Consider the following 112,562-nt stretch of genomic DNA (forward strand, 5'->3'; position numbering starts at 1 on the left):
GCCCGGTTACATTCCGAACCCGGAAGCTAAGCCTTTCAGCGCCGATGGTACTGCAGGGGGGACCCTGTGGGAGAGTAGGACGCCGCCGAACAATTCTTCAGGACCCCTGGTCCCAGCGTTCACGCTGGGACCAGGGGTCCTTTTGTTTTTTGCTTGACCTTTCCGATGCGCGGCCGAGTGCCGGCTGCGCGAGAATGACTGCAGTACCCGAAGACAGGAGTCACCACGATGTCCACCAACTCTCCCGACGACCGTCCGGAGCGCGAGCCGCGTCGCAGGGACGGTGGCGGTGGCGACCGGGGCGGCTTCCGTGGGCCCCGCCGTGACGACAGCCGTGGCGGTGGCTTCCGCCGCGATGACCGCGGTGGGGACAACCGCGGTGGTGGCTTCCGTCGTGACGACCGCGGCCGTGACGACCGCGGTGGCGACAACCGGGGCGGTGGCTTCCGTCGTGACGACCGTGGCCGTGACGACCGCGGTGGCGACAACCGGGGCGGCGGTTTCCGTCGTGACGACCGCCGTGATGACAACCGTGGCGGTGACAACCGCGGTGGCGGTTTCCGTCGTGACGACCGCGGTGGGGACAACCGCGGTGGCGGCTTCCGCCGTGACGACAACCGTGGCGGCGGGTTCCGCCGTGACGACCGCGGTGGCGAGCGCCCCTCGTTCCGTCGGGACGACCGCCCCTCGTACGGGCAGCGTGACGACAACCGCGGCGGTGGCTTCCGCCGCGACGACCGCGGTGGCGACAGCCGTGGCGGTGGCTTCCGTCGCGACGACCGCGGTGGTGACAACCGTGGTGGCGGCTTCCGTCGCGACGACCGTGGTGGCGACCGTCCGTCGTTCCGTCGGGACGACGGGCCTTCGTACGGCCAGCGTGACGACCGCGGTGGGGACCGTCCGTCGTTCCGTCGTGACGACCGGCCTTCGTACGGCCAGCGTGACGACCGCGGTGGGGACCGTCCGTCCTTCCGTCGTGACGACCGGCGTGATGAGCGTCCCTCGTCGTTCCGTCGGGACGACCGCCCCTCCTACGGGCAGCGTGACGACCGCCGTGACGACAACCGCGGTGGCGGCTTCCGCCGCGACGACAACCGTGGCGGCGACCGCCCCTCGTCGTTCCGTCGTGACGACCGGCGTGATGAGCGTCCCTCGTCGTTCCGTCGGGACGACCGCCCCTCCTACGGGCAGCGTGACGACAACCGCGGCGGTGGCTTCCGCCGCGACGACCGGGGTGGCGACCGCCCCTCGTCCTTCCGCCGTGACGACAACCGTGGTGGCGGCTTCCGCCGCGACGACCGGGGTGGCGACAGCCGCGGCGGTGGCGGGTTCCGTCGGGACGACCGCGGTGGCGACAGCCGTGGTGGGTTCCGCGGGCGGGACGACCGGGGTGGCTACGGCCGTCGCGACGAGCGCGGCGGCCGGGACCGTGACCGGGGCGACCGCGCGCCCATCAAGCGCCTGCCGATCCCGCCGGAGGTCACCGGTGAGGAGATCGACCCGGATGTGCGTCAGGAGCTGATGAGCCTGCCCAAGGGGCTCGCCGAGGACGTCTCGCGCAACCTCGTCATGGTCGCCCAGCTGATCGACGAGGACCCGGAGAAGGCCTACGGCTACTCCAGGGTCGCCCTGCGGCTCGCCTCCCGTGTCGCGGCCGTCCGCGAGGCGGCCGGTTTCGCCGCGTACGCGACGCAGAAGTACTCCGAGGCGCTGGCCGAGTTCCGGGCCGCGCGCCGGATGAGCGGCGGTGTCGAGCTGTGGCCCGTCATGGCCGACTGCGAGCGCGGCCTCGGCCGGCCCGAGCGGGCCCTCGCCATGGCCGGTGAGCCCGAGGTGCAGAAGCTGGACAAGGCCGGACAGGTCGAGATGCGGCTCGTCGCCGCCGGCGCCCGCCGGGACATGGGGCAGCTCGACGCGGCCATCGTGACGCTGCAGAGCCCCGAGCTGGCTTCCGGCGCCGTGCACCCGTGGACCGCGCGGCTGCGGTACGCGTACGCCGACGCGCTGCTCGCCGCCGGCCGTGAGCGCGAGGCGCGGGAGTGGTTCGCCAAGGCCCTGGAGGCCGACAAGGACGGCGCCACGGACGCCTCCGACCGGCTCGCCGAGATGGACGGCGTCGAGTTCGTCGACGCGTTCGACGAGGCCGAGGACGAGACCGACGAGGTCCAGGGGGCCGAGGAGTCCGGCGTGGTCGCACTCGACGACGAGGGCGACGAGGACGACCGGGACGGCGACAAGGGCTGATCCTCCGGAACAGTGAGAAGGGCGGCACCCGCTGGGTGCCGCCCTTCTTCGTTCCGGTGCCCTCAGTCCAGGGCCAGGCTCCTCAGGACCAGGCCCGTCGCGGGCTTCGGGCCGAAGGAGGTCGACTTGCGGGGCATCGTGACGCCCTGGCGGGCGAGGTCGCGGACGACCTCCTCCCGTACCGGGTGCATGAGGACCGCGGTGCCGCCGCGCCGTTCCGCCTGCTCGACCGCCGCCTCGGTGTCGTGGATGTAGGCGATGTCCTCGGGGGCGTCGGGGATGTGCCAGACGTGCTCCAGGAGGGCGGAGTGCAGGACGGTCGCGTCCAGGGTCCGCCAGGCCGGGGGGCGGTCGGTGCGGATCGTGCGGTCGAGGAGGGCGGGGTCCGGGCGGTCGAGGAGGTGGAAGCCGCCGTCGCCCGCGAGGAGGAAGGCGTTCCCCTCGGCCGTGGCGGCCTCCAGGGCCTCCAGGGCCTCGGGGAGCGGCCGGTCGACCCTGCGCACCCGGAACGCGTCCCCGAGGGCCGTGAGGGCGTCGGAGACCGGCAGGCGGTTGAGGAGCCGGTGGATCGCGCGGACCCGCAGGGGGTAGCGGGCGGTGTCGATGAGGAGGACCAGGCCGTAGTTCCAGGGGCCAGGGGCCGCGTGCTCCTCGCGGAGGCGCAGGTACGTCGCCCAGCGGTGGTGGCCGTCGGCGATGAGGGCCTGGTGGCGGGCCAGATCGTCGGCGATCACGGCGAGTTCGGCGGGGTCCGTGACCGACCACAGGCGGTGCTGGAAGCCGTCCTCCGTGGTGGTGGAGAGCAGGGGCTCGTGGCGGACGGTGCGCTCGATCACCGCGTCGGCGCCGCCCTCGTCGTCCCCGACGTAGGTGAGGAGCAGGGGCTCCAGGTTGGCGGCCGTGGTCCGCATCAGGGCGGCGCGGTCCTCGACGACGTGCGGCATGACGTCCTCGTGGGGCAGGACGATGCCCTCCGCCGGGGTGGAGAGCTCCAGGGCGCCGATGACGCCGCGCTGGAGGATGCCGTCGCCCTGCTGCTCGTACACGTAGAGCGCGGGCTCGGGGTCCGGGGCGAGGACGCCGTCCGCGAGCCAGCGGTCGAGGGTGACGGCGGCCTTGCGGTGGCGGGTGCCGGCGGTGATCGCCTGCGGCAGGATCAGCCGGACGATGTTGTGGGGGTCGGCGGACTCCAGATGGAGCAGTCCGTCAGGTCGTACGACGACGTCGTAGGGAGGGGACGTCACGGCGGCGAGGCTGCCGACGCGCTCGGGGACGTACCGGAGCCCGCGGAACGGGGCCAGGCGCAGGCCCGTGGTGTCGTCGCGGACGTCGTCGGCCGCGTGACCTGATGTGTTCATCCTGTCATCGTATGTGGGCAGACATGAGCGATGATCGGGAGAGTGGGGGAATTCACCCGGTGATCTGAGGAGTGTGCGGTGACGGTGCGGAACGGCCAGGGGCAGCGGGACGGCGGCAGGACGCACCCGGGCGGCAGCGCGGCCGCGCTGAGCGAGGCGTACGACACGGCGCTCCTGGACCTGGACGGCGTGGTGTACGCGGGCGGGGAGCCCGTCCCGCACGCCGTGGAGGCGCTCGGGACGGCCCGCGCCGGCGGGATGCACCTGGCGTACGTCACCAACAACGCGCTGCGGACGCCCGGCGAGGTGGCGGAGCACCTGACGGAGCTGGGCGTGCCGGCGGAGGCCGGGGACGTGGTGACCTCGGCGCAGGCGGTGGCCCGGCTGATCGCGGACGAGGTGCCTGCGGGGTCCAGGGTGCTGGTCATCGGCGGCGAGGGGCTGCGGGTGGCGCTGCGCGAGCGGGGCCTCGTGCCGGTGGAGTCGGCGGACTACGACCCGGCGGCGGTCGTGCAGGGGTACGGCGGGCCGGAGATGCCGTGGGGGAGGTTCGCGGAGGCGGCCTACGCGGTGGCGCGGGGCGTGCCGTGGTACGCCTCCAACACCGACCTGACCATTCCCGGGGCACGGGGGATCGGGCCGGGGAACGGGGCGGCGGTGGAGGTCGTGCGCATCGCCACCGGGGGCCGGTTCGAGCCGAAGGTGGCGGGGAAGCCGCTGCCGCCGATGCACCGGGAGACGGTGCTGCGGACGGGGGCGGAGCGGCCGCTGGTGGTGGGGGACCGGCTGGACACGGACATCGAGGGCGCGTTCAACGGCGGGGTGGACTCGCTGCTCGTGCTGACCGGGGTGACGGACGTGGCGCAGCTGCTCGCGGCCGTGCCCGAGCACCGGCCCACGTATGTGGCGGCCGATCTGCGGGGTCTGCTCGTGGCGCAGCCCGAGGTCGTCGCGGACGGGGACGGGGGCTTCGTGTGCGGGGGGTGGCGGGCCTCCGTGAGCGGCGGTGAGCTCGTCCTCGGCGGCACGCCGGGCGAGGGGGCGGACGTGCTGGACGCGGTGCGGGCGCTGTGCGGGGCGGCCTGGTCGGAGGCGGACCGGCCGGGCGCGGGGGTGCCGGACGCGGGGAAGGCGCTGGCGTTTCTCGGGGTGTGAGCCCGGCATCCCGGCCGGAGAGTGAAGTTGGGTAGGCTAACCTAACTTCGCGGGGGTCGTGGTCGTCACCGCCGGACACGGCCACGGACGAGACAGCGGGAGTGCGGGTATGGACGGTCGGCAGCAGCAGCGCCTGAGCGCGGAATCGGTCACCCTGGCGTACGAGCAGCGGGTCATCGCCCGCGATCTGTCCGTCGCGATCCCCGACAACTCGTTCACCGTCATCGTCGGGCCCAACGCCTGCGGCAAGTCCACCCTCCTGCGCGCCCTCTCCCGGATGCTGAAGCCCGGCGAGGGCCGCGTCCTGCTCGACGGGCAGTCGATCCACGCGCTGCCGGCCAAGAAGGTCGCCAAGACCCTCGGGCTGCTGCCCCAGACCTCCGTGGCCCCCGACGGCATCACCGTCGCCGACCTCGTCGCGCGCGGCCGCTATCCGCACCAGGGGCTGCTGCGCCAGTGGTCCCCGGAGGACGAGCGGATCACGCGCGAGTCCATGGCCGCGACCGGCGTCGCCGAGCTGGCCGACCGGTACGTGGACGAGCTCTCGGGCGGTCAGCGCCAGCGCGTCTGGATCGCCATGGCGCTCGCCCAGCAGACGCCGCTGCTGCTGCTCGACGAGCCCACCACGTACCTCGACATCCAGCACCAGATCGACGTCCTCGACCTGTGCGCCGAGCTGCACGAGACGCAGGGGCGGACGCTCGTCGCCGTCCTCCACGACCTCAACCACGCGGCCCGGTACGCCACCCACCTCATCGCCGTCCGCGACGGCGAGGTCGTCGCCGAGGGGCCGCCGTCGGAGGTGGTGACCGCCGAGCTGGTCGAGCGGGTCTTCGGCCTGCGCTGCCAGGTCATCGACGACCCGGAGACGGGGACGCCTCTGGTCGTGCCGGCAGGGCGGAAGGCGCGCGTCCGGGCGGCCGTGGGCGAGGAGAGGCCCGTCTCCCAGGAGCCCGCGCTGCAGAAGTGAGCTCCGGGCGGTCGCGCTGCGGGAGTGGTCTCAGGCGCGGGTGGTCGCGCTACAGGAGGGACCTCAGCCGCAGGAGGTCGCGGAAGCCGGCCTCCAGTCTGACCCGGCCCGAGGCCCAGGCCTTCGCGAAGTTCAGCTTGCCGTCCACCATCGCCACCAGGTCGTCGCCGGTCATCGCGAGCCGGATGTCCGCCTTGGCCGGCGGCGGGCCCGTCACCGTGGCGTCGACCCGGATCCGGCCGTCCGCGAGACGGCCCGTGAACGTCGTGTCGAGGTCGGTGAGGTGGCAGCTCAGGCTGCGGTCGAGCGCGGCCGCACCGCGCACGCCCTCGTCCGCCCGTGCGAGGTTGTCGGAAAGTCTGTCCAGTGCGCCGCGGCACTCCGTGATCGTCGCCATCGCCGTCGACGGTACCCCAGGGCTTCGCGGTAGCGTCGAGGCATGAGCGACGCCACCCCCGAAGCCCCGCAGGACCAGGTCCCGGCCGAGACGCACGGGCCCGCGGGACCCGCGCCGCTCGGTGTCGTCCTGGAGCCCACCGGCCATCCCGCCGTCGACGCCCGCCTCGCGCGTCTCGCCGAGCTGGACCACCTCCCGGCGGACGGCCACCTGGAGGTGTACGAGGATGTACACCGTGGGCTGCGCGCCGAGCTGACCTCGCTCGACACGCACCCCGCCCCCCGTCCGTACGACAACAGGAGCTGAACCGAACGTGGCAGGAGTGGCACGCCGCCGTCTCGACGCCGAGCTGGTCCGGCGCAAGCTCGCGCGCTCGCGCGAGCACGCCAGCCAGCTGATCGCCGCGGGCCGGGTGACCGTCGGCAAGACCGTCGCCACCAAGCCCGCCACCCAGGTCGAGACCGCCGCGGCCATCGTCGTCGTCCAGGACGACTCCGACCCCGACTACGTCTCGCGCGGCGGCCACAAGCTCGCCGGCGCCTTCGCCGCCTTCGTGCCGCGGGGACTGAAGGTCGAGGGCCGGCGCGCCCTGGACGCCGGAGCGTCCACCGGCGGCTTCACGGACGTCCTGCTGCGCGCGGGCGCCGCCCATGTCGTCGCCGTCGACGTCGGTTACGGGCAGCTCGCCTGGTCGCTGCAGAGCGACGAGCGCGTCACCGTGAAGGACCGGACGAACGTGCGCGAGTTGACGCTCGACGCCATCGACGGCGTCCCGGTCGACCTCGTCGTCGGCGACCTGTCCTTCATCCCGCTCGGGCTCGTCCTGCCCGCCCTCGCGGCCTGCACGGCGCCCGACGCCGACCTCGTCCTCATGGTGAAGCCGCAGTTCGAGGTGGGCAAGGAGCGGCTCGGCAGCGGCGGAGTCGTGCGCTCCGCCGAGCTCCGCGCGGACGCCGTGAAGAACGTGGCCCGGCAGGCCGGCGAGCTCGGCCTCGGTGTCCTCGGGGTCACCGCCAGCCCGCTGCCCGGCCCCTCCGGCAACGTCGAGTACTTTCTGTGGCTGCGGGCAGGCGCGCCCGCGCTGGATCCGGCGGACGTCGACCGCGCCGTGGCGGAGGGACCTCGTTGAGCTCAACAGCAGCAGCACCATCGGGAACAACACGCACCGTCTTCCTGCTCGCGCACACCGGCCGGCCGGCCGCCGTGCGCAGCGCCGAACTGGTCGTCCTGGGGCTGCTGCGCTGCGGCATCGGCGTCCGCGTCCTGGAGGCCGAGGCCGCGGACCTGCCGCTGCCGCCGTCCGTCGAGAAGGTGCCGGAAGGCTGCCCCGACGCGCTCGACGGCTGCGAACTGCTCATCGTCCTCGGCGGTGACGGCACCCTGCTGCGCGGCGCGGAGTTCTCCCGCGCCTCCGGCGTGCCCATGCTCGGCGTCAACCTGGGGCGCGTCGGCTTCCTCGCCGAGGCCGAGCGCGACGACCTCGACAAGGTCGTCGACCGGGTCGTCACCAAGGCGTACGAGGTCGAGGAGCGGATGACCCTCGACGTCGTCGTGTACGAGAACGGCGACGTCCTGCACCGCGACTGGGCGCTCAACGAGGCCGCCGTGCAGAAGGTCTCGCCGGAGCGGATGCTGGAGGTCGTGCTCGCGATCGACGGGCGCCCGGTGACCGGCTTCGGCTGCGACGGGGTGATCTGCGCGACACCCACCGGCTCCACCGCGTACGCCTTCTCGGCGGGCGGCCCGGTCGTCTGGCCCGAGGTCGAGGCGCTGCTCATGGTCCCGATCGGGGCCCACGCCCTCTTCGCCAAGCCGCTGATCACCACCCCCCAGTCCGTGCTCGCCGTCGAGGTCGAGCCGCACACCCCGCACGGCGTGCTGTGGTGCGACGGACGGCGGACGGTGGAGCTCCCGGCGGGGGCCCGCGTCGAGGTGCGGCGGGGCGCCGTGCCGGTCCGGCTCGCCCGGCTGCACCACGCCTCCTTCACGGACCGGCTCGTCGCCAAGTTCGCCCTGCCCGTCTCGGGATGGCGGGGCGCACCGCGCTGACGCCCCCGGCGGCTCCGTAACGAACGGCGCGTCCGGGAGTCACGGCCGGGGGCGATGTCGCATCGGACCCGGTAAACCTCGTATGGTCTGGGGCGTGCTGGAGGAGATGCGGATACGGTCGCTCGGGGTCATCGACGACGCGGTGGTCGAGCTGTCGCCCGGCTTCACCGCGGTGACCGGTGAGACCGGTGCGGGCAAGACCATGGTCGTGACCAGCCTGGGGCTGCTGCTCGGCGGACGTGCCGACCCGGCCCTGGTGCGGATCGGCGCGGCCTCGGCCGTCGTCGAGGGGCGGATCAGCGTGCCCCCGGGCGCGCCCGCCGCCGTACGCGCGGAGGAGGCCGGTGCCGAGCTCGACGAGGGCGTGCTCCTCGTCAGCCGTACCGTCTCCGCCGAGGGGCGCTCGCGGGCCCACCTCGGCGGGCGCTCCGTGCCCGTCGGGCTGCTCGCGGAGCTCGCCGACGAGCTCGTCGCCGTCCACGGCCAGACCGACCAGCAGGGCCTGCTCAAGCCGGCCCGGCAGCGCGGCGCGCTCGACCGGTACGCGGGCGAGGCCGTCTCCGTGCCGCTCGCCGCCTACGGCGAGGCGTACCGGCGGCTGCGCGCCGTCACCGCCGAGCTGGACGAGATCACCACCCGGGCCAGGGAACGCGCCCAGGAGGCCGATCTGCTGCGCTTCGGTCTCGGCGAGATCGAGGCCGTCGCCCCGCTGCCCGGCGAGGACGCCGAACTCGCCGCCGAGGCCGAGCGGCTCGGGCACGCCGAGGCCCTCGCCTCCGCCGCCGCGCTCGCGCACGGCGCGCTCGCGGGCAACCCCGAGGACCCCGAGGCCGTCGACGCGACCACCCTGGTCGCCGGCGCGGGCCGGGCCCTGGAGGCCGTACGGTCGCACGACCCGGCGCTCGCCGGGCTCGCCGACCGGATGGGCGAGATCTCCATCCTGCTCTCGGACGTGGCGCAGGAACTGGCCGGATACGCCGACGACCTGGACGCCGACCCGCTGCGGCTCGCCGCCGTCGAGGAGCGGCGGGCACTGCTCACCCAGCTGACGAGGAAGTACGGCGAGGACATCGGCGCCGTCCTCGCTTGGGCGGAGGAGAGCGCGGCACGGCTCGGCGAGCTCGACAACGACGACGACCGGATCGAGGAGCTCACCGCCGAACGGGACCGGCTGCGCGACGAACTGTCGGTGCTCGCCCAGCGGCTCACCGACGCGCGCACGGAGACGGCCGCCCGGTTCGCCGACGCGGTCACCGCCGAACTCGCCTCGCTGGCCATGCCCCACGCGCGCGTGTCCTTCTCCATCGCCCAGACCGAGGACCCCGAGGGCGTCGAGGTCGGCGGCCGGCGGGTCGCCTACGGCCCGTCCGGGGCCGACGAGGTCGAGCTGCTGCTCGCCCCGCACCCCGGCGCCCCGCCCCGGCCCATCGCCAAGGGCGCGTCGGGCGGTGAGCTGTCCCGGGTGATGCTCGCCGTGGAGGTCGTCTTCGCCGGGGTCGACCCGGTGCCGACGTACCTCTTCGACGAGGTCGACGCGGGCGTCGGCGGCAAGGCGGCCGTCGAGATCGGCCGGCGGCTCGCCAAGCTCGCCAAGTCCGCGCAGGTCGTGGTCGTCACCCACCTCCCGCAGGTCGCGGCCTTCGCCGACCGGCAGCTGCTCGTCGAGAAGACGAACGACGGCTCCGTGACCCGTTCCGGCGTCACCGTCCTGGAGGGCGAGGAGCGGGTCCGGGAGCTGTCCCGGATGCTCGCCGGCCAGGAGGACTCCGAGACGGCCAGGGCCCACGCGGAGGAGCTGCTCGCCACGGCGCGGGCGGACGCGTGAGCGCGGCTCCCGGGCGGCTCGGTGCGGCTGCCGGGGGCTTCGGGGCGGCCCGGCTCGGTACGTGCGCGGCGGCGTTCGGCGCGACCCGGCTCGGTACGTTCGCGGCGGCCTTCGGGGCGACCCGGCTCGCGTACGGGCAGCTGAGGCGGCGACCGCCGGGGAACCCGGGCAGCTGGCGGCGGACCAACCACGCCGGCCGTCCGGTCCTCCTCCAGGCCGGTCCGGCCGCAGCCTTCGGCTCGGCGGCCGCCGCCCTGCCCTCGGCGCCCGCGGCCGCCCTGGCCGTCGCGGCGGCGGCCGTGTGCGGGCGTTACGACGACCTGCGCGGTGACCACCGGCGCGGATTCCGGGCGCATCTGACGGCGCTTCGGGACGGCGAGGTCACCAGCGGGACCGTCAAGCTCCTCGGGATCGGTGCGGCCTCGCTCGTGGCCGGCGTCCTCCTCAAGGAGAAGCCGGTCGACAGGGTCCTCGCCGGGATCGTCGTCGCCGGTACCGCGCACCTGGTGAACCTCGTGGACGTGCGGCCGGGGCGCGCGGGCCTCCTCGTGCTCGGGCTCGCCGCGCCGGGACTGCTGCGGGGGACGCTCGCCGCGGCTCCGATGGGGGCCGCCGCGGCGCTCCTCGCCGACGACCTCGGCGAGGTGAGCATGCTCGGCGACATGGGCGCGCACGCGCTCGGCGCCGCCGTCGGCAGCGCCGTCGCCGCCTCCGACGGGCGGCTCGGACTCGCCGCGCACGCGGCCGGTCTGGTCGCCGCCGCCGCGTGGGGGGAGCGGGCGTCCTCCGCCTGAGGGGCGCGAGCGTGGTGCGGGGGGAGCGGACCGGATGCCGGTGCGCTCACCCGTGTGGGTGAACCCGTGGGTGTGTGCCCGGCCCGTACGCCTTCCGCGCACCGGAACGCCGCCACTTCGGTGCCGGAACGTGCGTACGGTCCAGGGCCCGGACTGGCATCCTTGGGCGCGTGACACAGCTCCGTACGGTCCAAGTGCTGGGCGGCGGCGGCGCGGGCAGCAGCGCTCACGTCCGATCACTCGCCTCGGGGCTGGTGGCAAGGGGCGTGCGGGTGACCGTGTGCGCCCCGGCCGAACTCGACCGCGCATACGACTACCTGGGCGCCGGCGCGCACTTCGTGCCGCTGCCCCGGCTCGGCGATCCCGCGACCGTCGCCGCCCTCCGCAACGCCTGCATCGGCGCGGACGTGGTCCACGCGCACGGCCTCCAGGCCTCCGTACGGGCCGCGCTCGCGCTGACCGGCGGCTGCCGGACCCCCCTGGTCACCACCTGGCACAGCCGGAACCACATGGACGGAGCGCGGGGCGGCGTGCTGCGGCTCCTCGAACGGAAGACCGCGCGGGCCGCGACCGTCGTCCTCGGCACCTCCTCCGAACTCGTCGACCGCGCCCGGCGGCGCGGGGCCCGGGACGCCCGCCTCGCCCCCGTCACCGTGCCCCCCGCGCGCGGGCCCGTCTGCCTCCACGACGGCAAGGCCCGCGCCGAACTCGGCGCCGTCGACCGGCCCCTGCTCATGGCCGTCGGGGCGCTCGAACGCGGCCGGGGCTACCGGACGCTCCTCGACGCCGCCCGGGAATGGCGGGAGCTCGACCCGCAGCCGCTGCTCGTGATCGCCGGAGAAGGACGCGAACGGGCCTTCCTGCAACGGCGGATCTTCGAGGAACGGCTCGCCGTGCGGCTCATCGGACGCCGGGACGACGTCGCCGAGCTGCTCGCCGCCGCCGACGTCGCGGTCCTGCCGTCGCGCTGGGAGGCCCGCTCCCTGCTCGCGCAGGAGGCGCTCCGGCTCGGGGTGCCGCTCGTCGCGACGGCGGTCGGCGGTGTGCCGGAACTCGTCGGGAACGCGGCGGAGCTGGTGCCGTACGGGGACGCGGGGGCCCTGGCGGGGGCGGTGCGGGGGCTGCTGGAGGACGCGGACCGGCGGATGGACCTGGCGGCGGCGGGGCGGGTGCAGGCGGGGTCCTGGCCCACGGAGGACGAGACGGTGGCGCACGTACTGGCGGTCTACGACGAGCTGACCGGACACTGACCCCTCCCGCCCCTGCGCCTGCCGCGCCCCCCGTCGCGGGGCCGCGCCCACCGGGGCGGTGCCCACCCCGCGCCCCGTGTGGGCAATCGTCCCGCTGGGGCGGGACGGGTGGGCACACGGGACGGCGCCCTTCGCGGCGCCTCCGCGTTCCGCGCCTGGACCCGCACCGACAGCGGCGGCGCACAACGGTGTGCGGGTTCAGGCGCGGGAGCCTGGGGCGCCGGCAAGGGCGCCGTTCCGTTGTGCCCACCCGTTCCGCCCCGGCGGAACGCATGCCCACAACGGGGGGGCGCGGGGCGGCACCGCCCCGCCGGGCGCGGCTCCACACGGGGGGTGGGAACCGCCCAGCGGGACGATCGCCCACACGGGGCGGGGCAGGGCGCGTAGGGCCTCGGCCCCTTCCTACGGCGTGTGGCGGCGGGCGCGGAGGGCCAAGGAGAGGGCCAGGACCGTCTGGGGGTCGTCCAGGTCCGTGCCGAGGAGTTCGGAGATGCGGGCCAGGCGGTTGTAGAGCGTCTGGCGGTTGAGGTGGAGCTCGCGGGCCGTCTCCGCCTTGCGGCCCGCGTGGGCCAGGTAGGTCTGGAGGGTGGGGAGGAGCGGGGGCCGGGACGTGGCGTCGTGGTCCCGCAGCGGCCCGATCGCGCGGTCGACGAAGGCCGCCAGGTCCGGGTGGTCGCGCAGCCGCCACAGGAGCAGGTCGATGTCGAGGCGGCGCGCGTCGTACCAGGGGAGGTCCGAGAGGCCCTGCGCCGCCGTCGCCGTCTCGGCCGCGTGCCGCAGGCCCGCCGAGGCCGCCGCCCAGCCGCCCGCGACGCCGACCACGACGACCGGCGGGTGCGCCCCGGCCCGTTCCAGGCCGGCCCGCTCCACGCCCGCGCGCAGCGCCGCCGCGACCCGGTCCGCGACCGCCGTCCGTTCCGATTCCGAGCGGAGGCCCAGCAGCAGCGGCACGCGGCCTTCCACCGGGCGGACGCCGAGCAGGGCCGGGACGCCGACCGAGGACAGCTCCTCCAGGACCGCGCGGGCCAGGAGCGCCCAGTTGCCCGAGGGGGAGAGTTCCGAGGCCAGGCGCATGACCACCGGGAGCAGGGGGCCGTCGCCCGGCTTGAAGCCGAGGACCCTCGCCTGCGCCGGGGCGTCCTCCGCCGTGATGCGGCCCTCCGCGAGGTCCGTCAGGAAGTCGCCCCGGCCGCGCGCGGCCAGCTCCTCCTCCTGGCGCGCCTGCATGAGGACGACCGCGAGGAGCCCCGCCGCCCGCTCGGCCGCCATCCGGTGGACGGGGGAGAGGGCGCCGGAGACCGCGAGGAGGACGAGGCGGGCCCGTACCGAACCCGTGCCGGGGCCGCCGCCGGGCACGTCGACGAGGACGGTGCCGGAGGGCGGGCCGGACTCGCGGGCCGCCCGCTGGCCGCGCAGCCCGTCCCACACCTGGAGCGGGTCGGCGGGCGCGGACTCGGTGCCCGCCGCGTACAGCAGCTGTCCGTCGGCGGTCTCCAGGAAGACCGGGTTGGCGGCGAAGTCGGAGAGGATGCGGAGGACCTGTGGCACCCCGCCGCCGCCGAGGAGGGCCTCCGTGCACTGCCGGTGGACCTCTTCGGCCTGTCGCTGGAGGGCGTAGTGGCCGTTGACGATCTCGGTGTGGATCTCCTCCGTGACGGCGACGAAGGGGACCTCGCGGTGGAGCTGGACGAGGGGGAGACCGGCTGCCCTGGCCGTTTCCACTATCGTCGCCGGGAGGCGGGCGAAGCGCGGGCCCAGTTCGACGACGAGCGCCGCGATGCCCCGGTCGGCGAGCCGGCGGACGAAGGCGCGTTGTTCGGCCGGGCGGGTGCCCAGGCCGAGGCCCGTCGTGAGGAGTAGTTCGCCGCCCTTGAGGAGCGACGCGATGTTCGGCACCTCGCCCGCGTGCACCCAGCGCACCGTGCGGTGGAGCCGGTCCGCGCCGGCCACGACCTCCGGGAGCCCGCTGCGCAGCCCGGGGAGTTCGAGCGCCCGCTGCACGGTGATCCCGCCCTGATTGTCCATGGGGCCGGACGCTACCCGCGTCCGTGTTGCGACGACATCACCGCACGGTCACGGGACCGGACAGTTCGTACACCAGGGCGACAACTCGTCGCCCCGTGGCGGGAATTGTGCGACCGCATGTCGATTGTGGCCTACGTCACTCGCGAGGATCCTCTCGGCCCATGGCAGAGAACCCCACTCCAGAGGTGCACCGGCTCAAGGCGAACTCGGTCGGACTCGTCGGCGTCGTCTTCATGGCCGTCGCCACCGCCGCCCCGATCACGGCGATGACCGGAAACCTCCCCATCGCCGTAGGCTTCGGCAACGGCACCGGCGCCCCCGCCGGATACCTCTTCGCGACGCTCGTCCTGACCGTCTTCTCGGTCGGCTACGTCGCCATGGCCAAGCGGATCACCGCCGCCGGCGCCTTCTACGGCTACATCTCGCACGGCCTGGGCCGGATCGCCGGCATGGCCTCCGGCATGCTCGCCGTCCTCGCGTACATCGTCTTCGAGGCCTCGATCGTCGGCGTCTTCTCCTACTTCGCCAAGACCACGGTCGCCGACCAGCTCGGCGTCGACCTGCCGTGGGTGCTGTACGCGGCGGTCATGCTGGCCGTCACCGCCGTCCTGTCGTACTTCGACATCAACCTGACCGCCAAGGCGCTCGGGGTGATGCTGGTCGCGGAGATCGCCGTCCTCTTCGCGGTCGCCACCGCCGTCCTGATCGCCGGCGGCGGCCCCGACGGGATACCGGTCGAGCCCGTCGACCCCAGGAACGCCTTCACCGGCACCTCCGCCGGTCTCGGCCTCTTCTTCGCCTTCTGGTCCTGGGTCGGCTTCGAGTCGACCGCCATGTACGGCGAGGAGTCCCGCGACCCCAAGCGGGTCATCCCCCGCGCCACCCTGATCTCCGTCATCGGCGTCGGCCTCTTCTACATCTACGTCTCGTGGATGACCATCGCCGGGAACGGCCTCGCCGGTTCCGTGAAGCTGTCCTCGTCCGCGAGCCCGCTCGACCTGTTCTTCGCGCCCACCGAGACCTTCATCGGCGCCTGGGCCGTCGACGCCTTCCAGTGGCTGCTGCTCACCGGCTCCTTCGCCTGCGGCATGGCCTTCCACCAGTGCGCCTCGCGCTATCTGTACGCCATCGGCCGGGAGGGCTTCCTCCACCCGGCGCTCGGCCGCACCCACGCCCGGCACGGCTCGCCGTACATCGCCTCGTACGTGCAGAGCGCGATCGCCGTCGCCCTCGTCGCCGCCTTCTGGCTCACCGGCCAGGACCCGTACATCCACCTCTACACGCTGCTCGCGATCCTCGGCACGATGGCGATCCTCATCGTCCAGACCCTCTGCTCCTTCGCCGTCATCGGCTACTTCCGCAAGAACCACCCCGAGGACCGGCACTGGTTCAGGACGCTCACGGCCCCGCTCCTCGGCGGCATCGGCATGATCGCCGTGGTCGTGCTGCTGATCATGAACATGGAGACCGCGGCCGGTCTGGCCGCCGACTCCCTCTTCTTCAAGGCGATCCCCTGGATCGTCGGCGCCGTCTTCTTCGGCGGCCTCGGCCTCGGCTTCTACCTCAAGGCCAGGCGGCCCGAGCGCTACGAGATCATCGGCCGGATCGTCCTGGAGGACGCCGCCGAACGCCCCGCCGAGGAAATCCCCGTCCCCGCCTCCGTACCGCAGAGCTGATCCCCCCTCTCCCTCCAGGAGCGCCCCATGGCACGCACCAACCCGATGCACCTCCTGAAGAACCTCGCCGCCGAGCACGCCGCCGCCCGCCGGCTGAACCTCCCCGTCGACGAGCTGCGCGGCCTGCGGGCCGACGCCCTCGGACGCCGGTCCCTGCTCAAGTACGCCACCGCCGCCGGCATCGCCGTCGGCGTCGGCTCGGCCGTCCCCGCCGCGGCCGCCACCCCGAACCCGCCCGTGAAGAGCACCGCCCGCGTCGCCGTCGTCGGCGCCGGGATATCCGGCCTCACCGCCGCCCTCACCCTCCAGGACGCCGGTCTCAGCCCGGTGCTGTACGAGGCCAACCCGTCCAGGGTCGGCGGCCGCATGTGGACCCAGCGGGACCACTGGGCGTACGGCCAGACCTCCGAGATCGGCGGCGAGCTGATCGACACCAGCCACAAGAAGATCCTGGAACTCTGCCGCCGGTTCGGCCTCGCCACCGAGGACTTCCTCGGCGGCGGTCCCAACGGGGCCGAGGAGGTCCTCTGGTTCGGCGGCGCCTACTACCCGCGCGCCCAGGCCGACGAGGACTTCAACGCCGTCTACCAGGCGCTGCACCGCGACCTGCTGGACGCGGGCGAGGTGAAGTGGAACCAGACCACCCCCGCCGGCACCGCCCTCGACAACCTGTCGCTGTACGAGTGGATCGAGACCAGGGTCCCCGGCGGACACTCCTCACCGCTCGGGAAGTTCATCGACGTCGCCTACAACGTCGAGTACGGCGCCGACACCACCGAACAGTCCTCGCTCGCCCTCGTCCTGCTCATGGGCTACCAGACCAATCCGGGCAACTTCAACGTCTGGGGCCTGTCCAACGAGCGCTACCACATCGTCGGAGGCAACGACCGGCTCCCGAACGCCGTCGCCGGGGCGCTCGCCCCCGGCACCCTGAAGAAGGGCTGGTCGCTGACCGCCGTACGGGCCAACGCCGACGGCACCCAGACGCTCACCTTCACCGAGGCGGGCGCCACCCGGACCGTCACCGCCGACCACACGATCCTGTGCCTCCCGCTGCCGGTCCTCCAGCAACTCGACACCTCCCAGGCCGGGTTCGACCCGCTCATGCGCAACCTGCTCCGGGACGCCCGCATGGGCTACTGCACCAAGCTCAACATGCAGTTCGGCACCCGGCCCTGGCGCGGCACCGGGGCCTGGCCCGGGGTCTCCGCGGGCGACTGCTTCACCGACGGCGAGGTGCAGCAGACCTGGGACACCACCAAGGTCCAGGGCGGCACCGGCGGCATCCTCCTCCAGTACGGCGGCGGCAGCCTGGCCCGGAACCTGAACCCGGCCGGGCCGTTCTCCACCGAGTCCGACCCGTACGTACGGAACCTGGTCACCCGCTACCTGGCCGGGATCGACGCCTTCTTCCCCGGCACCTCCCGGGCGTACACCGGCCGCGCCCAGCTCTCCGCCTGGCACAAGAACCCGTACTCCCTCGGCGCGTACTCCTGCTGGCCCGTCGGCTACCTCCACCGGTACGCCGGGTACGAGGGCACCGCCCAGGGCAACGTCCACATCGGCGGCGAGCACTGTTCGTACGACTTCCAGGGCTTCATGGAAGGCGGCGCGACCGAGGGCGAGCGCGCCGCGCAGGAGGTGATCGCCGCGCTGCGATGAGCCCGCTCAGCCGGCCGGCACGATGTTGTGGTTGAAGCGGAACACGTTGTCCGGGTCGTACGCGGCCTTCACGGCGGCGAGCCGGCGGTAGTTCTCCTCCCCGAAGGAGGAGACGATCCGCTGCTCGCCCTCGGCGCCGACGAAGTTCAGGTACGTCGCGTCGAGCGCCCACGGCCGCACGTCGGCCCGCACGTCGCGCACCCACCGCGTCGCCCGCTCGTCCAGCGCGGGGTCCTCCCAGGTCGCGAACGGGTGCACCGCCCACGGCGCGGTGCGCCACGGCTGCGGATACTCGGAGGGCCCCGCGGCCACGGCCCCGCCCATCAGGAACAGCACCTGCTGGGTGGCGGTCCCGGCCGGGATTCCCGCGCCGCGCTCGCAGAAGACGTCCACGGCCTCGTCGGGGAACTCCCGCAGGTACTCCGCCGACCAGTAGTTCCGGAGCCCCGGCGGGTCGTCGAGCATCGTCTGCAGATCCACGTACGGGATGTCCGTGACGACCTCCACCACCGGCTCCAGCGCGAACAGGGGCGCCGCGAACTCCCGGAGCTCGGAGACCGGACCGGCGTACGTGAACAGCGTCCCGCAGACCAGCTTGCCGACCAGCTCCTCGGGGATGAACGGCTCCGGGGGCGCGGGCAGGTAGATGGCCCCGCCGCCCATGTCGTCGGGCGCGACGGCGCCGAGGTCGCGGAAGGTGCGCACCACCTCGGAGGCGTTGTCCGGCAGGAAGAACAGCATCGCGACGCTCGTCCGGGGCAGCGCGTGCAGCCGCATCGTCAGGGAGGTCGCCACCCCGAAGTTGCCGCCGCCGCCGTGCAGCGCCCAGAACAGCTCCGGGTTCTCCTCCGCGTCGGCGTGGACGTGCTTGCCCTCGGCTGTGATCAGGTCGGCGGCGAGCAGATTGTCGCTGGCGAGCCCGAACTTCCGCTCCAGCCAGCCCGATCCACCGCCCAGCGTGAAGCCGCCGACCCCGGTGGTGGACACCCGCCCGCCGGTCGTCGCCACGTGGAACGGCTGGCAGGCGTGGTCCAGGTGGGACATGGTCGCCCCGCCCTCGATCCGCACCGTCATCTCCTCCGGGTCCACGACGACGCCGTGCATCCGGCGGAGGTCGACGATCAGCGCTCCGTCGATCATGGAGGTGCCGGCGACGCTGTGGCCGCCGCCGCGCACCGCGATGGGCAGCTCGGCCTCCCGGGCGAACAGGATCGCGTTCGACACGTCGGCCTGGGTGGCGCACTGGGCGATCACCGACGGGCGCCGGTCGATCATGCCGTTGTGCAGGGCACGCGCCTCGTCGTAGCCGGGACTGCCGGGGACGATCACTTCGCCGGCCAGGTCGTCGACCAGTCCGGCCAGGGCGCTTTCGGAGATGTGGGGAGCCATGGGAGCCCCCCTTTCACGAGGGGCGACAGGACCCTTTCATCGTAGGTCCGCCCCCTGGGGGTGTCCTGCCGGTCGACAGGACACCCCGGCAGGCGCCGGCGGGCGCCCCTCAGCCGCCGTACGCGCCGGAGGCGGTGAGCCGCAGCGCCGTGTCGATGAGCGGGACGTGGCTGAAGGCCTGCGGGAAGTTGCCCACCTGCCGCTGGAGCCGCGGGTCCCACTCCTCGGCGAGCAGCCCGAGGTCGTTGCGGAGCGCGAGGAGCTTCTCGAAGAGCGTGCGCGCCTCGTCGACCCGGCCGATCATCGCCAGGTCGTCCGCCAGCCAGAAGGAACAGGCCAGGAACGCGCCCTCGTCGCCCTCCAGACCGTCCACCCCGGCCTCCTCGCCGGCCGTCGGGTAGCGCAGCACGAAGCCGTCCTCCGTGGACAGCTCGCGCTGGATCGCCTCGATCGTGCCGATGACCCGCTTGTCGTCCGGCGGCAGGAAGCCCATCTGGGGGATCAGCAGCAGCGAGGCGTCCAGCTCCTGGGAGCCGTACGACTGGGTGAAGGTGTTGCGCTCCTTGTCGTAGCCCTTCTCGCAGACGTCCCGGTGGATCTCGTCGCGCAGTTCCCTCCAGCGCTCCAGCGGGCCGTCCGCGTCGCCGGACTCGATCAGCTTGATGGTGCGGTCCACCGCCACCCAGGCCATCACCTTGGAGTGCACGAAGTGCCGGCGCGGGCCGCGCACCTCCCAGATGCCCTCGTCGGGCTGGTTCCAGTGGGTCTCCAGGTAGTTGATCAGCTTGATCTGGAGCAGGGAGGCGTAGTCGTTGCGGGACAGGCCCGTCATGTGCGCGAGGTGGAGGGCCTCCGTGACCTCGCCGTAGACGTCCAGCTGGAGCTGGTTCGCGGCGCCGTTGCCGACCCGGACCGGGCCGGAGTTCTCGTACCCCGGCAGCCAGTCGAGCTCCGCCTCGCCGAGCTCCCGCTCGCCCGCGATGCCGTACATGATCTGCAGGTTCTCCGGGTCGCCCGCGACGGCGCGGAGCAGCCAGTCCCGCCAGGCGCGGGCCTCCTCGCGGTAGCCGGTGCGGAGCATCGAGGAGAGGGTGATCGCCGCGTCCCGCAGCCAGGTGTAGCGGTAGTCCCAGTTGCGGACGCCGCCGATCTCCTCCGGCAGCGAGGTCGTCGGCGCGGCGACGATCCCGCCGGTCGGCGCGTACGTCAGCGCCTTCAGGGTGATCAGCGAGCGGACCACGGCCTCCCGGTAGGGGCCGTGGTACGTGCAGTGCTCGACCCACTCGCGCCAGAAGTCGGCGGTCGCCTCCAGCGCGCCCTCCGGGTCCGGCAGCGCGGGCGGCTCCTTGTGGGAGGGCTGCCAGGAGAGCGTGAAGGCGATCCGCTCGCCGGGCGTGACCGTGAAGTCGGAGTACGTCGTCAGGTCCTTGCCGTGGGTCTCCACGGCGGTGTCCAGCCACACCGAGTCGGGCCCGGCGACCGCGACCGTGCGCTCCCCGACCTTGTGCACCCACGGCACGACCCGGCCGTAGCTGAACCGCATCCGCAGCGAGGAACGCATCCGCACCCGCCCCGAGACGCCCTCGACGATCCGGATCAGCTGCGGCGCGCCGTCGCGCGGCGGCATGAAGTCGGTCACCCGGACCGTGCCGCGCGGGGTGTCCCACTCGGACTCCAGGATCAGCGAGTCGCCCCGGTAGCGGCGCCGGTCGGCGGGGGCCGGTTCCGCGTCGGCGGGACCCGCCGGGCCCACCCGCCAGAACCCGTGCTCCTCCGTGCCGAGTAGACCGGCGAAGATCGCGTGCGAGTCGAAGCGGGGGAGACACAGCCAGTCGACGCTGCCGTCCCGGCACACCAGGGCAGCCGTCTGCATGTCTCCGATGAGTGCGTAATCCTCGATACGCCCGGCCACGTGCTTCACTCCAGTCGAACGGCCACGTCCGCCCCGTGGGGCGCTTGCTACGGATGCGCTTCATGCGCGCGATGGGTCAACCAGGCCAGTGTGCGGGATGCGGCGACCTGCTGGGGGGCGGGCGATGTGCGAGCAGAATACGCGGCGGCCCGGTGACCTTGGTGATCACGCGGACGACGCGCTGCTCCACACGGGTGAGCTGCGGCTTTCCCCCTCCCCGACGGCCCCGTAGCCGTCTGTGAACACCCGACTGCCGCGTGTGGCCGGAAGCGGTCTCCCGATGTCGCTGATACCCTGGTACCCCGTGGACCGGTGGGAAACGGCGACAGCCGAGGACCCCGAAACCGCAGCGACGGCACCCCCCGATTCTTCCGGAGGGGCAGCCGGTACGCACTTCCAGAACGCGACCACGGGAGCCCCCTCTTGGCGATGCCGCCCAACACCACGACGACCAAGCACATCTTCGTCACCGGGGGTGTCGCCTCCTCCCTCGGCAAGGGCCTCACCGCCTCCAGCCTGGGTGCGCTCCTCAAGGCCCGCGGTCTGCGGGTCACGATGCAGAAGCTCGACCCGTACCTGAACGTCGACCCGGGCACGATGAACCCCTTCCAGCACGGCGAGGTGTTCGTCACCAACGACGGCGCCGAGACCGACCTGGACATCGGCCACTACGAGCGCTTCCTCGACGTCGACCTCGACGGCTCGGCCAACGTCACCACCGGCCAGGTCTACTCGCAGGTCATCGCCAAGGAGCGGCGCGGCGAGTACCTCGGTGACACCGTGCAGGTCATCCCGCACATCACCAACGAGATCAAGGGCCGCATCCGCCGCATGGCGACGGACGACGTCGACGTCGTCATCACCGAGGTCGGCGGCACGGTCGGCGACATCGAGTCGCTGCCCTTCCTGGAGACCGTCCGCCAGGTCCGCCACGAGGTCGGCCGCGACAACGTCTTCGTCGTCCACATCTCGCTGCTGCCCTACATCGGCCCCTCCGGCGAGCTGAAGACCAAGCCGACCCAGCACTCCGTCGCCGCCCTGCGCAACATCGGCATCCAGCCCGACGCGATCGTGCTGCGCGCCGACCGCGAGGTCCCCACCGCCATCAAGCGCAAGATCTCGCTGATGTGCGACGTCGACGAGGCCGCGGTCGTCGCCGCCATCGACGCCCCGTCGATCTACGACATCCCGAAGGTCCTGCACACCGAGGGCCTGGACGCCTACGTCGTCCGCAAGCTCGACCTGCCCTTCCGCGACGTGGACTGGACCGTCTGGGAGGACCTCCTGGACCGCGTCCACAACCCGGAGCACGAGGTCACGGTCGCGCTCGTCGGCAAGTACATCGACCTGCCCGACGCCTACCTGTCGGTCACCGAGGCCATGCGCGCCGGCGGCTTCGCCAACCGCGCCCGGGTCAAGGTCAAGTGGGTCACCTCCGACGACTGCAAGACCCCGGCGGGCGCCGCCAAGCAGCTCGGCGACGTCGACGGCATCCTCATCCCCGGTGGCTTCGGCGACCGCGGCGTGTCCGGCAAGGTCGGCGCGATCCAGTACGCCCGCGAGAACAAGGTGCCGCTGCTCGGCATCTGCCTCGGCCTGCAGTGCATCGTGATCGAGGCCGCCCGCAACCTGGCCGACATCCCCGAGGCCAACTCCACCGAGTTCGACCCCGCCACCGCGCACCCCGTCGTCTCCACGATGGAGGAGCAGCTGGCGTACGTCGAGGGCGCCGGCGACCTGGGCGGAACGATGCGCCTGGGCCTCTACCCGGCGAAGCTCGCCGAGGGCTCGGTCGTCCGCGAGACCTACGCCGACGAGCCGTACGTCGAGGAGCGCCACCGCCACCGCTACGAGGTGAACAACGCCTACCGCGCGGAGCTGGAGAAGAAGGCCGGCCTGGTCTTCTCCGGCACCTCCCCGGACAACAAGCTCGTCGAGTTCGTCGAGTACCCGAAGGAGATCCACCCCTACCTGGTCGCCACCCAGGCGCACCCGGAGCTGAAGTCCCGCCCGACCCGCCCGCACCCGCTCTTCGCGGGCCTGGTGAAGGCGGCCGTGGAGCGCAAGACGGGCAAGTAGCACGGCGCGTTAACGTTGCCGGGGTACGGCTCCCTTCCGGGGGCCGTGCCCCGGTTTTCGTACGAGAGGACTACTGATGAAGGTGCAGGACACCCCGGAGGAGTGGCAGGTCGTCGCCACCGCCACCCCCTTCAAGGGAAACAAGACGAGTGTCCGCACGGACGACGTGGTCATGCCGGACGGCTCGGTCCACCGCCGTGACTACCAGGTCCACCCCGGCTCCGTGGCCGTCCTCGCCCTGGACGAGGAGGACCGCGTGGTCGTCCTCCGGCAGTACCGGCACCCCGTACGGCAGAAGCTCTGGGAGATCCCCGCCGGGCTCCTGGACGTGCCCGGCGAGAACCCGCTGCACGCCGCCCAGCGCGAGCTGTACGAGGAGGCGCACGTCAAGGCCGACGACTGGCGGGTCCTCACCGACGTCTACACCACGCCCGGCGGCTGCGACGAGGCCGTACGGATCTTCCTGGCGCGGGACCTCGCGGAGGCGGAGGGCGAGCGCTTCGAGGTCTCCGAGGAGGAGGCGGACATGGAGCTGGCGCGGGTGCCGCTGCCCGAGCTGGTGCGGGGGGCGCTGGCGGGGGAGCTGCACAACAACTGCCTGGTGGTGGGTGTCCTCTCGCTGGCGGCGGCGCGGGCGGAGGAGGGCGGCCTCGACGCGCTCCGTCCGGCCACCGCGCCGTGGCCGGCCCGCCCCTTCGAGGCATAGCCCCCGGGGCCGGGAGCCGAAGGCCGGCGCCGTGCCGGTTCGGCGGAAAGGGCTACCGGTGTGAAGATGTGTTGATCCGATCAGGGGATTCCTCCGCCCTGCTCCGCCAAGTCCCCCTCCCGCCCTGAACTACGCTCGGAATCGCCCGTGCGGAGCCCCCCGCGGGATCGGCTCGTGCGCAGGTGGACGGGAGCGTGGCCCGTGACGGATCAGGCGGTGGCGGCGGCCGGCGGCCGTCAGTTCTTCGGCCGGCAGCGGGAGTTGAAGGCCCTGCGTGCCGACATCGAGCGGACCGGCCTCGACACCCTCACCGGCCGCAAGGCCCCCCGCGCCCGGGTCCTGCTCATCGCCGGCAAGCCCGGCTCCGGGCGGACGGCCCTCGCAGAGGAGCTGGCCGCCGGGCTCGCCGACCGCTACCCGGACGGAGTCTTCCGGGCGCGGCTCACCGAGCCCGGCGGCGAGCCCGTCCCCACCGCGCGGGCCGCCCAGGAGCTCCTCGCCGCGCTCGGGGTCGCCGAACCCCCGGGGGCCGGCGAGGACGAGCTGACCGAGCTCGTCCGGAACGCCCTGGCCGACCGCCGGGCCGTCCTGCTCCTGGACGACGCCGTCGACGCCGAGCAGGCCGACCCCCTCATCCCCGACAACCCCGATGCCCTGGTCGTCGGGGTCGCCCGGGGGCCGCTCACCGGCATCCCGGACGTCCGGCCCTGCACCCTCGGCGGACTCGACCCCAAGTCGGCCATCGAGCTGCTGACGTCCTTCACCGGCTCCGTCCGCGTCACCGTGGACCCGCAGGCCGCCGAGGCCCTCGTCGAGGAGTGCGGGGGACTGCCCGCCGCGGTCGTCCTCGCCGGCGGCTGGCTCTCCACGAAGCCGAAGGCCTCGGTCGCCGACCTCGCCAAGCGGCTGCGGGGGCTGAGCGGCGACCCGCTCACCCGGACCTTCCTGCTCGCACACGAGGCGCTGCCCGCCACGGCCGCCCGGATACTGCGATTCCTCGCCCTGGCCCCGCTGGGCCGGGCCGACGCCCACACCGCCTCCGCCCTGGCCGGCTGCTCGGTCTCGGCGGCCGCGACCACCCTCGCCGACTTCGCCGCCCTGGGGCTCGTCTCGGCCGGCGAGGACGGACAGTACGAGGTGCGCGCGCACCTCGTCCCCCTCCTTCGCGCCCAGCTGGAGGAGCGCGACCGGCCCGCCGAGGTGCAGCTCGCCCGGGCCCGGATGCTGGAGCGGACCGTGCGGCTCCTCCAGTCCTGCCGCGCGGTCACCGAACCCGAGGGCTCGCCGGCCCGCCGGAAGCTGGCCGGGCTCCCGCGCGCGCTGCGCTTCCCGAACGCGGCCGCGGGCGCGGCCTGGCTGGACTCCCGGCAGGCCGTACTCCTGGCCTCCGCCCGCCTGGCCGTCGCGGACGGCGAGCTCGACACCCTCGCGCGCCGCCTGGTGGCCTCCCTGGTCAGGGCGCTCGCCGCGCACCGGGGCGCGGAGGCCGCCGCTCCCGAGCTGTACGGCCTGCACCGGCTGGTCCTGGACGTGGCCGAGCGGCGAGGGCTGCACCGGGAGCGGGCCGCGGCCCTCCTCAACCTGGCCGATCTGGATGCCAGGACCGGCAGGACGAAGGAGGCCCTGCTGCGATATCGGTCGGCTTTGGATGCCGGACGCGAAGCAAATGACCCGTACGCGACCGGTCGCGCAATGGAATCCGTAGGTGGCTCGTATCAGGAGCTGGGGGACTGGCAGCGGGCCGGCGACTGGTACGGACGGGCGCTCGCCCAGCGCCTCGCCCGGGACGAGCGCGCCGACCAGGCCCGGCTGTACGGCCGCCTCGGAGCGGTGCAGACCTATGCGGGGCGGTACGGGGAGGCCCTGCGGAGCTGGCGGGCCGCCGCGGCCGGCTACCGGAGGCTCTCCGATCTCCCGGGCTACGCACGGGCGTTGAGCGAGGCGGCCCGGGTCCAGGAGTACGCCGGGCGGCCCGAGGAATCCCTGCGGACCTGCGAGGAGGCGGTGGAGTGGGCCCGCCGGGCCCAGGACACCCGGCTCCAGGCCGCGCTCCAGCTGCGGCTGGCGGACACCCTCGACCGGCTCGGCGACCCCGCGGCGGCGGGGCTGCACCGGTCGGCGGCCGAGAGACTGCTGGAAACGGAACCGGCGGCCTACGAAATCCGCAGTGGCTCCGTCGAAGATTAGTGCTTTGAAAGGCTAGACAGGGGAAACTCCTTCATTAGACTGGGTGAGCCGCGTTCGAACGTGGTCTGTCCCGGTGCGCCGTAGCGCATCCGGGTATGTATCGCAGTGCCCCAGTTATCCCCCTGATTCAAGGACCGTGATCGACGATGAAGGTCGGCATCCCCCGCGAGGTCAAGAACAACGAGTTCCGCGTGGCCATCACCCCTGCCGGTGTCCACGAGCTCGTCCGCCACGGCCACCAGGTCTTCATCGAGCAGAACGCCGGTGTCGGCTCCTCGATCACGGACGAGGAGTACGTCGCCGCCGGCGCCGAGATCCTCGCCACCGCCGACGAGGTCTGGGCCACCGCCGACCTGCTCCTCAAGGTCAAGGAGCCGATCGCGGAGGAGTACCACCGCCTCCGCAAGGACCAGACGCTCTTCACCTACCTGCACCTCGCCGCCTCCCGGGAGTGCACGGACGCGCTCCTGGAGTCCGGCACCACCGCCATCGCGTACGAGACGGTCGAGACCGCGAACCGCGCGCTCCCGCTGCTCGCCCCGATGTCCGAGGTCGCGGGCCGCCTGGCCCCGCAGGTCGGCGCCTACCACCTGATGCGCTCGGCCGGCGGCCGCGGCGTCCTCCCCGGCGGCGTCCCCGGCACCCACGCCGGCGAGTGCGTCGTCATCGGCGGCGGCGTCTCCGGCTGGAACGCCGTGCAGATCGCCATCGGCCTGGGCTTCCACGTGACCCTGCTCGACAAGGACATCAACAAGCTCCGCGAGGCCGACAAGATCTTCGGCACGAAGGTCAAGACGATCGTCTCCAACGCCTTCGAGCTGGAGAAGGCCGTCATCGAGGCCGACCTCGTCGTCGGTGCCGTCCTCATCCCGGGCGCCAAGGCCCCGAAGCTGGTCACCAACGAGCTCGTCGCCAAGATGAAGCCCGGAAGTGTCCTTGTCGACATTGCGATCGACCAGGGCGGCTGCTTCGAGGACTCCCACCCGACCACCCACGCCGAGCCGACCTTCCAGGTCCACAACTCGGTCTTCTACTGCGTGGCCAACATGCCGGGCGCCGTCCCGAACACCTCCACCTACGCCCTCACCAACGCCACGCTGCCCTACATCGTGTCGCTGGCGAACAACGGCTGGGTCGAGGCGCTGCGCCGTGACCCCGCCCTCGCCCTGGGCCTCAACACCCATGACGGCAAGGTGGTTTACAAGGAGGTCGCCGAGGCGCACGGCCTCGAGCACGTCGAGCTCTCCGGCCTCCTGGCCTGACCTCCGAAGGCCCGCTGACGCCGTCCCCGTCAACGCGTGCCGTCAATATCACGCACCCGGCCGGACCTTGTTCGACAAGGTCCGGCCGGTCGTGTCTCCGGGGCCGCCGAAACGTTCGGGCAACTCGCCTCGAACGTAACTGTTTAACCGTTTCGCACACCCCTGAAACGTGCGGATGCATGCCTGCGCACCCTTGACAGAGACGTGTTCGGTTGCCGACACATCGGGCCGGGTCCGGCGGATTGTGTTGCTGCGGACCGGTGACACGCCATAGAGTCGCCAACCGTCGGCATGGTGCCACGCTGACCTATCGATAAATGTTCCTGGTCACATCCAAGGAGGTAAGACGACTTGTGAATGAGTCGACATTTACTCCCGGGAGCGGTGCGCCAGGTGCCCCGATCGGCTCCGTCGCGGTGCGGACCTTCGCGACGCACCAGCCCATGACGAGTGCCCACACGATGAAGACGATGGACGGCCTACACGTGAACGCCACGGCCGGCAACGAGATGGGCCGAGAGTCCACCCACTTCGCCGCCTACGACGAGGTGCCCGAGGGGCACTTCTACGACCCCGACGCCGAGTACGAGCCCGATCCGGAGTACGCGGCCACCCTCGCACCCGACGCTGCCCGCCAGCGCCGCGAGCGGATCGGCCCCACCGGACGGCCCCTGCCGTACTTCCCGATCCCGGGTCCCCTGACCGACCACGGACCCGCGAAGATCATCGCGATGTGCAACCAGAAGGGCGGCGTCGGCAAGACCACGTCGACCATCAACCTGGGCGCCGCGCTCGCCGAGTACGGACGACGGGTGCTGCTCGTCGACTTCGACCCGCAGGGAGCCCTGTCGGTCGGCCTCGGCGTGAACCCGATGGAGCTCGACCTCACCGTCTACAACCTGCTCATGGAGCGGGGCATGTCGGCGGACGAGGTGCTCCTCAAGACCGCCGTGCCCAACATGGACCTGCTGCCGAGCAACATCGACCTCTCGGCCGCCGAAGTCCAGTTGGTCAGCGAGGTCGCGCGCGAGTCCACGCTCCAGCGCGCCCTGAAGCCGCTGATGAACGACTACGACTACATCGTGATCGACTGTCAGCCCTCGCTCGGCCTGCTGACCGTGAACGCCCTGACGGCGGCTCACAAGGTCATCGTGCCGCTGGAGTGCGAGTTCTTCGCGCTGCGCGGAGTCGCGCTGCTCACCGAGACCATCGAGAAGGTCCAGGAGCGGCTCAACCCCGAGCTGGAGCTCGACGGCATCCTCGCCACGATGTACGACTCCCGGACCGTGCACAGCCGCGAGGTCCTCGCGCGCGTCGTCGAGGCCTTCGACGACCACGTGTACCACACGGTCATCGGGCGGACCGTGCGCTTCCCGGAGACCACGGTCGCCGGCGAGCCCATCACCACGTACGCCTCCAACTCCGTGGGCGCCGCCGCCTACCGTCAGCTCGCCAGGGAGGTGCTCGCCCGGTGTCACGCCGAGTGAGTCTGCCCGGAGCCGACGAACTCTTCCGTACGACCGGGGGGACGGCGCTCCAGGCGTCCGCACCCCGCCGGGCCGTCCCGGCACCGGCCGCCGAGAGCGACACGGCGGCGGCCGAGGGACCCGCGGAGCACGCCCCGGCGGGCTCCGAGGCCGCGGAACCGCGGGCCCGGACCGCCGAGCCCGAGGGACCGGCCCCCAAGGCCGCGCCCGGCGCCCAGGTGCCCGCCCCCGCGGCGGCCCGGCGGCGCGGCGGCCGCACCACGAACCGGCGGCCCAGCGGCCGCGAGCGCCACGACGAGAAGATCACGGTCTACGTCTCCGCCGAGGAGCTGATGGACCTGGAGCACGCCCGGCTCGTGCTGCGCGGTGAGCACGGCCTCGCCGTCGACCGGGGCCGGATCGTCCGGGAGGCCGTCGCGGTCGTCCTGGCGGACCTGGAGTCCCGCGGCGACGCGAGCATCCTCGTCCGCCGCCTGCGCGGCCGCTGACGGTAGCCTGCGGGCTGCCGTCCTCCTCGTTCCCCCTGGACCTCCATGCACCACGCCCCTGACGAAACGTCCCGCCCGCCGGGCCGCCGCCCCCTGGGCCGCGGCCCGGGCGGGACACGGGGGACGGCGTCCGCACCCGCCCCTCCGACCGATGCCCCGGAGGCTCCAGGGGCACCCGAGGTCCGAGAGGTGCCTGAGGCCCCGGGGGTGTCTGGGACCCGGGAGGCCCCGGAGGTCCTAGAGGCCCCCGCGGCCCCGGAGGCGCCCGGGACCCGGGGGACCCGGGAGGCGCCCGAGACCCGGGAGGCTCTGGAAGCCCCCGAGACCCCGGAGGCCCCGGAAGCGCCCGCCTCCCCGGAGGCGTCCGGCGGTGGGGCGGCCGAGGGCGGGGACGGGCGGTTCACCGTGCGGCTCTCGAACTTCGAGGGGCCCTTCGACCTGCTCCTCCAGCTGATCACCAAGCACAAGCTCGACGTCACCGAGGTCGCCCTCTCCCGGGTCACCGACGAGTTCATGGCGCACCTGCGGGCCCTCGGGCCCGACGGCGACCTCGACCAGACCACCGAGTTCCTCGTCGTCGCCGCCACCCTCCTCGACCTGAAGGCCGCCCGGCTGCTCCCCGCCGCCGAGGTGGAGGACGAGGCCGACCTCGCCCTCCTGGAGGCCCGCGACCTGCTCTTCGCCCGGCTCCTCCAGTACCGCGCGTACAAGCGGATCGCCGAGATCTTCGAGGAGCGCTGGGAGGCCGAGGGCCACCGCCACCCCCGTACCGTCGGACTCGAACCGCACCACGCCGAGCTGCTCCCCGAGGTCGTCATCTCCATCGGCGCCGAGGGCTTCGCCAGGCTCGCCGCCAAGGCCATGCAGCCCAAGCCCGAGCCCCAGGTGTACGTCGACCACATCCACGCCCCGCTCGTCAGCGTCCGGGACCAGGCCGCGGTGGTCGTCGCCCTGCTCCGCGAGCGCGGCTCGGCCGTCTTCCGGGAGCTGATCGAGGACGCTGGCGACACCCTCACCGTCGTCGCCCGCTTCCTCGCCCTCCTGGAGCTCTACCGGGAGAAGGCCGTCGCCCTCGACCAGGAGACCGCCCTCGGGGACCTCACGGTCTCCTGGACCGGCGGGGAGACCGACCCGTCCGCGGCCGTGACCGACGAATTCGACCAGGAGGCCACCGCGTGAGCGACCTCAAGCCCGCCCTCGAAGCCGTCCTCATGGTCGTCGACGAGCCCGCCACCGAGGAACACCTCGCCAAGGTCCTGGAGCGCGCCCCGCGCGAGGTGGCCGACGCCCTGCACGAGCTGGCCGAGGAGTACACCGCCCAGGGCCGCGGCTTCGAGCTGCGGAGGGTCGCCGGGGGGTGGCGCTACTACACCCGCGCCGCCTTCGCCCCGGCCGTCGAGGCCTTCGTCCTGGAGGGGCGGCAGGCGCGGCTCACCCAGGCGGCCCTGGAGACCCTCGCGGTCGTCGCCTACCGCCAGCCGGTCAGCCGTTCCCGGGTCTCCGCGGTCCGCGGAGTCAACTGCGACGGCGTGATGCGGACCCTCCTCCAGCGGGGTCTGGTGGAGGAGGCGGGCGCGGAACCCGAAACAGGTGCGATCCTGTACAGGACGACGAACTACTTCCTGGAGCGGATGGGCCTGCGAGGCCTGGACGAACTCCCCGAACTCGCCCCCTTCCTCCCCGAGGCCGAGGCGGTCGAGCCGGACTCCCTGGAAGGCGTCCCGTCGTTCGACCCGGACGCAGACGTAGACGACAAGACGGAACTTTGATGCGAAGCAGCAGCGGCAGGAACAGCAGCGGAAACAACGGCGGGAGCCGTGGTGGCAACAGCGGCGGCCGCGGCGGCAGCGGCGGCGGCCGCGGCAACAGCGGCGGTGGCGGCGGGCGCGGGAACTACCGCGGCGCCGGCAACGGCCGCGACGACCGGCAGGGCCAGGGCGGCGGGCGTCCCGGCCAGGGCGGCGGACGCCCCGGCCAGGGCGGCGGGCGTCCGGGGCAGGGCGGCGGCGGACGTCCCGGCCAGGGCGGCGGGCGGCCGACCGGCTCCAGCCCGCGCAAGGCCCGTCCGGAGGAGCGCACCTACGACGAGCGGTACAGCCCCTCCTCGGACGGCCCCAAGCGCGGCCGCGGCGAGGCCGCACGCGGTGGCGCCAAGGGCGGCCCCCGGCAGTCCCCGCAGCGCGGCGGCGGCCGTACGGCGCCCGCCCGCTCGCGCGAGTACGACGCCCGCACGGAGGAGCGCAACCGGGAGCGGTACGCCGGCAAGCCCGAGATCAAGACCCCCAAGACCTTCCCCGGCGCCGAGCAGGAGGGCGAGCGGCTGCAGAAGGTCCTCGCCCGCGCCGGCATGGGCTCGCGACGCGCCTGCGAGGAGCTCATCGAGCAGGCCCGCGTCGAGGTCAACGGCGAGATCGTCCTCGAGCAGGGCATGCGCGTCGACCCGGAGAAGGACGAGATCAAGGTGGACGGCCTGACCGTCGCCACCCAGTCGTACCTCTTCTTCGCGCTGAACAAGCCGTCCGGCGTCGTCTCCACCATGGAGGACCCCGACGGTCGCCAGTGCCTCGGCGACTACGTCACCAACCGCGAGACCCGGCTGTTCCACGTCGGCCGGCTCGACACGGAGACCGAGGGCATCATCCTGCTCACCAACCACGGCGAGCTGGCCCACCGCCTCACGCACCCGAAGTACGGCGTGAAGAAGACCTACCTGGCCGCCATCACCGGCCCGCTGCCCCGCGAGGTCGGCCGCCGCCTGAAGGACGGCATCCAGCTGGAGGACGGCTACGCCCGCGCCGACCACTTCCGCGTGGTCGAGCAGACCGGCAAGAACTACCTGGTCGAGGTCACCCTGCACGAGGGCCGCAAGCACATCGTGCGCCGGATGCTCGCCGAGGCGGGCTTCCCGGTCGAGAAGCTGGTCCGCACCGCCTTCGGCCCGATCGCCCTGGGCGACCAGAAGTCGGGCTGGCTGCGCCGTCTGACCAACACCGAGGTCGGCATGCTGATGAAGGAAGTCGGCATGTAAGGCCCCCGCTCCACCGACGAAGCCCGTGACCGCCCGGCGGTCACGGGCTTCGTCGCGTCCGGGACGGGGCTTGTGGCGGCGGTACGCCGACCTTTATAGTCAGGATGACTCTTAAGGAGGCGGGCGTGAGCCTCGCAGACATACTCGAACCCTTGCAGCAGCCGCTCCTCACCGTCCTGGACACCCCGGTCAGCTGGACCGAGGTCCTGGGATTCGGCAGCGGAGCCCTCTGCGTCTGGCTCGTCGCCCGCCAGCACGTCGCCAACTGGCCCATCGGCATCGCCAACAACCTCTTCTTCGTGCTCCTCTTCACCCAGGCCGGGCTCTACGCCGACGCCGGCCTCCAGATCGTCTTCATCGCCCTCGCCGCGTACGGCTGGTGGACCTGGACCCACGGGGGTGGACCAGGCTCCGACGACCTCCCGGTGTGCCGCACCACGCGCACCGAGTGGACGTGGCTGCTCACGGCGGGGGCGGTGGGGACCCTCCTCCTCACCCTGCTCCTCGACCGCGTCACCGACTCGACCGTCCCCTTCTGGGACGCCCTCACCACCGCGCTCTCCCTGACGGCGACCTACGGCCAGTGCCGCAAGCGGCTGGAGTCCTGGTGGCTCTGGATCGCCGCCGACGTCGTCTACGTACCGCTCTACGCCTACAAGGGGCTCTACCTGACCTCCCTGCTGTACGTCGGCTTCATGACGCTCTGCGCCGTCGGCCTGCGCGGCTGGACCAGGGACCTCGCGGGCTCCCCCCGACCGGCGGGAGCGGCCGCGTGAAGCGCTACGGCCACGGCCTCGTCCTCGGCAAGTTCTATCCGCCGCACGCCGGCCACCACCACCTCGTCCGCACCGCCCGCGACCGGTGCGAGCGCCTCACCGTCCTCGTCTGCGCCTCCTCCGTGGAGAGCATCCCCCTGGAGGACCGGGTCGCCTGGATGCGCGAGATCCACCCCGACGTCCTCGTCGTCGGCGCCGTCGACGACATCCCCGTCGACCTGCGGGACCCCGACGTGTGGGCCGCCCACATGGCCGTCTTCCGGGCCGCCGTGCCCGAACGCGTCGACGCCGTCTTCACCTCGGAGCCGTACGGGGAGGAGCTCGGCCGCCGCTTCGGCGCCGCGTCCGTCCTCGTCGACCAGGAGCGCGCCCGCCACCCCGTCTCCGGCACCGCCGTCCGCGCGGACCCCGCCGGCTGCTGGGACTTCCTGGAAGCACCGGTGCGGGCCGCGCTCACCCGCCGGATCGTCGTCCTCGGCGCCGAGTCCACCGGCACCACCACCATGGCCCTCGCCCTCGCCGACCACTACCGGCGGCGCGGCGGCGTCTGGGCCCGCACGCGATACGTACCGGAGTACGGGCGCGAGTACAGCGAACTCAAACTCGCCGAACTCCGCGCCGAACGCCCCGGCGCCGACTGGTCCGAGGTCGCCTTCCGCTCCTCCGACTTCCCCGTCATCGCCCAGCGCCAGGCCGAACTGGAGGAGGAGGCCGCCCGGGACGGCTCACCCGTCCTCTTCTGCGACACCGACGCCTTCGCCACCACCATCTGGCACGAGCGCTACATGGGCACCACCAGCCGCGCCACCGGCGAGATCGCCGCCCTCGGCCGACAGCACCTCTGGCTGCTCACCGACCACCGGGGCGTCGACTTCGAGGACGACGGACTGCGCGACGGGGAACACCTGCGGCCCTGGATGACCGCCCGCTTCCTCACCCAGCTCGCCCACACCGGCCGCCGCACCGCCGTCCTCACCGGCCCCCACGAGGAGCGGCTCGCGACCGCCGTCGCCGCCGTCGACGCGCTGCTCGCCGAGGGCTGGCACCTCGCCGACCCCCTGCCGGAGCGCCGATGACCGACCACCGGGCCCCCGAGGGCTACGACCCGTACGCCTTCGTGCCGTTCGCCGTCACCGTCGACCTCGCCGTCCTCACCGTCCGCGAGGAACGCCTCCACGTCCTGCTCGTCGAGCGCGGCCAGGAGCCGTACGCCGGGGCCTGGGCCCTGCCCGGCGGATTCGTCCTGCCCCAGGAGTCCGCCGAGCGGGCCGCCCGCCGCGAACTCGCCGAGGAGACCGGGCTCTCCGAGGCCACCGTCGCCGGCCTCCACCTCGAACAGCTCCGCACCTACACCGAACCCGACCGCGACCCGAGGATGCGGGTCGTCTCCGTCGCCTTCACCGCGCTCGTCCCCGACCCCCCCGAACCGCGCGGCGGCGGCGACGCGGCCCAGGCCCGCTGGATCCCGTACGGGACGCACGGCCGGCTCGCCTTCGACCACGACCGGATCCTCGCCGACGCCCACGAACGGGTCGGCGCCAAGCTCGAGTACACCTGCCTCGCGACCGCCTTCTGCCCGCCCGAGTTCACCCTCGGCGAGCTGCGGCAGGTCTACGAGACGGTCTGGGGCGTCGAACTCGACCGCCCCAACTTCCGGCGCAAGGTCCTCACCACGCCCGGCTTCGTCCAGGCCGTGGAAGGACCGCCGCGCCTCACCGGCGGACGGGGGAAACCGGCCGCTCTCTACCGGGCGGGCGGGGCCACGGCCCTCCACCCGCCTCTCCTGCGACCGGAAGGACGCCCCGCATGAACCTCGCCCGCACCGCCACCAAGCAGGCCGCGACCGGCTCCCTGATCGGGCTGGCGCTCGGGGACGCGCTGGGCCGGCCCACGGAGTTCAGCGACGTGCCGTTGATCATCAGCTGGTACGGCCCGTGGCGGGAGATGGCGCTTCCCGAGAACGGCCGCGTCACCGACGACACCCAGATGACCCTCGCCTTCGCCCGCGGCATCCGCACCGCCATGGACCGGGGCGTGCTCGCCCCGGAGCGGCTCGTCCGGCCGCTGCGGGAGGAGTATGTCGACTGGTACCGCTCCCCGGAGAACAACCGGGCCCCCGGCAACACCTGCCTGGCCGCCTGTCGGCTGCTGATGACCGACGTGCCCTGGCAGGACGCCAGCCAGATCCACTCCAAGGGCTGCGGCGCCAACATGCGCGTCGCGCCCATCGGGCTCGTCCCCGGGATCGGCGAGGAGCAGCGGGCCGGCGCCGCGCAGCTCCAGTCGGGCCTGACCCACGGTCACCCCACCGCGCTCGCCGCCTCCGACCTCACCGCCCGCGCCGTGTACCTGCTCGCGCAGGGCGTGGACCCGACCGGGCTCGTCGGACAGCTGCGCTCGTACGCCTACGAGAACCGCTCCCGCTACCACGAGCACTGGCTCGGCGACCTGTGGACCCGCTCGCAGGACCCCAGCGCCCTCCACTTCATCGAGCGCGGCTGGGACGAGTGCCTCGCCGTCCTGGAGCGCCTCGACGCCGTCCAGCGCACGGCCGACCGGGAGCTCGACCCCTGCACGTACACCGGCGACGGCTGGATCGCCGAGGAGGCCCTCGCGACCGGGCTGCTCTGCTTCCTGCTCTTCCCCGACGAGCCCCTCACGGCGCTTCGCCGCGCCGCCTGCACCCGCGGCGACTCCGACTCGATCGCCGCCCTCGCGGGCGCCTTCGCCGGCGCCCACCTCGGCGCGGACGCCTGGCCGAAGGAGTGGGCGGAGCGCGTCGAGTACCGCAGCGACCTGCTGACCTTCGGCGCGCTCTGGGACGCGTGAGCCGTGACCCTCACCCTGGACCCGGACCGCGACCTCTCCGCCGTCGTCGCGGAACAGCCCGACCCCCTGCTCTTCGCGACCGTCTCCGGCGCGCACCTGTACGGCTTCCCGTCCCGCGACTCGGACGTGGACCTGCGCGGTGCGCACCTGCTGCCCGTGGACGCCCTCGTCGGCCTGCGCGAACCGGAGGAGACCCGCAGCCGGATGTGGGACCGGGACGGCGTCGAGATGGACCTCGTCACCCACGACCTGCGGAAGTTCGCGCGGCTGATGCTGCGCCGCAACGGCTACGTCCTGGAGCAGCTCACCTCCCCGCTCGTGGCGCACACGACGGAGACCCACGCCGAGCTCGTCTCGCTCGTGCCGGAGCTGCTCACCCGCCACCACGCCCACCACTACCGGGGCTTCGCCGGGACGCAGTGGCGGCTCTACGAGAGCAGCGGCGAGCTCAAGCCGCTGCTCTACACCTACCGGGCGCTGCTCACCGGCATCCATCTGATGCGCTCCGGCGAGGTGCAGGCCCATCTGCCGACCCTGGTGGGAGAGGTGGCCGAGGCCCCCGCGCGGCTGCCCGAGCTCATCGCGGCGAAGGCGGCGGCCGAGCACGGGCGGGCCGAGGTCGACCCCGAGGCCGTACGGGCCGAGACGGAGGCCCTGCACGGCGTCCTGGACGAGGCCCGGGCGGCCTCGGCGCTCCCGGAGTCGGTGGGCGTCCACGACGCGCTGCACGACCTCGTCGTACGGGCCCGGCTAGAGCACGCCCAGGGCTGAGGCGCGGCGGGCGCGGATCAGGAAGTCCTGGATCCGGGGCTCGTCCGGGGCGGCGGGGAGGGGGGTCGTGTCGTGGGCCCGGTCGGCCTCCTCCTGGAGGCGGTTCATCCAGGACTCGACCTCCGCCCAGGGCACCTCGCCGCGCTTGACCGCGAGGAGACGGTCGCGGTCCTCGCCGACGTCGATGCGGAGCTCGCCCGTGCGCAGCAGATCGCGGCAGCTGGTCAGCAGCCGCAGCAGGTGCATGGCGTGCTTCCAGCGCGGCAGGCCGTACTGGCGGACGTCCGCGTCGAGCTTGCGGCGCTGGCCGGCGGCGTACCGGACGAAGGTCTGGTGCGCCCGGCGGGACAGGAACGCCCCGCGCAGGTCGAGGAGCTCACGGCCCCAGTCGTCGACGTGCTCGACGACGGGGGAGTGGAGGCACTCCAGGACGTTCGGGTTGTTGCGCAGGGCGAGCTCGCAGAAGCGCTCCAGCTCCCAGCTGAACTGGTCCTCGCCGGGCCCCTCCACATGCGCCGGGGGCTTGTCGAAGTGCCAGAAGAGGGGCGTCGGGGCGAGGTACACGCCCCGCACGTCCGTGTCGCTGTCCTCGGTCGCCAGACCGAAGGCGCGCGAGCCCATCACGCAGGTGTAGATCGTGTGCTCGCGCACCAGCTCGTCCGGAGTCATGCCGGGCAGATTACGCCAGGGTGATCGTTTCCCCCGAGACAATAATCTGTTCGGCGGGCAGTGGCCGGGGAGCCGGCCCCGCCGCCACCGAGCCGTCGGCGACGCGGAACCTGGAACCGTGACAGGGACAGTCGATCGTGCCGTCCGCCACCTTGTTCACCGTGCACCCCTGATGCGTGCAGATCGCGGAGAACGCCTTGAACTCGCCCGTCGAGGGCTGGGTCACGACCACCTTCTCCTTCGGGAAGACGGTGCCGCCGCCGACCGGGATCTGGGAGGTCCTGGCCAGCGGGGCTCCGCCGCTCGGAGCGGCCGTGGCGGTCGGGGACGCCCCGGTGGCGGCCGGGGACGTCCCGGCGGAGGCCGGGGGCGCTTCGGTGGTGGTCGGCGCGTTCGTGCGCGTACCGCCGCCACCCCCGTCGTTCGAGCCGCAGCCCGTCGTCGTCAGGGCCGCTGTGGCCAACAGGACGGTACGGCGCGCGGTGGGGCGTGAGGTCATGCCGCCACCTTGGCCGCGCCCCCGCCCCCGGGACCCGCAACACGCCTGCGCCCGCCGCCCCGCTCCCTCGCACGGCCGTGCCGCCCGCCGCGCACCCCGGTGGCGGGGCACCCCGGTCCGGGTGACATTGGGCCTGTTCCGTACCGGACGACCGGACGACCGGACGAACGGCAGCGGTGCCGACCGCGGGGCTCCCACCGCGGCCGTCGCCCGCCCTCCGTCCGTCTCGCAGGGCGGGCCGCGCGGCGCGGCGACCCCGCCGCTGACTAGGCTGAACGGAGCACTGACGCAGGCGAAGGAGCACGACGTGGCGGTACGAGCGGTCCGAGGCGCCGTCCAGCTGGAGCGGGACGAAGCCGGACACATGCGCGAGCAGGTCGAGGAGCTGCTCACCGCCGTCCTGGAACGCAACGGCCTCACCACCGACGACCTCATCAGCATCTGGTTCACCGCCACGCCCGATCTGCACAGCGACTTCCCCGCCGCCGCGGCCCGGCACATCGGGATCCTGGACGTCCCCCTGATCTGCGCACAGGAACTCGACATCGAGGGTGCGATGCCGAGGGTCGTCCGGCTCCTCGCCCACGTCGAGACCGAACTGCCCAAGTCCCGGATCGCGCACGTCTACCTCGGTGCCGCGGCCGCCCTGCGCAAGGACATCGCCCAGTGAGAACAGCGCTCGTCATCGGTACCGGCCTGATCGGCACCTCCGCCGCCATCGCCCTCGCGGGCCGGGGCGTCACGGTCCACCTGCGCGACCACGACCCGGCACGCGCCAGCACGGCCGCCGCGCTCGGCGCGGGCACCGACGAGGAGCCCGAGGGCCGGGTGGACCTCGCCATCGTCGCCGTGCCCCCCGCCCACGTGGCCTCCACCCTCGCCGAGGCCATGACGGCCGGCCTGGCCCGCGGCTACCTCGACGTGGCGAGCGTCAAGGGCGGACCGAAGCGGGAGCTGGAGGCGATGGGCCTCGACCTCACGGCGTACATCGGCACCCACCCCATGTCCGGCAAGGAGCGCTCGGGCCCGCTCGCCGCCACCGCCGACCTCTTCGAAGGCCGGCCCTGGGTCCTCACCCCGACCCGGGACACCGACACCGAGGTCCTCAACCTCGCCCTGGAGCTCGTCGCCCTCTGCCGGGCCGTCCCCGTCGTCATGGACGCCGACGCCCACGACCGGGCCGTCGCCCTCGTCTCCCACACCCCGCAGCTGGTGTCCTCCATGGTCGCCGCGCGCCTGGAGGAGGCCGACGAGTCCGCCGTACGCCTCTGCGGACAGGGCATCCGCGACGTCACCCGCATCGCCGCCTCCGACCCGCGCATGTGGGTCGAGATCCTCTCCGCCAACCCCGGCCCCGTCGCCGACGTCCTCTCCGGCGTCGCCGCCGACCTCGACGAGACCGTCCGCGCCCTGCGGTCCCTGCAGTCCGCCGACGAGGACAAGCGGCGGGACGGCGCCTCCGGCGTCGAGGACGTCCTGCGCCGCGGCAACGCCGGGCGGGCCCGCGTCCCCGGCAAGCACGGTGCCGCCCCGACCGTCTACGAGACCGTCGCCGTCCTCATCAGCGACCAGCCGGGCGAGCTCGCCCGCATCTTCGCCGACGCGGGGCGCGCGGGCGTCAACATCGAGGACGTCCGCATCGAGCACGCGACGGGGCAGCAGGCGGGTCTGGTGCAGCTGATGGTCGAGCCCTCGGCGGCGGCGGTGCTGGGGGCGGCGCTCCAGGAACGCGGCTGGGCCCTGCGCACGAGCTGAGCCGCCCGCCCCGGGCCACACCTGCCGGGCCGGCGCCCACGCCCGCGCCCCCCGTCGCGGGCTGCGCCCGGCGGGACGGTGCCCACCCCGCGCCCCCCGTTGTGGGCAGTCGCTCCGCCGGGACGGTGCCCACCCCCGCGCCCCCGTTGTGGGCATGCGTTCCGCTGGGGCGAGGGGGGTCCCCCCTGCTCGAGCGAAGCCGAGAGCTTGGGGGAGGGTGGGCACAACGGAACGGCGCCCTGCCGGCGCCAGAGGCTCCCGCGCCTGGACCCGCACCCCGTGCACGGCGCACCGGGGGTGCGGGTCCAGGCGCGTAAGGCGGAGGCGCCGCCGAGGGCGCCGTCCCGTGTGCCCACCCGTCCCGCCCTGCGGGACGATTGCCCACACGGGGCGGGGGCGCGGGGTGGGTACCGCCCCGGCGGGTGCGGGCCCCACACGGCGGGTGGCGGGGCGGCACCGTCCCGCGGGACGCGCCGCCCGGCGAGGCGCGGGCCCGTGCGGCAGCGTGCGGGCGGGGCCGAGCGGGGGCTCGGGACTCGGTAACCTTGTGGGGGTCCCCCGCATCCCGCCGGGCCCTACCACTCACCCCAGGAAGGTGTTCCCACCGTGGAATCCGTGATCGTCGCCATCGACGGGCCCTCCGGCACGGGCAAGTCCAGCACCTCGAAGGCGGTCGCCGCCGAGCTGGGGCTGAGCTACCTCGACACCGGTGCCCAGTACCGGGCGATCACCTGGTGGATGATCAGCAACGGCGTCGACGTCACCGACGCCGAGGCCGTCGCCAACGCCGCCTCCAAGCCGGTCATCGTCTCCGGCACGGACCCGGCCCGGCCCACCATCACCGTCGACGGCGCCGACGCCTCGGGCCCGATCCGGACCGAGGAGGTCACCTCCAAGGTCAGCGCGGTCAGCGCCGTCCCCGAGGTGCGCAGGCTGATCACGGAGCTCCAGCGGTCCATCGCCCGCGGCGCCGAGGCCGGCATCGTCGTCGAGGGCCGGGACATCGGCACCACCGTCCTGCCCGACGCCGACCTGAAGATCTTCCTCACGGCCTCGCCCGAGGCCCGTGCCGCCCGCCGTTCCGGCGAGCTCAAGGGCGTCGACGTGCACACGACGAAGGAGGCCCTGATCAAGCGGGACGCGGCCGACTCCAGCCGTAAGACCTCTCCGCTCGCCAAGGCCGGCGACGCCGTCGAGGTCGACACCACCGACCTCACCCTGGACCAGGTCATCGAGTGCGTCGTCACCCTCGTCGAGGAGAAGAGGGCGGCCGTCAAGTGACCCTGCCCTCCGCGAAGGGCGCCGCCGTCGGCCGTCGCATCGGCATCGGGCTGATGTACGGCTTCTGGAAGCCGCGCGTCCTCGGCGCCTGGCGGGTGCCGTCCTCCGGCCCCGTCATACTCGCCGTCAACCACGCGCACAACATCGACGGCCCCATGCTCATGGGCACCGCCCCGCGTCCCGTGCACTTCCTCATCAAGAAGGAGGCGTTCGTCGGACCGCTCGGCAGCTTCCTGGAGGGCATCGGGCAGCTGAAGGTGGACCGGGACTCGACCGACCGCCAGGCGATCGGCAACGCCCTGGGCGTCCTGGAGCAGGGCGGCGTCCTCGGGATCTTCCCCGAGGGCACCCGCGGCGACGGCGACTTCGCCTCGCTGCGCGCGGGCCTGGCGTACTTCGCCGTCCGCAGCGGCGCGCCGATCGTCCCGGTCGCCGTGCTGGGAAGCACCGAGCGCCGCGGACGGTTGGTCAAGGCACTGCCTCCGCTGCGCGGCCGCGTCGACGTCGTCTTCGGCGACGCCTTCGAGGCGGGGGACGGCTCCGGCCGCCGCACCCGCAAGGCGCTCGACGAGGCCACCGTACGGATCCAGGGGAGGCTCACCGCCCACCTGGAAAACGCCAGGCGCCTCACCGGGCGCTGAGCGACACTCTCAGTAGTGGCCCCACGGCTCCGGCCACCGGGACCACCGACCACGAATGATCAAGGAACGGACTTCATGAACGACCAGCACGACCACGGGGCACTTGGCGACGCCGAGTACGCGGAGTTCATGGAGCTCGCCGCGGAAGAGGGCTTCGACGTCGAGGAGGTCGAGGGCGCGATCGAGGAGGCTGGCCACGGCCCGCTCCCCGTCCTCGCCGTCGTCGGCCGCCCGAACGTCGGCAAGTCGACCCTGGTGAACCGCATCATCGGCCGCCGCGAGGCCGTCGTCGAGGACAAGCCCGGCGTCACCCGCGACCGCGTCACGTACGAGGCCGAGTGGGCCGGCCGCCGCTTCAAGGTCGTCGACACCGGCGGCTGGGAGCAGGACGTCCTCGGCATCGACGCCTCCGTCGCCGCCCAGGCCGAGTACGCCATCGAGGCCGCCGACGCCTGCCTCTTCGTCGTGGACGCCACCGTCGGCGCCACCGACACCGACGAGGCCGTCGTCAAGCTCCTCCGCCGCGCCGGGAAGCCGGTCGTCCTCGCCGCGAACAAGGTCGACGGCCAGTCCGGCGAGGCCGACGCGGCCATGCTCTGGTCCCTGGGCCTCGGCGAGCCGTTCCCCGTCTCCTCGCTGCACGGCCGCGGCACCGGCGACCTCCTCGACGAGGTCCTGAAGAAGCTGCCCGAGGCCCCCGAGCAGCGCTTCGGCAACGCGGTCGGCGGCCCCCGCCGCATCGCCCTCATCGGCCGCCCGAACGTCGGCAAGTCCTCCCTGCTCAACAAGGTGGCGGGCGAGGACCGCGTCGTCGTCAACGAGCTGGCCGGCACCACCCGTGACCCGGTCGACGAGCTCATCGAGCTCGGCGGCGTGACCTGGAAGTTCGTCGACACCGCCGGCATCCGCAAGAAGGTCCACCTCCAGGAGGGCGCGGACTACTACGCCTCCCTGCGGACCGCGGCCGCCGTCGAGAAGGCGGAGGTGGCCGTCATCCTCATCGACACCACCGACAACATCTCGGTCCAGGACCAGCGCATCATCACGATGGCGGTCGAGTCGGGCCGCGCCATCGTCATCGCCTACAACAAGTGGGACGAGCTCGACGAGGAGCGCCGCTACTACCTCGAGCGCGAGATCGAGACCGAGATGCAGCAGGTCGCCTGGGCGCCCCGGGTGAACGTCTCGGCCAAGACCGGCCGCCACATGGAGAAGCTGGTCCCGGCCATCGAGACCGCCCTCGCCGGCTGGGAGACCCGCGTCCCCACCGGCCGGCTCAACGCCTTCCTGGGCGAGATCGTCGCCTCCCACCCGCACCCGGTCCGCGGCGGCAAGCAGCCCCGCATCCTCTTCGGCACGCAGGCCGGCACCAAGCCGCCCCGCTTCGTCCTCTTCGCCTCCGGCTTCCTGGAGGCCGGCTACCGCCGCTTCATCGAGCGCCGGCTGCGCGAGGAGTTCGGCTTCGAGGGCACCCCGATCCACATCTCGGTCCGGGTGCGCGAGAAGCGCGGTCGCAAGAAGTAGCGGCCACGCGCCCGCGCACCCATGCGCCGGCGCGGTGGCACACGGCCGAGGGCCGGGGCGATCCGCCCCGGCCCTCGGCCGTTCGTACCTGCTCGCGTGCTTCCGCTTCCGTACTAGAGACCTCTGCGGGGCCCCGGTGGCAGCGCCGCCTGGGTGGGGGAGTGCTGCTGCCCCGACCACGCCGTCGGATACCCGCTCGCGTGCCGGTGCCCGTGCACGCCCGTGCTCAGGACCGTGCCGAAGGCCCGGAAGCTCAGCTCCTCCTCGCCGCTGCGGTCGCCCGGCAGCGTACGGAACGACCTGCGGTACTCCGAGTACAGGGCGTCGTAGATCGGCGTCGGCGAAGGGCCCGCCGTGACGTCCCGCGCGGGACGCATCGCGGGGATCGGGCTCGGATACGGCTGGGGGAAGGGGTCGTATGGGTGCACATAGGTGCCAACGACACCGCCGTCCGTCGGATGCGGGCGGCTCTCCGAAAGGGGAGCGCTCCGGGGACGCGGCACGGTCGGCGCACCCGGCCCCGCCCCCGGGAGCTGCCGCGCCCGCCGTATGCCCGGCCGGCCGTCTTCCATCAGGTGCCGGCCAGCGGCATGGCGGCGGCCACCAGACGGCCGTTCGCGGCGGCCTTCTCCAGGGCGTCCCGCAGCAGGTCCTCGCGCGGCTGCTGGCCGATGGAGCCCACCGGGGCGGCGAAGACCAGGACCGTGTGCGACTTGTTGGCCGCCGCGCGCCAGCCCTCGGTGACCTGGAGCGGCTGGTGCGCCTGCCACCAGGCGGTCTGACCGGCACCGCCCGGCCCCGGCTGGAGGACGGAGTGCAGCTGGCCCATGGCGACCAGGACCGACCAGCCCGGCAGCATCGTCGGCTTCTCGCCCAGGTCCACGACCGGCTGGAAGCCCTGCTCGGCCAGGAGCGAGAGGAACTCGTCGGTGAGGCCGTCCGAGCCGGGACGGGCCACCGGTGCGGTCGGCTCCACGACGAGCGCCGGGTGCAGCTCGCCCTCGATCAGGACGAGACCGCTGGTGACCCCGAGCACGGCCTGCTCGGGGTGGGAGGCGGAGAGCGCTTCGGCGGCGTCGGAGGCCGTGATGGAGGCGACGGCGCCCTGGAGCTGCTCCTCGGCGACCCGGACGACCTGCGACGGGATGCAGCTGGCGTGGGCGAACGCGAGGACCGCGGTCTCCTCGCCGACGAACAGCACCGTGCTGGTGCGCTCCTGGTCGGAGTCTCCCGGCGTGCGGCAGGAGGTGCAGTCGTAGCTGCCCGGGGCGTTGTCGCCGGCCAGCAGCCGGTCCGCTTCTTCGTCGCCGATCTCGGCGCGTACGTCCTCGCTGACGTCGAGCATGCGCGGCACGGGGGACTCCCTGGACTCGGTACGGGGACGCCGGGCCGTTCCCGGGCGTCTCATGCCGAGTTCAACGGGTCAGCCTCGGCCGGGGTCACGCGCGGAAGCGAGGCAAGTTGCCGGTGGCGCGTGCGCCCCGGGCCGTTCGAGGGCGTCCGGGGCCGTGACTCCGACCGGGTGGGGTGTGAACGGTGTTCCGCGCGGCACGGGCCGGTGGCGCCGGGGGGCTGCCTAGCCTTCCCCGATGTCGAAGATCCGATTTTGGACGGCGGGTTCCCTCGTGGCGGCGTCCGCGGCCGCGCTCCTGTCCCTGGCTCCGGTTCCCGCCCAGGCCCGGGACACGCCCGCGGGGCCCGTCCCGGGCGTGGTCGCGGGGGCGCGGGACGTGCCCGGGACCGTCGAGGACCTGATCGCCGGGGCGCGGGACCTGCCGGGGGCCGTCGAGGACGCGGCCGCCGGGGTGCGGGACGTGCCGGACGGCCTGCGGGAGGCCTCCGCCGCGCTCCCGGGCGTGTCGGACGCGCTCCGGCAGACCGCCTCCGTGCCCGCGTACGCCTGCGCGCGGGACCAGTGGCCGTGGGGCTGCGTCGCCGAGTGCGAGAGCAGCGGCCGCTGGCACGTCAACACCGGCAACGGCTTCTACGGCGGACTCCAGTTCTGGCACCCCACCTGGGTCGAGCACGGCGGGCTGAAGTACGCCCGCCGCGCCGACCTGGCGACCCGGCAGCAGCAGATCACCGTCGCCGAGGAGGTGCTGCGCGGCCAGGGGTGGGGGGCCTGGCCCGTCTGCTCCAAGCGGTACGGCCTGTCCGGGCGCGTCCACACCGTCCAGGCCGGCGACACGCTCGGCTCGGTCGCCCGCCGCTTCGCGGTCAAGGGCGGCTGGCAGGCGCTGTACGCGGCGAACCGGAGCCTGATCGGACCCGATCCGAACCGGATCGTCGTCGGCACCATGCTGCGGATCGCCCCGCTCTGAGGCCGCGGCCTCAGCGGTACTCGGCCGGCTCCCCGCTCGACGCGCGGGAGCCGCGCCGCAGTTCGTGCACGAGCGAGCCGCGCGGCAGCCCGTCCGGTACGCGCTGCTCGGCCAGGACCACGGCCGCCCCGCGCTCCACGGCGAGCTCCCCGAGCATCCGGTACGTACGGGCCGCGACCGGCGGGGCCATGCCGAGCGACGGCTCGTCGACCAGCACCACGCGCGCGCGTGCGAGCAGCGCGCGGGAGAGCGCCAGCATCCGGCGCTCCCCGCCGGACAGCGTCCCGGCCGTCCTGGCCAGGAGGGGGGCCAGTTCCGGGTACGGGGCGGTGGCGTCGGGCGCGTCGGCCCCGGGCGCGGCGAGCGCGAGGTTCTCGGCGACGGTGAGGCCCGCGTACACCGCCCGCAGATCCGGTACGAAGCACAGCCCCCGACGGGCCCGTTCGTGTGCCGAGAGGCGGGTCACGTCGGTCCCGCGCCACTCCACCCGGCCCGCCGCGAGCCCCACCGTCCCGGCCAGGGCGCGCAGGGCGGTCGTCCGGCCCGCGCCGTTGCGGCCCAGGAGGACCGTCACCGTCCCGGCCGGCACGGGCAGGTCGAGGCCGTGCAGGGCCTCCAGGGGGCCGTAGCGGACCCGGGCGGCGCGCAGGGCGATCTCGACGCTCACGACAGGATCCGGCCCCCCTCCATGGTGTGCACGGTGTGCGCGATCCCGGCGACCAGGTCGGGGTCGTGCTCGACGACGAGGACGGTCAGACCGTCCGCCGCGAGCGCGGCCAGGATCCGGGCGAGCGCGGCGGCCTCGGCCGTGTCGAGCCCGGCGGCCGGCTCGTCGAGGAGGAGCGTGTGCGGCCGTCCGGCCAGCGCGCGGGCCAGCTCGACCCGGCGCAGCGTTCCGGTGGGCAGGTCCGCCGCCGCCCGGTGCCGCACGGGCCCGGCCAGCCCGAGCAGCCGCAAGCTCCGCTCCACGGCGGCCGGGTCCCCGCGTCCCTCGCTCTGCTCCTGGCCCAGGCGGACGTTCTCCTCGACGGTCAGCGACGGGAACACGGCGAGCCGCTGGAAGGTCCGGGCGATGCCGAGGCGGGCCCGGTCATGGGCGGACCGGGCGGTGATGTCGGCGCCGTCGAGCGTGATCCGGCCCTGGCCCCGGCGGGGGCGGAGGGTCCCGGCGAGACAGTCGAACAGGGTGCTCTTGCCCGCGCCGTTGGGACCGACGAGGGCGGTGACGCGGGCGGGGGAGAGGACGAGGGTGACGTGGGAGAGGGCGGTGACCCCTCCGGGGTAGGTGAGGGTCAGGTCGTGCGCGCGGAGTCCCGCGCGGGGTGCGGAGCGGCGCGGGGCGGGCGCGGGTTCCGCCGGGCGGTGGGGGGCTTCGTCGACGGCCGGCGGGCCGTGGGGGTGGTGCGCCCGGCCTCCGGCCGGGCCGGGGCTCCCCCTCGCACCGTCCGCGCGGGTCGTCGAAGGAGGCACGGGTCTTCCCGGGGAGGGGCGCGCGCCGTCGGCGCCCGGCGGGCCGTGGACGTGCGCCCGGCCTCCGGCCGGGCCGGTGCCGGGGGCCTCCGCCGGGGCGGCGCCGGGGGGCACGCCCGGGACCGTGCCGGTCGGCGGGGCGTGGGCCCCGGGGCCTCTCGGGGCTGGGGCCGGGAACAGCGTCAGCAGGGGCGGGAGGCGGCCCGTCAGTGTCGCCAGGAGACCCGTCAGGGCCGCCGCCGTGCCCGCCTGCGGGCCCGCGTCGAGGGTCGTCAGGAGGGCCGCCGCGGCCAGCGGGGTGAGGAGGCTGTCGGCGCCCAGGACCAGGACGGCGGCGAACCAGAGGAGGCCGCGTACCGGGTCGTACTGCTCGGGGTCGAAGGCGCGCAGGCCCATGCCGAGCAGCCCGCCGCCCAGGGCCGCCAGCGCCGCGCCCAGGACGAAGGCGAAGAGCTTGAGGCGGGGCACCGGGACGCCCGCCGCCTCCGCGCCCGGCTCGTGGTCCCGCAGGGCGGCGAGCGCGCGGCCCGTGCGCCCCCGGCGGAGCGCCGCCACCAGGGCGAGGCAGCCGGCCAGGACGACGAGCTCCAGGGCGTAGAAGGCGCGGTCGTCGGAGAAGCCCGCCGGGCGGCCGAGCGTCAGACCGGCCGTCGCGTACGGCTGGGTGAGGACGAAGCGGCTCACCGCCACCCCCACGGCCAGTGTCGCCAGGGCGAGGGCCAGGCCGTGCCGCCGGATCGCCGGCCGGCCCGTCACCAGGCCCGCCGCCGCCACCATCGGCACCGCGAGCCCGAGGGCCAGGAGCGTGGGCACCCCGCCGGCCGCGAGCAGCGCCGTGAAGAGGGCGCCCAGGCCCGCGTACGCCGCCTGGCCCAGCGCGATCTGGCCGCCGCGGCCCGCCACCACGACCAGCGACAGGAGGATCACGGCGAGCGCGGGGACCTGCACCGCCGTGTGCAGGTCGGAGCCCGCGAGACCGAGCGGGAGGAGGAACAGGACGCCGACCACCGTCCACAGGGCCGGGGGCACGCGGGCGGGCCGTGCCGGGGGCGGCAGGGCGTCCTCGCCCTTGCCGCCGATGCCCGGCAGGACGAGCGCCGCCACCAGCAGCGCCACCACGAACAGGTTCGCCCCGACCGCCTGGAGGAGGGGCTCCGCCCAGCCCTCCGGGTGCAGCCGGGTCAGCTGCGCCTGGACGACGCCGATGGCGAGCGCGGCCGCCACGGCCACCGGCAGCGACCGCATCCGGGCGATCACCGCGACCGCGATCACCTCGACGACGAGCAGCGGCATCCCGTACGGGTCGAGCCGTACGTACGGGGCGAGCAGCACGCCCGTGAGCCCGGCCGTGAACGAGCCGAACGCCCAGCCCGCCGCCGCCACCCGGTCCGCGTCGATGCCCGCCAGGACGGCGAGCGGACGGTTGTCCACGACCGCCCGCAGCTCCCGGCCGAACCGCGTCCACCGGGTCACCGCCCCCACCAGACAGGCCAGCGCGACCACCGCCGCGAGCTGCGCCCACGGATCGTCGCCGAGCAGCACGGGAGCGTCGTCGCGGGCCCCCGGGCCCCACAGCAGCACCGCCCCGCCCACCAGGAGGACGAAGACGCCGATGGTCGCCACCAGGGTCTGCGCCGGGTTCGAGCCGCGCAGCGCCAGGGGACGGAAGACGCCGCGGTCGAGGGCGAGGCCGAGGGCGGGGGCGACGAGGAGGAGCGTGACCAGGGCGCCCAGGGGCAGCGGCCAGCCCCAGCCGACCACCAGCTGGCGGAGCACGTACGCGCAGACCATGGCGACGGCGCCGTGCGCGAGGTTCAGCACGCCCGTCGCCCGGTAGGTGACGACCAGGCCGATGCCGGTGAGCGCGGCGGCGCTGCCGACCGCGAGGCCGGCGAGCGTCAGCTCGTACGTCAGGGAGGCCACGGCTCACACACCGGGCAGGGGGCGAGCTCCGCGTCCCCCACCTCCACGGCCTCCGCCTTGCCCGCCACCAGCGGGCAGTCCGGGCGGTGCGCGAGGGTCCCCCCGGGGACCCGCAGGAGGGGGCCGTCCGAGGACGGCGGAGGAGGCTCCCCGGGTCCGGGGAGGCGGGGCCGGGGAGGGCGTACGGGAAGCAGCGCCGCCGCGCCGACGAGGAGCGCGCCCGCCACGAGGAGCGCGGCCCCCGGCACCGTGCACGAGGCCAGATAGGGCAGCTGGCGCTCCGCGAAGCGCTCGCCGGAGATCCCGTACCAGCCGAGCGCGCAGAGCACCGCGCCCCCGGCGGCCGCCGCGAGGCCGCTCCAGAGCAGGATCCGGGATGTCGGCACGCAGGCCTCCCTCGTCTCTTCCTTGCACTATGCCCCGATCCGTCCCACCCTGGAAACACCAGCCGCTCCGGACTGGCGGGACCCCCCGGTGGTGAACCAGATGGTTGTCGTACGACGCGGTGGACGCTCCCGCATCGCGGTCCTCGGGACCGTCGCCGTCCTGGCCCTGGCGCCCGCTCTCGCGAGCTGCTCGGACGACGGCGGCTCGAAGAGCGGCGGCACCGTCTCGTCCGCCCCGCCGTCCGAGGGGACGGCCCAGCCGCCCGGAGGCGCCACCCAGCCGGACGACCCCGCGGCGGCACGGGCCGAGATCACCAAGAACTGGACGGCCTTCTTCGACCCGAAGACCCCGACGGCCGAGAAGACCCGGCTGCTGGAGAACGGCGAGCAGATGGCGCCCGTCCTCGAGGCCTTCGCCGGCGACAAGAACGCGGCGGCGACGGCGGCCAAGGTCAAGAACATCGACTTCACCTCGCCCGACGGGGCGAACGTGACCTACGACCTGCTCGTCGGCGGCAACCCCGCCCTGTCCGACTCGAAGGGCACCTCCGTCCTCCAGGGAGACACCTGGAAGGTCTCCGTGAAGACCCTGTGCGGCCTGGTCGAGCTGAGCGGTGTCACCGTCCCGGGCTGCTGAGACGGTCGCGGCGCTGCTGCTGGCCGTACTGCTCGCCCTCCTCACGGCCTGCGGCAGCCGGCTCCCGGAGCGCGCCTTCGAGACGCGGCCCACCGCCAACCCCTCCGGCGGTGAGCCGCTCCGCGTCGGGATCATCACCAGCGCCACCAGCCCCGTCGGCGGGGAGACCTTCACCGGGCCGCGCGACGGGGCCCGCGCCTGGTTCGACGCCCTCAACGCGCACGGAGGCCTCGACGGGCGCCGCATCGAGGTCGAGACCTGCGACGACGGCGGCAGCGGCGTCGGCGACAACGCGTGCGTGCACCGGCTGATCGACGAGCGCGGCGTCTTCGCCCTCGTCGCCACCACCGCCCTGAACTACGCGGGCGCGCCCCTCGTCGCCCGGGCCGGAGTCCCCGACATCGGCGGCCAGCCGCTCACCCCCGCCTACGACACCTATCCGCACCTCTACGGCATCTACGGCAGCTCCGCCCCGCGCACCGGCCGCGCACCCGGCTGGGGCGGCACCCTGTACGGGGGGACCGAGGTCTACCGCTGGTTCCGGAAGGAGCTGGGCGCGCGGACCGCCGCCGTCGTCTCCTACAACCAGGCCGCCTCCGCCGCCTACGCCCGCCTGGTCGTACGGGGACTGCGGGCCGAGGGCTACCGCGTCGTCGAGGAACAGGTCGACTTCGCCCTGCCCAACTTCCGCGCGGTCGCCGCCGACCTGCGGGCCGAGCACGCCGACCTCCTCTTCGACGCGATGGACACCCACGGCAACGTGCGCCTGTGCGAGGCGATGGAGGCGCTCGGGGTCAAGGTCGCCGCCAAGGTGACCAACGTGCAGAACTGGTCCTCGGCCGTCGCCCACGACTACGCCCGGGCCCCCGGCTGCCGGGCCTCGCTGTGGGTGACGGGCTCCAGCCGGAACCACGACGACACCGGACACCCGGCGGTCCGGGCCTTCCGCGCGGCCATGGGCGACCGTCCCCTGTCGCAATGGCAGTTGGAGGGCTGGGCGGCGGCGATGTGGTTCACCGACGCGGCCCGCTCCTGCCTCGCCCGGGGCGCGCTCACCCGCGGCTGCGTCGAGGAGTTCATGAACCGTCCGGAACCGTACACCGCGCGCGGACTGCTGCTCCCCGTACGGTTCGAGCACCTGGCCCGGCCGCCCGCCACCCGGAACACCTGTCTGTCCGTGGCCCGTTGGCAGGACGGACGGGGCTGGGTGAGCCAGGGGGACATGACCGAGAACTGCGCGACCGTCCCCCAGCTCGGCTACCGCCCGTGAGCGCCGCCCCCGCACCGGCAGTACAGTCGGTCACCGACCGACTGACCGTCTGACCGGGGGGAACCGGCAGTACGATGCGCATCTCCTTTCTGCTCCACAACGGCTACCACTACGGCGGCACCATCCGGACCACGTTCACGCTCGCCGAGGAACTGGCGGAACGGCACGAGGTCGAGATCGTCTCCGTGTTCCGCCACCGCGACCGCCCGATCCTCGGCCTGCCGGCCGGGGTGACCCTGCGCCACCTCGTCGACCTGCGCCGGGACACTCCCGGATACGACGGCGACCACCCCGACTTCCACCGCCCCGCCGAGGTCTTCCCGCGCGGCGACGGCCGCTGGAAGCAGTACAGCGCGCTCACCGACGCCCGGATCGGGGAGTACCTCCGCGGGGTGGAGGCCGACGTCCTCGTCGCCACCCGCCCCGGGCTCAACGTGCACCTCGCCCGGCAGGCCCGGCGCGGGCCGGTCCTCGTCGGCCAGGAACACCTGATCCTGCGCGGCCACAGCTACCGGCTGCGCCGGGACATCGCCCACGAGTACGCGCTCCTCGACGCCGTCACCACGGTCACCGAGGCCGACGCCCGGTCCTACCGCGAGCTCCGGCTGCCCGGCGTACGCATCGAGGCCGTGCCCAACAGCGTGCCCGCCCCCTCCGTACCGCCCGCCGACCCCGCGGCGAGGACCGTCGTCGCCGCGGGCCGGCTGACCCGGGTCAAGCGGTACGACGTGCTGATCGACGCCTTCGCCTCCGTGGCCGCCGACCATCCCGACTGGAAACTGCGGATCTACGGCACCGGCGACGCCGTCGAGGACCTCAAGGCCCCGCTGACCCGGCAGATCCGGGACCGCGGGCTCGACGGGCAGGTCTTCCTCATGGGGGCCGTCAACCCGATGGAGCCGGAGTGGGCCAAGGGCTCCATCGCCGCCGTGACCTCGCAGCGCGAGTCCTTCGGCATGACGATCGTCGAGGCGATGCGGTGCGGACTGCCGGTGGTCTCCACCGACTGCCCCCACGGGCCGCGCGAGATCATCGAGGACGGGGTCGACGGGCGGCTCGTGCCGGTCGACGACGTCGCCGCCGTCGCGGCGGCGCTGCGGCGGTACGTCGAGGACGAGGAGCTGCGGGCCAAGGCCGGGCGGGCCGCGCTCGCCGCGTCCGAACGCTTCGACCCCTCGCGGATCGCCGCGCGGCACGAGGCCCTGTGGACGGAACTCGTCGCGCGCGGCGCGGGGCGGCGGGTGCATGCGGCGGGGCGGGCGCGGGTGCACCGGGGGGTGGGGCGGGTCGTGGACGCGGTCTACACCCAGAAGGCGAGGGCGGGCCGCCTCCTCCGCCGCCTCCGCTGACCCCCCCTTCCCGGGCCCCGCTCTTCTGACCCCTGCGCCCTGCCGGGCGGTGCGCCCGCCGCCCCCGCCCGTGTGGGCGCCGCGCCCGCCGGGCGGTGCCCCTCCCGTACCCGCCGTGTGGGCTGCGCCCGGCGGGGCGGTGCCCCTTCCGCCACCCGCCCGTGTGGGCGATCGTCCCGCTGGGCGGGACGGGTGGGCACACGGGACGGCGCCCTTCGCGGCGCCTCCGCCTTACGGGCCTGGACCCGCACCACTTTGCGCGGTGCGCATCCGGTGCGGGTTCAGGCTCGGGAGCCTCTGGCGCCGGCAGGGCGCCGTTCCGTTGTGCCCACCCGTTCCGCCCCAGCGGAACGCATGCCCACAACGGGGGCGCGGGGGTGGGCACCGTCCCGGCGGAACGCCTGCCCGCAACGGGGGGCGCGGGGTGGGCGCCGCCCCGGTGGGGTCGGGGTTGCGGACCGTGGTTGTCCGGAAGGGCTGGCAGACTCGGGGGCATGTTGGAGACCTCCGCCCGCCTGCTGCGCCTGCTGTCGTTGCTCCAGGCGCACCGCGAGTGGTCCGGCGCGGACCTCGCCGAGCGGCTCGGAGTGACGGCCCGCACCGTGCGGCGGGACGTCGACCGGCTGCGGGAACTCGGCTATCCCGTGCACGCCAGCCCCGGCACGGGCGGCGGGTACCAGCTGGGGGCCGGCGCCGAGCTGCCGCCGTTGCTCCTCGACGACGAGGAGGCCGTCGCGGTCGCGGTCGGGCTGCGGTCCGCCGCCGGCCAGGGCGTCGAGGGCATCGGCGAGAGTTCCGTGCGCGCCCTGGCGAAGCTGGAGCAGGTCCTGCCGGGCCGGCTCCGGCGCCGGATCGGGGCGCTCAACGCCTTCACGGTGCCCCTGCTGCGTACCCCGAGGGAGCGGGCCGACCCGGCGGTCCTCACCGAGCTGGCCCACGCCTGCCGGGACGGCGAGCGGCTCCGCTTCGCCTACCGCGACCACGGCGGCGCCGCCACCCGCAGGACGGTCGAGCCGCACCGCCTGGTGTGCACGGAGCGGCGCTGGTATCTGGTCGCCTGGGACCTGGACCGGGGCGACTGGCGGACGTTCCGGGCCGACCGGATCGAGCCGACCCCGCCGCACGGCCCCCGCTTCCCGCCCCGCGAGCCGCCCGCCGAGGACCTGGCCGCGTACGTGGCGAAGGGCGTGTCCGGCACCGCCTACGCGGCGGAGGCGACGGTCCGGCTGCTGGTGCCGCTCGCCGAGGCGGCCGCGGTCGTCGGCGCGCTGGACGGGGTCCTGACGGCGGACGGGGAGGACGCCTGTCTGCTGCGGACGGGGGCGAACACCCTCGACATGATGGTGTTTCACGTGGCGTTCATGGGCTTCGAGTTCGAGGTGGTGGACCCGCCGGAGCTGGCGGAGTCGGTCCGGGCGCTCAGGGACCGGTTGTCCCGGGCCCTCGACCGGTCGGAGGGCTGATCCTCAGCTGCTCGTACGCCGCGAACTCGGGGTGGTGGAGGTCGAAGGCGGGCGCCTCGGAGCGGATCCGGGGCACGGCGTCGAAGTTGTGCCGGGGCGGCGGGCAGGAGGTCGCCCATTCCAGGGAGCGTCCGAAGCCCCAGGGGTCGTCGACCTCGACCTTCTCCCCGTACCGCCAGGTCCGCCACACGTTGTAGAGGAACGGCAGCGTGGAGACGCCGAGGAGGAAGGCGCCGATGGTGGACAGGGTGTTGAGGGTGGTGAAGCCGTCGGCCGCGAGGTAGTCGGCGTACCGGCGGGGCATGCCTTCCGCGCCGAGCCAGTGCTGCACCAGGAAGGTCAGGTGGAAGCCGGTGAAGAGGGTCCAGAAGTGGATCTTCCCGAGCCGTTCGTCGAGCATCCGGCCGGTGAACTTGGGCCACCAGAAGGAGAAGCCGGCGAAGGTCGCGAAGACGACCGTGCCGAAGACCGTGTAGTGGAAGTGGGCGACCACGAAGTACGAGTCGGTGACCTGGAAGTCCATCGGCGGCGAGGCGAGGATGACGCCGGTGAGCCCGCCGAAGAGGAAGGACACCAGGAAGCCGACGGACCAGAGCATCGGGGTCTCGAAGGAGAGCGAGCCGCGCAGCATCGTCCCGGTCCAGTTGAAGAACTTCACGCCGGTGGGCACCGCGATGAGGAAGGAGAGCATCGAGAAGAACGGCAGCAGCACCGCGCCCGTGACGAACATGTGGTGGGCCCAGACCACCACGGAGAGCCCGGTGATCGTCATGGTGGCGGCGATCAGGGTCGTGTAGCCGAAGATCGGCTTGCGGGCGAAGACGGGGACGATCTCGCTGATGATCCCGAAGAACGGCAGCGCGATGATGTAGACCTCGGGGTGGCCGAAGAACCAGAAGAGGTGCTGCCACAGGAGCGCCCCGCCGTTCTCGGGCTGGAAGACCAGGGCGCCGAGGCGCCGGTCGGCCTCCAGGACGAGCAGCGCGGCTGCGAGGACGGGAAAGGCGACGATCACCAGGACCGCGGTGAAGAGGACGTTCCAGGTGAAGATCGGCATCCGGAACATGGTCATGCCGGGCGCGCGCATGCCGACGATGGTGGCGAGGAAGTTCACCGAGGTCAGGATCGTGCCGAAGCCGGAGAGCGCGAGCCCCATGATCCACAGGTCGATGCCGACGCCGGGGGAGCGCTCCAGGCTGTTGAGCGGGGCGTAGGCGGTCCAGCCGAAGGCGGCGGGGCCGGTCGGGGTGAAGAGGGAGCCGGCCACCATCAGGCCGCCGAAGAGGAACAGCCAGTACGAGAACATGTTCAGCCGCGGGAAGGCGACGTCGGGGGAGCCGATCTGCAGCGGCACCAGTTCGTTCGCGAAGCCGGCGAAGGTGGGCGTGGCGAAGAGCAGCAGCATGATCGTGCCGTGCAGGGTGAAGGCCTGGTTGTACTGGAGGTTCGAGACGAGCTGGAGGCCCGGGCGGGCCAGCTCGGCCCGCATCAGCATCGCCATGAGCCCGGCGAGCAGGAAGAAGGCGAACGCGGTGACCAGGTAGAGGTGGCCGATCTTCTTGTGGTCGGTCGTGGTGAGCCAGTCGATCATGACGCGGCCGTGCCGCTGCCGGGCCGATTCGGCGGTCGCGACCGCTGTCCCGTTGCCCATCGCCGCCTCCGCCTCGCCGTCGTCCCGGCTCCGCGTCTCCGGGCGTTCCGACAGCGTAAGCATTGTGTAAGGGAAGAGTGTGCGCCACGCGTGCGCGTCGCCGGCGCAATTCGGGACGGCGTGCGGGAAGAAGGGAATTGCCCGTACCTTGGCCGCGCTTCCGAAGCCTTCGTGCGAACTGATGGGTACCGCCGTGAATTACTGGAGAAACGGCCGGAAACACGCCCCGCGGCGGACGGACGGGCAGACCAAACATATGTCGAGAACTTGTGACACAAGCGTGACCGCCGAGGGACTAACGTGAGGTTCATGTCACCCACTTCGCGCACTCCCGAACCGCCTCACGACGCTCCCGGGTCCTATGTGGGCCTCGACGCCGAAGGGGCCGAGCGCCTCGCCAGGACCCGCGGCTGGAGCGTCGTCCGGTCCCTGCCGCCCGGCTCGATCATCACCATGGAGTACCTGTCCGGGCGCATCAACTTCGAGGTCGAGGACGGCACCGTCACCCGCTGCTGGCTCGGCTGAGGAGCCGGCGGGACCGCACGCGGAAGGGCCCCGGCCGATGTGGCCGGGGCCCTTCCGCGTGCGCGGTGGAGGGGGCGCGGATCAGCCGCGGGTCACCGGGGCGCGTCGGCCGCCGGCCAGCCCCACGGGCTCCCGGACGGGCTCCCGCACCGGCTCCTCGGGCACGGGCGGGCGCGGCGGGAAGAACCCGGGGCGCGGGCCGCCGGAGGCCACGGGCAGCGAGGGCACGAGCCGGCGGCGCTCCCGCAGCCGCTCCCGCATCCGGTCGCGCGCGGCGAGGATCCAGGCCTCCGCCACGGCCAGGACCGGCTCGCACCAGGGCAGCGCGAGCAGGACGAGGAGCCCGGCGGCCCAGCCGAGCAGCACGTCGCTCAGCCAGTGCGTGCCGAGGTAGACGGTGGTGAGGCCGACGCCGAGCGCGACCACCGCGGAGAGGGCCGACAGATAGCGCCGGGCCCTCGGGGTGGTCGCCAGGTAGGCGAGGATGCCCCAGGTCACGACCGCGTTGGCGGTGTGCCCCGAGGGGAATATGTCGCCTCCGGCGAAGAGCTCGGCGGAGCCGATCTGGGTCGCGTAGTGAGGTCCGAGGCGGCCGAGTCCGAGCTTGACCGCGCCCACCGAGACGTTGAGCAGCAGGAGGGCGGCGCCGAGGCACAGCAGGGGGCGCAGGGTGTGCTGGCGCCAGGAGCGCCAGCCCAGCCAGGCGGCCACCATGACGGCCGTGGGGCCGCGCTGACCGAGGACGACGTAGTAGTCGAGGAAGCCGTGGACCTCGGGCCACTGCTGGTACGGCCGGAAGAGCATGATCTTCCAGTCGAGGGTCACCAGCCACGTCGACAGCAGGACGGCCACGACGATGGCGAGATAGAACGCCGACGTCCCGCCGAAGAGGGCGAGACGCGTGCGGGTCATCCGCGGGACCTCTATCTTCGGCGGTTCCGGCTCCCGGTCCAGCCGGGCAAAGATGTCGGTACGCACCCAATGGACGTTACAGGGAGTGAGAAGCAGACCCGGTCGTTCCGCTCCCTTCGTGATGACCATGTGATGTGGAGTAGGTCTCAGTGGCCGGTCCATTCCGGTCGTCCGTCGGGAAATCCGATGACCTTCCGCCCTATTCCCTCCGGGGGCGATTCCGGAAGTGTGTTTGAGTGCGCGGGAATTTCCTCAAACAGGTGTCCGTACGGAATTCCATGCGACGCGCGGACCGTGCCGAGTGGCGTACGCCACACCCCGAGCCCCGGCGAGGTGAGAGCTGCACCACGCGCTCGGGCCTTGAACTCGCGTACGCTGACGGCTCACTCGCCCGTCGATGCCGGGCCGCCCCAGGGGCATACGCCCTGGTCACAGCCCACCGAGCGCGAGAGCTTCACTGGGAGGTACGTACATGTCGCGGACGAACACGGCCCAAGGGCGATCGCGTTCCGCCGTCGGCTCCGGCGCCAACCGCTGGGTCGTCCTCGTCGTCCTCTGCGTCAGCCTTCTCCTGGTCGCCCTCGACGCGACCATCCTCCACGTCGCCGTCCCCTCGCTCACCGAGGACCTGCGCCCCAGCTCCACCGCGCTGCTCTGGATCGTCGACGCCTACCCCCTGGTCTGCGCGTCGCTGCTGATCCTCTTCGGCACCCTCGGTGACCGGGTCGGCAGACGGAGGGTCCTCCTCCTCGGCTACGCGCTCTTCGGCATCGCCTCGGCGGTCGCCGCGCTCGCCACGGCGCCCGGGGTCCTCATCGGGGCCCGCGCGCTGCTCGGCGTCGGCGGCGCCATGATCATGCCCGCCACGCTCTCCATCCTCCGGACGGTCTTCCCCGACCGGAGGGAGCGCGCCACCGCGATCGGCATCTGGACCGCCACCGCCGCGATCGGGGCCGCCACCGGACCCGTGCTCGGCGGCTTCCTCGTCGAGAACTACTGGTGGGGCTCCGTCTTCCTCATCAACATCCCGCTGATGGCGCTGATCCTCCCGCTCGGCCGCCGCCTCCTCCCCGAGTCCCGGGGCGCCGCGGACGGCCCCTGGGACGTGCTCGGGGCGCTCATGGCCGCGGCCGGCGTGCTCGGCTGCGTGCTCGGCGTCAAGCGCGCCGGGGCCGGCGAGCCGCTGCTCGCCCTGCCGACCGCCGGGCCGCTGCTGCTCGGCGCCGCGCTCCTCGTCCTCTTCGTACGGCGGCAGAAGCGGCGCCCGTACCCGCTGATCGACCTGCGGCTCTTCTCCCGGGCCGCCTTCACCACCTCGGTCGGCTGCATCGTCATCGGCATGCTGGCCCTGGTCGGCCTGGAGCTCATCGCCGTCCAGTACCTCCAGCTCGTCCTCGGCCTCAGCCCCCTGGAGACCGGGCTCCGGCTCCTCCCGCTGACCTTCGCCGCCATGGCCGCCGGCGCCACCGGCTCGTACACCCTGCGCCGGATCGGGCCGCGCCGGATGGTCGGCTGGGGCTTCCTGCTCACCGCCGCCGCGGTGCTGCTGCTGACGCTCATGGGGCAGCACGACCGGCCGCTGCTGCTCACGGCGGGGTTCGTGCTGCTGGGCTTCGGCCTCCAGACCACGCTCTTCTCGGCGTACGAGTCGATGCTCAGCGAGGCGCCGCAGCACAGTGCGGGCGGCGCGGCCGCGATCGGCGAGACCTCGTACCAGCTCGGCGCGGGCATGGGCATCGCCCTGCTCGGCAGCGTGATGAACGCCGCGTACGCCCCCGCGCTCGCCTCGGTCCCCGGAGTGCCCGCGGAGGCGAGCCGGGCCGCCGCGAACTCGCTCGGGGAGGCCTACAAGGTCGCCGACCAGCTCGGCGGCACGGCCGGGGACGCCCTGCACCAGGCCGCCCGCCACTCCTTCGTGCACGGCCTGCACGTCACGCTCCTCGTGAGCGCCGGGCTGCTGCTCGTGGGCGCGCTGATGGCCCAGCGGCTGCCGCGGATCATGGAGTGTCCGGTGGATCCGGAGGAGGCCTTCGACGCCCGGGAGGCCCAGGGGGCGCTCTCGGCCCAGGAGGGCCCGGACCGGGCTGCGGGGCCGGCGGCGGCGGGGAGGCCGGAGGCGGCGTCCACCGGTCTGTCGTCGGGGATGCCCGTCGGGTCGGAGCGGGCCGCTTGTGCGGAGCGGGCCGGTTCCCCGGGGGTCCCGGTCGGGTCGGAGCGGGCCGCTTGTCCGGAGGCGTCCGGTCCGTCGGAGCGGGCCGATCGGTCGGAGCCGCTCGGTTCCCCGGAGGGGGGCGAGCCGCGGGTGCCCGCGACCCGGGAAGCGATCGAGCCCGCTGGCTCGGGGCGCCCGGCGCACTGACCCGACCCCGTCGGGAGGTGCCGGGACCGGCCGGCGGACCCGCTCAGCTCTGATTGAAGAAACCGTCCTGCTGACGCCGGCCCGTCTCGCCGGTGACGATCTGGGTGTCGGCGGGGGTCAGCAGGAAGACCCGCGTCGCCACGCGCTCGATCGAGCCGCGCAGGCCGAAGGCGAGACCGGCGGCGAAGTCGACGACGCGCTTGGCGTCGTTCGGCTCCATCGCGGTCAGGTTCACGATCACCGGAACCCCGTCCCGGAAGAGCTCGCCGATGCCCCGGGCGTCCCGGAAGCCGTCCGGGGAGACGGTGGCGATCCGGCGGCCCCGCTCCTCGGCGGTGTCCGTGGCCACCCGGACCCGGGGGTCCGTCACCCAGGCGTCGCCGCCCTCGGCACCGTCGGCGTACTCGTCGTCGTAGTAACGCTCGTCGTTGTCCTCGACGAGTCCCAGCCAGGCACTCGCCTTGCGCACCGATCCCATGGACGCCTCCTTTCAGCGCGGTCACTTGTGGTTCCGCATTCCCTATCGTCGTCCATGATGCGGATCGCGCGCCAAGTGGATAGGCGCCGCGCAGAGGATTCGTGACGGTACTGGTGCAGAACGTGAGGGCCGTTTTCTGGCGATTCGTCAGGAAACTTGCGGTATGGGACCCCTGATGGAGGGCCATGTAGCTGAAAATATGAAAGTCGTGCCACAAGGGTGACGATGGGCGCGTACGGGTGAACGGGCCCGCTCGCTACGATGCCGCGAGGCCGCACGGCGGACCTTCGCCCGCCACAGCCCACGACTCACGGGGGAGTCCTTGTTCGGAATCGTCAGGCCCTGCACCCATCGCCTCACCGACGGTCTCAAGACCGAGTGGATGGCCCACCTCTGCGGCCTCTGTCTGGCGCTCCGCGCCGACCACGGGCAGTTCGCCCGGATCGTCACCAACTACGACGGGCTCATCGTCTCCGTCCTGACGGAGGCTCAGACCGGCGTGACCGAGGCGGGCCGCCGGACGGCCGGCCCCTGCGCGCTGCGCGCCATGCGGACCGCCCCCGTCGCCCGGGGCGAGGGAGCCAGGCTCGCCGCCGCCGTCTCGCTCGTCCTCGCCTCGGCGAAGGTCCGGGACCACGTCGCCGACAGGGACGGCCTGTTGGCCCGCCGCCCCGTCGCCGCCGCGGCCCGCCGCGTCGCCCGCTCCTGGGACAGGGCCGGGGCCAGGACCGGCCGGGACCTCGGCTTCGACACCGCGGTCCTCGTCGACGCCGTCGACCGCCAGACCGGCATCGAGGCCCTCGCCGGGCCCGGCACCTCCCTGCTCGCCGTCACCGAACCGACCGAGACGGCGACCGCCGCCGCCTTCGCGCACACCGCCGTCCTCGCGGGACGCCCGGGGAACGCGGCACCGCTCGCCGAGGCGGGCCGCCTCTTCGGCCGCCTCGCCCACCTCCTCGACGCCGTCGAGGACCAGACCACCGACGCCGGGAACGGCGCGTGGAACCCGCTCACCGCCACCGGCACCTCCCGCGAGGAGGCCCGCCGGCTCGCCGACGACGCCCTCCACGGCATCCGCCTCGCCCTGAGGGACGCCGAGTTCGCCGACGGCAAGCTCGTCCACGTCCTGCTCGCCCACGAGCTGCGCACCTCGGTCGACCGTGCCTTCGGCACGACCGGTTGCTCGCACGGAGCGCAGGGCGTGCGGGCCGCCCACGACCCGGTGCCGGGGAACCCGTACGGGGGCCGGCCCCCCAGCCCGTACGGCTCGCAGAACCCCTACGGCGGCGGCAACCCGTACGGCGGTGGGAACCCCTACGGCGGCGGCCCCATGGGCCCGGGCGGTCCCGGCGGCCTGCCGCCCCAGTTCGGCGGCGGCGCGCCCCAGGCCCCCAAGCCGCGCGGCTTCCTCGCCGGATGCGCCATGTTCACCTGGCTCTTCTGCACCTGCCAGATCTGCTGCGCCAAGGAGTACGAGGGCCCCTGGTCCCGCAAGAAGCGCGAGGGCTGCTGCCGGGACTGCGACTGCGACTGCGGTGGCTGTGACGGTTGCGACTGCTGCTGCCCCTGCGACGGCTGCTGACGCTCCGTCGGCCACCCCGCCGGACCCCCGTCCCGCTACTTCTCCGGTGCGGGGATCTCCGGCGGGGAGATCTGCGACTTCTCGATCCCCGAGGCAGTCACCCCCCACTTCTTCAAGATCCGGTCGTACGTCCCGTCGGCCTTCAGGCCGTTCACCGCGGCCTGGAAGGCCGGCGCGAGCGGGGTGCCCTTCTTGAAGGCGAAGCCCACGTCGAGGCGCCGGTACTCGTTGAGGAACTTCACGTTCTTCTGCTGCGTCACCGCGTACCGCACGCCGTTGATCGTGTTCATCACGACGTCGCTGCGGCCCTGCTGGAGCGACATCCAGATCGCCCCGGTCTCGCTGTAGACGTTCACCTCGTACGCCGGCTTCCCGGCCTGCGCGCACCGGCCCTTGTTCTTCTCCAGGGTCCGCTCGAAGGTGGTGCCGGCGTTCACCGCCACCTTCAGACCGCACAGCTGGGTCAGGTCGGTGACCGCCTTCAGATCGCTGTCCGCCCGGGCGGCGAAGCCCTGCCCGTCGTTGATGTACGTCACGAAGTCGATGGTCCTGCGCCGCTCCTCGGTGACCCCGAAGTTCCCCGTGCCGACGTCGTACTTGCCGCTGCCGAGCGCCGGCAGGATCGCCTCGAAGCCGACCACCTCGCGCTTCAGCTCCAGACCGAGGGCCTTCGCCACGGCGGCCGAGAAGTCGGCGTCCACGCCCACGACGGTCCTGCCGTCCGGCAGATAGGCCGAGCTGGGCGGGGTCGCCACCGAGGAGGCGAGCGCCAGGCTGCCGCGCTGCCGCACGTCGGCGGGGAGCAGCTTCGCCGCCGCCTCGTTCTTCTTCACCGCCGCCACCACGTCCTCGGTCGGGAGCGCGCCCTTCGCGGCGCCCGGCGCTCCCGAGGCCCCGGCCGGGGCGGTCGCCGGCTCGCCGCCCGAGCAGGCGGTGAGGCCGAGCGCGGCCGCGGTGATCAGGGCGAAGACGAGGGTGGTGCGTGCGGTGCCGGAACTCGTGCGCGTACTCATGGCTTCGGGTTCTCCAGGAATTTCTCGAACGGCAGCGGGCCGATCGACTCGGGATCGGCGGACACGTCGAAGAGCGGGCGGTAGCCGCTCGCCAGATAGAGGCCCTTGGCCTCGGGCTGGCGCGGTCCGGTCGTCAGGTAGATGCGGGAGTAGCCGCGGCCGGCCGCCTCCCGTTCGAGCACGGTGAGGACCCGGCGGGCGAGGCCGCGCCTGCGGTGCGCCGAGTGCGTCCAGATCCGCTTCAGTTCGGCGGTCCTGTCGTCGTAACGGCGGTAGGCGCCGCCCGCCACGGGCCGGCCCTGCTCCAGGAGGAGCAGGAAGGCGCCGTGCGGAGGGGCGAACTCCGCCGCCGGGTAGCGGCTCAGGTCGTGCGCGGAGCCGTAGCGGGTCGTGTACTCGTACGCCAGCTCGTCGAGGAGCGGACGGGCCAGGGGGTCGGTGGTCGTGGTCCGGTGCACGGACAACGCGAAGGTCATGACGGTCCTTCACGGTGAAGGAGGGCAGGCGGGAGCCGCCGGAAAAGGAGGAGGCGGGGCGTGGCGAGGGGAGGGGAGGGCTCAGGCGCTCACGAGGGGCCTGGGGTGTGAAGGCGCCGCGGAGGACAGCACGCGGGCGGGGCGAAGCAGGGGTCGGCTCAACAGGAAGAGGACCACACGCGACCGAAGTCGATGTGGGAGCGCGTGACCAGCTGCTGCGGATGCATGGCCCCAGTGGAACAGGCATCCGGTCCCGCGTCAACCACGATGAGACGTACGGCTCACAGTGCGGACAGCCTTGACAGCGGGCCGTGTTGACCGCATAGCCTCGAAGGGCGGATCGGGCTGAGGGGCCCGGCTCCGCGGCTCAGCGCGTGTGAAGGCGCACCCCGTGTTCGATCCTCTGGCATCCACGGAGCCCCCGCATGTCCGCGACCCTCGTCAAAACCCCTTCCACGGCCCCGCCGGCCGAACCGCCCCCGCGCGTCGTCCCCACCCGCCGCACCGGTCAGTGGACCGCGGCCGCCGCCGTCCTCGTCCTGCTCGCGCTCGGCCTCGTCTCGGTCGTCCGCAACAAGGCCTTCCAGTGGGACGTCGTCGCCGAGTACTTCACCTCCGCGTCCGTCCTGCGCGGCCTCGGCCTCACCCTGTGGCTGACCGCCCTCGTCATGGTCCTCGGCTTCGTCCTGGGCACCCTGCTCGCCGTCCTCAGACTCTCCGCCAACCCCGTTCTCCGAGCCGTCAGTTGGGGCTACATCTGGTTCTTCAGATCCACCCCGATCCTGGTCCAGCTGCTCTTCTGGTTCAACATCGGCGTGCTCTACCCGCAGATCCTCGGCGTGAACACGGTCAACCTCCTCGGCCCCGTCGCCGTCGCCGTCATCGGCCTCACCCTCCACGAGGCCGCCTACGCCGCCGAGGTCGTCCGCGGCGGCATCCTCTCCGTCGACCGGGGCCAGATCGAGGCCGCCCAGTCCCTCGGCCTCGGCCGGTGGCGCCGGCTCTCCCGGATCGTGCTGCCGCAGGCCATGCGCGCGATCGTCCCGCCCGCCGGGAACATGCTGATCGGCACCCTCAAGGGCACCTCGATCGTCTCCGTCATCGCCGTCCAGGACCTGCTCTACTCGACCCAGCTCGTCTACCACCGCACGTACGAGATCATTCCGCTGCTGCTCGTCGCCACGCTCTGGTACGTCGCCGTCACCTCGGTCCTCTCCCTCGGCCAGCACTACGTCGAGCGGCACTACGCCCGCGGCACGGCCGGTGCGCGATGAGGCCGCGCCCCTCCCTCGTGATCGTGGGCGCCGGGCCGCGGGGGACCGGCCTGCTCGAACGGCTCGCCGCCAACCTGCCCGAGCTGTACGGCGACGAGCCCCTCGACGTCCACCTCGTCGACCCGCACCCGGCAGGACCCGGCCGGATCTGGCGCACCGCGCAGTCCCCGCTGCTCTGGATGAACTCCCGGGCCGAGGACGTCACGATGTTCACCGACGAGACCGTCGAGCTCGAAGGCCCCGTCCGCCCCGGGCCCACCCTCGCCGAATGGGCCGGCCTCGACGGCCGCGCCTTCCCCAGCCGCCCCCAGCAGGGCGCCTATCTGCGCTGGGTGTACGAGCGGGCCCGCGCGGCGCTGCCCCCCTCCGTCACCGTCCACGAGCACCGCACCACCGCCCTGCGGATCAGCGGCCCCCGCGACGGACGCCAGCGGGTCTGGCTGGAGGGCACCGCCGTCCCCCTCCTCGCCGACCTCGTCGTCCTCACCGTCGGCCACCTCGACGCCGAACCCGACGGGGAGCAGCGGCGGCTCGCCGACTTCGCCTCCCGCCACCGGCTCGTCCACCTCCCGCCCGACTTCACCGCCGACGCCGACCTCGCCGCCCTCCCCGCCGGCGAACCCGTCCTCGTCCGCGGCTTCGGCCTCGCCTTCGTCGACCTGATGGTGCTGCTCACCGAGGGCCGCGGCGGACGGTACGAGGGCGAGGGCGACGAGCTCGTCTACGTGCCCTCCGGCAAGGAGCCGGTGCTGCACGTCGGATCGCGCCGGGGCGTCCCGTACCACTCGAAGATCGGCTACGTCCTCGACGGCGAACGGCCGCCGCTGCCCCGCTACTTCGGCACCGAGCAGACCGACGCCCTGCTCCGGCGCACCGGGCCGATCGACTTCCGGCGCGACGTGTGGCCGCTCATCGACAAGGAGCTCGGCTGGGCCCACTACCACCGGCTCTTCTCCACCCACCCCGAGCGGACCGCGCTCGCCTGGAGCGACTTCGAGCGGGCCTACGACGAGGCACCGCCGCGCGGGGCCGACATCGCCGCGGTCGTCGCCGCGGCCGTCCCCGACCCCGCCGACCGGCTCGACCTCGACGCCCTCGACCACCCCCTGGACGGCCTCCGCTACGCCTCCGCCGAAGCCCTCCAGCAGGGCCTGCGCGACTACATCACCGAGGACCTGACCCGCCGCCACGACCCCGCTCACAGCCCCGACGCCGCCGTCTTCGCCGGCCTGCTCTCCGTCTACGGCCAGCTCCTGCGCCTCGGCAAGCGACTGGACCCCGGCGCCTGGTGGCACGGCTTCTTCAGCTACCTCGCCTCCGGACCGCCCGGTCCCCGGCTGCGGCAGCTCCTCGCGCTCTCCCGCGCCGGAGTCGTCCGCTTCCTCGGCCCTCAGGTCACCGTCGAGACCGACGAGGAACGCGGCCTCTTCCGGGCCGGATCCGCCGCCGTACCGGGCGAGTGGACCGAGGCCCGCGCCCTCGTCGAGGCCCGGATCCCCGACCCCACCCCGGAGCACACCGGCAGCCCGCTGCTGCGCGCCCTGTACGAGGAGGGCACCCGCACCACCCCCGGCGGCCTCCTCGTCGTCGACCCCGTCGACGGCCGGATCCTGGAGCACGACGGCCGCCCGCACCCGCGCCGCTTCGCCCTCGGCCCGCACACCACCGCCCGCACCGGCAGCGCCTTCACCCGGCCCCGCACCGGCGGGGTCGCCTTCGGGCAGAACGACGTCACCGCGCGGGCCGCCCTGACCTTCCTGCGCGACCGGGAGTGTCGTCTCCCCGTCCCGCTGAGCGCCTGATCCGCGCCCCTCCTCCACCTGCCGAGCGCCCGAGCCGCGCTCCTCCTCCGCCCGTGCCCCGTTCCCGAGGAACCGCCATGTCTCTCACCAGCGATCCGCCCGTCACGAAGGATCCCGCCACCACACCGCCCGCGGCCGCCGACCTCGTGGTCGTCCCGGTGCGCCACCCCTGGCGCTGGGCGGCCGTCGCCGCCACCGCCGTGCTGCTCGTCCAGTTCCTCCACGGGCTCGTCACCAACCCCGGCTGGGAATGGGACGTCTTCGCCGCCTTCTTCACCACCGAGACGATCCTCCGCGCCGTCTGGGTCACCCTCCAGCTCACCTTCTACGGCACCGCGCTCGGCTTCGCGATCGGCATCCTGCTCGCCTTCATGCGCCTGTCGGCCAGCCCGTTCCTGCGGTCGGTCGCCTTCGGCTACATCTGGGCCTTCCGCTCCATCCCGCTCATCGTCCAGCTGCTCTTCTGGTTCAACCTGGCCTACCTCTACAAGGAACTGAGCATCGGCGTCCCCTTCGGGCCGGGCTTCGTCTCCTTCGACACCACGGGCCTCGTCGGCGAGATGGGCGCCGCCGTCCTCGGCCTCGCCCTGCACCAGGCGGCCTACGCGGCGGAGATCGTCCGCGGCGGCGTCCTCGCCGTGGACGAGGGCCAGTCGGAGGCGGCCGCCGCCCTCGGCATCCCCGGGCTCCGGCAGGTGCGGCGGATCGTGCTGCCGCAGGCGATGCGCTCGATCCTGCCCAACGCCGCCAACGAGATCATCTCGCTCTTCAAGGGCACCTCGATCGTCTCCGTCATGGCGATCGGCGAACTCTTCTACCAGGTCCAGGTCGTCTACGGCCGCAACGGCCGCGTCGTCCCGCTCCTGATGGTCGCCACCGCCTGGTACGTCCTGCTCACCACCGCGCTCTCCGTCGTCCAGCACTACGTCGAACGCCACTACGCGAAGGGGAGCGCCCGATGAGCTCCGTCACCAGGACCGCCGGCCCCGCCGACGGGGCCACCGCCACCGCCAAGGTCGAGATCCGCTCCGTCCACAAGCGCTTCGGCTCCCTCCACGTCCTGCGCGGCATCGACCTCGACGTCCGGGCCGGCGAGGTCACCGTCGTCCTCGGCCCCTCGGGCTCCGGCAAGTCCACCCTGCTGCGCACCATCAACCACCTGGAGAAGGTCGACAGCGGCACGGTCGGCGTGGACGGCGTCCTCGTCGGCTACCGCCGCTCCGGGAACAGGCTCTACGAGCTGCGCGAGCGCGAGATCCTCAAGCAGCGCACCCGGATCGGCTTCGTCTTCCAGAACTTCCACCTCTTCCCGCACCTCACCGTCCTGGAGAACATCGTCGAGGCGCCCGTCTCGGCCCTGAAGCGCCCCCGCAAGGACGCCGAGGCGGCGGCCCGGAAGCTGCTCGAACGGGTGGGTCTCGCCGACAAGGCGGAGGCGTACCCCAAGCAGCTCTCCGGCGGACAGCAGCAGCGGGTCGCCATCGCCCGCGCGCTGGCCCTGGAGCCGGGCCTGCTCCTCTTCGACGAGCCGACCTCCGCCCTCGACCCCGAGCTCGTCGGCGAGGTCCTCGACGTCATCAAGGACCTGGCCGCCTCCGGCACCACCATGATCGTCGTCACCCACGAGATCGGCTTCGCCCGCGAGGTCGCCGACACCGTGGTCTTCATGGACGAGGGCCGGATCGTCGAACAGGGATCGCCGGCCGAGGTGCTCGACAACCCGCGTCACGAGCGGACCCGCGCCTTCCTCTCCAAGGTCCTCTGACCACCACTCACCCATAGGAGCAGTACCGCCATGAAGACCCGTCGCGCCGTCCTCACCGCCCTCGCCTCGCTCACCGCCCTCGGGCTCCTCACCGCCTGCGGCTCGGGCGACGCCGCCGTCGGCGAGATCAAGCCGGAGGGACAGAAGGACACCGGCATCAACGTGTCCCCGAACCAGAACCGCGTCCACACCGCCAAGGTCGACGCGATCGCCGCCAAGCTGCCCGCGGCCGTCCGCGAGAGAGGCACCCTGATCCTCGGCGTCTCCGCCAAGAGCAATCCGCCGCTCGCCTTCCGCGCCACCGACGACAAGACGCTGATCGGCGTCGAGGTCGACCTCGCCACCCTGGTCGCCGACACCCTCGGCCTGAAGCCCGAGTTCACCCCGGTCTCCTGGGAGAACCTCTTCGTCGGCCTGGACAGCGGCAAGTACGACGGCGTCTTCTCCAACGTCACCGTCACCGAGGAGCGCAAGGACAAGTACGACTTCGCGACCTACCGCCTCGACGACCTCGCCTTCGAGGCGAAGAAGGGGTCCGGCTGGACGGTGAAGGGCCCCGAGGACGTGTCGGGCAAGCGGATCGCCGTCGGCAGCGGCACCAACCAGGAGAAGATCCTCGTCGACTGGTCCCGGCAGAACGAGAAGGCCGGCCGCAAGGGCGTCGACATCAAGTACTACGACAACACCACCGACTACTACCTCGCCCTCCAGTCCGGCCGCATCGACGGCTACCTCGGCCCCAACCCGACCGTCGCCTACCACGTGGCCTCCGCCGGACAGACCGAGGCCGTCGGCAAGTTCTCCGGAGCGGGCGCCGGACTCCAGGGCAAGATCGCGGCCACCACGAAGAAGGACAGCGGTCTGGTCGCCGCCTACGCGGCCGCGATCGACCACATCGTCGAGAACGGCACCTACGCGCAGGTCCTCAAGCGGTGGGGGCTCGACAACGAGGCCGTGCAGAAGTCGGAGATCAACCCGCCCGGCCTGCCCCGCACCAAGAACTGACCCGCCCCCACCCGTTCCGAGAGAGACCGCATGACCACCAGCACCCGACCGCTCCACCTCGCCGCCGAGCTCGCCCCGGGCTCCGGCCGGGCCGACCCCGGCCCGGACACCACCGCCCGGACGGTCGCGCTCGCCCGGCTCGCCGAGGCCGCCGCGCTCGACTTCCTCACCCACGACGACTCCTTCGGCGGGCCCGGCCTCGACGCGCTCGCCGTCCTCGCCCGGATCGCCCCCGAGACCCGCTCCGTCGGCCTCGTGCCGACCGTCACCACCACCCACACCGAGCCCTTCCACGTCCAGGCCGCCGTCGCCACCCTCGACTGGGTGAGCCGGGGCCGGGCGGGCTGGCGCATCGCGGTCTCCGGCACCGGGGCCGAGGCCCGGCTCGTCGGCCGCCGCCCGGCGCCGCCCGCCGCCGAGCTCTGGCAGGAGGCGGGCGAGGTCGCCGAGGTCTCCCGGAAGCTGTGGGACAGCTGGGAGGACGACGCCGAGATACGGGACGTGGCGACCGGACGGTTCGTCGACCGCCGCAAGCTGCACCACGTGAACTTCCAGGGCGCGACCTTCTCCGTGAAGGGCCCCTCGATCGTGCCCCGGCCCCCGCAGGGCAATCCGGTGACCGTCGTCGACGCCACCCGCCCGGCCGCCCGGGACACGGCGGCCCACCACGCCGACGTGGCCCTGATCAGGGCCTCCTCCGCGGAGGAGGCCGCCGCCCTGCGCGCCGAACTGCACCGGGGGGCCCGGGCCCACGGCCGGGACCCCGGGCAGCTGCGCGTCCTGCTCTCGCAGACCGTCGACCTCGACGCCTACGAGGGCGGGCCCGGGGCGCTCGCCGAGCTGATCGCCGGCTGGCACGGGGGCGGCGCGGTCGACGGCTTCCACCTCGTGCCGGCCGTGCCGGAGCGGGACCTGGAGCGGTTCGCCGCGGTGACCGTGGCCCGGCTCGGGGACCGCGGCCTGTTCCGTACGGCCTACGAGGGCGCCACCCTCCGCGACCACCTGGGGCTCGCCCGGCCGGCCGGCCAGTACGCGACGACGGGAGCGTCCGCATGAGCGCGGTTCCGGGCAGGAAGCAGATCCATCTGGCGGCGCACTTCCCCGGCGTCAACTCCACCACCGTCTGGGCCGATCCGCGCTCCGGTTCGCAGATCGACTTCTCCTCCTTCGAGCACCTCGCGAGGACCGCGGAGCGCGGGCTCTTCGACTTCTTCTTCCTCGCCGAGGGGCTGCGGCTGCGCGAGCACGCCGGGCGGATCCACGACCTGGACGTCGTCGGCCGGCCCGAGTCGATCACCGTCCTGAACGCCCTCGCGGCCGTCACCGACCGGCTCGGTCTCGCCGCCACGGTGAACGCCACCTTCAACGAGCCGTACGAACTGGCCCGGCGGCTCGCCTCCCTCGACCACCTCAGCGCGGGCCGGGCCGCGTGGAACGTGGTCACCTCGTCGGACGCCTTCACCGGGGAGAACTTCCGGCGCGGCGGCTATCTGGACCGCGCCGACCGCTACACCCGGGCCGCCGAGTTCCTCGCCACCGCCCGGGAGCTGTGGGACTCCTGGACCCCGGACGGCGAGCGGCGGCCCTTCGCGCACAGCGGGCCGCAGTTCCGGATCGAGGGGGAGTTCCCCGTGCCGCGCTCCCCGCAGGGGCAGCCGGTCGTCATCCAGGCCGGGGACTCCGCCGAGGGGCGCGAGTTCGCCGCCTCGGCCGCCGACGTGGTCTTCACCCGGCACTCCGCCCCGGAGGCCGGCCGGGAGTTCTACGCCGACGTCAAGGGCAGGCTCGCGCGGTACGGGAGGGCCCCCGGCGACCTGAAGATCATGCCGGGGGTGACGTACGTCCTCGGCGACACCGACGCCGACGCGCAGGAGGAGGCCGCCGAGATCCGCCGGCAGCAGGTCTCCCCGCAGAACGCGATCCTCGCCCTCGAACGGATCTGGGGCCGCGACCTGTCCGGCCACGACCCCGACGGTCCGCTTCCGGACATCGACCCCGACCCGGACTCGGCGCTCGTGCAGGGCCGGGTGCGGGTCGCCGACCCGGTCGCGGTGGCGAGGAGGTGGCGGGCGCTGTCCGAGGCGAAGGGACTGTCGAGCCGCGAGACGGTCATCGAGACGACGGGCCGGCAGTCCTTCGTGGGCTCCCCGGCGACGGTCGCGGCGGCCCTGGAGGAGTTCGTCGCCACGGACGCGGCCGACGGCTTCATCCTCGTCCCGCACCTGACCCCCCGCGGCCTCGACGACTTCGTCGACCGGGTCGTCCCGCTGCTCCAGGAGCGCGGTGTCTTCCGCACGGAGTACACGGGCACCACGCTGCGCTCGCACCTCGGGCTCGCCGACCCGGTATGGAAAGGTGGCACACCATGAGCACGGATCCCCAGCAGGACTGGCAGCACTGGCACGAGCAGCGCGAGGCCGCGGTCGCCTCCTCGTACGGCCCGCTCTCCCTCACGGGCACCCACTGGCTCGCGGACTTCCCCGAGGGTCGCATTCCGGCCATTCCCGGTGAGTGGCGGGAGGAGGGCGGCGAGGTGGTCCTGACGGCGGACGCCGAGGACGGGCTCACCGTCGACGGCAAGCCCTTCGCCGGCACGGTCCGGCTCACCGCCGACCACGGTCCGATCCACGAGTCCCGCGTGGAGTCGGCGGGCCGGCGGCTCGTGGTGATGCGGCGCGAAGGACTGTGGGCGGTGCGGGACTTCGACCCGGGCTCGGAGGCGCGCCGCGCCTTCCGGGGCATCGAGGCCACCCCGTACGACGAGCGCTGGGTGGTGCCCGGTGTGTTCCGTCCGTACGGGGAGACGCGCAGCGTACGGGTGGAGAACGCGGACGGCCGGGAGCGCGGCCTCGGCCTCTCCGGGGAGCTCTCCTTCGAGCTGCACGGCGGCGAGCACGTCCTCCAGGTGGCCGTCGAGGACGACGGCACCCTGTGGGCGGTCTTCGCGGACGCCACCAGCGGCCGGGACAGCTACCGCTTCCGTTTCCTGCGGCCGGAGGCCCCGGCGGCGGACGGCTCGGTGACGGTCGACCTCAACCGCGCGCTGCTGCCGCCGTGCGCCTTCGCGGACCACTTCATCTGCCCGTTCCCGCCGCCCGGGAACACGCTCGACACCGCGGTTCCGGCGGGGGAGCGGCGACTGAACCCGGCCTGAACTGGCCTTTCGTCGCAGAGATACGGATGACGGGCGCCCCCGGCCACGACGGCCGGGGGCGCCCGTCCGTACCGCGGTCTTGTGCGTCCGGCCGGAGAGGGCCACTATCACTGGCGGTGCATGTCAGGGACACGTCACCTGACGGCGCCTCACGGGCCACCACCCAAGGGCCCCTCCGCTTTCCCAGAAGGAGAACAGTGAGGAGCACAGTGAGGAACACCCGCACCCGCCTGCTCGCCGTCGCCGCCGGTCTCGCCGCCGCGACCGCCCTCGGACTCCCCGGCGCCCAGGCCGCCCCCGCCCCCGGCCCCGCCGGAGCCGCCCGGCTCGCCCGCGCCGACGCCGCCGTGGAGGCCGCCGGAGTCGGCGGCACCGCCTGGTACGTGGACAGAGCCGCGGGCCGGGTCGTCGTCACCGCCGACTCCACCGTCACCGCCGCCGGACTCGCCAAGATCCAGAGAGCGGCCGGCGCCGACGCCGGGGCGCTCCGGATCCAGCGCACCCCCGGTGTCCTCAAACCGCTCCTCGGCGCCGGCGACGCCATCTACGGCGGCGGCTACCGCTGTTCGCTCGGCTTCAACGTGCGCAGCGGCTCCACGTACTACTTCCTGACCGCCGGCCACTGCGGCAACGTCGCGAACACCTGGTACACCAACTCGGCGCAGTCGACCCTGATCGGCGCCACCGTCGGCTCCAGCTTCCCGGGCAACGACTACGCCCTGGTCCGCTACGACAACACCTCGCTCTCCCACACCGGCGGCTTCACCGCGGCCGACGCCTACGTGGGCGAGTCCGTCAAGCGCTCCGGCTCCACCACCGGCACCCGCGGCGGCACGGTCACCGGCCTCAACGCCACCGTCCACTACTCCAGCGGCGGCACGGTGAAGGGCCTGATCCAGACCAACGTCTGCGCCGAGCCCGGCGATTCGGGCGGTGCCCTGTACGACGGCACCAAGGCGCTCGGCCTCACCTCCGGCGGCAGCGGCAACTGCTCGACCGGCGGCACCACCTTCTTCCAGCCGGTGCCGGAGGCGCTCGCCAAGTACAACGTCAGCCTCTTCTGATCCCCGCACGGACACCCACTGATCCCCCCACAGGAGGAACAAGAAGTGACCACCCCCACCAAGAAGTTCCGGCTGCTCGCCCTCACCGCCGGCCTCGTCGCCGCCGCCGCGACGCTCGGCGTCCCCACCGCCAGCGCCGACCCGGCCCAGACGTTCAGCGCCACCCAGCTCTCCGCCGCGAGCGACGCCGTCCTCGCCGCAGACGTGGCCGGCACCGCCTGGCGCGTCGACACCGCCACCGGCCAGGTCGTCGTCACCGCCGACTCCACCGTCTCCCAGGCCGAGATCGCCAAGATCAAGCACCGGGCCGGCACCAACGCGGGCGCGCTGCGCATCGAGCGCACCCCCGGCACGTTCAACAAGCTGATCTCCGGCGGCGACGCCATCTACGCGAGCAGCTGGCGCTGCTCGCTCGGCTTCAACGTCAAGGACGGCGCGGGGAACTACTACTTCCTCACCGCCGGCCACTGCACCGACGGCGCGGGCACCTGGTGGTCCAACTCGTCCCACTCCACCGTGCTCGGCTCCACGGCCGGGTCGAGCTTCCCGACCAACGACTACGGCATCGTGCGCTACACCAACACCTCGGTGACCAAGTCCGGCACGGTCGGCAGCGTCGACATCACCAGCGCCGCCAACGCCACCGTCGGCATGTCCGTCACCCGCCGCGGCTCCACCACCGGCATCCACAGCGGCACGGTGACCGGCCTGAACGCCACCGTGAACTACGGCGGCGGCGACATCGTCTACGGCATGATCCAGACCAACGTCTGCGCCGAGCCCGGCGACTCCGGCGGCCCTCTCTACTCGGGCAGCCGGGCGATCGGCCTCACCTCGGGCGGCAGCGGCAACTGCTCCTCGGGCGGGACGACCTTCTTCCAGCCCGTGACGGAGGCGCTGAGCGCGTACGGCGTGAACGTCTTCTGATCCCGTCCCCCGAAGGTCCCTCCGGCCGCCGACGGCGGCCGGAGGGACCGCTCCGTTCCGGGCCCTCCGGCTCCGCGGCCTACCGGCGGACCTCGCCCACCTCCGCGGCGACCGGAACCGGCGCCGGCTTCCACCTCACCGAGGACATCACCAGGGTGACGGCCGCGCCGACGACCGCCCAGACCGACAGGATCACCATCGAGGCGGTCATGCCGTTGCCCTTGAAGTACGCGATCGAGCGCGCCGCCCAGGTGCCCGCGCCCGGCGGCAGGTACGGGCCGATCGCCCGCCAGAACGGCGGCAGCATCGGCAGCGGGAAGGCGCCGCCCGCGCTCGGGTTGCCCGCGATCACGATGAGCAGGATCGCCAGGCCGATGCCGACGATCCCGAACACCGACTGCAGGGCGAGGGTGGCGGCTCCCACCGCGAAGACCACCAGGGTGCCCAGGCCCCACAGGGCCGCGACGCTGCCGGGCAGGGCGCCGAGGATCGGGCCGACGATGATCGCGCCGCCGAGACCGCCGAGGACCGAGTAGAGCGCCAGGACCCCGAGGCGGATGATCGCGCGCTCCCGGTTGGCGGGCCGGGAGCCCGCGCTGATCGCCAGGATCGCGGCACAGATGTAGCCGCCGACGCACCAGCCGATGACCAGGTAGAAGGCGGAGAGTCCGTTGAAGTCCTGGGAGGAGGCGGGGGCCACGTCGACGGTCCGCACACGGCGCTGGTCGGCCGCCTCCAGCTTCGTGATCATCGCCTCCAGGGTCGCGGAGAGCACCTTGCCTCCGCCGGAGGCGACGAGCAGGGTGTCGGTGCGGCCCCGCGGGTCGACGATCAGGGCCCCGTCGACGTCCCGGTTCAGGATCTGGTCCCTGGCCTCGGCCTCGTCCGCGACCGCGCGCGGGTCGAGGGGATCGCCGGGCAGCTGCGCCAGCCGTTCCGTCAGGGCGGCGGAGAGCTGCTGGGGGGCGACGACGCCGAAGGGGACGTCCGTGGGCTTCGGATTGTGCAGGGCCCCGACGTACGAGGTGATGAACAGGAGCTGAAGGGCGAAGACGCCGACGACGAGCAGGGCGGCTCGGGGGGTGACGGCGCTTTTCAGTTCGTCGACGAGACTCATGCCCCCACGCTCCGGGTCCCGGGGCGTTCCCGCAGGCGGGTGGGGGCCGAATGGCGGATCGGACCCGCTCGCGCGTCACCCGGGCGGCTCCGCCGACCGCCTGACGGCGACACAGCACTTTTTACCGACGCGTAACTTCCCAGCCGAGGCTACCCGTGCGTAGCTTGGCTGGAGAGCATCCCCACTTGTGGTCCGGACCGCAGGGCACAGCACCCCCACCTTCCCCTTGAGCCGCAAGGAGATCGCCCGATGCTGCCCCCGAAGTCCTGGAAGCGCGCCGTCAGAGCGCTGTCCGTGCTCTTCCTGACCGCCGCCGCCACCCTCGCCCCCACCGCCGCCGCCCAGGCCGACACCGCTCCCAGCCGTGGCTGGAACGACTTCGCCTGCAAGCCGTCCGCCGCGCACCCCCGCCCCGTCGTCCTCGTCCACGGAACCTTCGGCAACTCCGTCGACAACTGGCTCGCCCTCGCGCCCTACCTGGTCAACCGGGGCTACTGCGTCTTCTCCCTCGACTACGGCCAGCTGCCGGGGGTGCCCCTCTTCAACGGACTCGGCCCCATCGCCGCGTCCGCCGGACAGCTCGACACCTACGTCGACCGCGTCCTCGCCGCCACCGGCGCCCCCGAGGCCGACCTCGTCGGACACTCCCAGGGCGGCATGATGCCCCGCTGGTACCTCAAGTTCCTCGGCGGGGCCGAGAAGGTGAACACGCTCGTCGGCATCGCCCCCGACAACCACGGCACCACCCTGCTCGGCCTCACCAAGCTCCTGCCGTACTTCCCCGGCGCCGAGGACGTCATCAGCTCCACGACCCCCGGCCTCGCCGACCAGATCGCCGGCTCGGCCTTCATCACCAAGCTCAACGAGGGCGGCGACACCGTGCCGGGCGTCCGCTACCACGTCATCGCGAGCCAGTACGACGAGGTCGTCACCCCGTACCGCTCCCAGTTCCTGACCGGAACGAACGTCACCAACGTCCTCATCCAGGACAAGTGCGCGCTCGACCTCTCCGAGCACGTGGCGATCGGCACGGTGGACCGGGTCACCTTCCACGAGGTGGCCAACGCCCTCGACCCGGCCCACGCGACCCCGACCACCTGCCTCTCGGTGATCGGCTAGCCCCGGGCCCGGCGGCGCCGGCCCGTCCCGAAGAGCACCGCCGCACCCAGCGCGAGCACGGCGGCGCCACCGACCGCGAGATACGGGGTGGTGGCGTCGCCGCCCGTCTCCGCCAGCTGGGTGCCGGAGCCCGAACCGGCGGCGGGGGCGGGCACGCCGGCCGCCGGCGCGGTGGGCGCGGGGGCGGTGGTGGCCGTCGCCCCGTTCTCCCCGCTCCCCCCGTGCCCACCGTGTCCGCCGTGTCCGCCGTGCTGGACCGTGGACTTGTCCGCGCCGTCCTGGATCTGCTCCTCGGTGGGCGCGGAGGCGGTCGGGGCGGGAGCGGTCGTCGCCGGGCCCGTACCGGTACCGCCGCCGCTGTCCTTCCCGAACACCACGTCGGAGCAGGTGTAGAACGCCTCGGGGGAGTCGGAGCGCTGCCAGACCGAATAGATGAGATGGCGGCCGGACTTCTTCGGCACGGTCCCCTGGAACACGTAGTCGCCGTTCCGCATCCCCGGATCGGTCACCGTCACGAACGGCCGCTCCTCCAGGTCCGACCACTTCAGCGGCTTCGACGGGTCGTACCCGTCCTTCGTCACGTACAGCGCGAACGAGCCCTTGTGCGGGGCGGTCCCCTTGTACCGGAAGGTGTGGGAACCGGCCGCCATCGGGCTCGCCGGCCAGTCGGCCCGCGCGAGGTCGAGCCCCCGGTACTTGTCGTTGCCCGCGCTGCACAGCTCGCCGTCCGGGATCAACTGCCGGTGCCGTCCGGCCGCGTTCGCGATGTTCACCGCGTTCCAGTCGTAGAACGCCTGCGTCCCGCTCGCCGCCACGGCCGCCTTGCACGCCGCCGACTTCGGCGCCTCGGGCCCCTCCGCGTAACAGGCCGCGACCCGGCTCACCGGGTCGGTCATCGACCCGTGCGCGAGAGCGGGAGACGCGGCGAGTCCGGACAGGACCAGCGCTGCGGTGACGGTGGCTGTTGCCGTACGGCGAGAGGCCATGGGGGGACGACTCCTTCACGAGGGTGGTGTGGGGGGTTGCCGAGCAAACTAGCCCCGGAAGAAGCGTGGATCGTGGCCTTTAGGGTCGCGTTAAGGCGCAGGTAAGAGGCGGCTGAGGAACAGCTAGCCCAGCCGCCGGTAGCGGCGCTCCGGGCGGCCCGTGCCGCCGTACCGGAGGGTGACCTCCGCGCGGCCCGTCTCCGCGAAGTACTCCAGGTAGCGGCGGGCGCTCACGCGGGAGAGGGAGCCCGCTTCCGCGCACTCCGTGGCCGACAGGCCCTCCGGGTGGGCGCGGAGGACCGAGTCGACCAGGTCCGCCGTGTGCGCCGCGAGGCCCTTCGGGAGCTCGCGGGAGCCGCGGGGCCGCGAGCCGAAGATCCGGTCCACGTCCTCCTGACGGGCCTCGTCCAGCCCGTCGAGGCGATGGCGCAGCGCCGCCACGTGCCGCAACTGCTCGTGCAGCGCCGCCTGGGTGAACGGCTTGATCAGATAGTGCAGGGCCCCGGCGCGCAGCGCCGAGCGGATCGTGCCCACGTCCCGCGCCGCCGTGATGAACAGCGCGTCCATGCCCAGTCCGGCCGCGCGCAGCTCCCGCAGCACCCGCACGCCGTCCATGTCGGGCAGGAAGACGTCGAGCAGCACCAGGTCGGGACGGAGCCGCTCGGCCGCGCGGAGCGCCTCGGCACCACTGTGCGCGACCCCCGCCACGGTGAAGCCCGCCACCGCCGACACGTAGCGGCAGTGCAGCTTGGCGACCATGAAGTCGTCGTCCACGACCAGCACCTTCGTCACGCCGACCCACGCTAGGTCCCGACCACAACGACCACAACGTCCGTTGATTGCGGAAGAGAGACAGCTTCTTAACGCGAGGGCAACATGTGGGCCACCTCACACCCCCCTTCCCTCCTGCTTGAGAGGCGGCACACGTGCGGTTGCGCACCCCCTTCGCCCTCCTCGGGGCGGCTCTCCTGGTGCTCGTGGGCCCGCCGCTGCTCAGCCCGGGCACCGGCTCCGACACCGGCACCGCGATACCCGGCCTGCGCTTCATGGTCCCCAACACCCCCGGCGGCGGATACGACATCACCGCCCGCACCGCGGCCGAGAACGCCGAGGAAGCCGGTCTCACCGGCGACGTCGAGGTCTTCAACCTGCCCGGCGCGGGCGGCACCGTCGGCCTCACCCGGCTCGTCGGCGAGCGCGGCAACGGCCGCCTCGCCATGTCCATGGGCCTCGGCGTCGTCGGCGCCGTCCACACCAACAAGACGCCCAGGACCCTCGCCGACACCACCCCGATCGCCCGGCTCACCGAGGAGCAGGACATCGTCGTGGTCGGCAAGGACTCCCCGTACAAGACGATCCAGGAGCTGCTGGCCGCCTGGAGGAAGGATCCGGGGAAGCTGCCCGTCGGCGGCGGCTCCTCGCCCGGCGGCCCCGACCACCTCGCCCCGATGCTGATGGCACAGGCCGCCGGGATCGCGCCGAAGGACGTCAACTACGTGCCCTTCGACGGCGGCGGCGAACTCCTCGCCTCCATCCTCGGCGACAAGGTCGGCTTCGGCGTCTCCGGCGTCGGCGAGTACCTCGACCAGATCAAGGCGGGGGAGCTGCGCCTGCTCGCCGTCACCGGACCGAAGCGGGTCCCCGGCCTCGACGCCCCCACGCTCCGCGAGGCCGGCCTCGACACCGAGTTCACCAACTGGCGCGGCATCGTCGCCCCGCCCGGCCTCTCCGACGCCGAGCGCGAGAAGCTCGTCGCCCTCGTGACCGAGCTGCACGGCTCCCCGCAGTGGCGCGAGTCGCTGAGGACCCACGGCTGGAACGACGCCTTCCTGCCCGGTGCGGAGTTCGGTGCCTTCCTCACCGAGCAGGACCGTAGGGTCGGCTCCGTCCTCAAGGAGCTCGGACTGTGAACACGACGCTCAAGAACCTGCTGCGCGGACGCTCCGAACTCGGCGTCGGCGCCCTCCTGTTCCTCCTCGGCGTCCTCGTCCTCACCGACGCCCTCACCCTCGACGCCGACCTCGCCGGCCGCGGTCCCGTCGGACCCGCGACCGTCCCCCTCGTCGTCGGCTGCGGCCTCCTCGTCGTCGCCGTCCTCCTCACCGCCGACGTGCTGCGCGGCGGCCGGGGCGAGGCCGAGGGCGGCGAGGACGTCGACCTGACGGAACCCGCCGACCGGCGCACCGTCCTGCTCCTCGCCGGCGTCTTCCTCGCCTTCGCCGTCCTCATCGGCCCCCTCGGCTTCCCGATCGCCGGTGCCCTCCTCTTCTGGGGCGCGGCCCACGCCCTCGGCAGCCGGCACCTCCACCGGGACCCGCTGATCGCGGCCGCCCTCTCGCTCCTCACCTACGCCGTCTTCGACAAGCTGCTGGGCGTCCCGCTGCCCGGCGGCCCGCTGATGGGAGTGATCTGACCCATGGATTCCCTGAGCTCCCTCATCGACGGCTTCGGGACCGCCCTCACCCCGATGAACCTGCTGTGGGCCGCCGTCGGCGTGCTCCTCGGCACCGCCATCGGCGTCCTGCCCGGCATCGGTCCCGCCATGGCCGTCGCCCTGCTGCTCCCGGTCACCTACGGACTCGAACCGACCGGCGCGTTCATCATGTTCGCCGGCATCTACTACGGCGCCATGTTCGGCGGCTCCACCACCTCGATCCTCCTCAACACCCCCGGCGAGAGCGCGGCCGTCGTCGCCGCCATCGAGGGCAACCCGATGGCCAAGGCAGGGCGCGGCGCACAGGCCCTCGCGGCCGCCGCCGTCGGCCACTTCGCCGGAGGCATGATCGGCACGACCCTGCTCGTCGTCCTCGCCCCGACCGTCGCCGCGCTCGCCGTCGACATCGGCGCCCCCGACTACCTCGCCCTCATGGTCCTCGCCTTCATCGCGGTGACCTCCGTCCTCGGCTCCTCCCGCATCCGCGGCCTCGCCTCCCTGCTCGTCGGCCTCACCATCGGGCTCGTCGGACTCGACCAGATGACCGGACAGCAGCGCCTCACCTTCGGCTCGCTCCAGCTCGCCGACGGCATCGACGTCGTCATCGTCGCCGTGGGCCTCTTCGCGATCGGCGAGGCCCTCTGGGTCGCCGCGCACCTGCGCCGCACAGCCGGGGAGGCCATCCCGGTCGGCCGCCCCTGGCTCGGCCGGGACGACGTCAGGCGCACCTGGAAGTCCTGGCTGCGCGGCCCCCTCATCGGCTTCCCGTTCGGCGCGATCCCGGCCGGCGGCGCGGAGATCCCGACCTTCCTCTCGTACGTCACGGAGAAGCGGCTCTCGAAGCACGGGGACCAGTTCGGCAAGGGGGCCATCGAGGGCGTGGCCGGACCGGAGTCCGCCGCCTCGGCCTCCGCCGCCGGCACGCTCGTCTCCATGCTGACCCTCGGCCTGCCCACGACCGCCGTCGCCGCCGTGATGCTGGCAGCGTTCCAGCAGTACGGCATCCAGCCCGGCCCGCTGCTCTTCGAGCGGGAGCCCGAGCTCGTGTGGGGCCTGATCGCCTCGCTGTTCGTCGGCATGGTGCTGCTGCTCGCGCTCAACCTGCCGCTCGCCCCCGTCTGGGCCAAGCTGCTGCGCGTCCCCCGCCCGTACCTGTACGCCGGCATCCTCTTCTTCGCCGCCGTCGGCGCCTACGCGGTGGGCGGGGAGGCACTCGACCTGGTCGTGCTGCTCGTCATCGGCCTGATCGGCCTCGGGATGCGGCGCTACGGCCTTCCGGTGCTGCCGGCCGTCATCGGCGTCATCCTCGGGCCGGCCGCCGAGCAGCAGCTGCGCCGCGCCCTCCAGATCAGCGACGGCTCCCTGACGGGCCTGGTGAACACCCCGTTCTCGGTCGCCGTCTACACGGTCGTCCTCGTGCTGCTCGCCTGGCCGCTGGTGAGGAGGGCGGCCGGTCGTCGGGCGACGGCCTGAGGCGCGCGGGAGGACCGTACGACCGTATGTGCGGCGACCGGTCCAACTCGCCCCCGATGGGGTGAGATTCGGACGGCCGGCGACCTGATCCGGTATGCCTGGCGGGCAGCACCTTCCCCCCACCCCGAAGGGACCCCCATGCGCGTCCGACTCGTCCTCACCGCAGCGGCCCTGCTCACCGCCGCCGTCGCCCCTCTCGCCCACGCGGGAGGGGCCGACGGCCTGACCGTCGACGAGTACGGCACGGTCGGCGCCGACAGCACGGTCACCGTCTCCGGCACGTACCGCTGCCTCGACGACAGCGAAGGGCCCGTCTTCGTCAGCTCCACCCTCAAGCAGGGGAGCCGTTCCACCGGCATCGGCGGCACCCGGGCCGTCTGCGACGGGCACTTCCACACGTGGACCAACAGCGCCGTCGTGAAGGAGCCCGCCTACCACCCGGGCGCCGCCCGGGTGGAGGCCACCCTCGTGCAGCTCACGGCCGGAGCGTCGGGCCTGCCGCTGCCGGGCTTCCTCGCCGCCGAGCAGGCGGACGTCGAACTGCGCTAGGCGAGCAGCTCGATCAGGCCCTCCCGGCCGAGTACCTCCAGCTCGTCGAGGGCCACCACGGCACGGGCCGCCGCCTCCGGGTCGGAGGCGGCGAGACCGCTCGCCGCGAACTCGTCCTCGTCGAGCCGCAGCACCTCGCTGCCGTCCGCCGACACCCACAGGTCCAGGTCCAGGTCCTCGACCACCACCCCGGAGCCGTCGATCACGGCCGGCCGGGTGATGTCGCAGTACCAGCCCTTCAGGGCGCCGTCGGCCGACCACACCTCCTTGACGGTGAACCAGCGGTCGCGCCAGTAGTGCTCCACGAACACGTCACCGGGCTCGAACCGCACGAAGCCGAAGTCCCGCACCCCCTCGGCCGCCCACGGGGCCCGCACCGAGAGCCGGGCGCCCTCCTCGGCCAGCACCTCGGCGGGGTAACGGATCTTCGTCCGGCCCGCCTTCGTCAGGGTGATCTCAACCGATCGTCCGGACATACCGCACCTCCGTCGCGCCGACCTCGTAACCGAACCACTCGTTGATCGCCAGCATCGGGCCGTTCCCGGCGTCGTTCCCCGTGAACGCCTCCGTGCAGCCCGCCGCCCTGGCCCGGTGCAGCGAGGTGTTCTTGGCGAGCTTCGCCAGCCCCCGGCCGCGGAACGCGGGCGCGGTGCCGGTCATCCCCGAGGCGTACCGCCCCCGACCGTCCGTCTGCGCCGCGCTGAACGCCGCCGGTACGCCGTCGACCACCGCGACCGTCGTCAGCGCCCGGTCGAGCAGCGGATGCTCCCAGGTGGTCTCCCGCCAGTGCGCGTAGTCGTCCAGCTCCGCGCCCACGTCGCCCGGCTCGTCCGCCGTCGTCACCGCGTCCAGCTCGAACAGCGGCCGGGGGTCGGCCGCGAAGTCCTCGGCCGTGCGCAGCTCGACGCCGGCCGGCGGCTCCTGGAGCGGCGGCAGTCCGGCCGTCAGATCGAGCCGGAGGAAGTGCGCGGAGCGGCTGGGCGCGTAACCGCGCCGCTCCGCCCAGGTGTGGTTCTCCGGCTCGTCCAGGGCCCAGCTGTACACGGTCCGCGCCCCCCGCTCGGCCAGGTGCTCCTCGGCGGCGCGCAGCAGCAGCGTCCCCGCGCCGAGACCCGGGTGCGCGGGGTCCACGTACACGTTGGCGTAGCCGATCCCGGGCCGCGGCGCGTCGTGCGCGATCCCCACCTGGGCGGTCCCGATGATCCCGTCGGCCTCGGTGACGGCGACGAGCGGGCGGTCATGGCTGTCGGGATGGGCGTGGGCCCAGTCGAAGACGAACTGCTCGGGCGTCGCGAGCAGGAAGGGAAGCGCTGCCCGGCGGACCCGGGCGAAACCCTCGGCGTCCTCGGGCCGTACATCACGGACGATCACAGTCATGTGGTGGCACGCTACGGGCGCCCGACGCACCGCCGCCTCCCATTTTCGTGGGGGGTGGGGGCAGAATCGGCCGGGTGACACTCACCATCGCCGTGGACCACGGATCCACCACCGCTCCCTACGAACAACTGCGTGCCCAGATCTCGGAGCGGGCCCGGTCGGGCAGACTGCCGGTCGGATACAAGCTGCCGACGGTACGGGGGCTCGCGGAGCAGCTGGGCCTCGCCGCGAACACGGTCGCCAAGGCGTACAAGGCCCTGGAGGCGGACGGAGTCATCGAGACGCGCGGGCGCCACGGCACCTTCGTCGCCGCCGCCGGTGACGCGGCGACCCGCCGGGCCGCCACCGCCGCCGCCCAGTACGTCGAGGAGGCACGCCGCCTGGGGCTCAGCCGCGAGGCCGCGGAGGCGGCACTGAACGAGGCCCTGCGGGCGGCGTACGACGACTGACGGGCCCCGGCTCCGAACGCTACAGGTACAGGCCCGCCCCCGCCGTGCGGGGCTCCGGGAGGTCCGCCGAGGGCGTGCCGCGGCGCAGCGCGAACAGCTCCGCCAGCGTCGCGCCCTCGCGCGGCACGTCCTCCTCGCGGCCGAGCCACTCCGCCGACTCGGCCCGGCTCAGCGGCCCGACCTCGATGCGGGCCAGGCAGCGGCCCGGCCGGACCACCGCCGGATGCAGCCGCTCCAGGTCCTCGTTGGTGGTGACCCCGACCAGGACGTTGCGGCCCTGGCCGAGCAGCCCGTCCGTCAGGTTGAGCAGCCGTGACAGGGCCTGACCCGCCGTGTGCTTCGCCCCGCCCCTGATCAGCTCGTCGCAGTCCTCCAGGAGCAGCAGCCGCCAGCGTTCCTTCGACGTGCCCTCGTCCTCGCCGATGGCGATGTCCATCAGGTAGCCGATGTCGTTGAAGAGACGCTCGGGGTCGAGCACGCAGTCCACCTGGCACCAGTCCTGCCACGCCCGGGCCAGCGTCCGCAGTGCCGAGGTCTTGCCCGTGCCCGGCGGGCCGTGCAGCAGCAGGAGCCGGCCGGTGATGTCCTCCGGGGTCACCTTCATCAGCCCGTCCATCGCGTCGGCCACCGACGCCGAGTAGTTGGGCCGGACCTCCTCCCAGGTCCCGGCGCTGATCCGGCGGGTCATGCGCCGTGGGCCGCGCTGCGGGGCCACGTACCAGAAACCCATCGTCACGTCCTCGGGCTCCGGCTCCGGTTCGTCCTCGGCCCCTTCCGTGGCCTCGGCGAGGATCCGCTTCGCCAGCTCTGGGTCGGTCGCCGTGACCGTCACGTCCGCGCGCCGGTTCCAGCGGGAGGAGAGGATCGTCCACCCTTCGCCCTCGGCGAGCACCGCACTGCGGTCGTCGTCCCGCGCCGCCCGCAACACCCTGGCCCCCTCCGGGAGCAGCGTCGCGTCGGGCCTGGCCCGGTCCAGGGTGGTGCTGTGCGCGTGCGGCTGCTCGCCGGTCGCGAAGCGGTCGAGGAACAGCGCGTCCAGGACGTCCCCCGGGGAGTCGCCGTCGTCGAGGTTGACGACGACGGGCAGCGAGGCGGGCGGTACGGACGGGGTGTCAGACATGCGCCCATGATCGGGCAACCGGCGGGGCCGCGCACCGGGTTTTGGGGCTGCCGCGGCGCCGGTCGTCCGGCTTCCCGAAGTGGCTTGATCTCGACCGTTCCTGACGGGGGATAGGCAGGTGTTCATCCCCAGTTTTGACATGAACACTTCCGGCGGGGCGGATCCGATGCTACTACCTGGTAGCGCAGAGATCCTGCTACAGGGAGGTTCCATGAGACTGTCCCGTTCTGCCGCTTTCTCGTCCTCGCTCCTCCTCGGCGCCGTCCTCGCCCTCACCGGGACGGGCGCGGCCCGGGCCGCCGAGACCGCCGCACTCGACTACGTGGCCCTGGGGGACTCGTACTCCTCCGGTGTCGGCTCCGGGAGTTACGACAGTGCCAGCGGCGACTGCAAGCGCTCCACGAAGGCGTATCCGGTCCTGTGGAAGAACGCCAACGCCCCCTCCTCCTTCGCTTTCACCGCCTGCTCCGGCGCCCGAACGGGTGATGTGACCGCGAATCAGCTCGGACCCCTCTCGGCCGCCACGGACCTGGTGTCCATCACGATCGGGGGAAATGACGCCGGTTTCGCCGACGTCATGACGACGTGTGTGCTGCAGTCCGAGTCCACCTGCATCAACCGCGTGAATCAGGCCAAGGCCTACGTCGACAGCACGCTCCCCGGCAAGCTCGACGCCGTCTACAACGCCATCAGCAGCAAGGCGCCCGCCGCCCATGTGGTCGTCATCGGCTACCCGCGCTTCTACCAGCTGAGCGGCAGCTGCATCGCCGGCCTGAGCGAGAACGAGCGCAGCGCCATCAACAACGCCTCCGACTACCTCAACGCGGCCACCGCCAAGCGCGCGGCCGACCACGGCTTCACCTTCGCCAGCGTCGTCCCCGCCTTCACCGGGCACGAGATCTGCTCGGGCTCCGCCTGGCTGCACAGCGTCAACTGGCTCAACATCGGCGAGTCGTACCACCCCACCGCCGCCGGGCAGTCCGGCGGCTACCTGCCCACCCTCAACGGGGCGCTGTAGCCGGTCCGCCGGTGCCCGTGGCGCCGGGCCCCGTCGGAGCGGTGCTCGTGACACCGCCCGGCCCCGGCCCGGTGCCCGGTCCGTCGTCCCGTACCGCCTGATACACCAGCGCCCCCGCGAGCAGCAGCGCCCCGACGATCCCGGCCACCAGGACGGGCCCCCGGCGGGGCGCCGTCCGTGGCCGCTCCGACGGCCGGGCCGGTGCCGGCGGTGTCCCGGCCCGCGTGCCGGTGTCGCCCTCGTCGTCACGGCCGGTCCGGGGCGGGGCGGAAGCCTCGACCGGCTCCGCCTCCGTCCTCGGCGTGCCGCCCGAGGCCACCCGGCGCAGCTCCCGCTCGACCTCGTCGGCCGTCACGGCGGGCTCCTCGCCCCTCAGCTCGTCGATCACGGCGCCCAGCGGCCCGGACCGGTCGTCCGCCGCCGCCTCCAGGAGCGCCCCGAGGGAGCGCAGGCCCGCCCCGGGGCCCGTGGAGCCGTCCGGCGCGCCGCCGAAGCCGGTGACGACGACCCGCCCGTCGTTCGCGAGGAGCACCTGCCCGGGCCCCACCCCCCGGTGCGGTACGCCCGCCTCCCGGGCGGCCCGCAGGCCGGCGAGGACCTCGGCGCCGACGCGCGCCGCCTCGCGCGCGGGCAGCGGGCCGTCCGCGTCGAGGGTCTCGGCGAGGGTGAGGCCGCGGACCAGTTCCGTCACGACCCAGGGCCGGCCGTCCTCGGTGACCACGCCGAGGACCCGTACGACGGAGGGGTGGGAGATCCGCGCGGCGGCCCGCGCCTCGCGCTCCCGTCGCGCGTACAGCAGGGGGATGTCGTCGGCCGGCAGCCCGGCCGGGGCGCGGAACTCCTTGAGCGCCACCTCGTGGCGGTCGGTCTCGTCCAGGGCGCGCCAGACGGTGCCCGTCGCCCCCTCGGCGAGGACGTCGAGCAGCCGGTAACGACCCGCGATCACCGTCATGGATCCACGGTAGCCGAGGGGCGCCCTCCCGGCTCCGGTCCTGCGCGGGTGCCGTGCGGGACGGTCCGGACGATCTTGGTGGTGGAGATCACACCCGCCCTCGTGTCCGTGGACGGCGGTCCGGAGGGCAGGATGGTTCGTGATGGTTCGGCAGGTGTTCGAGTGCTGTCCAACTCGCCCTGGAATCAGATGTATTCGGACGGTCACCGTCAACCCCCGTACGAGTGCGGTGAATCCCGCCGCCGGGATACACGGGTGTCACGATGGAGCGATAGGGTTAACCTGCCCGGGCCGGGTGCCCTTGTACGGGTGGGGAGTGACATGGAACAGATAGCAATGCGCAGCAGGCCGCGAGTGCCTGCCATCACCTGCGGAAGCAGCGCGACCAGTTCGCGGCTCGACCGCCATCTCGCGGTGCTCGGCGGCCCCGCCGTGCCCCAGCGCGAAGCGGCCGAGGCGACGCTGCTCATGCGGGAACTGACGACGCGTACGCGCGAGGTGCCGGTGCACAGCCACCGCAGCCGCAGCGCGCGGGTCTCGCTCTTCGCCCCGCTCCGCCGCCTGCGCCGCTCGCTCTTCGGCACGCGCCACTAGCCCCCAGGGCCCCGACCGCGACCCCGCCGGACGTGTCCCCGCCCGTCCGGCGCTCCGTCGTGCCCGGGACCTGCCCGTCGCCCGGAGGGTCCGCCCCGCTCCCCGTCAGGCGATCACCCCCGCGTCCCGCAGCTCCTTCACCTCCGCCTCCGGCACCCCGAGCTCGGCGAGCACCTCGTCCGTGTCCTGCCCGAGAGCCGGGATCCGGTCCATCCGCGGCTCCGGCGCGTCCGGGAACACGATCGGCGGCAGCAGCGCCCGCAGCGGCCCCACCGGGGACTCCACCTCCCGCCACCGGTCACGCGCCGTCAGCTGCGGGTGGTCCGCCAGCTCCGCGACCGAGTTGAGCCGGGCGCAGGCGATGCCCGCCGCGTCCAGCCGCGCCAGCGCCTCGGCCGCCGTCAGCGGGGCGAGCGCCGCCGCGACCACCGCGTCCGTCGCCGCGCGCCCCGCCACCCGCGCCGTGTTCGTGGCGAACGCCGGGTCGTCGGCCAGCTCGGGCCGGCCGAGGACCCGCTCGGCGAGCCGCCGCCACTCCCGGTCGTTCTGCACGGAGAGCAGGACGAGGCCGTCCGTCGTCGGATAGGCGTCGTACGGGGCGATCACCGCGTGCGCGAGCCCCGTGCGCGCCGGGGCCGCACCTCCGTGCATCCCGTGGTGCAGCGGGTGCCCCATCCACTCGGCCAGCGAGTCGAGCAGGGAGATCTCCACCGGGCCGCCCCGGCCCGTCGCGCCGCGCCGGACGAGGGCCGCGAGGACACCGGAGAAGGCGTACATCCCGGCCGCGATGTCGGCGGCCGGGATCCCCGACTTGACGGGCTGCCCGGGCGTGCCGGTGACCGAGACGAGCCCCGCCTCGCACTGCACGAGCATGTCGTAGGCCCGCTTGTGCGCGTACGGCCCCTCCGCGCCGTACCCCGAGACGTCCACCGCGATCAGCCACGGGTGCGTCGCGCACAGGGTGGTGGCGTCGAGGCCGAGGCGGGCCGCCGCGCCCTGCGCCAGGTTCTGCACGAAGACGTCGGCGCCGGCCACCATCCTCCGGACGAGCGCCATGCCCCGGGGGTCCTTGAGGTCGACCGCGACCGACTCCTTGCCGCGGTTGCACCACACGAAGTGCGAGGCGAGCCCTCGGGCGGCCGTGTCGTACCCCCGGGCGAAGTCCCCGCCGTCGGGGCGCTCGATCTTGACGACGCGGGCGCCGAGGTCGGCGAGCTGGCGGGTGGCGAAGGGCGCGGCGACGGCCTGCTCGACGGCGACGACCGTGATCCCGGCGAGGGGAAGGGGCTGGGCGCCGTGGGGGAGGGGCTGAGTGTTCATGACCGTCTGCCTACCGCCCCGGCGCGCCTCCTGTCATCAGGGCCTGTGTCACGCCGTCCCGTCAGCTCCGGGCGTGGCGCCGCACCGCGAGCGGGGCGAAGACGACGAGGAGGCCGAGGGACCAGAGCAGCGCGCCCGCGACCGGGTGGGCCACCGGCCAGGCGGCGTCCGCCGGGACCGGCGCGTTCCCGAAGAGCTGCCGGACCGCCGTGGTGACCGCCGAGAGGGGGTTCCACTCGGCGACCGTCCGCAGCCGGCCGGGCATGCCGTCGGTGGGGATGTACGCGTTGGAGAGCAGCGGCAGCACGAAGGCGGCGCTGCCCAGCTGACCGGCCGCCTCCTCGCTCTTCGAGGCCAGGCCGAGGAAGATGCCGATCCAGGTCGTCGCGAAGCGGAAGAGGAGCAGCAGGCCGAAGGCGCCCAGGGCCTCGGGGAGCGTGCCCTCGATCCGCCAGCCCATGGCGAGGCCGACCAGGAGCAGCGGGACCGTGCCGACGGCGCTCGCGAGCAGGTCGGCGAGGGCCTGCCCGAGGGGGACGGCGGCCCGGCTCACGGGCAGGGTCCGGAAGCGGTCCATGACGCCCCGGTGGGAGTCCTGCGCGGCCTGGAGCATGCCGGTCATCAGGCCGCCCGCCGCCGTCGCCACCAGCATGCCGGGCACCAGGAAGGCCCGGTACTCGGCGCCGGGCGCGGCGAGCGCGCTGCCGAAGACGTAGCCGAAGAAGAGCAGGAAGACGATCGGCATCGTCTGCGTCAGGACCGTGATCGCGGGCGCGTGCCTGATCCGCCGGAGGTGACGGCCGAGGACGGCGGTCCCGTCGTGCACGAGGGCGCTCACGCGACGGGCTCCTTCCGGCCGGTGAGGCGCAGGAACACCTCGTCGAGGGTGGGCGGTCGCAGGGAGGCGTCGACGAGGTGGACCCCGGCCGCGTCGATCTCGCGGACGATCCGGGGGAGGGTGAGGGCGGTGTCCGTGGTCACCGCGCCCACCGTGCGCCGCTCGGCGTCCAGGACCGGCGCCGAACCGGTCAGCCGGTCGAGGACGCCCGCGGCCGCTTCGAGGGACGACGGACCGGCGACGACGACCTCGGCGTAGCTGCCGACGAGCGCCTTCAGTTCGGCCGGGGTGCCGCTCTGCGCGGCCCGTCCCTCGTCGATCAGCACGATGTCGTCGGCGAGCCGGTCGGCCTCCTCCAGGTACTGGGTGGTCAGCAGCACGGTCGTGCCCCGGTCGGCCGACTCCCGTACGGCGTCCCAGATCCCGTTGCGGCTGTGCGGGTCGAGGCCGGTCGTGGGCTCGTCGAGGAAGAGCACCCGCGGCGGCACGATGAGGCTCGCCGCCAGGTCGAGGCGGCGCCGCATGCCGCCGGAGTAGGTGCGGGCGGGCCGTCCGGCGGCCGCGGTCAGGCCGAAGCGTTCCAGGAGCTCGTCGGCGCGGGAGCGCGGGGCGCGCAGGAGTCGGGCGAAGAGCCGCAGGTTCTCGGCGCCGGTGAGGTCGCCGTCGACGGAGGCGTACTGCCCGGTGACCGCGATCCGCTTCCGCACCCCCGCCGGGTCGCGCACCACGTCGTGGCCCGCGACCAGCGCGCTGCCCCCGTCGGGCGCGACCAGGGTGGTGAGGACGCGGACGGCGGTGGTCTTGCCGGCGCCGTTGGGCCCGAGGACGCCGCAGACCGTGCCCTCGGGGACGGCGAGGTCGAGGCCGCGGAGGGCGTGGACGTCGCCGTAACGCTTCCGCAGGCCTTCACTAAGTACAGCGTACGTAGTCGTCATGGCGCGACCATACCCCACTACGTACGGCGTACGTAACTACGATGGGAGCGAGGTGATGATCCATGGCGGGCCGAGCGGCCGAACCGGAAGTGATCTGGGCGCGGCCCGAGCGTGCGGGCCGCGGCCCGAAACCGGCCTACAGTCGGCGGGACATCGTGGACGCGGCCGTCCGCATCGCCGACGCCGACGGCATCGACGCGGTCTCCATGCGCCGCGTCGCCGCCGAACTCGGCTGCGGCACCATGTCGCTCTACAACTACGTCCCCCGCAAGGAGGACCTGTACGAACTGATGGTCGACGCGGTCAGCGGCGAGTACGAGCTCCCCGAGGAGCCCAGCGGCGACTGGCGCGCCGACATGACCGCGATCGCCCACCAGAGCCGCGCGATCATGTACCGCCACCCCTGGCTGGCCCGGGTGATGACCACCGCCTACGGCTTCAGCCCCAACGCCCTGCGCTTCCTGGAGTGGTGCCTCGGCTGCCTCGCCCCCCTGGACCAGCCCGCCGGGCTCAAGATGCAGCTGATCGCCATGGTCAACGGCACGGTCATGGCCACCGTCGCCAACGAGCAGGCCATCGCCGAACGGGCCCGCGGACTGCCCTGGTCCGAGGAGGAGGAGCAGGCGGTGCGCGGCGCCTACCTCATGGGGCAGGTGGCGAGCGGCCGGTACCCGCACCTCGCCGCCCTGCTCGCCGAGGCCCCCGCCGCCCCCGTCGACGCGGACGAGATCTTCTCGCTGACCATCGCCCGTCTGCTCGACTCCTTCGACGCCCCGCTCACAGGAGCATGAACTGCCCCTCCGGGCCCTCCTCCTGATGGTCGAGGACGGAGGCGGGGCGGCGGGACCGGGCGGGTGCGGGAAGGACCCCGGCCGCGGCGAGCTCCGCCCGGCCGACGCCCCCGGCCGCGAGCGCCGCGCGCTCCGGCTCCCGCTCCCCGAGCAGCGCGAGCACCGTGACCAGGTCGAGCAGCTCCGAGGTCCACTCCTGCGGCCAGACGGCCGGCCCGATCGCCTCCAGGGAGCCCGGCTCCGCCGGGGCCGTCCGGTGCGCGAACCACTGCTCCAGGACCCGCACCCCGCCGACCCGGTACTCCCAGGCCTCCGCCGGTACGGGCGAGATCAGGCCCCCGCCGACGTCGAGCACCTCGGCCCCGGGGTCGTACGCCATCGTGGCCGGCCGCGCCGGGACCGCCGCCCGCACATAGGGCCGCCGCCCGCCCGGCAGCCGGGGCCTCGTCCCGCTCAGGGCGCCGCGCAGCTGCACGTCGGCGAGCTCCCGGCCGAGCGCCACGCCCGCCGACCACACCTCCGGGTCCCCGGGCAGCGGGACGCGGCACCCGGCGGGGGAGGGGAGGGCCGCCGCCACCGTCCACGCCAGCCAGTCGTGGGCGTCGACCTCGCGCCCGTACCGCTCGCCGAGGAAGTCCAGGAGCCCGGGCGCCAGATTGGGCTCCCGGCCGCCCGGGCGCCGGAACAGCGGCCGGATGCGGCCCGGACGGCCCGCCGGGGAGCGGCCCTCCGGCAGCGCAGCCGTCACCAGGAGCGCGGGACCGGCCGCCCCCGGCACGTACCCCTGCTCGACGGCGAAGAGCTGCGGCTCCCCGGCGACCCGCCACAGCTCCGGGCGGGCGGTGTCGATCAGCCGGTGGTCCGGCAGCAGCCACTGCTCGTCGAACGGCCCGTGCGCCACCCGCACCGGCTCCGGGCACGGCCCCGTCTCGCGGGCGAAGCGCGTGGTGCCGGTCCGCTGCCCGGGCAGCGCGCCCACCGCGCTCGCCGGGGTCCTCGAGCGGCTCGGCCGGAACAGCGCCTCCCGCTCGGCGCCCTCGGCGGCCACGAGCCGGTCCCACCGGCTCCGCAGGGTCCGGGCGTCGGGGGCGACGATCCATGACCGCCCGAACCGCAGCGGGGCCACGGACCACGGCATCAGCTCGTCGAGGAGGGGCGGGGCGTCATCCGCGCGGGGGGCTTCGATCCGGTGGGCTTCGGCTCGGGGGGCTTCCGTCACGCCCCGCATGCTAACGACCGCCCTCCGTGGGCTTCCACCGTCCGTGCGCCTCCGCCGTCCGCGCGTTTCGACGGCCGGAGCGGTCCGACCGGCAGGGCGTTCCGGCCGTCAGCCCGTTCCGACCGGCAGTGTGCTCCGGCCGTGGGCGCGCTTCGGCCGTGGGGTGTTTCGGTCGTCGGTGTGCTCCGGCGGTCAGTGCGCCTCGACCGTGACCGTGAAGGAGAAGCGGTCGCCGCGGTAGCGGATGCGGGCCACGTCGACGACCCGGCCGTCCTCGTCGTAGGTCACGCCCGTGTAGTGGAGGATCGGGGAGAGCAGCGGGACCTGGAGCAGGGCCGCCGTCTCCGGGTCCGCGAGACGGGCCTCGACCGTGTCCGTGATGCGGCTGATCCGCACCCCGACCACGTCCCGCAGCACCTTCGTCATCGGCCAGCGCTCCAGATCGGCCGGGTCGATCGCGACGGCCAGCTCGGGCAGCACCGCGTTCTCCGCCCAGTTCGTCGGCTCACCGCTCTCCCCGTCGCTGCGCAGCCGTCGGTACGCCACGACCTCCGGCACGTCCGGGAAGTACTCCGCGAGCTCCCCGGGCACCGGCTGGGTGCCGTGCCCGAGGACCGTCGTCCGCTCGCCCGACTGCTGGGCCACGATCGCGTCGATCGAGCCGAGCAGCCGGCGCGGCGTGGACCGCCGCGCCCCCGGCTCGATGAAGGTGCCGCGCCGCCGGTGCCGGCTGATCAGGCCCTCCTCCTCCAGTTCCTTGAGGGCCTGGCGCATGGTCAGCACGCTCACGCCGTAGTGGGTCGCGAGCTGCTCCTCGGTGGGCAGCCGCAGCGAGGCGTCGGACGTGCGGCCCAGTATGGAGGCGCGCAGCGACTGCGAGACCTGATACCAGAGCGGCAGCTTGCGGTTCAGGACCAGCGAGTCGGGAGCGAAGGCGGTCACGGGTTCTCCGTACGAAGGCTACGGGCTTACGGCCGAGACATTACGGCCGGAAGTGGCGCTCAAGACCCTGCCATACGTCGTCGTATCCCTTCTGCAGGTGGTCGGCGACCGCGGCCTGCGGGGTGGTGGTCACCGGCCAGCGGGTCTCGAACATGAAGGCGAGGCCGTCGTCGATCTTCTGCGGCTTCAGCTCGGCGGCGCTGGCCTTGTCGAAGGTCTCCCGGTCGGGGCCGTGCGCGGACATCATGTTGTGCAGCGAGCCGCCGCCGGGCACGAAGCCCTCCGCCTTCGCGTCGTACGCGCCCTCGATGAGGCCCATGTACTCGCTCATCACGTTCCGGTGGAAGTACGGCGGACGGAAGGTGTCCTCGCCGACCAGCCAGCGCGGGGCGAAGACCACGAAGTCGACGCCCGCCAGCCCCGGGGTGTCGGAGGGGGAGGTGAGGACCGTGAAGATCGACGGGTCGGGGTGGTCGTAGGAGATCGTCCCGATGACGTTGAAGCGGCGCAGGTCGTAGACGTACGGGGTGTGGTTGCCGTGCCAGGCGACGACGTCCAGCGGCGAGTGGCCGTACGTGGCCGACCAGAGGTTGCCGCAGTACTTGTTGACCACCTCGACCGGGCCCTCGACGTCCTCGTAGGCGGCGACCGGGGCGCGGAAGTCACGGGCGTTGGCGAGGCCGTTCGCGCCGATCGGGCCGAGGTCCGGGAGCTGGAACGGGGCGCCGTGGTTCTCGCAGACGTAACCGCGGGCCGTCTCGTCGAGCAGCTCGACGCGGAAGCGCACGCCGCGCGGGATCAGCGCCACCTCGCCCGGGTGCGCGGCGAGCAGGCCCAGCTCGGTGCGGAGGAGGAGGCCGCCGCGCTCCGGGACGATCAGCAGCTCGCCGTCGGCGTCGCCGAAGACCCGCTCCATGGAGGCGTTGGCGTGGTAGAGGTGCACGGCCATGCCGGTGCGCTGGGTCGCGTCGCCGTTGCCGCCGAGGGTCCACAGGCCCGCCAGCCAGTCGGTGCCGGGCGCCGGCTCGGGCAGCGGGTTCCAGCGCAGCCGGTTCGGGTCGGGCACGGTCTCGGCGAAGGGGGCGCCGGCGAGGGTGCCGTTGTCGATCCGGGTGAACGGCGGGTGCGCGGCCGAGGGGCGGATCCGGTAGAGCCAGGAGCGGCGGTTGTGGGACCGCGGCTCGGTGAAGGCGCTACCGCTGAGCTGCTCGGCGTAGAGGCCGAGGGGTGCGCGCTGCGGCGAGTTACGGCCGTCCGGCAGTGCGCCGGGGACCGCCTCCGAGCTGTGCTCGTTGCCGAAACCGGTGCTGTAGGTGAGCGCCTCGGCCGTCTTCCTGGCCTGCTCCGTGGTCATCGACCGCTCCTGTCCTGAGCCCGCAAGGGAATCCTATGCATGACCGTAGGATTCCGCGCGCCTCGCGTCAATGGCGCACCGGAGACCCGTGGCGGTTCGGTGCGCGCGCAGAGGGATTGGTGCGTGCACATGGGGTCCGAAAAGATGAACATTGCTCTACTCTCACGCGCATGTCGTGGACCCGAAGGTTCGTCTCCGTGCTCTCGGTCGTGCTCGTGGCCCTCGCCGCGGCCCTGTTCACCGCTCCTCTCGCCCAGGCCCACGAGGAACGGCCCGTCACCCTCCCCGACGGAACCGGCAGCGTGCCGGAACTCCGTACGGGCGAACCCGACCTCCTCGTCTGCAAGGCCGACCGCACCGACTTCGAGCGCCGCGTCTCCGGCTTCCCGGCCGCCCTCAAGGCCCGCAACCTCGCCCTCTTCGAACGCTGCCTCCGCACCGGCCACCGCCACCTCCAGCAGGCCGTCGACGCCGTCGACCGGCCCGGCCTCACCATCGCGATCCTCCCCGGCCTCTACGAGGAGGAGCCCTCCCTGCCGCCGCCCACCGGCGCCTGCGCCACGCTCAAGGCCAGGAAGTCCGCGCTCGGCTACCAGATCCTCAGCTACGCCCAGCAGCTGCGGTGCCCCCACAACCAGAACCTGGTGGCGATCCTCGGCAAGAAGAACCTCCAGATCGAAGGCACCGGCGCCTCCCGCCTCGACGTCGTCATCGACGCCAAGTACCGGAAGCTCAACGCCATCCGCGCCGACGGCTCCGACGGCGTCTACTTCCGCAACTTCACCGCCCAGCGCACCACCTTCAACTCGCTGTACGTCCTCGCCGCCGACGGCTTCGTCATCGACGACGTCCTCACCCGCTGGAACGACGAGTACGGCTTCCTGACCTTCGCCTCCGACCACGGCCTCTACAAGAACTGCGAGTCCTACGGGAACGGCGACTCCGGCATCTACCCCGGCTCGGCCTCGAACATCAACGACGGCCACGGCTACGACGTCCCCCGCTACTCCATCGAGATCACCGGCTGCCGCAGCCACCACAACATGGTCGGCTACTCCGGCACCGCCGGCGACTCCGTCTGGGTCCACGACAACGAGCTCGACCACAACATGGGCGGCGCCTCCATGGACTCCGCCTTCCCCGGCCACCCCGGACTGCCCCAGAACCACGCCCGCTTCGAGCGCAACCTGATCCACGACAACAACCAGAACTACTACCCCCACGTCGCCGACGGCACCTGCGCCAGACCGCCCGTCGACCGCGGCTACGAACAGGGCGTCGTCTGCCCCCAGATCTCCATGCCGCCCGGCACCGGCATCATCACCGCCGGAGGCAACTGGAACCTCTACGAGGGCAACTGGGTCTACGGCCACCAGCGCGCCGCCTTCTTCCTGAGCGCCGTCCCCGCCTTCATCCGCGGCGAGTCCGCCTGGGGCAAGCAGACCGACACCTCCCACCACAACCGCTACGCCGGCAACCACCTCGGCGTCGACAAGGCCGGCCGCGCCCGCCCCAACCGCACCGACGTCTGGTGGGACGGCCAGGGCGGCGGCAACTGCTGGCAGTCCGACGCCGGCGCCGCCACCCCCGGCGCCCCGCCCGTCTGCGGCGCCCGCCGCGGCGAGGTCTCCGGCGCCACCGACCGGCTCGTCGGAGAACCCGTCAAACTCGCCCAGCTCCTCGTCTGCGCCGACTACGACGTCCAGGCGCGCCGCCTCCCCGCAGGCTGCGACTGGTACGGCGCCCGCGGCCTCCAGCGCGTCGAGACCCAACTCGCCCTCGGCAGCGCCCTCGTCCTCGCCCTCGCCGGAGGCGCCCTCTGGTGGCGCCGGCTGCGCGGCAACCGGCTCGCCGGCGCGGCCGCCCTCGTCGGCCTCGCCGGCCTCGCCCTCGACGTCGCCGGCTCGACCCTCGCCCTCACCCCGACCGTCCTCCCCTCCGTCGCGCTGCTCCTCACGGGCGTGTGGTGGGCCCTCACCGGCCTCGCCCTGCGCCCCGCCCGCCCCGTCCTCGCCTGGACCACGGTGGCCCTCGGCGCCCTCACCCTGCTCGACGCCTTCGACAAGGCGGTCCTCATGGTCCCCGGCCTCCCCGTCGGCCCCGCCTGGCTCCGCCTCCTGCTCGGCGTCGTCTGGGTGCTGTGGGCGGTGGTCGCGGCCGGCACCCGCACCGACCGCACCGCCGAACCACCGGCCGCCCCCGCCGCCGACCACCCGGAAGCGGTGACGACATGACCCCTCACCGCCCTGCCCCATGCCGGTCCACCGCGCCCCTGGCCACCGCGCCCCTGGCCGCCGTCGCTCCGACCGTCGCCGCCCTGATCACCGCCGTCCTGCTCCTCGCGGGCTGCGGCGGCCGGCCCACCACCCACCACAGACCCGGCACCAGCCACCAGGAGGCCACCGGCGACAGCGGCACCCTGCTCCCGGCCCGGGACGAGAGCGGACACCGGCTCCGCGAACTCCCCGCGACGGACGCGCCCGCCGTCAGGGCCGAGGCCCGCCCCGACTCCGAGGGCGGCTGGAACGTCCACCTCACGGTGGAGAGGTTCCGCTTCACCCCGGAGAGCACCGGCGGCGCGGCCCTCCCGGGCCGCGGCCACGTCCGCCTCCTCGTCGACGGCCGGGAGACCGCCCGCCTGTACGGCCCCTGGGGCTATGTGCCGCCCGGCGCCCACACCCTGACCGTCCGGCTCCACGCGGACGACCACACCGTCTGGGCCGTCGCCGGCGCCCCCGTCCAGGCCACGGTCCGCCTCGGCATCACTCCTTCCACCTCCGCTTCCACCACCTCCGCTCCCACCTCTGCCGCTTCCCCCGCCCCCGCTTCCTCCGCGCCGCCGAGCCCCCGGCCCACCGGGCCCGGCCGGACCGTCACCCTCACCATCACGGGGACGACCGTCCAACCGCCTCCCTCCCGCATCGAGTTGAAGAAGGGCGAACTCCTCACCCTCCGGGTCACCGGCGACCGTGCCGACACCCTCCACGTGCACGGCTACGACCGTGAACTGCCCCTCTCTCCCGGCACGACCGCGACCCTCACCCTCACCGTCGACCGCACCGGCCTCTTCGAGGTCGAGACCCACGAGTCCGGACTCGTGCTGACCCAACTCGTCGTCCGGTGACGGCCTTCACCGCCGCCCACCTCCCGGCTCCCGCCCACGCCGGCCCCCTCGGGCTCCCGCTCGCCCACGGCATGGGCTCCCGGCACGACCTCCCCCTCTCTCCCTTCTACGCCTACGCCGGCGCCTTCACCGCCCTCCTCTTCTCCTTCCTCGCCCTCGGGCTGCTCTGGTCCTCCTCCCGCTTCCGCGGCGACCTCTCCGGCCGCCCGCTCCCCGCCGTCCTCCAGCGGACCGCCGACGCCCCCGCCACCCGCGGCGCCCTCCGCCTCCTCGGCGCCGCCACCGCACTCGTCTTCCTCCTCCACCTCCTCCTCGGCCCCGACGACCCGGACCGCAACCCCGCGCCCGGCGCCCTCTACGTCCTCCTCTGGGTCGGACTCGTCCCCGCCTCCCTCCTCCTCGGCCCCGTCTGGCGCCTCCTCAACCCCCTGCGCGCCCTCCACGCCCTCCACCCGCCACGGAAGCCGCGCCCCCTGCCCGCCACGCTCGGCATCCGGCCCGCCGCCGCCGGACTCCTCCTCTTCACCTGGCTGGAGCTGGTCGCCCCCGACAACACCTCCACCACCACCCTCCTGATCGCCCTCGCCGCCCACACCGCCGTCCAACTCCTGGGCGCCGCCCGCCACGGCGACCGGTGGTTCGCCCACGCCGACCCCTTCGAGGTCTACTCCTCCCTTCTCGCCCTGCTCTCACCCCTCGGCCGCCGCGCCGACGGCCGCCTGGTCCTGCGCTCCCCCTTCCACGGCCTCGACGCCACCCCGCAGACCCCCGGACTCGTCGCCACCGTCTGCGTCCTCCTCGGCTCCACCGCCTACGACGGCCTCTCCGACAACCCCCGCTGGATCACCACCCTCCAGACCTCCCCCCTCGGCCCCGTCCCCACCGCCACGCTCGGTCTCCTCGCCGCCGTCGCCCTCGCCGCCACCTGCTACGGCCTCTGCGCCGGCGCCCTGCGCCTGATGAACCCCGGGCTCACCACACCCCTCACCTCCTTCGCCCATTCGCTCCTGCCCATCGCCCTCGGCTATCTCGTGGCCCACTACTTCTCACTTCTCGTGACCGAAGGGACACGTACCGTCATCTTGGCAGGGGGCACTGACAACGCCCCCTCGCCCGCTCCACCACTGGGCCCCGGCGGCCTCGCCGCCCTCCAGGTCCTCGCGATCGTCACCGGCCACGTCCTCGGCGTCGTCGCCGCGCACGACCGGTCCGTGCGCCTCCTCCCGCCCGCCCGCGCCGTGGCCGGCCAACTCCCCCTGTTCGCGCTGATGATCGCCTACACCCTCGGCGGCATCGGCCTGCTGATCGCCTGATCCGGACCGGAGCGCCATCATGGACCCCGTGCCCCAGACCCGCCCCCTGACCCAGCCGGCGCTCCGCCGCGCCCCCGTGCAGCAGCGCAGCGCCGAGCGGCTGGCCCGGATCCTCGACGCCTGCGCCGTGCTCCTCGACGAGACCGGGTACGAGCAGTTGAGCACCCGTGCCGTCGCCGCCCGTGCCGGCGTCCCCATCGGCTCCGTCTACCGCTTCTTCGGCAACAAGCGGGCGATGGTCGCCGCCCTCGCCCACCGGAACCTCGACCGGTACGCCGAGCGGGTCTCCCGGCGGCTCGCCGAGGCGCCGATCCTCGACGCGCACGGCGCCATCGACGGAGTCCTCGACGAGTTCATCGAGATGAAGCGGACCGTCCCGGGGTTCGCGCTCGTCGACTTCGGCGTGCCCGCCGCCGCTCCCGGAGAAGCCGCGGCGGACGGCCCGACGGCCGGTCCGGCAGGCGGTCCGGCGGACAGCCCGGCCGAGGCCGCCGTCGAGGACCCCAACCGGCTCGTCGCCGAACGGATCTGCGCCCTCCTCGCCACCCATCTGGGCCGCGTCGCCGACGAGGAGCTGCACCGGAAGGTGCTCGTCGGCGTCGAGACCGCCGACGCCCTGGTGCGCCTGGCCTTCCGCGCGGATCCCGCCGGGGACCCGGCGCTCGTCGCCGAGACGCGGTGCCTGCTCCACGCGTATCTGGCGCCCTCGCTCTCCTGACCTTCCGCAGACCCCTCCCGCCCGTGCCTACCGGTCGGTAGGCTCGGCGTCACCCGACGCACCCAGGGAGACGCCATGCCCACCGCCCTGCGCATCTGCCCCCTCTGCGAAGCGACCTGCGGACTCACCCTGACGCTCGACGGGAGCCGCGTCACCGGGGCGCGCGGCGACCGCGACGACGTCTTCAGCCAGGGGTTCATCTGCCCCAAGGGCGCCTCCTTCCCCGAGATCGACGCCGACCCCGACCGGCTCCGCGCCCCCATGGTCCGCAAGGACGGCAGACTCCAGGAGGCCACCTGGGCCGAGGCGTTCGACACCGTCGCCGCCCGAATCCGTCCGATCATCGAGGAGTACGGGCCGGACTCCGTGGGTATCGTCCTGGGCAACCCCAATGCGCACACGATCGCCGGCGCCCTCTACCCACCGCTGCTGATCGGGGCGTTGCGCACCCGGAACCTCTTCACCGCCTCCACGCTCGACCAGATGCCCAAGCACGTCTCCAGCGGCCTGCTCTTCGGAGACCCGTTCGCCGTCCCCGTGCCGGACCTGGACCGCACCGACCACCTGCTGATCCTCGGAGCCAACCCGCTGGACTCCAACGGCAGCCTGTGCACCGCCCCCGACTTCCCCGGCAGGCTCAAGGCGCTGCGCCGGCGCGGCGGCACCCTCACCGTCGTCGACCCCCGGCGCACCCGCACCGCCCGCCTCGCCGACCGGCACGTCGCGATCCGCCCCGGCGCCGACGCGCTGCTCCTCGCCGCCCTCGTCCACACCCTCTTCGACGAGGACCTCACCGACCTCGGCCCGCTCGCCGCCCATGTGGAGGGCGTCGAGGAGGTACGGACCGCGGTGCGGGAGTTCAGCCCCGAGGCGGTCGCCGCCGCCTGCGACGTGGACGCGGACACCATCCGCGCCCTCGCCCGGGAGCTCGCCGCCGCGCCCACCGCCGCCGTCTACGGGCGGATGGGCAGCTCCACCGTGGCGTACGGCAGCCTCGCCAACTGGCTCGTCGACGTCCTCAACGTCCTCACCGGCAACCTCGACCGGCCCGGCGGCGCCCTCTTCCCGCTCTCCGCCACCGCGCCCGCGCCCCGCCCCGCGGGACCCGGCAGGGGCTTCACCCTCGGCCGCTGGCACAGCAGGGTCTCGCACCACCCCGAGGTCAAGGGCGAGTTGCCGCTCGTCGCCCTCGCCGAGGAGATCGAGACGCCGGGGGAGGGGCGCATCCGCGCGGTGATCACCGTCGCCGCCAACCCCGTCCTCTCCGCCCCGGACGGGGACCGTCTCGACGCGGCCCTCGGCTCCCTCGACCTGATGGTCGCCGTCGACCCGTACCTCAACGAGACCACCCGCCACGCCGACGTCCTGCTGCCCCCGCCGCCGCCCTCCCGGAGCGCCCACTTCGACTTCGCCTTCAACTCCTTCGCCGTCCGCGACCAGGCCCGCTACACGCCGGCGGCCGTCCCCCTCGAAGCGGACCGCATGGACGAGTGCGAGATCCACGCCCGGCTGATCCTCGCCGTGTCCGGGATGCACGGCGCCCCGCCGTCCGCCGTCGACGACCTCGCCATCGACACGACCCTCGCCAAGGCCGTGACGCAGGAGCACTCCCCGGCGCACGGCGCGGACCCCAAGGAGTTCGCCGCCCGGCTCTCCGGCGCCACCGGGGCCGAGCGGCGGCTCGACCTGATGCTGCGGCTCGGGCCGTACGACCTCACCCTCGACGAGCTGAAGGCGCACCCGCACGGCATCGACCTCGGTCCGCTGAAGCCGCGCCTGCCCGCGCTCCTCAAGACCCGCAGCGGACGGATCGAACTGTTCCCGGAGCCCCTCGCCGCCGACCTGCCCCGGCTGCGGGCCGCCCTCGACGCCGTACCGGAGCCGGGGACCCTCCAGCTCGTCGGGCGCAGGCACCTGCGCTCGAACAACAGCTGGCTGCACAACACCCCCGCTCTGGGCGGAGGTTCGAACCGCTGCACCCTCCAGGTGCACCCCCGGGACGCGGAGCGGCTGCGGCTGACCGACGGCGGGGTCGCCCGGGTGAAGGGGGAGGGCGGTGAGGTCGAGGTGCCGGTGGAGGTCACCGAGGGCGTGCGGCCGGGCGTCGTCAGCCTCCCGCACGGCTGGGGCCACGACCGGCCGGACACCCGGCTCGCCGTCGCCTCCACGCGCCCCGGCGTCAACGTCAACCAGCTGCTCGACGGGTCCCGGATCGACCCCCTGTCCGGGACCGCCGTCCTGAACGGCTTCCCCGTGGAGGTGTCGCCCCTGTAGGCCGCCCCGGATCAGCACCCCCGCTGTGACCTGGGGTTTTGCTCGTATTGCTCACGCGTCAACGTCTTGTTAACGACGGAGGGGGGCACCTACGGTCATCCGGACCGCCGCTCGGCGGCAGTTCAAGGGTGAACGTGAGGTGTCCTCCATGCTGACCGTCCTCGGCTTCGCCATGATCGCGACCTTCCTGGTCCTGATCATGCTCAGAAAGATGTCGCCGATCGCGGCGCTCGTACTGATTCCCGCGCTGTTCTGCGTCGCGGTCGGGCAGGGGGCCCAGCTCGGCGACTACGTCATCGAAGGGGTCGGCAAGCTGGCGCCGACCGCCGCGATGCTGATGTTCGCGATCGTCTACTTCGGCGTCATGATCGACGTCGGTCTCTTCGACCCGATCGTCCGGGGCATCCTGCGCTTCTGCAAGGCGGACCCCGTGCGGGTCGTCGTGGGCACGGCGGTGCTCGCCGCGATCGTCTCGCTGGACGGCGACGGTTCCACCACCTTCATGATCACCGTCTCGGCGATGTATCCGCTCTACAAGCGGCTCAAGATGAGCCTGGTGGTCATGACGGGTGTCGCGGCCACCGCCAACGGCGTCATGAACACCCTGCCGTGGGGCGGGCCCACCGCGCGCGCCGCGACCGCGCTCAAGCTGGACGCCGCCGACATCTTCGTGCCGATGATCCCCGCGCTGGGCGTGGGCCTGCTCTTCGTCTTCGTCCTGGCGTACGTGCTCGGCCGCCGCGAGCGCAAGCGCATCGGCTACCTGACCCTCGACGAGGTCCTGGTCCCGGAGACCGACGCGGTGCTGGTCACGGCGGGCGGCGGCAAGGACGAGGGTGGCGGCAAGGGCCATGGCGGCGGCAGGAAGGCGACCGGTTCCTCCGGCGACGCCGCCGGCGCGGCGACCGGTACGCGCGACGGCGACGGCGACGGCTTCCAGGGACTCGACCCGAACCGGACGACGCTCCGCCCCAGGCTGTACTGGTTCAACGCCGCCCTGACGGTGGCGCTGCTCGCCGCGATGATCCTCGAACTGCTGCCGATCCCGGTGCTGTTCCTCCTCGGCGCCGCCCTCGCGCTCACCGTCAACTTCCCGAGGATGGCCGAGCAGAAGGAGCGGATCGCCGCCCACGCGGACAACGTCCTCAACGTCGCGGGCATGGTCTTCGCCGCCGCCGTCTTCACCGGCGTCCTCACCGGAACGGGCATGGTCAAGCACATGGCCGACTGGCTCGTCGGCGCCATCCCCGCGGGCATGGGCCCGCACATGGCCCTGGTCACCGGCGTGCTGAGCCTCCCGCTCACGTACTTCATGTCGAACGACGGCTTCTACTTCGGTGTGCTCCCGGTCCTCGCGGAGGCGGGTGCGGCCCACGGCGTGTCGCCCCTGGAGATCGCCCGCGCCTCGCTGGTCGGCCAGGCCCTGCACATGTCGAGCCCGCTGGTCCCCGCCGTGTACGTGCTGGTCGGCATGGCGAAGGTGGAGTTCGGCGACCACACCAGGTTCACGGTGAAGTGGGCCGCGCTGACCTCGCTGGTCGTGCTGGCCGCGGGGGTCGTCTTCGGGATCGTCTGACCCCCGTCGGGCCCCCTCCCGTGGGCGGGAGTGAGCCGGACGGGTGGAAGTCGGAGGGTGGCGCGCCGGGTCGCCACCCTCCGTATCCAGTTTGTGACAGATAGTCGGATTATCGCAGCAAATGCCCGATGAATTCACGACTGGAGGACCTCCCTCATGACGACACCCCCCACCCGCACCCTGCTCCGAGCGTCGCTCGCCACCCTGGCGCTCGGCGCCGTCGCCCTCGGGGGCGCCCCGGCGGCCTTCGCGGCGCCCGGTGACAACGGCGACGTCAAGGTCCACCGGGAGAACACCCCTGACACCAGCCAGGCCAACGAGCCCCAGGTCGGATGCACCTTCAAGTTCTCCGCCTTCAACTTCGACGGGCTGCAGAGCATCCAGTGGAACATCGTTGCGCAGCCGGGCCAGCCGGGTGACCCGTCGTTCGGAAACGGCAGCATCACCGTCGACGGCACCGGTTACGGGCACACCGGGAACATCAGCGGCGTGCCGAGCGGCATGTACAAGGTCGAGTGGACGTGGGCGAACATGAACGGCGCCCCGAAGTCGAAGGTCTTCCGGGTGAACTGCCCGGACGGCGGCAACGGCGGCAACGGGAACGGCGGCAACGGCAACGGCGGTAACGGGAACGGCGGCAACGGCAACGGCGGCAACGGCGGCGGTCACGGCCACGGCAGGCCCCCGCACGGCCCGGTCGGCGCGGGCGGTGGCGGCAGCGCGCAGCTCGCCGCCGAGGACTCCTCCGCCTTCGGCGTCGGGGCGGCCGTCGCCGCCGGCCTCGCCGGCACGGCCGGACTCGTCCTGATCCGCCGCTCGCGCCGCCGCGACAATGGCGCCGCGTAGGTCCCGCTTCACCCGCAGACAGCGGCGCCTGCTCCGGCTCGCCAGGACCGTGGTGGTGACCGTGGTCCTGGTGACGGGGGGTGCCTGGTGGGCCGGTGACGGGGAACCGGCCGACCCACCGCTCGCCGCAGGTCCGGCCGCTCCCGGTCCGGCCGCTCCCGGCCGGGCCGGGGCGGCGGCCGGGGCGCCCACCACCCTGGACCACAAGCCGAAGCCCCGGGCGCTGCCCAAGACCACGCCCCGGCCGCGGCCCGCGCCTCCGCCGGCGCCGCTGGCCCGCTCGCGTCCCGTCACCGTCGCCGTCCCGGCCATCACCATCGAGGCCCCCGTGATCGAGCTCGGTCTCGACGCCACCGGACGACTCGGCACACCACCCGTCGACAACCCCCGTGTCGTCGGCTGGTACGCCAAGGGGCCCGCCCCCGGCGAGCGCGGAACCGCCGTCGTCGTCGGCCACCGCGACACCCGCACCGGGCCCGCCGTCTTCCTCAACCTCGACTCGCTCAGCGCCGGCAACACCGTCCGGGTCGCCCGCGCCGACGGCAAGGTCGCCGTCTTCACGGTCGACCGCGTCGGGACGTACGCCAAGAACGCCTTCCCCGACAAGGAGGTGTACGGAGACACCGGGCGGCCCGAACTGCGGCTGCTCACCTGTGGCGGAGCCTTCGACCGGGGCAAGGGCTACGAGGCGAACATCGTCGTCTTCGCCCACCTCACCGAGATCGCCCAGAAGATCTGACCCCGGCGCCCGGCCCCGCGTCCCCGGACCGGCCGCGCCCGCACACGCACCCACGCCCCGCTCGACGGAATCCAGCCGCTCCGTCGACCGGGGCGTGTGTCGTGCCCGGAGACGGGGGCCGTCTCCGGTCCGAAGCCCGGGGGGCAGGGGACGTCTCCGTCTCGCGGCCCGGACATAGGACCCGTCCCGGCTCCGAAGCCCGACGGCGCGGGCCGCCGTTCGCCCCCCGGATGCGCCGGGCGCCCTCCGTCAAGGAGGGTTCGGCCGGTTCCGGGGCCGTACCACTGTGCGGGACCGCCGTGGACAGTGCGTGGACGGGGAGGCACGATCGAGCGGTGTCATGGCGTGCCGCCGGGCGGGACCCGAGCGTGTCACCGCCCGGGCCCGGAGCGCGTCGCCAGGCCCCCCGGGCCGCACCGCCCGATGAGACCCGGGGCACTCCGGCGGACCCTGGCGTCGGAAAACTAACAGCGCTAGTTTGGGTCGACGACGCACGGACGACGCACGGACCGCGCACCGACGACGCACGGACGACCCGAGGAGACAGCGGATGAAGGCCCACGACGCGATGTACATCGGCGGGGAGTGGCGCCCCGCCTCCTCCACCGACACCATCCCCGTGCTGAACCCGGCCGACGAACAGGTCATCGGCCACGTCCCGGCGGGCACCGCCGAGGACGTCGACGCCGCCGTACGAGCCGCCCGCGCCGCGCTCCCCGGCTGGGCCGCCACCCCGCCCGCCGAGCGCGCGGCCCGGATCGCCGCCCTCCGCGACGCGCTCGCCGCCCGCGCGGAGGAGATCGCCGCGACCGTCACCGCCGAACTCGGCGCCCCGCCGCAGCTCGCCGCCGCCGTCCACGCCGGACTCCCGATCGCCGTCGCCGGCTCGTACGCCGAACTCGCCGCCACCCACCCCTTCGAGGAGAAGGTCGGCAACTCCACCGTCTACGCCGAGCCGGTCGGCGTCGTCGCCGCCATCACCCCCTGGAACTACCCGCTCCACCAGATCGTCGCCAAGGTCGCCCCGGCCCTCGCCGCCGGCTGCACCACCGTCCTCAAGCCCGCCGAGGACACCCCGCTCACCGCGCAGCTCTTCGCGGAGGCCGTCCACGAGGCCGGTCTGCCCGCCGGTGTCTTCAACCTGGTCACCGGTCTCGGCCCGGTCGCCGGACAGGCGCTCGCCGAGCACCCCGACGTGGACCTCGTCTCCTTCACCGGCTCCACCGCCGTCGGCCGCCGCATCGGTGCCCTCGCGGGCGGCGCCGTCAAGCGGGTCGCGCTCGAACTCGGCGGCAAGTCCGCGAACGTGATCCTGCCGAGCGCCGACCTCCCCAAGGCCGTCGCGGTCGGCATCGCCAACGTCATGTCCAACTCCGGCCAGACGTGCAGCGCCTGGACCCGGATGCTGATCCCCGCCGACCGGTACGAGGAGGCGGTGGCGCTCGCCGCCGAGGCCGTCGCCAAGTACGTCCCCGGCGAGCGCGTCGGCCCCCTCGTCAACGCCAGGCAGCGGGAGCGGGTCCGCGGCTACATCGAGAAGGGGATCGAGGAGGGCGCCCGGCTCGTCGCCGGCGGCCCCGAGGCCCCGCGCGAGACCGGCTACTACGTCTCCCCGACCGTCTTCGCCGACGTCACCCCCGAGATGACCATCGCGCAGGAGGAGATCTTCGGCCCCGTCGTCTCGCTCCTGCGGTACGAGGACGAGGAAGAGGCCCTCGCCATCGCCAACGGCACCGTCTACGGGCTCGCCGGAGCCGTCTGGGGCGAGACCGAGGCGGCCGTCGCCTTCGCCCGCCGCATGGACACCGGCCAGGTCGACATCAACGGCGGCCGCTTCAACCCGCTGGCCCCCTTCGGCGGATACAAGCAGTCCGGCGTCGGCCGGGAGCTCGGCGCGCACGGCCTCGCCGAGTACCTCCAGACCAAGTCCCTGCAGTTCTAGACGACCGAAGTCCCAGGAACCCGAGGAGAGACGCGTGATCCGCGCCGCCGTCCTGCCCGCCGTCGGCTCTCCGCTGGAGATCACCGGCATCGAACTCCCCGAACCCGGACCCGGCCAGGTCCGGGTCCGGCTCGCCGCCGCAGGGGTCTGCCACTCCGACCTCTCCCTCTCGAACGGCACCATGCGGGTGCCCGTCCCGGCCGTCCTCGGCCACGAGGGCGCGGGCACCGTCGTCTCCGTCGGCGAGGGCGTCACCCACGTCGCCCCCGGCGACGGCGTCGTCCTCAACTGGGCGCCGTCCTGCGGCAGCTGCCACCCCTGCTCGCTGGGCGAGGTCTGGCTCTGCGCCCATGCGCTGACCGGCACCGCGAACGTCCACGCCCGCACCGAGGACGGCACCGAGCTCCACCCCGGGCTCAACGTCGCCGCCTTCGCCGAGGAGACGGTCGTCGCCGCGAACTGCGTCCTGCCCGCCCCGGAGGGGGTGCCGCTCACCGACGCCGCCCTCCTCGGCTGCGCCGTCCTCACCGGCTGGGGCGCGGTCCACCACTCGGCCCGGGTCCGGAAGAACGAGACCGTCGCCGTCTTCGGCGTCGGCGGGGTGGGCCTCGCCACGCTCCAGGCCGCCCGGATCGCGGGCGCGTCGACGATCGTCGCCGTGGACGTCTCCCCGGAGAAGGAGGCGCTCGCGCGGGCCGCCGGAGCCACCGAGTACGTCGTGGCCTCCGAGACCACCGCCAAGGACATCCGGAAGCTGACCGGTGGCCAGGGCGTCGACGTGGCCGTCGAGTGCGTCGGCCGGGCCGTCACCATCCGGACCGCCTGGGAGTCCACCCGGCGCGGCGGCCGCACCACGGTCGTCGGCATCGGCGGCAAGGACCAGCAGGTCACCTTCAACGCCCTGGAGATCTTCCACTGGGGCCGCACCCTGGCGGGCTGCGTCTACGGCAACTCGAACCCGGCCGAGGACCTGCCGGTGCTCGCCGAGCACATCCGGGCGGGCCGGTTCGACCTCGGCGCCCTCGTCACCGAGCGGATCACGCTGGAGGGCATCCCGGGCGCCTTCGAGAACATGCTCGCGGGCAAGGGCGGCCGCGCCCTGGTCGTCTTCTGACCCCGACGTGCGGAAGCCCGTACCGGCGAACGCGCCGGTACGGGCTCCGACTCCTCAGAGGTCGAGCACCAGCCGCTCGCCGCGCGAGCGACCCACGCAGATCATCATCGTCGTCCCCGAGGCCTTCTCGTCCTCGCCGAGGACGGTGTCGTGGTGCTCGGGCGTCCCGGCGAGCACCTTCGTCTCACAGGTGCCGCACCAGCCCTCCTCGCAGGAGTACGCCACACCCGGCACCACCTCGCGCACGGTGTCGAGCAGGGTCCGCCCGGCCTCCACGCGCAGGGTCCGCCCGGTCCGCCGCAGCTCGACCTCGAACCCGCCCTCGCCGGAGGACCTCTCCACCGGCGCCGCACCGAACCGCTCCATGTGCAGCGGTCCCGCCCACCGCTCCTCCACCGCCCGCAGCAGCCCCTCGGGGCCGCAGCAGTACACGGCCGTGTCCGCCGGCAGCCCGGCGAGGACACCGTCCAGGTCGGGCAGTCCCGCCGTGTCCTGCGGGACGAGCGTGACCCCCGGGAGTCCGGCGAGCTCCTCGCGGTACGCCATGGACGCCAGGCTCCGGCCGCCGTACAGCAGGGACCACGAGCCCGGCGGCAGGGAGCGGACCATCGGCAGCAGTGGGGTGATGCCGATGCCGCCCGCGACGAACAGGTACCGCTCGGCGGACACCAGCGGGAAGCGGTTGAACGGGCCGCGCACCGTGAGGACCGTGCCCTCGCCGACGGCGGTGTGGATCTCCTCGGAGCCGCCCCGGCCGGCCGGCTCCCGCAGCACGCCGAGCCGGTACGTGCCCAGGTCCGCCGGGTCGCCGCAGAGCGAGTAGTGCCGGACCGCGCCCGACGGCAGCGTCACCTCCAGGTGGGCGCCCGGCTCCCAGGGCGCCAGGTCGGCGCCCGCGGGATCCGCCAGGAGCAGGCCCCGTACGCCTTCCGCCTCCTCGACGACCGACCGGACCGTCAACCGGATCATGGACATGGCATCACCTCGAAGCTCGTGAGGGCGGCAGCAGCGGCTCCGGCCACATCCGGCACACCACCCCGTACAGCACGGCGGAGACCAGGAAGGAGGCCGGCAGACTCAGGTCCACCCCGCCCGTGAGGCCCGTCAACGGGCCTGTGTACAGCGGGTTGTTGACCCAGAGGACGCCCACGGCGGAGCCGATCGCGAAGGCCGTGACCGCCCGCGGGTTGACCCCGCCCGCGTACCAGTACCGTCCGCCGCCGCCCGTGGTGAACGTGCGCAGCGCCTCCGCGTCGTACCGGCCCCGGTGCAGCGCGTACCCGACGGAGAGCACGGCCGCCCACGGGGCCACGACCGTGAGCAGCAGCGTCACGAACGCCGACATGGCGTCCATCGCGTCGTACACCACGGCCCCGAGGTACAGCACGGCCGCCGCGAGCAGCGCGACCACCGTGGTCACGGCGGCCCGCGAGGAGCGCCAGAACACCGAGTTGGCGGAGAGCCCGGCCGCGTACAGGCACAGCCCGGCCTGCGGCAGGGTGCCCGCGAAGCCGAAGACCACCACGGCCACCGCGAACCAGCCCGGCACGGCGTCCGTGAGGCCCTGCAGCCACGGCTCGTCGGGCACCGGGAAGAGCGTCGTCACGTACGCGCCGGTGAGCAGGGCCGCGAGACTGCTGAGGAACATCGAGACGCCGCTCGCCCGCACCACCCGGCCGGTGGGGGTGGTGGCCGGCATGTAGCGGGTGTAGTCGCCCTGGAACGTGGCGTACGACAGGGGCACGGTCGCGGACGCGGTCGCCGCGAGCAGCCAGGTCTGCAGGGTGCCGTCCAGCGCCAGGGCCCCGCCGGCGTACCCCGCGTCGAACTTCGGCGCGAGCACGAGGGCGGTGCCGAGCAGGACCGCCCCGCCGGTGACCGCCGTGATCCGGTACGTGCGGACCAGCGTCTCGTGGCCGCGCACGGCGACCAGCGCGACCGCCGCCGCCGTCACGAACATCGCGACGGTCAGCGCGCCCGGACCCGTCGGCGTGGAGAACAGCCGGTGGCCCGCGACCATGACGGCCGTACCGCCCGTCCACACCGCGATCGCGAAGAAGCCGAGCGCCGTCACCACCGTGATGACGTTGCCGACGACCCTGCCCCGCACGCCGAAGTGCGCCCCGCTCGACACCGGATCGTTGGTGCCGGTGCGGACGCCGAACCGGGCGAGCGGCGCGAGCAGCGCCGTCCCGACGGCGACGCCCGCCGCGATCGCGCTCGCCGACGCCCACCAGCCGAGACCGAAGACCACGGGCAGCGCGCCGAGCACCACCGTGCCGAACGAGAACTGCGCGGAGGGCCAGATCCAGCCGAAGTCGCCCGGCGTCGAGGTCCGCTCCGCCTCGGGCACCGGGGCGATGCCGTCGTGGTCGACCGCCGCACGGGGCGGCGTCACACCGGACGCCGCCCCGGTCGGTGTGGTGGTCATGAGGCGCCCCCGACGAGGCCCTCCGGACGATCCTGGCCGGGCAGCACGTCGACCACCCGGAGGGCGGCGCAGGCCGCCCCCGAGGTGCGCTCGCCGCTGGTCAGGTCGAAGGTCGTGTGGTGCAGGGGGCAGGTGATCCGCAGCCTGTCCCCGTCGACCCTGCCGTACTTGAGCCGGCCCCCGCGGTGGGGGCAGACGGCGGCCGTGAGGACCTTGCGGCCGCCGACCTCGACCAGGACCAGGTCCTCGGTCACCTGACGGACGGTGGGCTCGTCGGAGCCCTGCCGCCCGGCGGGCACGGCCGTCATGCGACGGTCTCCCGCGCCAGCGCGATCGCCGCTTCCTGGGCCTCGCCGACGATGTCGGAGGCCAGCCGCACGCCCGCCCAGATCTTCGCGAAGTCCGGCTCGTCGAGCGCCCGGATCGCCGTACGCATGTGGTTGGAGTGGTACGAGTCGATGTACAGGTGCTCGGTGTAGTAGGCGTCGTGGACGATTCCGAGGCGCCGCGCCGCCCGGGCGAAGCTCTGGAAGGCGTACAGGACGCTGGTCTCGAAGTAGGCGTACGCCCCCAGGAAGTACTGCGGGGACGACGCGCGGCTCGCCAGCCAGTGGAACATGTTGACGTACGCGTAGCACTCCGGGGTCGTCTCGTCGAGGTAGTCGTCGAGCTCCAGGCTCATGCCGAGTTCGGTGAGCAGGTCCCGGTAGAGCTGGGAGTGCGCCTTCTCCTCGTTGCCGCAGCCGAGTTCGTCGATGAGGACCCGGAAGACCGCCATCGCCGAGCGGTACGGCAGCCGGGGGACGACCGGCAGCAGCGACTCGGACTCGGTGAGCCCGTCGAGCGCGAACTGCCGGACGATCACCTTGAACTGGTCGAGCGTCGCGTGCTCGGCGAGGAAGGTCGCGCTCTCCGGGAGCGCGGCCTCCTCCTCGGCGAGGAACTCCTTGAGCGCCTGGAGCAGTTCGCCGGCGGAGCCGAAGCGGGGGGCGGAGGCCTCGTAGGCCCGCGCCTTCGGCAGGATCCACCGCTCCTCGATCGCGGTCATCGAGCCGTAGTCGCCGAGGTTGGGCACCCGCCGGTAGAGGGAGTGGAGTTCGCGCTGGGAGGTCGCGGCCGGGGCCGCGATCGAGTGCGCGGCCACCGGGACGGCAGAGCCGGCGGCGGGGGAGGCGGGGATGGTGCTCATGCCGCCTTCGCCTCCTCATGCGTGGTGGGGGAGGAGATCACGCCGCGGGTGTGCAGCTCCTTCTTCACCCACCGGTACCAGTCGTCGCGGAAGACGCCGTACTTCTCGCAGACGGTGTTGATCTCCGCCTGGCGGTCCGGGGTCGGGTCGACCAGCATGGCGTTGCACAGACCGGGCTCGAGGTTGGCCAGCGGGCCGATGAAGCCCTGGATGCCGCGGGCGTCGACGAGGAGGTTCTCCCAGCCCTCGAAGACCGGGATGCCGGTGCCGGCCTCGGCCATCCTGCGGGTGAAGGCGGCGTCGCCGCTGGACTCCTTGATGCCGACGATCCCGGGGATCTCCTTGCAGATCCGGATCAGGGTCTCGAACTCGATGCGATTGCCCGACAGCGCCTCCTCGTTGTAGAGGAAGATCGGTATGTCGAGGGCCGCGCGGATCGCCCGGTAGTGCTCGACGATCTGGTCCTGCGTCACGTCGGCGCCGAACGGCGTGGTGACGACGACGGCGTCGGCGCCGATCTCGGCGGCCGTGCGGGCCCGGTCGATCACCGAGGCGGTGTCGGGGAGCTGGATCCCGGCGAGCACGGGGAGGCCGTCGGCGTGCTTGACCGTGTACGTGACGACGTCCTGCCACTGCCGGGCGTCGAGCTTCCAGCCCTCGCCGGAGGTCAGGGCCGGCATGAGGCCCGTGACCTCGGCCCGGATGTGGTCCAGGAGCCGGACGACGCTCTGCTCGTCGACGGTGCCGTGCTCGTCGAGAGGGGTGATCAGCGGGACGACGGTCCCGGAGTAGGTGTCAGGCATGAGTGGGTGCCCTTCGAAATGGCTTCAGAGGTTGTCGGAGTCGACCGTCAGCACCAGCGAGCGCCGGTAGAGGTCCTCCAGGTACGCGGGGAACGAGGCCTCCGCGGCGGCGCCGACCGGCACGACGGGCAGGTCGGTCCTCCGGAGCAGCCGGGGGCTCGCCGTGTGCAGCGTGCCGCCCCGGCCGATGACCTGGGCGAGGAGCAGGCGCTCGTGCGTGGGCAGGCCTTCGAGCGCGGGCGTGGTGAAGGCCCGCCGCAGGTCTTCCTCGTCGTACGGGACGCGGTCGATGGTCAGGTCGGTGTGGAGGACGTCCATGAACGGGTAGTACTCGTCCTGGATCTTCCGCTCGTAGCCCCACACCAGGTCGTCGCAGCGGCCGACCTGCTCCCAGTTCATCACGACCCGGCCG

103 protein-coding genes, 1 rRNA gene and 1 pseudogene (1 of these 105 running past the window's edge) are annotated in these 112,562 nt (G+C 73.5%); 69 read left to right on the top strand and 36 right to left on the bottom strand.

Going from position 1 to position 112,562, the window contains the following annotated elements; genetic code table 11:
- The 3 genes and pseudogenes from rrf to ACFYUZ_RS13670 form a co-directional block, all read left to right on the top strand.
- Positions 1–91, top strand: a 5S ribosomal RNA gene (gene rrf, locus ACFYUZ_RS13660); the annotation flags it as partial.
- Between the two features lie 257 nt (positions 92–348).
- Positions 349–1,074: pseudogene (locus tag ACFYUZ_RS13665) on the top strand (tetratricopeptide repeat protein); the annotation flags it as partial.
- Between the two features lie 387 nt (positions 1,075–1,461).
- The gene (locus tag ACFYUZ_RS13670; protein WP_389309308.1) at positions 1,462–2,244 is read left to right on the top strand and encodes a hypothetical protein; all 783 of its coding nucleotides are present in this window, start codon (positions 1,462–1,464) and stop codon (positions 2,242–2,244) included.
- A 62-nt stretch (positions 2,245–2,306) separates the two neighbouring features.
- On the opposite strand, the gene ACFYUZ_RS13675 is transcribed toward ACFYUZ_RS13670, so the two are convergent.
- Positions 2,307–3,602, bottom strand: coding sequence for a DUF1015 domain-containing protein (locus ACFYUZ_RS13675; protein ID WP_389308576.1), 1,296 nt, complete (start codon positions 3,600–3,602; stop codon positions 2,307–2,309).
- Positions 3,603–3,680: 78 nt separating this feature from the next.
- Between ACFYUZ_RS13675 and ACFYUZ_RS13680 the strand changes: the two genes are divergently transcribed.
- The gene (locus tag ACFYUZ_RS13680) at positions 3,681–4,757 is read left to right on the top strand and encodes an HAD-IIA family hydrolase (protein WP_389308578.1); all 1,077 of its coding nucleotides are present in this window, start codon (positions 3,681–3,683) and stop codon (positions 4,755–4,757) included.
- Between the two features lie 109 nt (positions 4,758–4,866).
- A complete protein-coding gene (locus ACFYUZ_RS13685; RefSeq protein WP_389308580.1) occupies positions 4,867–5,727 on the top strand; it encodes an ABC transporter ATP-binding protein in 861 nt (286 codons plus the stop codon).
- A gap of 49 nt (positions 5,728–5,776) precedes the next feature.
- Here ACFYUZ_RS13685 and ACFYUZ_RS13690 read toward each other — a convergent pair whose 3' ends face one another.
- Positions 5,777–6,124 carry an SCP2 sterol-binding domain-containing protein gene (locus ACFYUZ_RS13690; protein WP_389308582.1) on the bottom strand — a complete coding sequence of 116 codons (348 nt, stop codon included), beginning with the start codon at positions 6,122–6,124 and terminating at the stop codon, positions 5,777–5,779.
- Between the two features lie 42 nt (positions 6,125–6,166).
- Between ACFYUZ_RS13690 and ACFYUZ_RS13695 the strand changes: the two genes are divergently transcribed.
- The 6 genes from ACFYUZ_RS13695 to ACFYUZ_RS13720 all read left to right on the top strand — a co-directional run bounded on the left by ACFYUZ_RS13695 (position 6,167) and on the right by ACFYUZ_RS13720 (position 12,042).
- Positions 6,167–6,430: a hypothetical protein gene (locus ACFYUZ_RS13695; protein WP_389308584.1), complete on the top strand. Its 264-nt coding sequence runs from the start codon at positions 6,167–6,169 to the stop codon at positions 6,428–6,430.
- A 7-nt stretch (positions 6,431–6,437) separates the two neighbouring features.
- Positions 6,438–7,253 (top strand): TlyA family RNA methyltransferase, encoded by an 816-nt coding sequence (locus ACFYUZ_RS13700; RefSeq protein ID WP_389308586.1) that lies wholly within the window; start codon positions 6,438–6,440, stop codon positions 7,251–7,253.
- A complete protein-coding gene (locus ACFYUZ_RS13705; RefSeq protein ID WP_389308588.1) occupies positions 7,250–8,173 on the top strand; it encodes an NAD kinase in 924 nt (307 codons plus the stop codon). Before ACFYUZ_RS13700 ends, ACFYUZ_RS13705 begins: the two co-directional genes overlap by 4 nt.
- 82 nt (positions 8,174–8,255) lie before the next feature.
- A complete protein-coding gene (gene recN, locus ACFYUZ_RS13710; RefSeq protein WP_389308590.1) occupies positions 8,256–9,998 on the top strand; it encodes a DNA repair protein RecN in 1,743 nt (580 codons plus the stop codon).
- Complete coding sequence (locus tag ACFYUZ_RS13715) at positions 9,995–10,792, top strand: hypothetical protein (protein ID WP_389308592.1); 798 nt, start codon at positions 9,995–9,997, stop codon at positions 10,790–10,792. Before recN ends, ACFYUZ_RS13715 begins: the two co-directional genes overlap by 4 nt.
- A gap of 170 nt (positions 10,793–10,962) precedes the next feature.
- Positions 10,963–12,042, top strand: a complete 1,080-nt coding sequence (locus ACFYUZ_RS13720; RefSeq protein WP_389308594.1) for a glycosyltransferase family 4 protein — start codon at positions 10,963–10,965, stop codon at positions 12,040–12,042.
- Positions 12,043–12,444: 402 nt separating this feature from the next.
- Here the strand turns inward: ACFYUZ_RS13720 and ACFYUZ_RS13725 are convergent, their stop codons facing one another.
- Positions 12,445–14,067, bottom strand: a complete 1,623-nt coding sequence (locus ACFYUZ_RS13725; RefSeq protein WP_389308595.1) for a PucR family transcriptional regulator — start codon at positions 14,065–14,067, stop codon at positions 12,445–12,447.
- Positions 14,068–14,228: 161 nt separating this feature from the next.
- Between ACFYUZ_RS13725 and ACFYUZ_RS13730 the strand changes: the two genes are divergently transcribed.
- Positions 14,229–15,743 (top strand): APC family permease, encoded by a 1,515-nt coding sequence (locus tag ACFYUZ_RS13730; protein WP_389308596.1) that lies wholly within the window; start codon positions 14,229–14,231, stop codon positions 15,741–15,743.
- A 27-nt stretch (positions 15,744–15,770) separates the two neighbouring features.
- Entirely contained in the window at positions 15,771–17,405 is a 1,635-nt protein-coding gene (locus tag ACFYUZ_RS13735; RefSeq protein WP_389308598.1) for a flavin monoamine oxidase family protein, read from the top strand.
- 6 nt (positions 17,406–17,411) lie between these two features.
- On the opposite strand, the gene ACFYUZ_RS13740 is transcribed toward ACFYUZ_RS13735, so the two are convergent.
- The gene (locus tag ACFYUZ_RS13740; protein ID WP_389308600.1) at positions 17,412–18,794 is read right to left on the bottom strand and encodes an FAD-binding protein; all 1,383 of its coding nucleotides are present in this window, start codon (positions 18,792–18,794) and stop codon (positions 17,412–17,414) included.
- 109 nt (positions 18,795–18,903) lie between these two features.
- Positions 18,904–20,706, bottom strand: coding sequence for a glycoside hydrolase family 15 protein (locus tag ACFYUZ_RS13745; RefSeq protein ID WP_389308602.1), 1,803 nt, complete (start codon positions 20,704–20,706; stop codon positions 18,904–18,906).
- Between the two features lie 429 nt (positions 20,707–21,135).
- On the opposite strand from ACFYUZ_RS13745, the gene ACFYUZ_RS13750 reads away from it, so the two are divergent.
- From ACFYUZ_RS13750 to ACFYUZ_RS13815, 14 genes are all read left to right on the top strand, one after another.
- Positions 21,136–22,785 (top strand): CTP synthase, encoded by a 1,650-nt coding sequence (locus ACFYUZ_RS13750; protein ID WP_190160191.1) that lies wholly within the window; start codon positions 21,136–21,138, stop codon positions 22,783–22,785.
- A gap of 76 nt (positions 22,786–22,861) precedes the next feature.
- Positions 22,862–23,491, top strand: coding sequence for an NUDIX domain-containing protein (locus tag ACFYUZ_RS13755; protein ID WP_389308604.1), 630 nt, complete (start codon positions 22,862–22,864; stop codon positions 23,489–23,491).
- A gap of 201 nt (positions 23,492–23,692) precedes the next feature.
- Positions 23,693–25,678 carry a tetratricopeptide repeat protein gene (locus ACFYUZ_RS13760; protein ID WP_389308605.1) on the top strand — a complete coding sequence of 662 codons (1,986 nt, stop codon included), beginning with the start codon at positions 23,693–23,695 and terminating at the stop codon, positions 25,676–25,678.
- Between the two features lie 146 nt (positions 25,679–25,824).
- Entirely contained in the window at positions 25,825–26,940 is a 1,116-nt protein-coding gene (gene ald, locus ACFYUZ_RS13765) for an alanine dehydrogenase (protein ID WP_389308607.1), read from the top strand.
- Positions 26,941–27,401: 461 nt separating this feature from the next.
- On the top strand, positions 27,402–28,427 hold the full coding sequence (locus tag ACFYUZ_RS13770; RefSeq protein ID WP_030212665.1) for a ParA family protein: 1,026 nt from the start codon (positions 27,402–27,404) through the stop codon (positions 28,425–28,427).
- On the top strand, positions 28,424–28,915 hold the full coding sequence (locus ACFYUZ_RS13775) for a hypothetical protein (RefSeq protein ID WP_389308609.1): 492 nt from the start codon (positions 28,424–28,426) through the stop codon (positions 28,913–28,915). The genes ACFYUZ_RS13770 and ACFYUZ_RS13775 overlap by 4 nt, the downstream gene beginning before the upstream one ends.
- A 45-nt stretch (positions 28,916–28,960) precedes the next feature.
- Positions 28,961–30,094 (top strand): segregation/condensation protein A, encoded by a 1,134-nt coding sequence (locus tag ACFYUZ_RS13780; RefSeq protein WP_389308610.1) that lies wholly within the window; start codon positions 28,961–28,963, stop codon positions 30,092–30,094.
- A gap of 32 nt (positions 30,095–30,126) precedes the next feature.
- Entirely contained in the window at positions 30,127–30,684 is a 558-nt protein-coding gene (scpB, locus tag ACFYUZ_RS13785) for an SMC-Scp complex subunit ScpB (RefSeq protein ID WP_389309312.1), read from the top strand.
- A complete protein-coding gene (locus ACFYUZ_RS13790; protein WP_389308612.1) occupies positions 30,684–31,943 on the top strand; it encodes a pseudouridine synthase in 1,260 nt (419 codons plus the stop codon). Before scpB ends, ACFYUZ_RS13790 begins: the two co-directional genes overlap by 1 nt.
- A gap of 125 nt (positions 31,944–32,068) precedes the next feature.
- Entirely contained in the window at positions 32,069–32,719 is a 651-nt protein-coding gene (gene pnuC / locus ACFYUZ_RS13795; RefSeq protein WP_389308614.1) for a nicotinamide riboside transporter PnuC, read from the top strand.
- The gene (locus ACFYUZ_RS13800) at positions 32,716–33,795 is read left to right on the top strand and encodes an AAA family ATPase (RefSeq protein WP_389308616.1); all 1,080 of its coding nucleotides are present in this window, start codon (positions 32,716–32,718) and stop codon (positions 33,793–33,795) included. Before pnuC ends, ACFYUZ_RS13800 begins: the two co-directional genes overlap by 4 nt.
- Positions 33,792–34,529: an NUDIX domain-containing protein gene (locus tag ACFYUZ_RS13805; protein ID WP_389308618.1), complete on the top strand. Its 738-nt coding sequence runs from the start codon at positions 33,792–33,794 to the stop codon at positions 34,527–34,529. The genes ACFYUZ_RS13800 and ACFYUZ_RS13805 overlap by 4 nt, the downstream gene beginning before the upstream one ends.
- Positions 34,526–35,548, top strand: a complete 1,023-nt coding sequence (locus ACFYUZ_RS13810) for an ADP-ribosylglycohydrolase family protein (RefSeq protein ID WP_389308620.1) — start codon at positions 34,526–34,528, stop codon at positions 35,546–35,548. The genes ACFYUZ_RS13805 and ACFYUZ_RS13810 overlap by 4 nt, the downstream gene beginning before the upstream one ends.
- Before the next feature lie 3 nt (positions 35,549–35,551).
- Positions 35,552–36,319: a DNA polymerase beta superfamily protein gene (locus ACFYUZ_RS13815; protein WP_389308622.1), complete on the top strand. Its 768-nt coding sequence runs from the start codon at positions 35,552–35,554 to the stop codon at positions 36,317–36,319.
- On the opposite strand, the gene ACFYUZ_RS13820 is transcribed toward ACFYUZ_RS13815, so the two are convergent.
- Together ACFYUZ_RS13820 and ACFYUZ_RS13825 are read right to left on the bottom strand one after the other, a co-directional pair.
- The gene (locus ACFYUZ_RS13820) at positions 36,299–36,988 is read right to left on the bottom strand and encodes a DNA polymerase beta superfamily protein (protein ID WP_389308624.1); all 690 of its coding nucleotides are present in this window, start codon (positions 36,986–36,988) and stop codon (positions 36,299–36,301) included. The two genes, ACFYUZ_RS13815 and ACFYUZ_RS13820, sit on opposite strands and share 21 nt — an antisense overlap.
- Before the next feature lie 10 nt (positions 36,989–36,998).
- On the bottom strand, positions 36,999–37,487 hold the full coding sequence (locus ACFYUZ_RS13825) for a Rieske (2Fe-2S) protein (protein ID WP_389308625.1): 489 nt from the start codon (positions 37,485–37,487) through the stop codon (positions 36,999–37,001).
- A gap of 307 nt (positions 37,488–37,794) precedes the next feature.
- On the opposite strand from ACFYUZ_RS13825, the gene aroH reads away from it, so the two are divergent.
- The 5 genes from aroH (at position 37,795) to der (ending at position 42,688) form a co-directional block, all read left to right on the top strand.
- On the top strand, positions 37,795–38,157 hold the full coding sequence (aroH, locus tag ACFYUZ_RS13830; protein ID WP_389308627.1) for a chorismate mutase: 363 nt from the start codon (positions 37,795–37,797) through the stop codon (positions 38,155–38,157).
- Positions 38,154–39,242, top strand: a complete 1,089-nt coding sequence (locus ACFYUZ_RS13835) for a prephenate dehydrogenase (RefSeq protein WP_389308629.1) — start codon at positions 38,154–38,156, stop codon at positions 39,240–39,242. Before aroH ends, ACFYUZ_RS13835 begins: the two co-directional genes overlap by 4 nt.
- 615 nt (positions 39,243–39,857) lie before the next feature.
- Complete coding sequence (gene cmk / locus ACFYUZ_RS13840; RefSeq protein ID WP_389309315.1) at positions 39,858–40,523, top strand: (d)CMP kinase; 666 nt, start codon at positions 39,858–39,860, stop codon at positions 40,521–40,523.
- Positions 40,478–41,164, top strand: a complete 687-nt coding sequence (locus ACFYUZ_RS13845; protein WP_389308631.1) for a lysophospholipid acyltransferase family protein — start codon at positions 40,478–40,480, stop codon at positions 41,162–41,164. Before cmk ends, ACFYUZ_RS13845 begins: the two co-directional genes overlap by 46 nt.
- A 75-nt stretch (positions 41,165–41,239) precedes the next feature.
- Positions 41,240–42,688, top strand: coding sequence for a ribosome biogenesis GTPase Der (gene der / locus ACFYUZ_RS13850; RefSeq protein ID WP_389308633.1), 1,449 nt, complete (start codon positions 41,240–41,242; stop codon positions 42,686–42,688).
- 113 nt (positions 42,689–42,801) lie between these two features.
- Here the strand turns inward: der and ACFYUZ_RS13855 are convergent, their stop codons facing one another.
- A complete protein-coding gene (locus ACFYUZ_RS13855) occupies positions 42,802–43,065 on the bottom strand; it encodes a hypothetical protein (RefSeq protein ID WP_389308635.1) in 264 nt (87 codons plus the stop codon).
- Between the two features lie 194 nt (positions 43,066–43,259).
- Positions 43,260–44,042 carry a hypothetical protein gene (locus ACFYUZ_RS13860; protein WP_389308637.1) on the bottom strand — a complete coding sequence of 261 codons (783 nt, stop codon included), beginning with the start codon at positions 44,040–44,042 and terminating at the stop codon, positions 43,260–43,262.
- 235 nt (positions 44,043–44,277) lie between these two features.
- Between ACFYUZ_RS13860 and ACFYUZ_RS13865 the strand changes: the two genes are divergently transcribed.
- On the top strand, positions 44,278–45,009 hold the full coding sequence (locus ACFYUZ_RS13865; RefSeq protein WP_389308639.1) for a transglycosylase family protein: 732 nt from the start codon (positions 44,278–44,280) through the stop codon (positions 45,007–45,009).
- A 10-nt stretch (positions 45,010–45,019) separates the two neighbouring features.
- Here the strand turns inward: ACFYUZ_RS13865 and ACFYUZ_RS13870 are convergent, their stop codons facing one another.
- Genes ACFYUZ_RS13870 through ACFYUZ_RS13880 form a run of 3 tightly spaced genes read right to left on the bottom strand, consistent with a single transcriptional unit; the run spans position 45,020 to position 48,788 of the window.
- Positions 45,020–45,676, bottom strand: a complete 657-nt coding sequence (locus tag ACFYUZ_RS13870; protein WP_389308641.1) for an ATP-binding cassette domain-containing protein — start codon at positions 45,674–45,676, stop codon at positions 45,020–45,022.
- The gene (locus ACFYUZ_RS13875; RefSeq protein WP_389308643.1) at positions 45,673–48,402 is read right to left on the bottom strand and encodes an ATP-binding cassette domain-containing protein; all 2,730 of its coding nucleotides are present in this window, start codon (positions 48,400–48,402) and stop codon (positions 45,673–45,675) included. The genes ACFYUZ_RS13870 and ACFYUZ_RS13875 overlap by 4 nt, the downstream gene beginning before the upstream one ends.
- Positions 48,390–48,788 carry a hypothetical protein gene (locus tag ACFYUZ_RS13880; RefSeq protein WP_389308645.1) on the bottom strand — a complete coding sequence of 133 codons (399 nt, stop codon included), beginning with the start codon at positions 48,786–48,788 and terminating at the stop codon, positions 48,390–48,392. The genes ACFYUZ_RS13875 and ACFYUZ_RS13880 overlap by 13 nt, the downstream gene beginning before the upstream one ends.
- A 100-nt stretch (positions 48,789–48,888) precedes the next feature.
- Here ACFYUZ_RS13880 and ACFYUZ_RS13885 point away from each other — a divergent pair, with 100 nt between their 5' ends.
- The 4 genes from ACFYUZ_RS13885 to ACFYUZ_RS13900 all read left to right on the top strand — a co-directional run bounded on the left by ACFYUZ_RS13885 (position 48,889) and on the right by ACFYUZ_RS13900 (position 53,507).
- Complete coding sequence (locus ACFYUZ_RS13885) at positions 48,889–49,425, top strand: hypothetical protein (RefSeq protein ID WP_389308646.1); 537 nt, start codon at positions 48,889–48,891, stop codon at positions 49,423–49,425.
- Complete coding sequence (locus tag ACFYUZ_RS13890) at positions 49,403–50,695, top strand: ABC transporter substrate-binding protein (RefSeq protein WP_389308648.1); 1,293 nt, start codon at positions 49,403–49,405, stop codon at positions 50,693–50,695. Before ACFYUZ_RS13885 ends, ACFYUZ_RS13890 begins: the two co-directional genes overlap by 23 nt.
- Positions 50,696–50,769: 74 nt before the next feature.
- Positions 50,770–52,044 carry a glycosyltransferase gene (locus ACFYUZ_RS13895; protein ID WP_389308650.1) on the top strand — a complete coding sequence of 425 codons (1,275 nt, stop codon included), beginning with the start codon at positions 50,770–50,772 and terminating at the stop codon, positions 52,042–52,044.
- Positions 52,045–52,538: 494 nt separating this feature from the next.
- On the top strand, positions 52,539–53,507 hold the full coding sequence (locus ACFYUZ_RS13900; protein ID WP_389308652.1) for a helix-turn-helix transcriptional regulator: 969 nt from the start codon (positions 52,539–52,541) through the stop codon (positions 53,505–53,507).
- On the opposite strand, the gene ctaD is transcribed toward ACFYUZ_RS13900, so the two are convergent.
- On the bottom strand, positions 53,464–55,158 hold the full coding sequence (gene ctaD / locus ACFYUZ_RS13905; RefSeq protein ID WP_389309318.1) for a cytochrome c oxidase subunit I: 1,695 nt from the start codon (positions 55,156–55,158) through the stop codon (positions 53,464–53,466). The genes ACFYUZ_RS13900 and ctaD overlap by 44 nt on opposite strands.
- Positions 55,159–55,467: 309 nt before the next feature.
- Here ctaD and ACFYUZ_RS13910 point away from each other — a divergent pair, with 309 nt between their 5' ends.
- Positions 55,468–55,683 (top strand): I78 family peptidase inhibitor, encoded by a 216-nt coding sequence (locus ACFYUZ_RS13910; protein WP_190160142.1) that lies wholly within the window; start codon positions 55,468–55,470, stop codon positions 55,681–55,683.
- An 81-nt stretch (positions 55,684–55,764) separates the two neighbouring features.
- Here ACFYUZ_RS13910 and ACFYUZ_RS13915 read toward each other — a convergent pair whose 3' ends face one another.
- Positions 55,765–56,661 (bottom strand): phosphatase PAP2 family protein, encoded by an 897-nt coding sequence (locus tag ACFYUZ_RS13915; RefSeq protein WP_389308654.1) that lies wholly within the window; start codon positions 56,659–56,661, stop codon positions 55,765–55,767.
- A gap of 406 nt (positions 56,662–57,067) precedes the next feature.
- Here ACFYUZ_RS13915 and ACFYUZ_RS13920 point away from each other — a divergent pair, with 406 nt between their 5' ends.
- Positions 57,068–58,954, top strand: coding sequence for an MFS transporter (locus ACFYUZ_RS13920; protein WP_389308656.1), 1,887 nt, complete (start codon positions 57,068–57,070; stop codon positions 58,952–58,954).
- A gap of 43 nt (positions 58,955–58,997) precedes the next feature.
- On the opposite strand, the gene ACFYUZ_RS13925 is transcribed toward ACFYUZ_RS13920, so the two are convergent.
- The gene (locus tag ACFYUZ_RS13925; RefSeq protein WP_015032577.1) at positions 58,998–59,432 is read right to left on the bottom strand and encodes a cell division protein SepF; all 435 of its coding nucleotides are present in this window, start codon (positions 59,430–59,432) and stop codon (positions 58,998–59,000) included.
- Between the two features lie 322 nt (positions 59,433–59,754).
- On the opposite strand from ACFYUZ_RS13925, the gene ACFYUZ_RS13930 reads away from it, so the two are divergent.
- The gene (locus tag ACFYUZ_RS13930) at positions 59,755–61,014 is read left to right on the top strand and encodes a DUF5685 family protein (protein ID WP_389308658.1); all 1,260 of its coding nucleotides are present in this window, start codon (positions 59,755–59,757) and stop codon (positions 61,012–61,014) included.
- Between the two features lie 35 nt (positions 61,015–61,049).
- On the opposite strand, the gene ACFYUZ_RS13935 is transcribed toward ACFYUZ_RS13930, so the two are convergent.
- Both ACFYUZ_RS13935 and ACFYUZ_RS13940 read right to left on the bottom strand, forming a co-directional pair.
- Positions 61,050–62,027, bottom strand: coding sequence for an ABC transporter substrate-binding protein (locus ACFYUZ_RS13935; protein ID WP_389308660.1), 978 nt, complete (start codon positions 62,025–62,027; stop codon positions 61,050–61,052).
- Entirely contained in the window at positions 62,024–62,503 is a 480-nt protein-coding gene (locus tag ACFYUZ_RS13940; RefSeq protein WP_389308662.1) for a GNAT family N-acetyltransferase, read from the bottom strand. Before ACFYUZ_RS13940 ends, ACFYUZ_RS13935 begins: the two co-directional genes overlap by 4 nt.
- Before the next feature lie 425 nt (positions 62,504–62,928).
- Here ACFYUZ_RS13940 and ACFYUZ_RS13945 point away from each other — a divergent pair, with 425 nt between their 5' ends.
- From ACFYUZ_RS13945 to ACFYUZ_RS13990, 10 genes are all read left to right on the top strand, one after another.
- A complete protein-coding gene (locus ACFYUZ_RS13945; protein WP_389308664.1) occupies positions 62,929–63,777 on the top strand; it encodes an amino acid ABC transporter permease in 849 nt (282 codons plus the stop codon).
- The gene (locus ACFYUZ_RS13950) at positions 63,774–65,579 is read left to right on the top strand and encodes an FAD/NAD(P)-binding protein (RefSeq protein WP_389308666.1); all 1,806 of its coding nucleotides are present in this window, start codon (positions 63,774–63,776) and stop codon (positions 65,577–65,579) included. The genes ACFYUZ_RS13945 and ACFYUZ_RS13950 overlap by 4 nt, the downstream gene beginning before the upstream one ends.
- Positions 65,580–65,656: 77 nt before the next feature.
- The gene (locus ACFYUZ_RS13955; protein WP_389308667.1) at positions 65,657–66,541 is read left to right on the top strand and encodes an amino acid ABC transporter permease; all 885 of its coding nucleotides are present in this window, start codon (positions 65,657–65,659) and stop codon (positions 66,539–66,541) included.
- Positions 66,538–67,344, top strand: coding sequence for an amino acid ABC transporter ATP-binding protein (locus ACFYUZ_RS13960; protein WP_389308669.1), 807 nt, complete (start codon positions 66,538–66,540; stop codon positions 67,342–67,344). Before ACFYUZ_RS13955 ends, ACFYUZ_RS13960 begins: the two co-directional genes overlap by 4 nt.
- Positions 67,345–67,374: 30 nt before the next feature.
- Positions 67,375–68,349, top strand: a complete 975-nt coding sequence (locus tag ACFYUZ_RS13965) for an ABC transporter substrate-binding protein (RefSeq protein ID WP_389308671.1) — start codon at positions 67,375–67,377, stop codon at positions 68,347–68,349.
- Between the two features lie 30 nt (positions 68,350–68,379).
- The gene (locus tag ACFYUZ_RS13970) at positions 68,380–69,405 is read left to right on the top strand and encodes an LLM class flavin-dependent oxidoreductase (RefSeq protein WP_389308673.1); all 1,026 of its coding nucleotides are present in this window, start codon (positions 68,380–68,382) and stop codon (positions 69,403–69,405) included.
- The gene (locus ACFYUZ_RS13975) at positions 69,402–70,718 is read left to right on the top strand and encodes an NtaA/DmoA family FMN-dependent monooxygenase (RefSeq protein WP_389308675.1); all 1,317 of its coding nucleotides are present in this window, start codon (positions 69,402–69,404) and stop codon (positions 70,716–70,718) included. Before ACFYUZ_RS13970 ends, ACFYUZ_RS13975 begins: the two co-directional genes overlap by 4 nt.
- Positions 70,715–71,503 carry a DUF1684 domain-containing protein gene (locus ACFYUZ_RS13980; protein ID WP_389308677.1) on the top strand — a complete coding sequence of 263 codons (789 nt, stop codon included), beginning with the start codon at positions 70,715–70,717 and terminating at the stop codon, positions 71,501–71,503. The genes ACFYUZ_RS13975 and ACFYUZ_RS13980 overlap by 4 nt, the downstream gene beginning before the upstream one ends.
- Positions 71,504–71,700: 197 nt before the next feature.
- Positions 71,701–72,567, top strand: a complete 867-nt coding sequence (locus ACFYUZ_RS13985) for a S1 family peptidase (RefSeq protein WP_389308679.1) — start codon at positions 71,701–71,703, stop codon at positions 72,565–72,567.
- A gap of 45 nt (positions 72,568–72,612) precedes the next feature.
- Positions 72,613–73,494, top strand: coding sequence for a S1 family peptidase (locus tag ACFYUZ_RS13990; protein WP_389308681.1), 882 nt, complete (start codon positions 72,613–72,615; stop codon positions 73,492–73,494).
- A gap of 79 nt (positions 73,495–73,573) precedes the next feature.
- Here ACFYUZ_RS13990 and ACFYUZ_RS13995 read toward each other — a convergent pair whose 3' ends face one another.
- Positions 73,574–74,611, bottom strand: a complete 1,038-nt coding sequence (locus ACFYUZ_RS13995) for an ABC transporter permease (RefSeq protein WP_389308683.1) — start codon at positions 74,609–74,611, stop codon at positions 73,574–73,576.
- A gap of 249 nt (positions 74,612–74,860) precedes the next feature.
- Here ACFYUZ_RS13995 and ACFYUZ_RS14000 point away from each other — a divergent pair, with 249 nt between their 5' ends.
- Positions 74,861–75,730: an esterase/lipase family protein gene (locus tag ACFYUZ_RS14000; protein ID WP_389308685.1), complete on the top strand. Its 870-nt coding sequence runs from the start codon at positions 74,861–74,863 to the stop codon at positions 75,728–75,730.
- On the opposite strand, the gene ACFYUZ_RS14005 is transcribed toward ACFYUZ_RS14000, so the two are convergent.
- The gene (locus ACFYUZ_RS14005) at positions 75,727–76,716 is read right to left on the bottom strand and encodes a lytic polysaccharide monooxygenase (protein WP_389308687.1); all 990 of its coding nucleotides are present in this window, start codon (positions 76,714–76,716) and stop codon (positions 75,727–75,729) included. The genes ACFYUZ_RS14000 and ACFYUZ_RS14005 overlap by 4 nt on opposite strands.
- 123 nt (positions 76,717–76,839) lie before the next feature.
- Positions 76,840–77,508 (bottom strand): response regulator, encoded by a 669-nt coding sequence (locus ACFYUZ_RS14010; RefSeq protein WP_389308689.1) that lies wholly within the window; start codon positions 77,506–77,508, stop codon positions 76,840–76,842.
- 134 nt (positions 77,509–77,642) lie between these two features.
- Between ACFYUZ_RS14010 and ACFYUZ_RS14015 the strand changes: the two genes are divergently transcribed.
- The 4 genes from ACFYUZ_RS14015 (at position 77,643) to ACFYUZ_RS14030 (ending at position 81,172) form a co-directional block, all read left to right on the top strand.
- Entirely contained in the window at positions 77,643–78,626 is a 984-nt protein-coding gene (locus ACFYUZ_RS14015; protein WP_389308691.1) for a Bug family tripartite tricarboxylate transporter substrate binding protein, read from the top strand.
- Positions 78,623–79,129: a tripartite tricarboxylate transporter TctB family protein gene (locus tag ACFYUZ_RS14020; protein ID WP_389308693.1), complete on the top strand. Its 507-nt coding sequence runs from the start codon at positions 78,623–78,625 to the stop codon at positions 79,127–79,129. Before ACFYUZ_RS14015 ends, ACFYUZ_RS14020 begins: the two co-directional genes overlap by 4 nt.
- 3 nt (positions 79,130–79,132) lie before the next feature.
- Entirely contained in the window at positions 79,133–80,623 is a 1,491-nt protein-coding gene (locus ACFYUZ_RS14025; RefSeq protein ID WP_389308695.1) for a tripartite tricarboxylate transporter permease, read from the top strand.
- 138 nt (positions 80,624–80,761) lie between these two features.
- On the top strand, positions 80,762–81,172 hold the full coding sequence (locus ACFYUZ_RS14030; RefSeq protein ID WP_389308697.1) for a DUF6299 family protein: 411 nt from the start codon (positions 80,762–80,764) through the stop codon (positions 81,170–81,172).
- Here the strand turns inward: ACFYUZ_RS14030 and ACFYUZ_RS14035 are convergent.
- Both ACFYUZ_RS14035 and ACFYUZ_RS14040 read right to left on the bottom strand, forming a co-directional pair.
- The gene (locus ACFYUZ_RS14035; RefSeq protein WP_389308699.1) at positions 81,169–81,648 is read right to left on the bottom strand and encodes a DUF402 domain-containing protein; all 480 of its coding nucleotides are present in this window, start codon (positions 81,646–81,648) and stop codon (positions 81,169–81,171) included. The genes ACFYUZ_RS14030 and ACFYUZ_RS14035 overlap by 4 nt on opposite strands.
- On the bottom strand, positions 81,629–82,549 hold the full coding sequence (locus tag ACFYUZ_RS14040) for a GNAT family N-acetyltransferase (RefSeq protein ID WP_389308701.1): 921 nt from the start codon (positions 82,547–82,549) through the stop codon (positions 81,629–81,631). Before ACFYUZ_RS14040 ends, ACFYUZ_RS14035 begins: the two co-directional genes overlap by 20 nt.
- A 74-nt stretch (positions 82,550–82,623) precedes the next feature.
- On the opposite strand from ACFYUZ_RS14040, the gene ACFYUZ_RS14045 reads away from it, so the two are divergent.
- A complete protein-coding gene (locus tag ACFYUZ_RS14045) occupies positions 82,624–82,998 on the top strand; it encodes a GntR family transcriptional regulator (RefSeq protein WP_030691233.1) in 375 nt (124 codons plus the stop codon).
- Between the two features lie 19 nt (positions 82,999–83,017).
- Here ACFYUZ_RS14045 and ACFYUZ_RS14050 read toward each other — a convergent pair whose 3' ends face one another.
- On the bottom strand, positions 83,018–84,118 hold the full coding sequence (locus ACFYUZ_RS14050; RefSeq protein WP_389308703.1) for a DUF5925 domain-containing protein: 1,101 nt from the start codon (positions 84,116–84,118) through the stop codon (positions 83,018–83,020).
- A 211-nt stretch (positions 84,119–84,329) separates the two neighbouring features.
- Here ACFYUZ_RS14050 and ACFYUZ_RS14055 point away from each other — a divergent pair, with 211 nt between their 5' ends.
- A complete protein-coding gene (locus ACFYUZ_RS14055; RefSeq protein WP_389308705.1) occupies positions 84,330–85,136 on the top strand; it encodes an SGNH/GDSL hydrolase family protein in 807 nt (268 codons plus the stop codon).
- On the opposite strand, the gene ACFYUZ_RS14060 is transcribed toward ACFYUZ_RS14055, so the two are convergent.
- Positions 85,120–86,088, bottom strand: a complete 969-nt coding sequence (locus ACFYUZ_RS14060; protein WP_389308707.1) for a protein kinase — start codon at positions 86,086–86,088, stop codon at positions 85,120–85,122. The two genes, ACFYUZ_RS14055 and ACFYUZ_RS14060, sit on opposite strands and share 17 nt — an antisense overlap.
- Positions 86,089–86,409: 321 nt before the next feature.
- Between ACFYUZ_RS14060 and ACFYUZ_RS14065 the strand changes: the two genes are divergently transcribed.
- The gene (locus tag ACFYUZ_RS14065) at positions 86,410–86,682 is read left to right on the top strand and encodes a hypothetical protein (protein WP_389308709.1); all 273 of its coding nucleotides are present in this window, start codon (positions 86,410–86,412) and stop codon (positions 86,680–86,682) included.
- A 105-nt stretch (positions 86,683–86,787) separates the two neighbouring features.
- Here the strand turns inward: ACFYUZ_RS14065 and ACFYUZ_RS14070 are convergent, their stop codons facing one another.
- The 3 genes from ACFYUZ_RS14070 to ACFYUZ_RS14080 form a co-directional block, all read right to left on the bottom strand.
- Entirely contained in the window at positions 86,788–88,002 is a 1,215-nt protein-coding gene (locus ACFYUZ_RS14070; protein ID WP_389308711.1) for a CaiB/BaiF CoA transferase family protein, read from the bottom strand.
- Positions 88,003–88,063: 61 nt separating this feature from the next.
- Positions 88,064–88,840 (bottom strand): ABC transporter permease, encoded by a 777-nt coding sequence (locus ACFYUZ_RS14075; protein ID WP_389308713.1) that lies wholly within the window; start codon positions 88,838–88,840, stop codon positions 88,064–88,066.
- The gene (locus ACFYUZ_RS14080) at positions 88,837–89,775 is read right to left on the bottom strand and encodes an ATP-binding cassette domain-containing protein (protein ID WP_389308715.1); all 939 of its coding nucleotides are present in this window, start codon (positions 89,773–89,775) and stop codon (positions 88,837–88,839) included. The genes ACFYUZ_RS14075 and ACFYUZ_RS14080 overlap by 4 nt, the downstream gene beginning before the upstream one ends.
- 62 nt (positions 89,776–89,837) lie before the next feature.
- On the opposite strand from ACFYUZ_RS14080, the gene ACFYUZ_RS14085 reads away from it, so the two are divergent.
- Complete coding sequence (locus tag ACFYUZ_RS14085) at positions 89,838–90,566, top strand: TetR/AcrR family transcriptional regulator (RefSeq protein ID WP_389308717.1); 729 nt, start codon at positions 89,838–89,840, stop codon at positions 90,564–90,566.
- Here the strand turns inward: ACFYUZ_RS14085 and ACFYUZ_RS14090 are convergent.
- From ACFYUZ_RS14090 to hmgA, 3 genes are all read right to left on the bottom strand, one after another.
- On the bottom strand, positions 90,553–91,794 hold the full coding sequence (locus tag ACFYUZ_RS14090; RefSeq protein WP_389308719.1) for a type ISP restriction/modification enzyme: 1,242 nt from the start codon (positions 91,792–91,794) through the stop codon (positions 90,553–90,555). The genes ACFYUZ_RS14085 and ACFYUZ_RS14090 overlap by 14 nt on opposite strands.
- Positions 91,795–91,977: 183 nt before the next feature.
- Positions 91,978–92,727, bottom strand: a complete 750-nt coding sequence (locus tag ACFYUZ_RS14095) for a GntR family transcriptional regulator (RefSeq protein WP_389308721.1) — start codon at positions 92,725–92,727, stop codon at positions 91,978–91,980.
- Between the two features lie 40 nt (positions 92,728–92,767).
- Positions 92,768–94,081, bottom strand: a complete 1,314-nt coding sequence (hmgA, locus tag ACFYUZ_RS14100) for a homogentisate 1,2-dioxygenase (RefSeq protein ID WP_389308723.1) — start codon at positions 94,079–94,081, stop codon at positions 92,768–92,770.
- Positions 94,082–94,251: 170 nt separating this feature from the next.
- Between hmgA and ACFYUZ_RS14105 the strand changes: the two genes are divergently transcribed.
- The 10 genes from ACFYUZ_RS14105 (at position 94,252) to ACFYUZ_RS14150 (ending at position 107,727) form a co-directional block, all read left to right on the top strand.
- The gene (locus tag ACFYUZ_RS14105; RefSeq protein ID WP_389308725.1) at positions 94,252–96,315 is read left to right on the top strand and encodes a right-handed parallel beta-helix repeat-containing protein; all 2,064 of its coding nucleotides are present in this window, start codon (positions 94,252–94,254) and stop codon (positions 96,313–96,315) included.
- Positions 96,312–97,205, top strand: coding sequence for a hypothetical protein (locus ACFYUZ_RS14110; RefSeq protein WP_389308727.1), 894 nt, complete (start codon positions 96,312–96,314; stop codon positions 97,203–97,205). The genes ACFYUZ_RS14105 and ACFYUZ_RS14110 overlap by 4 nt, the downstream gene beginning before the upstream one ends.
- Positions 97,206–97,276: 71 nt before the next feature.
- On the top strand, positions 97,277–98,518 hold the full coding sequence (locus ACFYUZ_RS14115) for a hypothetical protein (protein WP_389309321.1): 1,242 nt from the start codon (positions 97,277–97,279) through the stop codon (positions 98,516–98,518).
- Between the two features lie 19 nt (positions 98,519–98,537).
- Complete coding sequence (locus tag ACFYUZ_RS14120; RefSeq protein ID WP_389308729.1) at positions 98,538–99,236, top strand: TetR family transcriptional regulator; 699 nt, start codon at positions 98,538–98,540, stop codon at positions 99,234–99,236.
- A gap of 75 nt (positions 99,237–99,311) precedes the next feature.
- Entirely contained in the window at positions 99,312–101,510 is a 2,199-nt protein-coding gene (locus ACFYUZ_RS14125; protein ID WP_389308731.1) for a molybdopterin-dependent oxidoreductase, read from the top strand.
- A 148-nt stretch (positions 101,511–101,658) separates the two neighbouring features.
- The gene (locus ACFYUZ_RS14130; RefSeq protein WP_389308733.1) at positions 101,659–103,086 is read left to right on the top strand and encodes a CitMHS family transporter; all 1,428 of its coding nucleotides are present in this window, start codon (positions 101,659–101,661) and stop codon (positions 103,084–103,086) included.
- Positions 103,087–103,242: 156 nt separating this feature from the next.
- The gene (locus ACFYUZ_RS14135; protein ID WP_389308735.1) at positions 103,243–103,932 is read left to right on the top strand and encodes a hypothetical protein; all 690 of its coding nucleotides are present in this window, start codon (positions 103,243–103,245) and stop codon (positions 103,930–103,932) included.
- Positions 103,919–104,671, top strand: a complete 753-nt coding sequence (locus ACFYUZ_RS14140; RefSeq protein WP_389308737.1) for a class F sortase — start codon at positions 103,919–103,921, stop codon at positions 104,669–104,671. Before ACFYUZ_RS14135 ends, ACFYUZ_RS14140 begins: the two co-directional genes overlap by 14 nt.
- 550 nt (positions 104,672–105,221) lie before the next feature.
- A complete protein-coding gene (locus ACFYUZ_RS14145; protein WP_389308739.1) occupies positions 105,222–106,613 on the top strand; it encodes an aldehyde dehydrogenase family protein in 1,392 nt (463 codons plus the stop codon).
- 34 nt (positions 106,614–106,647) lie between these two features.
- Positions 106,648–107,727: a Zn-dependent alcohol dehydrogenase gene (locus ACFYUZ_RS14150; RefSeq protein ID WP_389308741.1), complete on the top strand. Its 1,080-nt coding sequence runs from the start codon at positions 106,648–106,650 to the stop codon at positions 107,725–107,727.
- 54 nt (positions 107,728–107,781) lie between these two features.
- On the opposite strand, the gene ACFYUZ_RS14155 is transcribed toward ACFYUZ_RS14150, so the two are convergent.
- The 6 genes in view from ACFYUZ_RS14155 to ACFYUZ_RS14180 are tightly spaced (at most 24 nt apart) and all read right to left on the bottom strand, a layout consistent with a single transcriptional unit that may run on beyond the window.
- Entirely contained in the window at positions 107,782–108,696 is a 915-nt protein-coding gene (locus ACFYUZ_RS14155) for a PDR/VanB family oxidoreductase (RefSeq protein ID WP_389308743.1), read from the bottom strand.
- Positions 108,697–108,706: 10 nt separating this feature from the next.
- Positions 108,707–110,158 carry a purine-cytosine permease family protein gene (locus ACFYUZ_RS14160; protein WP_389308745.1) on the bottom strand — a complete coding sequence of 484 codons (1,452 nt, stop codon included), beginning with the start codon at positions 110,156–110,158 and terminating at the stop codon, positions 108,707–108,709.
- Positions 110,155–110,466 (bottom strand): Rieske (2Fe-2S) protein, encoded by a 312-nt coding sequence (locus tag ACFYUZ_RS14165; protein ID WP_389308747.1) that lies wholly within the window; start codon positions 110,464–110,466, stop codon positions 110,155–110,157. The genes ACFYUZ_RS14160 and ACFYUZ_RS14165 overlap by 4 nt, the downstream gene beginning before the upstream one ends.
- Positions 110,463–111,347, bottom strand: coding sequence for an iron-containing redox enzyme family protein (locus ACFYUZ_RS14170; protein ID WP_389308749.1), 885 nt, complete (start codon positions 111,345–111,347; stop codon positions 110,463–110,465). The genes ACFYUZ_RS14165 and ACFYUZ_RS14170 overlap by 4 nt, the downstream gene beginning before the upstream one ends.
- Positions 111,344–112,150, bottom strand: coding sequence for a dihydrodipicolinate synthase family protein (locus tag ACFYUZ_RS14175; RefSeq protein ID WP_389308751.1), 807 nt, complete (start codon positions 112,148–112,150; stop codon positions 111,344–111,346). Before ACFYUZ_RS14175 ends, ACFYUZ_RS14170 begins: the two co-directional genes overlap by 4 nt.
- A 24-nt stretch (positions 112,151–112,174) precedes the next feature.
- Positions 112,175–112,562 carry the 3' portion of a DUF6190 family protein gene (locus ACFYUZ_RS14180; protein ID WP_389308753.1) on the bottom strand. The gene runs 149 nt beyond the window's last position, so the window shows 388 of its 537 coding nt (coding positions 150–537); its start codon lies off the right edge, out of view; it ends in the stop codon at positions 112,175–112,177.

Origin of the sequence: Streptomyces sp. NPDC004266, assembly GCF_042874095.1 — a bacterium.
GTDB lineage: Bacteria > Actinomycetota > Actinomycetes > Streptomycetales > Streptomycetaceae > Streptomyces.

Bases quoted from the DNA above. Each gene is read 5' to 3' on its own strand.
- ACFYUZ_RS13940 (WP_389308662.1), bottom strand. From the start codon at position 62,503: ATGACCTTCGCGTTGTCCGTGCACCGGACCACGACCACCGACCCCCTG.
- ACFYUZ_RS13855 (WP_389308635.1), bottom strand. From the start codon at position 43,065: ATGCGTCCCGCGCGGGACGTCACGGCGGGCCCTTCGCCGACGCCGATC.
- ACFYUZ_RS14060 (WP_389308707.1), bottom strand. From the start codon at position 86,088: ATGACGGTGATCGCGGGTCGTTACCGGCTGCTCGACGTCCTCGCCGAG.
- ACFYUZ_RS14145 (WP_389308739.1), top strand. From the start codon at position 105,222: ATGAAGGCCCACGACGCGATGTACATCGGCGGGGAGTGGCGCCCCGCC.
- hmgA (WP_389308723.1), bottom strand. From the start codon at position 94,081: ATGACCACGGAGCAGGCCAGGAAGACGGCCGAGGCGCTCACCTACAGC.
- ACFYUZ_RS14040 (WP_389308701.1), bottom strand. From the start codon at position 82,549: ATGACTGTGATCGTCCGTGATGTACGGCCCGAGGACGCCGAGGGTTTC.
- ACFYUZ_RS14090 (WP_389308719.1), bottom strand. From the start codon at position 91,794: ATGCGGGGCGTGACGGAAGCCCCCCGAGCCGAAGCCCACCGGATCGAA.
- ACFYUZ_RS13965 (WP_389308671.1), top strand. From the start codon at position 67,375: ATGAAGACCCGTCGCGCCGTCCTCACCGCCCTCGCCTCGCTCACCGCC.
- recN (WP_389308590.1), top strand. From the start codon at position 8,256: ATGGTCTGGGGCGTGCTGGAGGAGATGCGGATACGGTCGCTCGGGGTC.
- ACFYUZ_RS13865 (WP_389308639.1), top strand. From the start codon at position 44,278: ATGTCGAAGATCCGATTTTGGACGGCGGGTTCCCTCGTGGCGGCGTCC.
- ACFYUZ_RS14160 (WP_389308745.1), bottom strand. From the start codon at position 110,158: ATGACCACCACACCGACCGGGGCGGCGTCCGGTGTGACGCCGCCCCGT.
- ACFYUZ_RS14130 (WP_389308733.1), top strand. From the start codon at position 101,659: ATGCTGACCGTCCTCGGCTTCGCCATGATCGCGACCTTCCTGGTCCTG.
- ACFYUZ_RS14120 (WP_389308729.1), top strand. From the start codon at position 98,538: ATGGACCCCGTGCCCCAGACCCGCCCCCTGACCCAGCCGGCGCTCCGC.
- ACFYUZ_RS13895 (WP_389308650.1), top strand. From the start codon at position 50,770: ATGCGCATCTCCTTTCTGCTCCACAACGGCTACCACTACGGCGGCACC.
- ACFYUZ_RS14005 (WP_389308687.1), bottom strand. From the start codon at position 76,716: ATGGCCTCTCGCCGTACGGCAACAGCCACCGTCACCGCAGCGCTGGTC.
- ACFYUZ_RS13885 (WP_389308646.1), top strand. From the start codon at position 48,889: ATGGTTGTCGTACGACGCGGTGGACGCTCCCGCATCGCGGTCCTCGGG.
- ACFYUZ_RS14070 (WP_389308711.1), bottom strand. From the start codon at position 88,002: ATGAACACTCAGCCCCTCCCCCACGGCGCCCAGCCCCTTCCCCTCGCC.
- ACFYUZ_RS14170 (WP_389308749.1), bottom strand. From the start codon at position 111,347: ATGAGCACCATCCCCGCCTCCCCCGCCGCCGGCTCTGCCGTCCCGGTG.
- ACFYUZ_RS13920 (WP_389308656.1), top strand. From the start codon at position 57,068: ATGTCGCGGACGAACACGGCCCAAGGGCGATCGCGTTCCGCCGTCGGC.
- ACFYUZ_RS13675 (WP_389308576.1), bottom strand. From the start codon at position 3,602: ATGAACACATCAGGTCACGCGGCCGACGACGTCCGCGACGACACCACG.
- ACFYUZ_RS13685 (WP_389308580.1), top strand. From the start codon at position 4,867: ATGGACGGTCGGCAGCAGCAGCGCCTGAGCGCGGAATCGGTCACCCTG.
- der (WP_389308633.1), top strand. From the start codon at position 41,240: ATGAACGACCAGCACGACCACGGGGCACTTGGCGACGCCGAGTACGCG.
- ACFYUZ_RS13935 (WP_389308660.1), bottom strand. From the start codon at position 62,027: ATGAGTACGCGCACGAGTTCCGGCACCGCACGCACCACCCTCGTCTTC.
- ACFYUZ_RS13955 (WP_389308667.1), top strand. From the start codon at position 65,657: ATGTCTCTCACCAGCGATCCGCCCGTCACGAAGGATCCCGCCACCACA.
- ACFYUZ_RS13950 (WP_389308666.1), top strand. From the start codon at position 63,774: ATGAGGCCGCGCCCCTCCCTCGTGATCGTGGGCGCCGGGCCGCGGGGG.
- ACFYUZ_RS13995 (WP_389308683.1), bottom strand. From the start codon at position 74,611: ATGAGTCTCGTCGACGAACTGAAAAGCGCCGTCACCCCCCGAGCCGCC.
- ACFYUZ_RS14030 (WP_389308697.1), top strand. From the start codon at position 80,762: ATGCGCGTCCGACTCGTCCTCACCGCAGCGGCCCTGCTCACCGCCGCC.
- ACFYUZ_RS13690 (WP_389308582.1), bottom strand. From the start codon at position 6,124: ATGGCGACGATCACGGAGTGCCGCGGCGCACTGGACAGACTTTCCGAC.
- ACFYUZ_RS13900 (WP_389308652.1), top strand. From the start codon at position 52,539: ATGTTGGAGACCTCCGCCCGCCTGCTGCGCCTGCTGTCGTTGCTCCAG.
- scpB (WP_389309312.1), top strand. From the start codon at position 30,127: ATGGTCGTCGACGAGCCCGCCACCGAGGAACACCTCGCCAAGGTCCTG.
- ACFYUZ_RS14000 (WP_389308685.1), top strand. From the start codon at position 74,861: ATGCTGCCCCCGAAGTCCTGGAAGCGCGCCGTCAGAGCGCTGTCCGTG.
- ACFYUZ_RS13945 (WP_389308664.1), top strand. From the start codon at position 62,929: ATGTCCGCGACCCTCGTCAAAACCCCTTCCACGGCCCCGCCGGCCGAA.
- ACFYUZ_RS14080 (WP_389308715.1), bottom strand. From the start codon at position 89,775: ATGACGACTACGTACGCTGTACTTAGTGAAGGCCTGCGGAAGCGTTAC.
- ACFYUZ_RS13960 (WP_389308669.1), top strand. From the start codon at position 66,538: ATGAGCTCCGTCACCAGGACCGCCGGCCCCGCCGACGGGGCCACCGCC.
- ACFYUZ_RS14115 (WP_389309321.1), top strand. From the start codon at position 97,277: ATGGGCTCCCGGCACGACCTCCCCCTCTCTCCCTTCTACGCCTACGCC.
- ACFYUZ_RS14135 (WP_389308735.1), top strand. From the start codon at position 103,243: ATGACGACACCCCCCACCCGCACCCTGCTCCGAGCGTCGCTCGCCACC.
- ACFYUZ_RS13750 (WP_190160191.1), top strand. From the start codon at position 21,136: ATGCCGCCCAACACCACGACGACCAAGCACATCTTCGTCACCGGGGGT.
- ACFYUZ_RS13925 (WP_015032577.1), bottom strand. From the start codon at position 59,432: ATGGGATCGGTGCGCAAGGCGAGTGCCTGGCTGGGACTCGTCGAGGAC.
- ctaD (WP_389309318.1), bottom strand. From the start codon at position 55,158: ATGGGCAACGGGACAGCGGTCGCGACCGCCGAATCGGCCCGGCAGCGG.
- ACFYUZ_RS13980 (WP_389308677.1), top strand. From the start codon at position 70,715: ATGAGCACGGATCCCCAGCAGGACTGGCAGCACTGGCACGAGCAGCGC.
- ACFYUZ_RS14125 (WP_389308731.1), top strand. From the start codon at position 99,312: ATGCCCACCGCCCTGCGCATCTGCCCCCTCTGCGAAGCGACCTGCGGA.
- ald (WP_389308607.1), top strand. From the start codon at position 25,825: ATGAAGGTCGGCATCCCCCGCGAGGTCAAGAACAACGAGTTCCGCGTG.
- ACFYUZ_RS14065 (WP_389308709.1), top strand. From the start codon at position 86,410: ATGGAACAGATAGCAATGCGCAGCAGGCCGCGAGTGCCTGCCATCACC.
- ACFYUZ_RS14140 (WP_389308737.1), top strand. From the start codon at position 103,919: ATGGCGCCGCGTAGGTCCCGCTTCACCCGCAGACAGCGGCGCCTGCTC.
- ACFYUZ_RS14155 (WP_389308743.1), bottom strand. From the start codon at position 108,696: ATGATCCGGTTGACGGTCCGGTCGGTCGTCGAGGAGGCGGAAGGCGTA.
- ACFYUZ_RS14175 (WP_389308751.1), bottom strand. From the start codon at position 112,150: ATGCCTGACACCTACTCCGGGACCGTCGTCCCGCTGATCACCCCTCTC.
- ACFYUZ_RS14110 (WP_389308727.1), top strand. From the start codon at position 96,312: ATGACCCCTCACCGCCCTGCCCCATGCCGGTCCACCGCGCCCCTGGCC.
- ACFYUZ_RS13910 (WP_190160142.1), top strand. From the start codon at position 55,468: ATGTCACCCACTTCGCGCACTCCCGAACCGCCTCACGACGCTCCCGGG.
- ACFYUZ_RS13730 (WP_389308596.1), top strand. From the start codon at position 14,229: ATGGCAGAGAACCCCACTCCAGAGGTGCACCGGCTCAAGGCGAACTCG.
- ACFYUZ_RS13810 (WP_389308620.1), top strand. From the start codon at position 34,526: ATGAACCTCGCCCGCACCGCCACCAAGCAGGCCGCGACCGGCTCCCTG.
- ACFYUZ_RS14055 (WP_389308705.1), top strand. From the start codon at position 84,330: ATGAGACTGTCCCGTTCTGCCGCTTTCTCGTCCTCGCTCCTCCTCGGC.
- ACFYUZ_RS14105 (WP_389308725.1), top strand. From the start codon at position 94,252: ATGTCGTGGACCCGAAGGTTCGTCTCCGTGCTCTCGGTCGTGCTCGTG.
- ACFYUZ_RS13725 (WP_389308595.1), bottom strand. From the start codon at position 14,067: ATGGACAATCAGGGCGGGATCACCGTGCAGCGGGCGCTCGAACTCCCC.
- ACFYUZ_RS13755 (WP_389308604.1), top strand. From the start codon at position 22,862: ATGAAGGTGCAGGACACCCCGGAGGAGTGGCAGGTCGTCGCCACCGCC.
- ACFYUZ_RS14050 (WP_389308703.1), bottom strand. From the start codon at position 84,118: ATGTCTGACACCCCGTCCGTACCGCCCGCCTCGCTGCCCGTCGTCGTC.
- ACFYUZ_RS13695 (WP_389308584.1), top strand. From the start codon at position 6,167: ATGAGCGACGCCACCCCCGAAGCCCCGCAGGACCAGGTCCCGGCCGAG.
- ACFYUZ_RS13805 (WP_389308618.1), top strand. From the start codon at position 33,792: ATGACCGACCACCGGGCCCCCGAGGGCTACGACCCGTACGCCTTCGTG.
- ACFYUZ_RS13970 (WP_389308673.1), top strand. From the start codon at position 68,380: ATGACCACCAGCACCCGACCGCTCCACCTCGCCGCCGAGCTCGCCCCG.
- ACFYUZ_RS13820 (WP_389308624.1), bottom strand. From the start codon at position 36,988: ATGACTCCGGACGAGCTGGTGCGCGAGCACACGATCTACACCTGCGTG.
- ACFYUZ_RS13770 (WP_030212665.1), top strand. From the start codon at position 27,402: ATGAAGACGATGGACGGCCTACACGTGAACGCCACGGCCGGCAACGAG.
- ACFYUZ_RS14035 (WP_389308699.1), bottom strand. From the start codon at position 81,648: ATGTCCGGACGATCGGTTGAGATCACCCTGACGAAGGCGGGCCGGACG.
- ACFYUZ_RS13975 (WP_389308675.1), top strand. From the start codon at position 69,402: ATGAGCGCGGTTCCGGGCAGGAAGCAGATCCATCTGGCGGCGCACTTC.
- ACFYUZ_RS13740 (WP_389308600.1), bottom strand. From the start codon at position 18,794: ATGGCTCCCCACATCTCCGAAAGCGCCCTGGCCGGACTGGTCGACGAC.
- ACFYUZ_RS13790 (WP_389308612.1), top strand. From the start codon at position 30,684: ATGCGAAGCAGCAGCGGCAGGAACAGCAGCGGAAACAACGGCGGGAGC.
- ACFYUZ_RS14025 (WP_389308695.1), top strand. From the start codon at position 79,133: ATGGATTCCCTGAGCTCCCTCATCGACGGCTTCGGGACCGCCCTCACC.
- ACFYUZ_RS13735 (WP_389308598.1), top strand. From the start codon at position 15,771: ATGGCACGCACCAACCCGATGCACCTCCTGAAGAACCTCGCCGCCGAG.
- ACFYUZ_RS13780 (WP_389308610.1), top strand. From the start codon at position 28,961: ATGCACCACGCCCCTGACGAAACGTCCCGCCCGCCGGGCCGCCGCCCC.
- ACFYUZ_RS14165 (WP_389308747.1), bottom strand. From the start codon at position 110,466: ATGACGGCCGTGCCCGCCGGGCGGCAGGGCTCCGACGAGCCCACCGTC.
- ACFYUZ_RS13825 (WP_389308625.1), bottom strand. From the start codon at position 37,487: ATGACCTCACGCCCCACCGCGCGCCGTACCGTCCTGTTGGCCACAGCG.
- ACFYUZ_RS14085 (WP_389308717.1), top strand. From the start codon at position 89,838: ATGGCGGGCCGAGCGGCCGAACCGGAAGTGATCTGGGCGCGGCCCGAG.